Origin of the sequence: Streptomyces misionensis (assembly GCF_900104815.1) — a bacterium.
Lineage (GTDB): Bacteria > Actinomycetota > Actinomycetes > Streptomycetales > Streptomycetaceae > Streptomyces > Streptomyces misionensis.
In genome coordinates this window covers 5,995,687-6,111,029 of record NZ_FNTD01000004.1, presented here as the reverse complement: position 1 = coordinate 6,111,029, position 115,343 = coordinate 5,995,687, and the positions used below count along the sequence as shown (strand labels likewise).

Genomic DNA, 115,343 nt, shown 5'->3' with positions numbered 1-115,343 from the left:
CTTGACCAGCGGCCAGCCCAGCAGGACCAGTGTGGCCGCCAGCGCGGGCAGCAGGAGGAGATAGGGGGCGGCGGCGGCACGGCCGGCCGCGGACCGGGAGGCGCCGGCCTCACCGCGCGGGGGCGCCGGCACCCGGGCCTTGCGGACAGCGGGCTCCCCGGCCGTGTCCGTGCCTTCGGTCTGCACTGACATGAGTCGTCATCTCTTCCGTGGCCGTACGGCATTCGTGTGCCCTGCGGGCGCCAGGGGAACGCGCACGGCGCAGGTGAGCCGGGGGCGTCGCGGTGACGCCCCCGGCGTGGGACTAGTTCTGCTGGGCCAGACGCTCGTTGATCTGGCCCTCGACGTCCTTGGCGGCGGCGGCCGGGGACTTACCGTTCAGCACGGCGGTCATGTACGACTTGATGGGGTTCGGGGTGTTCTCCACCGCGGCCCACTCGGGGATCAGCGGGGTGGTGCCGCCGACCGCGGCGCCCGGGGCCGCGGCCTCGGCGGCGCCGTTGCCCTTGAGGTTGCTCTCCAGGGACTCCTTGTTCGGGATGACGCCGCTGAGCTTGGCCAGCTCGCCCTCGTACTGGTCGGACAGGGCGACCTTCAGGAACTCCTTGGCCAGGGACTGCTTCTTGCTGTTCTGGGCGACGGCCAGGTTGGAGCCGCCGAGGAAGACGCCCTCGGGCTTGTCCGCGGTGGCGCCCGGGATGGTGAAGTAGCCGAGGTCCTTCTCGATGGCCTTGTTGGCCTGGATGGCGGTGGCGGCCTCCCAGCCCATGCCGATGAAGGCACCGGTCTTGCCCTTGGCGAAGACCGTCGCCTGCTGCGGGGTGGCCTCGTCCTTGTCCTTGGGGGCCTTGGAGTAGGAGGCGTACTTCTTGTAGATCTCCATGGCCGCGCTCACCTTGGGGTCGGCGAGGTTGGAGACGTACTTGTCGCCCTGCCTCTTCACCAGGTCGCCGCCCTGGCCGACGATCAGGCCGTCCAGGAAGTACCAGTTCTGGCCAGGCAGGTAGATCGGCTCGGCGTCCGTCTTCTTGCCGATGGTGTCCAGGTCCTTGAAGAACTCGTCACGGGTCTTCGGCGTGGACGTGATGCCGGCCTGGGACCAGATCTTCTTGTTGTAGATGACGACGCGGTTGGCGAAGTACCAGGGGGCGGCGTACTGCTTGCCGTCGAAGACGGAGGACTGGGAGACGGAGGCGGTCCAGTCGGCGCCGACGGCCTTCTTGACGTCGCTGAGGTCGGCGAGGCCGCCGGTGGAGGCGTAGGCGGGGGTCTGGGTGTTGCCGACCTCCAGGACGTCCGGCGGGTTGTCCTCCGAGAGGGCGGTGGTGATCTTCTGCTGGATCCCGTCCCACTTCTGGATCTCGAACTTCACCCTGGCGCCGGTCTTCTTCTCGAAGGCGGCCTGGACGTCCTTGGTCCACTGCTCGGGCGCGGAGCCGTCCATCGTCCAGACGGTCAGCGTCTGGCCCTTCCAGCTGTCCGGACCCGCGTCCTTGCTGTCGTCGCTCTTGCTCCCGCCGCACGCCGCAACGGAGACCATCATGCCCGCGATCACTATCGCGGCTGCGAGCTTGCGCTTCACGCCACCCTCCTCAGGGATGCCACTAACCCCCCACGCCCTCGGCGGTGACCTGCGTACGACGCTGTTGCACGTAGGGCTCGGGACCTGGCCACTAATGGTGTAGACCAGTACGGTGGAGCTTGGCCTAGACCTTTCGGGGTGTCAAGGGTGGTCCCGGAGGCGGATGGAGGCCGTTACGAGAAAGTCACCGGAGTGCTTTCGTCCGCTTCGGTGCCCGGGCCCGCGTCCGCATCCGTCCCTTTCGCCCGGCCCGTTCTTTTGGACTAGACCATAGGGCACTTGGTCGCTATAACGGGAGCCCATCGACACAGCCGGGAAGGCAGGCATGACCACCGACGTCAGCAGCGGCCAGCCGCGCGGGGGGCCGGCCGGCCGCAGCGCGCGCGTGCCGAAGTACTACCGGATCAAGCAGCAGTTGCTCGCCATGACCGACGCGCTGCAGCCCGGTTGCGCGGTACCGGCGGAACGGCTGCTCGCCGTGCGGTTCGACACGTCCCGGACCACCGTGCGCCAGGCGCTCCAGGAACTGGTCGGCGAGGGTCGGCTGGACCGCATCCAGGGCAAGGGCACGTTCGTGGCGCAGCCGAAGCTGTACCGCACCCTCCAGCTGACCTCGCACACCGAGGACATGCGGGCACAGGGGCTGGCACCGGCCTCGCAGGTCCTCGACGTCGGGGAGGTGCCGGCGGACGCGCGACTGGCGGAACTGCTGGACATCGCGGTCGGGGAGCCCGTGCTGCGGATCGAGCGGCTGCGGCTGGCCAGCGGGGAGCCGATGGCGATCGAGACGACGCATCTGTCGGCCCGGCGCTTTCCCGGGCTGCGCGGCGTGCTGGACTCCTGCCCCTCCCTCTACACCGCGCTCGCGGAGGTCTACGGGGTGCGGCTGACGTCGGCCGACGAGACGATCGAGACGTCCCTGTCGACTCCCCGGGAGGCGGAGTTGCTGGCGACCGACGTGGGCCTGCCGATGCTGCTGCTGTCGCGGCACTCGCGGGACGCGGAGGGGTCTGCGGTGGAGTGGGTGCGGGCGGTCTACCGGGGGTCGCGGTACAAGTTCGTGGCCACGCTGCGCCGGCCTCCGCTGGCGACGCCCGCGCGCCGGGACTGAGCGTCCACCCTCCAGTCGCGAGGGCGCCGGGGCACTCAGGTCCCTTCGACATCGCCCTGTTGAGCCTGGTGGACAATCACCGCGCGTCGCCGCGACCGGCCCCCGCGCCGCCTTCTGCCCGTGGCGCGAGGTGACCGGTCGGGGTTCTTGGCCGTGCCGCCGGTCAGTCCAGGAACGCCGTCTCGATCCACCGGCGTACCGCCCGCGGGCGCATCCGGTGGAGGCGGTCCACCGTGTCGGCGACCTCCTGGGGGCCGCCCACCGCGAGGAACTTCTCGCGGACCAGGTCGGTGTGGTGGGCGCGGGTCTCCGGGCCCGCGGCGCCGACCGGGATCAGCCGGGTGCGGGAGACGACGCGGCCGTCGGTGAGGCGGACGGTGACCCGGGCGCCGGTGGCCTTGGTGGAGCGGGAGAAGTCGCGGTCGTCGGCCCGTGCCGCACCCACCAGGTCCACGAGTTCGTCGCCGCCGAAGCCGCGCAGCCACGGCACGGCCAGGTCGCCCGCCTCCCGCACCGCCTCGCCGAACGGGGCGTCGGACAGGAAGAGTTCGCGGGTCATCTCGGTGTCGTGCTCCAGCCGGATCCGCTTGGCCAGGGCCCAGCGGTCGAGGTCGTCCACGTGCGGGGAGGAGAAGTCGTCCACCGAGAACTCGCCGGTGAGCAGGGTGGTGGCCACGGGGTAGGGGACGTCGAGGACCAGTGCGCCGAGCGGGGAGCCGGGGCCGGTGACGTAGGCGGCGGCCCGCTCCCCCGCGAACAGGGTGTAGAGGGACGCCTCCACCACGACCTCGGCGACGTCCCGCGGTCGCAGCGGGCCCAGTTCGCGGTGGATCTCGGCGGCGCAGTCCACGGCCGCGTCGATGCCGGGTCCGCCGGGGTGCATCTTGAAGGAGAGGGTGTCGGTGTGCCAGCGGCGGCCGAGGCCCTTGGCGACCGCCTGCGGCAGCGGCACGGTGGCGAAGCGGGCGAGGAAGCCGTCGCTGTGCTCCATGATGTCGGGCGCCCCGCGCAGCCCCGCGTAGGCCGCGTCGCAGGCGTCCATCGCCGTGCGCACCGGGGTGAAGGTGTTGAACAGCCGGGCGTCGCTGGCCAGGAAGGCGCGCATCAGGGGCCAGTTGGGCATGGCGAAGGCCAGCCCGAAGGCGTTCTCGTACAGGCTCGCCGGGGCCCGGTCGCAGTGCAGCCGGCCGGCGACCGCGCCGGCCAGGTGGGTGTGCACGGCGCTCTGGCCGCGCAGCGGGCCGAGGGTCGCGGAGGCGGTGATGCGGGCCGCGCACTCGTTGGCCACGACCACCGAGGTCAGCAGGGACAGGCCGTCCAGGCGGCGGGCGTAGGCGAAGGCGAGCGGGACGGCGACGGTGGAGTTGGACAGGTGTCCGGCGTACGCGGTGTCGTCGAGGTTGAGCCAGGAGCCGAGCGCGGCGAAGACGCCGGCGGCCTGCCGGGGGTCGCGCTGCATGGGGTGCCCGAAGGCGGCCACCAGCTTGCGGCCGAGCGGGTGCTGGAGTCCGGCGCGGATGGAGGCGATCTGCGACAGCACCTGGCTCGCGGCGAGCTTGAGCACCCGGCACGGGATGGCCTGCGGCCGCAAGGTGGCGGCCCAGTGAGAGAGTTCGCGCAGCGGGGTGTCCGCGCCGGCGGAGCCGTGGGCGGTCCGGGACGAGACCTGGGCCTGTTCGGCCCAGTCGGCGCACAGCGCCCGGGCGACGCTCTCCGCGAGGACGGCGGTCATGGCGGGTACCTTCCGTGCGTGCGTCGAGGGGAACACGACGGCGGGAGCACCGGTGGGCCCGGTGCTCCCGCGGGGTGGTGCGGTGTTACGCGGCCGGGACCTTGTCCAGGAAGCCGTAGACGGCCTTGATCTTGCCGGCCTCGTCGGTGACGAGGACGTCGAAGCCGATGGCGACCGGCTCGGCGCCCGGCTCGGTCACCAGGCCCCACTGGAAGCGGGCCTGGTTGTGGTGGGCGTCGACGGTGCCGTGCAGCTCGAAGGAGAGGCCCTTGAACTGGTCACGGGCGCCGGCCACCACGGCCGCGAAACCCTCGTGACCCTCGACCGCGGCCAGCGGGTCGATGTACGGGGCGTCGGCGGTGAACAGCTCGGCGATGGCCGCGGCGCGCTTCTCGGCGTCCGCCTCGTTCCAGATGTCGAGGTAGCGGGTGACGGTGGTGGTCAGGTCGCTCATGCGGGCGATCTCCTTTTTGGTGGTGCTTCTTCGGTTCTTCGGACAGGTGGTTCAGGGGGCGGCAGGCGCCCACACGGGGAGGGCTCCGGGGAGCACCTCGAAGGTGGCCGCGGCGCCGATGCCGTGTTGGTACTCACCGTCGTGCTCCAGCGGGAGGCGGCGGCCGTCGGTGCGTTCCACGGTGATCCGGCGGCCCCGTGCGTACACGGTCGCCGGATGGGTCATGTGGGCGGCGTTCAGGGTCAGTTCGGGTACCTCGGCGGCCGGCACGTCGCCGCCGATGACACAGACGTCGAGCAGTCCGTCGTCGAGGAGCGAGTCGGGCAGCACCTGGAACCGGCCGCCGCGGTAGGGTCCGCCGCCGACGTTGGCGAGGACCGTGGGGCCCTCGTGCACCACCCGGCCGTCGACCGTGACCCGGCCGGGGTAGGGCGCGTAGCCGTCGGCGGTGTCGGCGAAGGCGCGGGCGTAGCGCTCGCGGCCGGTCAGCGGCAGCCCCTTCGCGGTGAGCAGTGCGTCCGCGATGACGCCCGAACAGGCGCCCAGGTACACGTAGTTGCGGGTCTCGGCGAGGCGGGCCAGGTCGAGCCGGCGCAGCCGGGCGCTGCCGCCGACGCCGGAGTCGGTCAGCACGGCCTTCAGCGACTCGCTCCAGGGCCGTTCGCCCCACAGCATCTTGTAGCCGGAGTTGCCGGTGCCGCCGGGCACCACCGCGAGGGTGGCGCCGCCGTCGGCGGGGACCAGTCCCTGCACGACCTCGCGGACCGTGCCGTCGCCGCCGATGGCCACGATCAGGTCGGGCGCGTCGTCGGTGCGTTCCAGGGCCCGGCGTACGGCGACCGTCGCGTCGCCCGGTCCCGTGGTCAGGTGGACCTCGGCCCGCTCCAGGCAGGAGGCGCACAACTGGCGTACTTCCTCGACCAGTTCGGGCGAGTGGCTGCCGGAAGCGGGGTTGCCCAGGACGAGTGCCCGGGTGGGGCCCGGGGCTGCGGTGTCTGCCATGAGGCGTACTCCTTCGTCGGTCGGCACCGGAGGACCGGGCTGGTGTGCCCCGGCGTCGCGGCGATGTCCACTGTGCCGGGGTGCCCTGTCACGGGGCTGACGTGCCGCTGACGCGGTGCCGGGGGCGAGCGGGGGCCGGGAAACACGCACGTCCGGCCCCCTTTTCGGGGGCCGGACGCGGGTGGTGCGGGACGGGCGGGATCTCACTCCTTGACGAAGGCCAGCAGATCGGCGTTCAGGCGGTCCGCGTGGGTGGCGAACAGGCCGTGCGCCGCGCCCTCGTAGGTGATGAGCCTGCTGTCCGGGATCAGTTCGACGGTGCGCGGGGCGCACAGCGGATAGGGGGCGCCCAGGTCGGCGGTCCCGTGGATCACCAGGGTGGGCACCCGCACCGCGGCCGTCTGCGCGCGCTGGTCGGTGGTCATCAGCGTGCGGTAGATCTCGATGCCGGCTCTCGGCGAGGTGTTCAGACACATGCCGACCAGCCAGCTCGCCAGCTGCGGGGAGATCGGCGGGTTCTCCGGGTCCGGTTCGGGGCCCGCGAAGAACGGCCATGTCAGCGCGGAGAGCCAGGCGGCCCGGTCGGTCTTGATGGCCTGTTCGACCTGCTCGAAGAGGGCGAGGTCGAGCCCGTCGGGGTTGTCCGGGGCGCGCAGCAGGTACGGCGTGGTCGAGGCGACCAGGGCGAGGCCCGAGACGCGTGCGTCGCCGTACCGGGAGAGGTACTGCACGCACTCCCCGCCGCCCACCGCGTAGCCGACCAGCACGGCGTCCCTCAGGTCGAGGTGGTCGAGCAGGTCGGCGAGGTCGCCGGCCAGGGTGTCGTAGTCGTATCCGGTCCACGGCATGTCCGAACGGCCGCTGCCGCGCCGGTCGTAGGTGACGCAGCGCAGTCCGTTCCCGGCGAGGAACGGGGCCTGGAACTCCCACATGCGCGCGTCCGCCATGGCGGCGCCGAGCAGGACGACGGGGCGTCCGTCACCCCAGTCGTTGTAGTGCAGCCGGGTCCCGTCCCGGGTGGTGAGGTACGGCATTCCTGTGTGCCTCCTTTCCAGTGGTGGGGCGTGCGGGGCGGTACGGGTGCTCGTGCCGGGGCGGCCCGGTCAGCGCCGGGCCGCGCGGCCGGGGGCCGCCAGCACCAGCAGGGAGGCGAGGACGCCCAGGCAGACGAGCGGGATCAGGGTGACGGTGAAGGCGTGCGGGTAGGCGTCCGCCTTGCCGCCGGCGTGGGCCAGGGCCGGGAAGAAGACCGTGCCGGCGATGGCCACGCCGACCGCGGCGCCGCCCTCCTGCGCGGTGTTCAGCAGACCGGAGGCCGCCGCGGCGTGCTCGGGGACCGCGCCGCCCAGCACCAGGTTGGTGAGCGGGCCGGTGGTCAGGCCCATGCCGAGCCCGGCGACCAGCAGCATCGGCAGCAGCCAGAGCACGGAGCCGTCCAGTCGCAGGTCCTTGGCGGTCAGCGCGATCGCGGTGTAGCCGATGGCGAGGACCAGCGGACCGGCGGCGACCCGGCGGGCGTTGACCGTGGCGGCGAACCGCGCCGAGACGATGGAGGCGCCGAAGTATCCGGCGCCCAGCGCCAGGAACATCAGACCGGACTCCAACGGGCTGAGGCCACGGCCGAGTTGCAGGTAGAGGGCGAGGGTGAAGAAGAAGGAGCCCATGGCGAGGAAGTAGACGACCGTGGCGACGAGGCCCACCGAGAACAGCCGGGAGCGGAACATGCCCGGCTCGATGAGCGGGCCGCGGCCGGCGGCGGAGCGGCGGCGCAGGTGCCAGACCGTCACGGCGAGCAGGACGGCCGCGGCGGCCAGCGACTCCCACACCCACACCGGCCAGTGCCGCTCCTGGCCCTCCAGCAGCGCGAACACCACGAGCCCGAGGGACACGGTGATCAGCAGGGCGCCGACCAGGTCGAGCCGGGTGCCGCCCTGGCCCTTGGACTCCGGGATCGTGCGGCGGGTCAGGGCGAGGGAGATCAGGCACAGCGGGACGTTGATCAGGAAGATCGTGCGCCAGCTGAGTCCGGCGATGTCGACGGAGATCAGCGCGCCGCCGATGAACTGTCCGAAGACCCCGGCGAGTCCGATGACCAGGCCGTAGACGTTGAAGGCGCGGTCGCGGGCCGTCCCGGTGTAGACGGTGCCGATGATGCCGAGGACCTGGGGCACCATCAGCGCGGCGGAGCCGCCCTGGAGGATCCGGGCGACGACGAGCACCGTCACGTTCGGCGCGAAGCTGCACGCGGCCGAGGCGACCATGAACAGCGTCATGCCGAGCGCGAACAGCCGCCGCCGGCCGTAGAGGTCGCCGAGCCGGCCGCCGGTGATCAGGCCCGAGGTGAAGGCGACGCCGTATCCGACGACGATCATCTGGGCCTGGGCGGCGGTGGCGTGCAGGTCGGCCTTGATGGCCGGGACGGCCACGTTGGCGATGAAGAAGTCGAGCACCGTGATGAACGTGCCGACGAGGACCACCACCAGGGCGCCCGACGAGGGGGCCGCGGCGCTGTCGGAGGCCGTCCGCTCGCGCCCCTCCGCCGCGATGTCCGGGGTTAACTCCTGAGTCATGACGACTCCGTTTCTCGATCTTTCGGTCGGTTGCTGCGGTGACCGTCAGGTCACCAGGTCACGGGGAGATGGGTCACCCCGTGGAAAACGGTGCCCCGGCGGAACAGCGTGCGCGGGTCGGCGGCGAGGCGCAGGTCCGGGAAGCGGCGCAGCAGCGAGCGCAGCGCCAGCTCCATTTCGAGGCGGGCCAGCGGGGCGCCCTGGCAGTAGTGGGGGCCGTAGCCCCACTGGAGGTGACCGCTGGTGTCGCGTTCGGGGTCGATGCGGTGCGGGCAGGCGAAGACGGTCTCGTCGTGGTTGCCGGCGGGCACCGAGATCACCACGGCGTCGCCCTTCTCGATGCGCACGCCGCCCAGGTCCATGTCCTCGACCGCGAGGCGGACCATGGCGTCCTGGGAGATGGACCAGTAGCGCATCGACTCCTCGATGAAGTTGGGGATCAGTGCCCCGTCGTCGGCGGCGACCTTCGCCCGCAGCTCGTCGTCGCGCAGCAGGGCCAGCACGTTCAGGGCGAGCTGGTTGGTGGTGGTCTCGTGGCCGGCGACCAGCACGAGCCGGGCGATGCCCACGAGTTCGTCCAGGGTGATGGCGCCGGTGTCGTAGTGGCGGACGGCGAGCCGGCTCATCAGGTCGTCACCGGGTTCGGTGAGCTTGCGCAGCGCCAGCTTGGCGAGGTACTCGGACATCTCGGCGAAGGCGGCCTGGGAGACGGCCGGGTCCTCCTGGGAGATGGTGACGCGGGTCTTCTCGATGAAGAACGGCGAGTCCTCCTCGGGCACGCCCAGCAGCCGGGCGATGACGAGGGTGGGCAGCGCCCGGGAGAAGACGGCGTGCAGGTCGGCGGGCTGGGGCCGGGCGGCAAGGTCGTCCAGCAGTTCGTCCACCAGGCGCTGGACGGGCTCGCGCAGCCGCTTGACCCGGCGCGCGGTGAACTCGGTCTGGATCATGCCGCGCAGCCGGGCGTGCTCGGGGTCGTCGAGCCGCAGGAACGAGCTGGGGTTGCCGCCGGGCGGCACCTGGATGCGCACGGGGGCGCCGGGCAGGGTCTCGTCGGCGCTGAGCCGGGGATCGGCGAGCGCCTGGCGGACGTCGGCGTACCGGGTCACGAGCCAGGCCAGCCGGGACTCCGCGGCGCCCGCCGGGATGCGGACGACGCAGGGCGGTGCCTTGCGCAGCTCGGCCAGGACGGGCGGCGGGTTGCCGTCCTCGGTACGGGCGAAGGGCCAGTCGAGGATGTCGGTGTGGTCGGCGAGCGACATGCTTGTCCTCCAGGTCCGGGGGGCAAAGGCGATCCTCGGCACCGACTCGCTTCCTGTGCTCGACACGATGGGGGGCCATCCGCGCGGGCGGCAAGGGGAATTCGTCCCTCCGAGCCGTGCGCGGACGTCGTGGCGCCACCATCGCGCACCGCCCTGACACCGCGCTGACGTAGCACTGACACGGGTCCCGGCGGGGCCCGTGCGCTGATCGGTGTGGGATCTTTCAGGAGCGAAGTGGTAATGACATTCCCAAGCGCAACTGACCCGGGGCTGATCCGGCCCTGACGACGGTGGCCGTTCTCGTCACCAAGTGCACTGTCCCAGAGGGGATTTCAGGCCACCAGGTGGCGGGACGGAGAGTTCCCGCGGACCGCGGACGAAGGGTTTGCCGCCCGGTTGCGAAACGGACCGGCCAGTCGTGGCCGCCGGCGGGGTTGGCGGGATCGGCACCGTCACCCTTGCGTGAGCGCGCGCCGCCGGATTCCATGGGGTACACGGCGTGCGTCCGACGCCCGCGCCTTCGCGGCCGGCGTGCGGGCGGGGCCGTGGTGGGGCACGGCCCTCCTGCGGACCCGGATGGGGCGGGCCGCTACCAGGTCACGTGCAGCGCGGTCAGGCCGTAGTTGATGGTGTTCTGGCGGAACACCACCGGCTCCGGCACGTCCGCGAGGCGCAGTCCGGGGAAGCGGTCGAACAGGGCGCGCAGGCAGACCTCCAGCTCCATCCGGCCGAGCGGGGCGCCCGGGCACAGGTGGCGGCCGTAGCCGAAGGCGATGTGCCGGGAGACGTCCGCGCGGTGGATGTCGAAGCGGGCGCCGTCCGCGAAGACGGTCTCGTCGTGGTTGGCGCTCGGGTAGGCGAGGATGACGCCGTCGCCGGGGGCGATGCGCGCGCCGCCCACCTCGGCCTCGGCGACCGCGACCCGGACCTGGTTGTCCTGGGTGATGGACCAGTAGCGCAGCAGTTCCTCGACGGCCTGGCCGTACAGCGACGGGTCGCGCCGTAGGTCGGCCAGTTGGCCGGGGTGGCGCAGCAGGCTCGCCACGCCGAGGCTGAGCTGGTGTGCGGTGGTCTCGTGGCCGGCGACCAGCAGCAGCCGGGCCATGGCCACGCAGTCCTCGCGGCTGAGCTCGCCGGTCGCCATGTACCGGGTGGCCAGCCTGCTCAGCAGGTCGTCGGCGGGCTCGGCCTGCTTGGCGGCGATGAGCCGGTCGAGGTACTCCGTCATCCGCACGAACGCGGCGTAGATCTCCTCCGGCGAGGCGTCCTGGGAGAGGACCTCCTGGCTCAGCTCGGCGAAGTCCAGCTCGTCGGCCTCGGGGACGCCGAGCATCCGGGCGATCACCAGGGAGGGCAGCCGCAGCGAGAGCCGGGTGACCAGGTCGGCGGGGCGGGGCCCGGCGGCCAGTTCGTCGAGCAGCCGGTCCACCAGCGACTCGACCTCGGGTCTGAGTCTTCGGGTGGCGCGGGCGGTGAACTCCGGCATGATCATGCGGCGCAGCCGGTTGTGCTCCGCGCCGTCCATGCGGGTGAAGGACATCACGCGCGGGGCGGGCGGGAGCTGGATACGGACGGGGAAGCCGGGCAGGGTGTCGTCCGAGCTGAAGCGCTCGTCCATCAGCACCTGGCGCAGGTCCTCGTAGCGGGTGACGAGCCATGCCTCGCCCGTGCGGATGCGCACCTTCACGGGCGGTCCCTGGCGCAGCTCGGCGTAGGCGTCGGGCGGCGAGTAGGGGCAGGAACGAGCCATGGGCCATTCCGCGAGCTGCTCCGTAGAGGAGGGCGATATTCCAGTCATTATTGCCTCCGGTTGGCTGAGTTCTTTCGGTTGCAGCCATCGTGGAGGTCGGCGTTGACGGGTTTCTGATACGACACTGACGGGCGCCCGCGTGGATCGCGGACGCCCGTCGGGGAGTCGGTGGCCGGATATGGCCGGTTCGGTCAGGCGGCGGTGCTCCTGGACCGGTTGGGCAGCAGTTGCAGCAGTGCCGCGGCGCCCACGCAGATGCCGGCCTGGACCAGCAGGCTGGTGCTGAACGCCTGCGCCATGCCGTGCGCGCCCGGCCGGTCTTCGGCCACGTCGAAGAAGACGACGCCGATGATGGCGACACCGAGGGCGTTGCCGACCTCCTGCGCGGTGGAGAACACCCCGGACGCGGCCGCCGCGTACTGCGGCGCCACCCGTTCCAGCACGAGCGAGGTCAGCGGCGCCACCACCAGGCCCATGCCGTATCCGCACACCACCATGGCGGGGATGCACCAGGCGACGGCGCCGGTGGTGTCCAGCCGGTCCGCGGTGAAGGCGAGCGCGACGTCGCCGACGGCCACGGTCAGCGCGCCCAGCGCGAGCACCTGCTTGCCCAGCCGGCCGGCGAACTTCGGCGCCTGCACGGAGGAGAGGAAGAAGCCGAGGCCGAGCGGGATGAACAGCAGCCCGGACTTCAGGGCGCTGGTGCCGCGCGCCTCCTGGAGGTAGAGCGCGAGGACCAGGAAGAAGGAGGCCATCACCGAGAAGTACACGAGGATGGAGACCACGCCGACGCTGAACGAGCGGTCGTGGAAGAGCGAGGGGCTCATCAGCGGGGAGCGGTCACGGGCCGCGAGCCGGCGCTGGGTGATCCAGAACAGGCCGAGCAGCGGCACGGAGGCCACGAGCAGCTCCCAGGTCCAGGCCGGCCAGCCCTGCTCCCGGCCCTCCACCAGCGGCAGCACGACCGCGACGAGCCCGGCCGTCACCAGCACCACACCCAGCAGGTCCAGCCCGGTCCGGCCGTCGCCGGCCTTCGACTCGGGCACCACCTTCGGGGTGACGAGCAGCACCAGCGCGCCGATGGGCACGTTGATCAGGAAGATGGTCCGCCAGTCCCAGCCGAACAGGTCCGCCTTGATCAGCAGGCCGCCGATGAGCTGGCCGAAGACCGCCGCCGCGCCCAGCGCCAGACCGTAGGCGTTGAACGCGGCGACCCGGGCCTTGCCGGTGTACGCGGTGTTGAGGATGCCGAGCACCTGCGGGATGACGAGGGCCGCGGCGGCGCCCTGGACGGCGCGGGCGACGATCAGTTCGGTCATGTTGGGCGCGATGCCGCAGGCCAGCGAGGCCAGCGTGAACAGCGCCACGCCCACGGAGTACACCCGTCTGCGACCGTACAGGTCGCCGAGTCTGCCGCCGGTGATCAGCAGCGCGGCCAGGCCGATGGTGAAGGTCACGGCGACGAGCTGGATCTGCGCCGGTGTGGCGTGCATGTCCCGCTGGAGCGAGGGGATCGCCACGTTGACGATGAAGAAGTCGAGGTTGGTGATGAACAGGCCGGCCAGCACGACCAGGAGGGCCCCCCAGGCGGGTGCCCCGGCGGCCTCCTCGATGTCCTGGGGCGGTGCGGCCGGGGCCGCGCTGCCGGTCAGTTCCGCTTCGGTGGTCATGACGACCCTCCTAGGTCGTGTCGTGCTGGTGGGATGCGGGCCGAACAGGGCCCGCTACGCGCAGCGGGGCACGGGACGGCAGCCGGGACGAAGGTCCCGGTGCACTGTCCCGCGCCCCGCTGACGTGGCGCTGACGGCCTTCCCGCTCGGCGCGCTCAGCGCGCCAGGGTGGCCACGGTGCGCTGGAGCCGGTGCGCGAAGTGCGCGGTGACGGCCTGGGCGTGCGTGTCGATGTAGAAGTGGCCTCCCTCGTACTCGTTGTGGCCCAGGTAGGCCGGGGTGCGTCCGGCCCAGTGGGTCATGGCGTCGGGGGCCTCCTGGAGCGGGTCGCTGCGGCCGCCGTAGGAGGCGAGCGGGCAGCTGACGCCGGCGCCGTCGTCGTCGTAGTCCCCGGCGACCCGCAGGTCGGCGCGGAGCGCGGGCACGACCAGGGCGAGCATCTCGGGGTTGTCGTAGACCTCGGCCGGGAAGGAACCCAACTTCTTGATCCACTCGACGAGTTCGTCCTCCGGCATCCGGCTCTGCTCCTCGGTCGGCTTGAAGAAGCCGATGGGCGACCAGCCGGACATGCCGACCATCACCGGGGCCGGGCCGCCCTCCTCCTCCATCCGGATGGCCAGGCGGAACGCCAGCTGCGCGCCGAGGCAGTGGCCGAAGAAGGCGAAGGGACGGTCGTCCAGGTCGTTGAGGACGGCCTCGTGCAGGGCGTCGAGGAGCGGCCAGAAGTTCTCGTAGGTCGGCTCCTCGCGGCGGTTGTGCCGGCCGGGCAGGGTGACGGCCTGCGGGGCGATGTCCGGCGGCAGCAGGCGCTCCCAGTCGCGGTAGATGATGGCGCCGCTGCCCGCGTGGGGCAGCAGGAACAGCCGGATCGAGGCGTCGGGCGAGGGCTCCACGGGGTGGAACCAGTTGCCCGCGCTGGACATCTGGCTGCCGATGGTGCCGATGGCGGTGGTCACGACTGCGTACTCCCAACGGTGGTGGCGGGGCCGAGGGCGCGTACCGCGGGCAGCAGCACCTCGGCGATCTCCTTCAACTGGGGCTCCGGGTCCAGCGATCCGATGCGGATCACCAGGTGCCGGGCGCCGGCGCGGACGTAGCCGGCGAGCCACTCGGCGCACTTCTCGGCGCTGCCCCAGGCGTAGGCCTGGATGGTGCGCATCTGCTCCAGAGAGCGGCCGTAGTAGTGGCTGATGTAGTGCTCCAGCTCGGCCTCGGCCGCGGCCTCGTCGCGGTTGACGGTGACCGTGGCGTACAGCGCGGGGGTCACCGTCCGGCCCGCCTCGGCGGCGAGTTCGCCGAGGCGGCGGCGGGCGCGGTCGTAGGCGTCGACATCGGGCAGGAAGGGCAGCCAGCCGTCGTAGCGGGTGGCCGCGCGGGCGAGCACCTTGGGGGTGTCGCTGCCGGCCAGCCACAGCGGCGGACCGCCGGGGACGGCCGGCGAGGGCAGCCGGTCCAGGTGCTCGGCCTGCCAGAACTTCCCGTCGAACTCGGTGGGTTCGCCGTCCTCGCCGGAGCGCCAGGCGGTGCGCCACAGCGCGGTGATCTCGTCCAGGCGGCCGACGCGGCCCTGGAAGGAGGCGCCGACGGAGTTGAACTCCTCCTCGGTCTCGGCCATCGGGAAGCCCGAACCGAGGCCCAGCACCAGCCGGCCGGCCGCGACGTGGCTGAGGCTCGCGATCATGTTGGCGCCGATGAGCGGGTGGCGCAGGGCGGGGGTGAGGGCCGCGGTGCCGACGGTGATCCGCCGGGTCGCCGCAGCGGCGGCCGACAGCACGACCAGGGGGTCCAGGCGGGGGCGGGCGGTGAGGGAGTCGCCGGCCCACAGGGAGTCGAAGCCGAGGGTCTCCGCCTGCCGGGCGAAGTCCAGCAGCGGGGCGGCGGCGTAGGTGCCGTTGATGGCTTGCTCACGGGTGGGCAGCAGGATGCCGATCCGCAGGGGCTCGGTGCTCATGGGCGGGTCACTCTCCACGGGGGCGTGAGGAACGTGGTCATACGGCACTCCCCAGCGGGTCCCTCGTCGGCGCCGCCAGCCCCTCGCGGACCGCGCGGCGCAGGATCTTGCCGGAGGGGTTGCGCGGCAGGGAGTCGGCGAAGTGGTAGGTGCCGGGGATCTTGTAGTCGGCGATGCGGCCGCGCAGCGACAGCAGGAGTTCGCGGGGGGTGGCCTTGGCGCCGGGCCGCAGCACCACCACGGCGTGCACGCTCTCGCCCCAGCGCTCGTCGGGCAGCCCGACCACGGCCGCGTCGGCGACCGCGGGGTGCGCGGCGAGGGCCTTCTCGACCTCGGCCGGGTAGATGTTCTGCCCGGCGACGATGATCGTGTCGTTGATGCGGTCGCACAGGTGCAGATAGCCGTCCTCGTCGAGGTAGCCGGCGTCGCCCATGTGCAGCCACTCCCCCACCAGGGTGCGGGCGGTGGCCTCGGGCAGGTTCCAGTAGCCGAGCATCCGGGACGGGGCGCGCACGCACACCTGGCCGATGGCGCCGGGCGGCAGGCTCTCGCCGTCGGGGCCGACCACCTTGATCTCGTTGCCGGGGCAGGGCAGCCCCACCGAGGTGAGCTTGGTGCTGCCGGGGTGGTGCGCCTCGGGCGGCAGGCACACCGCGACGCTGCCGGTCTCGGTGCTGGCGTAGATCTGCGCGAACTCGCAGCGGTAGGTCTCCAGGCACTGCTTGAGCAGTGTCTCGGACATGGGCGCCGCGCCGTAGGCGATCTTGCGCAGGGAGGTGAACGCCTCGGGTCCGGCCTCCCGTTCGGCCGCCATCGCCTGGAGCATCGCGGGTGCGGCGAAGGTGGTGGTGACGCCGTGCTCGCGGATGAGGCGGACGGCCTCCTGCGGGTCGAACTGCGGCATGATCACGCTGGTGCCGCCGGCGTTGAAGGTGTGCAGGAACCAGCCGATGCCGGCGACGCCGAAGCCCGGCAGGGAGATCAGGGCGACGTCCTCGGGCAGCCAGTCGATCCAGTCCACGCCCCGCTCGCGGCTGGCGTGCGGCAGGGTGAAGAAGCTGCGGTGGGCGAGGATCGCGCCCTTGGGCAGGCCCGTGGTGCCGCTGGTGTAGATCTGGATGACGGCGTCGTCGGGGCCGGTGCAGGGCGAGAGGTCGGTCTCGGGCTGGTCGGCGGCCCAGGCCAGCAGCCCGGCGCCGCGCGCGGGTTCGCCGTCGGCGTCGGTGCCGTCGACGCGGATCACCCGGCGCAGTCCGCGCAGCTGGTGGCGGACGGTGGCGACGGTGTCCCAGAACTCGTCGTCCACGAAGATCAGCGTCGCGCCGGAGTCGCGCAGGATGTGGTCGACCTCGCCCGGGGTGAGCCGCCAGTTGACCGGCACCAGTACGGCGCCCGCCTTGGCGCAGGCGATCATCACGAGGTAGTAGTTCGCCGACTCGCGGCCCAGGTAGGCGACCCGGTCACCGCGCCGGACCCCGCTGGTGTGCAGGGCGTGCGCGGCGCGGTTGCTGTCGCGGTGCAGCTTGTCGTAGGTGGTGATGCGGCCCTCGCAGACGATCGCCGGGTGCTCGGGGCGGGTGCCGGCGTGGGCGCGGGCGGAGTGGTGGAGCGTCCAGCGCTCCCTCGGTATGTCGGTCATGGTGTGCCGTCCCTGTCTGACTGTCATGCCGCCGGCGTGGGGGCGAGCTGCCCGTCGACGAAGTGCGCGAGCGCGCGCACCGTGGGGTGGTCGTGGGTGAGGGAGGCCGGCAGGGGCAGCCGGAACGCCTGCTCCAGCGCGGCCTTGACCTGCTGGGCCATCAGGGAGTCCAGGCCCAGCGAGACGAACTCGCTGTTCACGTCCAGTTCGTCGCCGTCCTCCAGGTGCAGGACGGCGCCGACCTTCTCGCTCACCACGGCCGTGACCTTGGCGAGCCGTTCGGCCTCGGGCAGCGCGGTGAGGGCGGCGAGGTCCAGTCCGGTGCCGTCGTCGCCCGCGCCGTGGCGGGCGAGCCGGTCGAAGAACAGGTCGCCGGTGACGCTGCCGGAGACGTAGCGGTCCCAGTCGAACTCGCCGACGATCCGCTGGGTGCGGGGCCGGTCCCAGAGCCGGGCGAGGGTGTCCAGGGCGCGGGTCGGGGAGAAGAAGCGGACGCCGCTGCGTTCGATCTCCTGGCTGAGGTGGTCCTCCAGCCGGGCGGACATGCCGACCCGGGCCCAGGCGCCCCAGTTGACCGAGAGGCCCGGCACCCCGCGCCGGCCCCGCCACTCGGCGAGCGCGTCGAGCCCGGCGCTGGCCGCGGCGTAGTGGCCCTGGGTGGCGCCGCCGAGGACGGAGGCGATGGAGGAGTAGGTGACGAAGAACTCCAGCTCCGGGAAGGAGGTCTCGGCGGCCTCGTGCAGCAGCCAGCCGCCGTACGCCTTCGCCGCGAGCTGGGCGTCGATCGACTCCCAGGTCAGCTCGGAGATCAGCTTCTTGTCGTAGGAACCGGCGGCGTGCACGATCCCGCCGAGCGGGTACGGCCCCGCCGCCAGGTGCCGGACGAGGCGCCGCACGTCCTCCGGCCGGGAGACGTCGGCGCGTACGACGTCGATCTCGGCGTCGGCCGCGAGGTCGCCGAGCAGCGAGGCGGCCTCCTCGGTGGCCTTGCCGCTGCGGCTGACCAGGGTGAGGTGGCGGGCGCCGAGCGCGGCCAGCTTGCGGGCGGTGACCAGACCGAGGCCGCCGAGACCGCCGGTGACCAGGTAGGTGCGGTCGGCGCGCAGTGCGCCGGGGCCCTCGTCGGCCGGTTCGGGCCGCTCCCGGAGGTCGTCGGGCAGGGTCACCCAGGCCGGTCCGGTCGGGTCGGACAGGGCGGTGCGCAGGGCCTCGCCGGTCTCGTCCAGCCGGAAGCGGACCGCGGTGTCGTCGTCACCGGGGGCGGGGACCACGGCGACCGCGGGCACGGTGAGCGTGGCGCGGAAGGTGCCGTCGTGCCGGACCAGGACCTCGTCGCCGGGCGCGAAGCCGGTGCCGTCGGCGGCGGCGAGCACGGTACCGCGGGCCAACTGGCCGAGCAGCGGCGGCGGTTCCTCCTCCCCGGTCTCCTCGGCGCGTTCGGCGCGCCCGGTGTCCAGGGCGGTGCGGGCGTCCTCGGCGGTCAGGCCGACGGCGCTCACCCGGACCTGGACCTCGTCGGCGCCCGGGGCCGTCTCGGCGACCGGGGCGAGCACCAGGTCGGACAGGTCACCGGAGTCGGGGGCGCGCAGTTCGAAGCCCCCGGTCCAGGTGAGGCTGGCGTCACCGGCGAGCAGCCGGCGCACGTAGCGGCGGCCGGGCCGGTGGGCGACCTGGTACTCGCCGGCCGGTTCGGCCCGCCATTCCTCGGCCAGCGGGGCGAGGCCGCTGCCCGGGGCGAGGTCCACCAGGGTGGCCCGGTACTGCGGGTACTCGGTGAGCAGCACCCGGCCGAAGCCCCACAGGGTGGCGGCGCCGAGGTGGCCGCCGTCGCCGGCCGGGTCGCCGGGCAGCCACTGGGCGCCCTCGGTGACCAGCCACAGCCGGGGCGGCCGGTTCGCGGACTCCAGCGCGCCGACCAGCGCGAGGAGTTCGCGGTAGTTGTCCTCGCACTCGGCGCGCAGCCGGTCCGCGGACATCGGCTCGGGGCGGCCGTGCCACACCCGGCAGACGTCGGTGACGGTGGGGTCCTCCAGGGCCGCCTTGAGGTCGGTGAGGTCGGGCAGCCAGGTGACCTTGAGCCCGGGTTCGGCGGCCAGTTCGGCGGCGCGCGCGGCCGAGGGGTCGAGGAGGACCACGTGCCGGGCGGCGGCGCCGCCGCGGGCGGGCAGGGCGCGGCGCACCCATTCGGGGCGGTGCAGGAACTGGCGGCGCCCCTCGCGGCCCTCGGGGCGGGCCATGCGCACCCCGAGGAGTTCGGCGACCGGGTCGCCGTTCTCCAGCAGCAGCACGTCGGCCAGCCGCCGGTCCTGGTCGCCGCGGACCCGGGCGAGCACCCGCAGCTGCTCGCCGCGCGGCTTGCGGAAGTGCCGTACGGAGGCGATCTCGCGGGGCACGAACACCGGGCCCTCGGGGTCGAGGACGACCAGCGCGTGGCCGGCGGCCTCCAGCAGTTCGGCCGGGACGTGCTCGACGGCGGTGGCGTCGCGGCCGGACAGCTCGCCGGTGACCAGTCCGTCGCCGTGCCGGGCGGCGCGCAGCAGCAGCCGCATGCGGGGGCCCTGGGGCCGGCCGACGGAGGCGAGGTCGGTGTAGATGTCCTCGTCGTCGATGTGCTGGGCGGTCGGGGCGAGGGTCGCGTCCAGCTCGGCCAGCTCGGAGACCGGCACGAGGGGTTCGGGATCGGCGGCGACCGTGGCGGTGGCGTGCAGGTTCTCCTCGCCGCCGACCACCGTGTAGACCTCCACCTCGGCGCCGCCGCCGGGGCGGGGCCGCCAGCGGGTGGTGAGGGCGGTGACCGTCTCGGCGGGCAGCTCCAGCGGGGCCAGCAGCCGCAGGTCGCGCACCGCGTTGCGGGCGTGGCCCTGCACCGCGTCCTGCACGGCGAGCAGCAGGTCGACGTAGGCGCCGGCGGGCAGCACGGTGCGGTCGTCGGCGGCGAGGTCGGCGAGCGCGCCCAGCTCCTCGGCGGTGAACTCGGCGGTGAACTCCCGCACCCCGCTGGCGAACCGCTCCTCGGTGCCGAGCAGCGGGTGGCGGGCGGTGCCGCCCGCGGCGGTGCGGCGCGGGGTGACGGAGGGCAGCCAGTAGCGCTTGCGCTGGAAGGCGTAGGTGGGCAGGTCCACGCGGGCGGGCGCCGGGTGCCCGGCGTGGTAGCCGTCCCAGGCGACGGTGAGCCCGGCCGCGTAGTACTCGGCGAGGGCGGTCAGGGTGGTGCCGGTGGTGGTGTCGCGGCGGCGCAGGCTGGCCAGCCACAGGTGGTCCTCGACGGTGACCGAGCGGCGGGCGAGCGCGGTGAGCCCGGCCTGCGGGCCGACCTCGATCAGGGCGTGCCGGCCGCGCTTGGCGACGGCCCGGATGCCGTCGAGGAAGCGCACGGGCTCGCCGATGTGCCGCACCCAGTAGTCGGCGTTGCCGATCTCGCGGAAGCGGGCCAGCCGCCCGGTGACGTTGGAGATCAGGCTGATCTTGGGTTCGTGGAAGGTGATGCCGTCGAGGGCGGCGCGGAAGTCGTCGTAGACCTCGGCCATCAGCGGGGAGTGGAAGGCGTGGGAGACCTTGAGGCGTTCGACGCGCACGCCCCGCTCGGCGAGGACGGCGGTGACCTCGTCCAGGGCCGCGCCGGCGCCGGAGACGACCGTCTGGTCGGGGGCGTTGACGCCGGCCACGGCCAGGTCGTCGTGGCCCTCCAGGAGCGGGGCGACGTCCTCCAGCGGCGCGCTGACGGCGGCCATGCCGCCCTCGGCGGTGACGGCCTGCATCAGCCGGGCGCGGGCGGCGACCAGCCGGACCGCGTCGGGGAGGCTGAACAGCCCGGCCACCGCGGCGGCGGCCACCTCGCCGATGCTGTGCCCGATGAGCACGTTGGGCCGGGCGCCCCACGCCATCCACTGCTGGGCGAGGGCGTACTCCAGGGTGAACAGGGCGGGCTGGGTGTACTCGGTGCGGTCGATGGCCTCGGGGTCGGCGGCGGTGCCGAGCAGCAGCTCGCGCACGGAGCGGCCGAGGTGCTCGGCGAACAGCTCGTCGCAGGCGTCGACCTGGGCGCGGAAGACGGGGAAGGCCGCGTAGAGGGCGGCGCCCATGCCGGCGTACTGGGAGCCCTGGCCGGTGAACATGAAGGCGGTCTTGCGGATGCCGGTCGGGCCCTCGTGCTCCTGCTCGGCGGCCTTGTCGAGCAGTTTGGCGAGCGCGGCGCGGTCGGCGACGGGGGCGGCGATCCGGTAGGGGTGGTGGGCGCGGGTGGTGTTGGCGCTGTGGCAGAGCGCGGCGACCGGCACCTCGGGCCGCTCGTCCAGCAACGCGCGGTACTGCGCCGCGAGTTCGCGCAGCGCGCCGGCGTTCTTCGCGGAGAGGGTGAACACCGGTGCGGCGCCCTCTTCGGGGGTGTCCCGCGGCGCGCGCTCGGGGGCCTGCTCCAGCACCACCGCGCCGATGGTCCCGGCGAACCCGAAGCTGTTGACGACGCCGCGCCGGACCTCGGCCTCCCAGGGCTCGCACTCGGTGGGCACCCGCAGCGGGTACAGGTCCCAGGGGATGCGCCCGGAGGGGGTGTTGAGGTTGATGTGCGGGTAGATGGTGCCCGAACGCAGCTGGAGCACCGTCTTGATGACGCCGACGATGCCGGAGGCGGGCTCCATGTGGCCGAGGTTGGTCTTCACCGAACCGACCACCACCGGGCGGTCCTTGGTGTGCGAGTCCACGAAGACGTCGCCGATGGCGCCGAACTCGATGGGGTCGCCGAGCGGGGTGCCGGTGCCGTGCGCCTCGACGTACTGGATGTCCTCGGGCGCGAGGTGGGCGGCGGCCAGCGCGCTGCGGATGACCTTCTCCTGGGCGGGCCCGTTGGGCACGGTGAGGCCGGCGCTGTCGCCGTCCTGGCCGACGGCGGTGCCGCGCACCAGGGCGAGGACGCGGTCGCCGTCGCGCTCGGCGTCGGAGAGCCGCTTGAGGACGACGATGCCGCAGCCCTCGGCGCGGGCGTACCCGTCGGCGGCCTCGTCGAAGGTCTTGCACTGGCCGTCCGGGGACAGCATCTGGGCGTTGGAGAACATCACCGGGATGCGCGGGTGGTGCAGCGCGTTGACGCCGCCGCACAGCGCGATGTCGGTCTCGCCGCCGCGCAGCGCCTGCACGGCCAGGTGCAGGGCGACCAGCGAGGAGGAGCAGGCGGTGTCGACGCTCATGCTCGGGCCGCGCCAGCCCAGGAAGTAGGAGAGCCGGCCGGACAGCGGGAACATGGTGATGCCGGAGGCCAGGTGGCCGTCCAGCTCCTCGTAGGGCAGCGAGTCCAGCTCCAGCGCGTAGTCGATGGAGCTGGCGCCGATGTACACCCCGCCGTTGCCGCGGCGCAGCGGCGCGGGGTCGATGCCCGCGTGCTCCAGGGCCTGCCAGGCGGTCTCCAGGAGGAGCCGCTGCTGCGGGTCCATGTAACGGGCTTCCTTGGGCGAGATGTTGAAGAAGCCCGCGTCGAACAGGTCGATGCGGTCGAGGAATCCGCCGGCCGAGGCGCGGATCTTGCCCTTGTCGTCGGGTCCCTCGGGGGTGAAGGCCTCGACGTCCCAGCGGTCGGTCGGGATCGGTCCGATCCCGCTGCGGCCCTCGCGCAAGAACGCGTCGAACTCGTCGGGCGAGCCGCTGCCGCCGGGGAACCGCAGACCGATTCCGACGATCGCGACCGGCTCGGGCGCCTGCTCTGATTCCGTACGCGGCATGGAGCGACTCCTCAAGCTTCCTGGATGGCCTGGGTCAGGTGGTCCACGAGATGGGCGATGGTCGGCTCGTTGAAGAGCACGCTGACGTTGATCGACAGATCCAGGAGCTGTTCCAGGCTCTGGCGGATCTCGGTCAGGCGCAGCGAGGTGAGCCCGAGATCGAAGTAGCTGACGTCGAGGGGGAGGTCCTCGGACTCGTCCATGAGGAGAACGACCCTGAATTTCTCCAGGACGATTGTCTCGATTTCCTCGCTCAGTTCACTGCGCGGCAGCTCGCGCAACCGCTGGTTGATGCTGTCGACGGGTGACATGCGCCTCATGCAATCAGCGCCAGCTGACGCCCCACTGACAGCGCCCGCGGGGCCGGTTGGCTGGATCAGTCGGGTGTCAGCGCCGGGTCAGATTCCGCTGTCACGCTCGCATTGCTTCAAGAAATCCACACGCCATATCCGAAAGGCTGAAGATGCTTCGCGAAGCCGCGCAGGAGGAGAGTGCTGAGGCACCTTCCGGATTGAAGAGTTACGACCTCTACATCGCGGGCAAGGACGTCGCCGGGGACGGCTGGGTGTACACCGTCAGCGGGCGTTCGCTGCTGGAAGACGTGTTCACCAGCGTGAGCCTGAAGCGCTCCCTCGAACAGGACCCGGAGTCCGAGGCGGCCCAGCACCCCTACGTCGTCGGACGTTGTGCGATCGCGGACGACGCCGCCATCGACCTGGCCACCCAGGCCGCCGCCGCGGCCGCCCCCGACTGGGCGGCGGTGCCGATGGAGCGGCGGATGCGGCTCGGCACCCGGTTCCGCGAGGAACTGATCAAGCACGAGGACGAGTTCCTGCGGATGCTCGTCGCCGAGTCCCACCCGGTCAAGCTCGCCCGCTGGGAGCTGAGCTGCCTGCTCCAGATCTACGCGCCGGGCTCCCTGCGCTGGTACGCCAAGCAGATGCGGGTGGAGAAGGAGTACAACGGCCGCCGGCTGATCCTGCACCGCCAGCCGGACGGTGTGGTCGCCTTCAACCCGCCGCAGAACGCCCCGCTGCCGAGCGCCGCGCTGTGCGTGCTGGCGCTGATGGCCGGCAACTCGGTGGTCGTGCGCGCCCCGCGCAGCATCGCGCTGTCCACCATGTGGCTGCTGCGGGACATCGTCGCCCCGCTGCTGGAGGAGATCGACGCCCCGGCGGGCGTCCTCAACGCGGTCTGCTCCAACCCGAAGCAGACCATGGACCGCTGGATCGCGGACCCGCTGATCAACGACATCTTCTACATCGGCGGCAGCCAGGAGGGCCTGCGCTTCGAGCAGAGCTGCGTGGCCCACGGCAAGAAGCCGATCCTCGAACTGGCCGGCAACGACGGCATCGTTGTCTGGAAGGACGCCGACGTGAAGTGGGCGGCCGAGGCCATCACGGAGGCGTTCTACGGCTCCGGGCAGATCTGCATGGTGCCCAACTACGTGCTGGTGCACCCCGATGTCGCCGAGCGGCTGATCGCCGAGGTGAAGGAGCAGGTCAAGGGCATCAAGCCGGGCCTGCCCGAGGAGGAGGACGTGCTGCTGTCGCCGGTGCGGCGCAGCGAGCGCTTCTTCCGGCTGCTGCGCCAGGCGCTGGACAACGGTGCCGAGCTGGTCACCGGCGGCAACCGCACGGAGGTGGACGGCACGGTCTCGGAGACCGGGGTGTTCCTCCAGCCGACGGTGGTGCGGGTGGACGGCCTGGACCGGGCGCGGACGTACGACGTGGTCCGCGAGGAGACCTTCTTCCCGCTGATCCCGATCGTGGTCGCCGAACGGGACAACGACGACGCCCTGCTCGAATCGTTCCTCCAGTTCGTCAACAGCAACGACTACGGGCTGCGCAACTCCCTGTGGTCGCGCTCCGACCACGTGGTCGAGACCTTCGTGCGCCGCACGGTCAACGGCGGTCTGCTGAAGGTCAACGACTCGCACATCGGTTTCCTGCCCTACCTGCCGAGCCACGGCGGCACCGGCCGCACCGGCGGCGCGTTCGGCGAGGCCAACTACCCGATGCTCAAGACCTCCCACGTCCAGGGCGTGAGCATCGCCCGCGACGTGAGCCCGTACGACGCGGTCTTCGGCGCCTGATCCCACCCAGCCTCGGAGGTTTCCCCGTGCGTTCCCTCGATGTCGCCCGGACCGTGTGCGAGCGGTTCCACCCCGGACTGCTCAAGGAACTGGAGCAAATCCCCTACGACGAGCGCGAGAAGGCCGGCAGTCCGGTGATCGACCTGTTCCGCATCCACGGCGGGGTGGGTCTGCTGATACCCGAGGCCTACGGCGGCCACGGCGCGGCCCCGCTGGAGGCGCTGCGCGTGCAGCTGGCCCTCGGCGCCCTGTCGCCCTCGCTGGTCGCGGCCGTCTCCATGCACCACTTCACCGCCGCCATGCTGTACTCGCTCGCGGTCAAGTCGGGCCGGCTCACGCCCGCGCAGACCAAGCTGCTGCACCAGATCGTGCCCGACCAGCAGGTGCTGGCCTCCGGCTGGTCCGAGGGCCGTACCGCGCAGAACATCCTCAAGCCGGCCGTCACCGCGCGCCCGGTCGAGGGCGGGTTCCTGCTGTCCGGTTCCAAGAAGCCGTGCAGCCTGTCCCGCTCGATGAGCCTGCTGACCGCGTCCACCGCGATCCACGGCGAGGACGGCGGCGAGCCCGAGCTGGCGCTGGCGCTGGTCCCGGCGAACGCGCCGGGCCTGAGCGTGCACGAGTTCTGGGGCAACGACCTGCTGGCCGGCGCCGAGAGCGAGGAGGTCCGCCTGGAGGACGTGTTCGTGCCCTCCGAGATGGTGGTGCGGGCCGGCGCGGACGACCCCACCCGCCTGGACGACCTCCAGTCCGCCGGGTTCGTCTGGTTCGAGATGCTGATCTCCGCCGGGTACGCGGGCGCCGCGGCCGCGCTGGTGGAGCAGGTGCTGGAGCGCAAGCGCGGCGGGGCGGCGGAGCGGGCCGCGCTCGCCGTGGACATGGAGGCGGCCCTCGCCCTCCTGGAGGGCGTGGCCCGCGGCACCGGTCCCGAGCCGGGCGACGAGGAGTCGGTGGCGCGGGTGCTGGTCGCCCGGTACGCCGTGCAGAACGCGCTGCCGGACATCGTGGGCCGGGCGCTGGAGCTGCTGGGCGGGCTGGAGTTCATCACGAACTCCGCACCCGCGCAGGCCGCCGCGGCGACGCGTGCGCTGGCCTTCCACCCGCCGTCCCGGATCGCCGCGTCCGAGCCGCTGCTGACGTACTTCGACGGGGGTCCGCTGGTCCTCGCCTGAGCAGCGTCCGGTCCCGGCCTTGAACACCGATCTTTGGAGAGACACGTGACCGTCATCCAGGACTCCCCGGCGGCGAACGCCGTCGACGACGAGGCGGAGATCCTCAACCTGTACCGGGCCCACCTCAGCAAGGGGCGGGCCACCCTCGCCGAGCTGTTCGGCAGTCACATGGAGGTGGCGTCCGAGGGCGCCTGGCTCACCACCAGTGACGGCGAGCGGTTCCTGAACGCGGGCGGCTACGGCGTGTTCATCATGGGCGCGCGCCACCCGATCGTCATGGAGGAGGTGGAGCGCCAGCTGCGCACCCACCCCACCGCGACCCGCATCCTGCTGGAGCCGACCGTGGCCCGCGCCGCCGAGGCGCTGGTCTCCGTGCTGCCGGCCGGTCTCGACCGGGTGCACTTCGCACTGTCCGGCGCCGAGGCGGTGGAGACCGGCCTGAAGCTGGCCCGCGCGGGCGGCTTCAAGCGCACCATCTCGATGCGCGGCGGCTACCACGGCAAGACGCTGGGCGCCCTGTCGGCCACCGCCAAGGACGTCTACCAGGCGCCGTTCCGCCCGCTCGTGCCCGACTTCCAGCACCTGCCGTTCGGCGACGCCGACGCGCTGGAGGCCGAGCTGAAGGCCCACCCCGGCGAGGTCTGCGTGATCCTGGAGCCGGTCCAGGGCGAGGGCGGGGTCATCATTCCGCCCAAGGGCTACCTCAAGCGGGTCGAGGAACTGGTCCGCGAGTACGAGGGCTTCCTCATCCTGGACGAGGTGCAGTCCGGGTTCGGGCGGCTCGGCGAGTGGTGGGGCGCCGACGTCGAGGGCGTCGTGCCGGACGTGCTGCTGGCCGGCAAGGCGCTCGGCGGCGGTGTGATGCCGGTGTCCGCGGCCGTCGCCACCCGCAAGGCGTTCCGCCCCTTCGACAAGGACCCCTACGTCCACACCGCCACCTTCTCCGGGCAGCCGGTGCTGATGGCCGCGGTGCAGGGCGCGGTGCGGGCCGTCAAGGAGGAGCGCCTGGTCACCCGGGCCATGGACCTCGGCGCCCGGCTGCTGCCGCGGATCGCCGAGGTGGCCCACCGCAACATCCCCGAGCTGGTGGTGGACGTCCGCGGGCAGGGGCTGCTCATCGGCGTGGAGCTGGTCGAGGCGGGCCTCGCCGGCGAGCTGCTGATCGAGCTGTTCAACCACGGCGTGGTCGCCAACCACTCCATGAACGGCAGCTCGGTGGTGCGGTTCACCCCGCCCGCCGTGCTGAGCGACACCGACGTCGACTTCCTCGTCAACTCCTTCGACCTGGCCACCCGTGACCTGATCAAGGGCGCGGCCACAATGCCGGAAGGCGGTAACTGATCGTGCGGCACGTCGAACTCGAAGCCCACATACCCGCGGAGCAGGCCGAGGAGGTCCTGCACGCCGTACGGCGCTGGGAGAAGTACCCGGACCTGGCGCCGCACGTGAACGCCACCACCGTGCACGCCTCCTACCCCGACCCCAAGGCCTCCTCCAGCTGGGAGCTGCACTTCCGCAGCGGACTGCTGCGCTGGACCGAGGACGACACCGTGCTGCCCGAGGCGGGCGAGATCCGCTTCGAGCAGTCCGACGGCGACTTCGACTCCTTCACCGGTGTCTGGTCGGTCCGGCAGGACGGCGCGGACGTCACCGTCCGCTTCGACGCCGACTTCGACTTCGGCATCCCGAGCCTGGAGGGCATCCTCGACCCGATCGCCGAGCGGGTCATCAAGGAGACGGTCGCCTGGGCGCTGACCGGCCTGTACCCGTCGGTGCGCGTCCAGGGCGGCATCGAACTGAACACGCCGGCCACGGTCGGCGCGTAACACCGGCCGAAGGAGCTGACCATGGACCAGGCGAACCCCTTCGAGACCCCACGCACCTACTCGCTGCACCGCGCCGAGTACCTGGTGGGCCTCGCCGTCACCACGGGCATGATCGTCTACCACTTCGGCGACATCCGCTGGCTGCCGGCGCTCGGACTGTTCCTCTACATCGACCTGATCGGCTACATTCCCGGCGCCATCGCCTTCCGCAAGAGCGGCGGACGGCCGATCCACAAGGCGTACTACGTCCTGTACAACGTCATGCACAGCCTCATCACGCAGGGCGTCGTCGCCGCGCTGTGGTGCTGGCTGGTCAAGCCGGAGTGGGCGCTGCTGGTGCTGCCGTTCCACCTCTTCGGCGACCGCGGCCTGTTCGGCAACTTCATGAAGTCCTTCGCGCTGCCCTTCGAGCCGGTGCGCCAGGTGGGTTACCTGAACCTCCTGGACGACCTGGGCCTGCCCCACCCCAAGCCGGTCGGGCACGAGATGGACCCGGCGCCGGTCGGCCACGTCCCCGCGCGTCCCGTCGTACGCGAGACGGAGGCCGTGCGATGACCACCGCCGCGACCCCGGTGCGCCGGGCGGTGCGTCAGGACCCGGCCGAACGCCGGCGGGCCCTGTACCACCTGGCCTCCCCGGTGTCCGTGCTGACCACGGGCCCCGAGGAACGGATGCACGGCACCACCGCGAGCACCGTCACCCTGGTGTCGCGCTCGCCCCTGCTGGTCGGGGTGGTGCTGCGGGCGGGCTCGTCCTTCGCCCGGCTCGCCGCCCGCGAGGGCCGGTTCGCGATCAATGTGCTCGGCGGTGAACAGGCCGACGTGGCACGGCGGTTCGCGGACAGCTCGCGGCCCGACGGCAGCGCGGCCTTCGCCGGCCTCGCCTGGACCACCGACCGGTACGCCCAGGCCCCGCTGATCGCGGGCGCGCTCGCCCACTACGTCTGCCGGTTCCACTCCGCGCACGCCGCGGGCGACAGCGAGCTGCTGCTCGGCCATGTCGTCCGGGCCACCGCGGACGAGGGCCTGCCGCTGTTCAGCTACACCGGCGGGCTGTACGCCGGTTCCCTGCGTCCGGCGAAGGAGACCGCCGCATCATGACCGCACCCGTTGCCCCCGAGGCGGACTGGGACAAGGCACCCGGTCTGCTGGACGGCGCGAAGGAACTCACCCTCGGTCCCGAGGAGTGCGACCTCGCGTACTGGTTCACCTCCGTCGCCCAGGGCACCCTGCGCGACCGGGGTGCCACCGGCCACCACGTGAACGCCGTCACCCCCGACTTCCTGAAGGCCCCCGGCCCGCTGCGCGACGCGCTGATCCTGGAGTTCGGCTTCCGGGCCCTCTCCGAGGAACTGGCCACCCGGCTGCTCGGCCACTACGTGACCATCGCACCCGGCATCCCCGAGATGGAGTTCTACGCCACCCAGCTGATCGACGAGGCGCGGCACGCCCGCGTCTTCCGCCAGCACCTGGTGGACCTGGGCATCCCGCAGACCACCCTGCTGAAGGACATCGAGGAGATGGCCCGGGACTACCGCAAGCGGGTCCTGGACCCGGTGGTGGACTTCACCCTGGACATCGTCCGCGACAAGGCCGACTTCCCCGGCGGCGTCGGCGTGTTCGCCATCATCATCGAGGGCGTCCTCGCCCCCGCCGCCGAACTCAGCGAGCGCAAGTGGACCCCGCTGTCCCCGGCGACCGGCGAGATCTCCCGGGGCACCGCCATCGACGAGATCCGCCACCTCACCGTCGCCAGCACCATCCTGCGCGACCACGTGATCCGGCACCCGGAGTACACCCCGCGGCTGCTGGAGATCCTGCGCTCGGGCGTGAAGCTGTGGGACGAGATCCCGGACCGGGAGTTCGTCATCCACCGCGAGGAGCTGTTCCAGGAAGGCATGTTCGCGCACGCCGACCTGATCGGCGACTACGAGGTGTGGCCCGGTGTCCGGCTCCTCGACACCACCGCCGAGCAGCGCTACGACATGGCCGAGCGGTGGACCGACGAGATGGCCGAGGTCCGCATGGAGTACATGGGCCTGCCCGTCGAGGTCCTCTCCTCGGAGGCCGGCGCATGAGCACCGGGCGGGCCGCCGTCGTCACCGGGATCGGATCGTACGTCCCGCCCAACCTCGTCACCAACGACGACCTGTCGCAGCGCCTGGACACCTCCGACGCCTGGATCCGCAGCCGTACCGGCATCGCCGGACGGTACGTGATCACCCCCGGCACCTCCACCGGCGACCTGGCGGTGGAGGCGGGCCTGAGGGCGCTGAAGTCGGCGGGCGACGAGCAGGTGGGCGCGGTGGTGCTGGCCACCACCACCCCGGACCAGCCGTGCCCGGCGACCGCTCCGCAGGTGGCCGCGCGGCTGGGGCTCGGACAGGTGCCCGCCTTCGACGTGGCGGCCGTCTGCTCCGGGTTCCTGTACGGCCTCGCGTCCGCCGCCGGGCTGATCGCGGCCCGGGTCGCCGACAGCGTGCTGCTGATCGCCGCCGACGCCTTCACCACGATCATCAACCCGGAGGACCGCACCACCGCGGTGATCTTCGCCGACGGTGCGGGCGCGGTGGTGCTGCGGGCCGGTTCGCCGGACGAGCCCGGCGCGATCGGACCGCTGGTGCTCGGCAGCGACGGCGAGCTGAGCCATCTGATCGAGGTACCGGCGGGCGGCTCTCGGCAGCGCTCGTCGGGCCGCCCGGCCGCCCCGGAGGACCACTACTTCCAGATGCTCGGCCGGGACACCTACCGGCACGCGGTGGAGCACATGACCAGCACGTCCACCGAGGCCGCCGAGCGGGCCGGCTGGCGTCTGGACGACGTCGACCGGTTCGTGGCCCACCAGGCCAACGCCCGGATCCTGGAGGCCGTCTCGGACCGGCTGGGCATTCCGGCGGAGCGGCGCCTCAGCAACATCGAGCGGGTCGGCAACACCGGGGCCGCGTCGATCCCGCTGCTGCTCGCCGAGGCCACCGCCGAGGGCCGGCTCGCCGCCGGACACCGGGTGCTGCTCACCGCCTTCGGCGGCGGGCTCTCCTGGGGCGCGGCCACCGTCGTCTGGCCCGAGCTGCAAACCATCTGACCGACCGTCAGTAAAGCCCTTCGAAAGGAACCGACATGCTGGAGCAGCTCAAGGAAATCCTGTCCAACAAGCTCAAGGTGTCGCCCGAGGCCATCACCCCCGACGCCACCCGGGAGGACATCGAGCTGGATTCGCTGGCCGTGGTGGAGCTGTCGCTGCTGCTGAAGTCCGAGCTGGACCTGGACGTCAGCGACGACGACCTCCTGGAGGCCGAGACCGTGGCCGACATGGTCCGGCTCATGGAGGAGCGGAGCGCGAAGGTCTGATGGCCGGGATGGACATCGCCGTCACCGGGCTCGGTCTGGTCACCCCCGGCGGGATCGGGGTCGGGCCGAGCTGGGCGGCGGTCTGCGACGGCAGGCCGGCCGCGGCCCTCGATCCGGTGCTGGCCGACAACCCCGTACAGATCTCCTGCCGGGTGCCCGGCTTCGACCCCGAGACCCTGCTCAGCGCGCGGCGGGCCCACCGCCTCGACAGGTTCGTGCAGTTCGCGCTGGTCGCCGCGCACGAGGCGGTGGCCGACGCGGGCCTGGACCCGCAGACCTGGGACGGCGCGCGGGTGGGCGTGGTCCTCGGTTGCGCCGACGGCGGTCCGGGCACGGTCGAGGAACAGCACCATGTGCTGCGCGAGCAGGGCGCCGACCGTGTGTCGCCGCTGCTGCTGCCGATGCAGCTGCCGAACATGCTGGCCGGTCAGACGGCCATCGAGTTCGGGGCGACCGGACCCAATCTGGTGGTGGCCACCGCGTGCGCGTCCGGCGCGACGGCCATCGGCACCGCCCGGGACCTGCTGGCCCTCGGCCGCTGCGACATCGTGCTCGCGGGTGGCAGCGAGGCCATGATCACCCCCCTGGTCATGGCCGGGTTCGCCCAGATGGGCGCGCTGTCGAAGCGGCACGACGAACCGGCCCGCGCGTCCCGCCCGTTCGATGTCGACCGGGACGGGTTCGTGGCCGGCGAGGGCGCCGGAATCCTGGTGATGGAGCGTGTCGCGGACGCGCGTGCCCGTGGTGCGCACGTCCACGGGCGGATCATCGGGTACGGCGCGACGGCCGACGCCCACCACATGACGTCGCCGCATCCCGACGGCGCCGGCATCGAGGCGGCGGTCCGCGCGGCGCTCGCCGACGCGGGGGCCGATCCGGACGACGTGCAGCACGTGAACGCGCACGGCACGTCGACCCCGCTCAACGATCTGTCCGAGGCCCGGATGATCCAGCGGACCCTGCGCGGGGATCCGGTGGTGACGTCCACGAAGGGGGTCACCGGGCACCTGCTCGGCGCGGCGGGAGCGGTGGAGGCCGCGTTCGCCGTGCTCAGCGTGGAGCACGAAGTCATCCCGCCCACGGCCAACCTGGTGATGCCGGACCCCCGGATGGAGATCAAGTTGGCCCAGTCCCTCATCGAGATGCCGGTCGACCTTGCGCTGAGCAATTCGCTGGGTTTCGGCGGCCAGAACACCGCGTTGGCCATCGCACCGGCGTAACGCGCCGCGCCCCCGCCAGGGGCGCACCAACAGCCGTCCGCTGAGCTGCTCCGCGGGCGGCTGTTGTCCGTACGTCCCCTTTTTCTCCCCATGTCCTGGAGTCCCCATGTCCACCAGTGGCTCGCCGCCCGTCCCGGGGCGGCTCGGTACCGCGCACATCCTCTTTCTGATCGTCGCCGCGGCGGCGCCGTTGTCCGCCATGGTCGGCACGGTCCCGCTCGCGTTCGCCTTCGGCGACGGGGCCGGGGTGCCGGCCGCGTTCCTGTTCGCCGGGGTGACGCTGCTGTGCTTCTCGGCCGGGTACGCGGTCAGCGCGCGCCGCACCGGAGGGTCCGGCGGTTTCTACGCGTCCGTGGCCGACGGGCTCGGGCGGCCGCCCGCGGTCGCGGCCGGGTATCTGGCCCTGCTGTCCTACAACTGCGCGACCATCGGACTGGCCGGCGCGCTCGGCTACTTCACCCGGCTGGTGCTGGCCGCCCACGGCCTGACCGTGCCGTGGGAGTGGTGCGCGGCGGTCGGGCTGCTGCTGACCGCGGTGCTCGGCTACCGCGAGATCGCGCTCAGCGCCCGGGTGCTGGCCCTGCTGATGCTGGGCGAGATCGGGGTGCTGGCGGCGCTGGACGTGGCGATCCTCGTCCGGCACGGGGTGCACGCGCTGCCCGCCGCCTCGTTCTCCCCGCACACGGCCATGGGCCCGGGCGTCGGCGTCTCGCTGATGTTCGCGTTCGTGTCCTTCATCGGGTTCGAGTCGGCGGCGCTGTACGGCAAGGAGGCCCGCGACCCGAAGCGCAGCGTGCCCCGGGCCACGTACGCGGCCGCCGCGCTGATCGCCGGTTTCTACGCGCTGACCAGCTGGCTGGCGGTGGGCGCGATCGGCCAGGACCGGGTGCGGGAGGTCGCGGGCAAGCAGATGGGCGACCTGTTCTTCGGGCTCGGCGACGACTTCCTGGGCACCGCGGGCAGCACCATGCTCCAGGTCCTGCTGTGCACCAGCCTGTTCGCGGCGACGCTGGCGCTGCACAGCGCCGCCAACCGCTACGCCCAGGTGCTCGCGGCGGACGGGCTGCTGCCGCACCCGCTGGCCGCCGAGCACACCCGGCACCGCTCCCCGCACCGGGCGAGCGTCGCGCAGAGCGTGGTGACCGCGCTGGTGCTGGCCGGGTTCGCGCTCGCGGGCCTGGACCCGTACGCCGACCTGACCACCAGCATGCTGGGTCTCGGCACCCTGGGCATCGTCTCGTTGCAGGCGCTGGCCGCGCTGTCGGTGCTCGGGCTGCGGCTGCGCGCCGGCCGGGGGCACTGGTGGCGGGAGACCCTCGCCCCGCTGCTGGGCTTCGCCGGGCTCGCCGCCTCCGTCTGGCTGGTGGTCGGCAACTTCGACATGCTCACCGGCTCCCCCTCCGAGGTGATCGCCGCACTGCCCTGGCTGCTGCCGCTGGTGGCGCTCGGCGGCCTGGTGTACGCGCTGCGGCTGCGCACCGCGCACCCGCTGCGCTACCGGCTGCTCGGCACCCGGCACACCGCCGCCGGACCGCTCACCGCCCCCTCCCCCGCCCCGTCAGGAGACCGCCATGCACGATCCCAATGAGCTGATCGACGCCGGCCAGGACGCCGTCCGGCGCCTGGCCCGCCGCCGTTACGACCTCGACCTGGCGGCCGTCTCCGGCGCGGTCGGTGCCCGTTCGGCCGCCAACGCGGAGGTGACCCGGCTGCGCACGGAGCTGAACCGGACGGCGAAGGCCCGCCGTTCGGGCCCGCCCAGCGAGGCCGAGAAGGAGGCGGCCCGGGCGCTGCGGGCCGAGGTGCAGCGGGCGGAGGCCGTCGCCCGGACGGCCGCGGGCGAGCTGACCGAGCTGCTGCTCGGGATACCCAACCTGCCGCTGGACGGCGTCCCGGACGGCGACTCGGAGAAGGAGGCCGTGGAGGTGCGGCGGGGCGGCCCCGCGCCGCGTCCGGCCGCCGGGGCCCGGCACCACGCGGAGATCGGCGAGGCCCTCGGCATCCTGGACGCGCCCGCCGCGGCGAAGCTGTCCGGTGCCCGGTTCAGCGTGGCGCACGGCGCCGGGGCCCGCCTGGAGCGCGCCCTCGCCGACTTCTTCCTCGATCTGCACACCCGGGAGCACGGCTACACCGAGCAGTCGGTGCCGTTCCTGGTCGGCCGGGACACCATGACCGGCACCGGCCAGCTGCCCAAGTTCGAGGAGGACCTGTTCCGCACCCAGGTGGGCGAGCGGGAGCTGTTCCTGATCCCGACCGCCGAGGTGCCCCTGACCAATCTGGTGGCCGGCGAGCTGCTGGACGCGCGGGCCCTGCCGTACGCGTTCACCGCCCGCACCCCCTGCTTCCGCGCGGAGGCGGGGGCGTACGGCCGCGACACCCGGGGCGTGCTGCGGCTGCACCAGTTCGAGAAGGTGGAGCTGGTGCGCGTCTGCGCCCCGGAACAGGCCCAGGAGCAACTGGAGTTGATGGTCGGGCATGCGGAGGAGTGCCTGCGCAGGCTCGAACTGTCCTTCCGTACGGTGCTGTTGCCCGCGGGCGACATGGGCTTCTCGGCGCGGATGACGTACGACATCGAGGTGTGGCTGCCGGGCGGCGACGCCTTCCGGGAGATCTCCTCGGTCTCCGACTGCGGCACCTTCCAGGCGCGCCGCGCGGACATCCGGGTCAAGCGGGCCGACGGCCGCAAGACGCCGGCCGCGACGCTCAACGGTTCGGCGCTGCCGATCGGGCGGACCGTGGCCGCGCTGCTGGAGCAGGGCGTGCAGGACGACGGTTCGGTGCTGCTGCCGCAGGCGCTGGTGCCGTACACCGGGTTCCGGCGGATCCTGCCGGGTGGCGCGACCGAGTGAGACATGCGGGAAGGGGGCGGAAGCCGGTCCGGCTTCCGCCCCCTTCCCGTGTGCGCGCTCAGGCGCCGGTCATGTGCACCCCGCCGTCCACGTGGACGATCTCGCCCGTGGTGCGCGGGAAGAAGTCCGACAGCAGGGCGACGACCCCGCGGGCGGCCGGGTCGGGGTCGGTGAGGTCCCAGCCGGCCGGGGCCCGGTCGGTGGTCCAGACGTCGGCCAGCTCGCCGAAGCCGGGGATGGACTTGGCGGCCATGGAGCGCAGCGGCCCGGCCGCGACCAGGTTGCAGCGGATGCCGAACCCGCCGAGGTCGCGGGCGAGATAGCGGCTGGTGGACTCCAGGGCGGCCTTGGCGACGCCCATCCAGTCGTAGTGCGGCCAGGCCACGGCCGCGTCGAAGGTGAGGCCGACGACCGAACCGCCGCGCTTCTTCAGCAGCGGCAGGCAGGCCGTGGTCAGGGACTTGAGGGAGTACGCCGAGACGTGCACGGCCGTCGACACGTCGTCCCAGGTGCCGTCGAGGAAGGAGAAGGCGCCCTGGGGGCCGTAGGCGATGGAGTGCACCACGCCGTCGAGGGCGTCGGCGTGGACGCCGACCCGCTCGGCGAGGGTGTCCAGGTGGTCCTGGTCGGTGACGTCCAGTTCGAGCACGGGGGCGGGCTTGGGCAGCTTCTGCGCGAACCGCTCGATCAGGGAGAGCCGCCCGAAGCCGGTGAGGATCACCTCGGCGCCCTCCTCCTGCGCGATCCGGGCCGCGTGGAAGGCGATGGAGGAGTCCGTGACGACGCCGGTGACCAGGATCCGCTTGCCGGCGAGGATGCCGCTCATGCCGACACTCCCTTCGGCAGGCCGCTGACCAGCGGGGAGTCGTGGTCCTGGGGACCGATGGCGCTGCCGCCGCCGGGCGAGCCGAGGGCGGCGAAGAAGTCGGCGTTGGAGGCGGCGTGGTCGTCGCCCCACTCCTCGGGCAGGTCGTCCTGGAAGTAGATGGCGTCGACCGGGCAGACCGGTTCGCAGGCGCCGCAGTCCACGCATTCCTCCGGGTGGATGTACAGGGCGCGGCGGCCCTCGTAGATGCAGTCCACGGGGCATTCGTCGACGCAGGAGCGGTCCTTGATGTCGACGCAGGGCAGTCCTATGACGTAGGCCATGCTCAACTCCTGTCTGCTTAAGGGTTGTTCACTTCAGGGACACACCGGTGGTGCGCTCGCCGAGGGCCAGCACGGTGACGGCGAGGACGGCCATGGCCGCGGCGATGACGGCGAACAGGGCACCCGGTCCGTGGGTGTCGAGGACCGGCAGCAGCACGAACGGCAGCGCTCCGGCGCTGAGTTTGGACAGCGAGTAGGCCGCGCCCGCGGCCGTGGCCCGGATCTCCGTCGGGTACTGCTCGGCGAGGTAGACATGGGAGACGCTGGAGAACACGTTGCTGAACAGCGTGTACGCGAACCCGCTGAGCACGATGAGTTCCGCGGAGCCCGCGTAGGCGAAGCCGAGGCCCGCGGCCACCATCGCGGCGGCGGACACGGCCACCAGGGTGCGGCGCTCCATGCGGTCCACGACCGGCAGGGCGAGGGCGGAGCCGACCGGGTAGCCGAGGAAGGACAGCGCGGTGAAGCCGAGGCCCGCGACGACGCCGTAGCCCTTGGCGGCGACGATCTGCGGGGCGAGGGTGCCGAAGCCGTAGTAGCCGACCACGGACAGGATGCAGAACACCCACAGCACGAGGGTGCGGCGCAGCAGCCCGGGTTTGAAGACGTCGCGCAGCCGGGTGTGCGCGACGGGGGTCTCGGCCTGCGGGGCGGGCGGCGCCAGGGGCAGCCCGCGCCCGGCCGCCTCGGCCTCCAGGCGGGCCACCAGGCGGTCGGCCTCCTCGGTGCGGCCGGCGGCGGCGAGCCAGCGCGGGGACTCGATCAGCTGGCGGCGCAGCACCCAGACGGCGGCCGAGCCGAGCGCGCCGAGCACGAACAGCCAGCGCCAGCCGGCCACCCCGAGCGGGGACAGCGGCACCAGCCACAGCGCGGCGAAGCCGACCGCGGGCACCCCGCAGAAGGCGAGGGTGTACGCCCAGGCGATGAACCGGCCGCGCTTGTTCGCGGGCAGCACGTCGGCCAGGTAGCAGTCGGACAGGGCCTGCTCGGCGCCGATGCCGAGACCGGCGAGGAACCGGGTGACGATCAGCCAGGCGGCGTTCGGGGAGAAGGCGCCGAGCAGCGAACAGGCCGAGTAGATGGCGAGGTTGACCAGGAAGGCCCGACGCCGGCCGAATCGGTCCGCGATCCGGCCGAGCGTCAGGGAACCGATGAACTGGCCCACGAACGCGGAGGCCAGGACGAGCTTGAGCGAGGTCGTGCCGAAGCCGAAGTCGGTCTGGAGCACCTTGCCGATGGTGCCGGACAGGTTGTTCTCGAAGGTGTCGAAGAACAGGCCGACGCCGATGACCGCGGTGAGTCTGCGGTGCAGGGGAGTGATCGGCATGCGGTCCAGGCGGGCGCCGATCGGGGCGGGAGCGGTGAGACCGCCGGCCGCGGCGGTGGTCTGGGACATGGGGCGGGCTCCTATGAAGCTGTTGTCGCAAGCTGTCGCTGTGCTTCTGGGGAGGGAACCGCCCGGGCCAACGGCGGGCCCGGGCGTGCGGCCCGGGGGCCGGGTGTGGGGGTGGGTGAGAGGCGGACAGCGGGGGAAGGACGGTCAGGCCGCTTCCATGGCCTGGCGCCGGATCTGCTCCTCGACGTCACCGCGCCGCACCGGGACGCTGACCTCGTGGAGGTAGGAGGCGACCTCGCGGTACGAGGCCCAGAACCCGACCTCGTGGTACGGCACTCCGCGTTCCGCGCAGTACTGCATGGTCAGTTCGCGGGCGCGGGGCAGGCTCTTCTGCGGCATGGCCGGGAACAGATGGTGCTCCACCTGGTAGTTGAGCCCGCCGTAGAGGAAGTCGATCAGCAGGCTGGGGCGGATGTTGCGGGAGGTGAGGACCTGGCGCTCCAGCCAGTCCAGGGTCTCCTCCTCGCCGTCGCGGATCTGCATGCCCTTGTGGTTCGGGGCGAAGATCATGCCGAAGTACACGCCGAGGGTGGCGTGCTGGACGATGATGAAGGCGACCGCGAGCGCCGGGGACAGGACGGTGAAGACGCAGGTGAGGTAGACGGCGGTGCGCAGCAGGATGAGGAAGGTCTCCAGCACGGGCCGCTTGGTCTTGCCGCCGGCGATGGACTTGACCGCGGTCTTCAGCATCTTGAAGCCCTCGAGCACCAGGAGCACGAAGAACAGCACGCTCTGGTAGCGCACGACGAGCTTCTGGGTGCCCTTGCGGGTCGGGTACTGCTTGATGTCGAAGATGACGGTGCGCCGGCCGATGTCCGGGTCCATGTCCAGGTGGTTGGGGTTGCTGTGGTGCCGGTTGTGGTGGTTGACCCACCAGCCGTAGCTGACCCCGTTGACCAGGTTGGCGTGGATGTAACCGACCGCGGAGGCAGCCTTCTTGCTGCGGAACATGGCCTTGTGGCCGGCGTCGTGCCACATGAACGCCGACTGGCCGCCGCACAGCCCCATCCACAGGGCGGTGAGCAGCTGCCACCAGGAGTTGCCCAGCTCGAAGAAGGCGACGAAGCCGACCAGCAGCAGGGCGGTGTTGAGGGCGAGCTTGCCCACGTAGTAGCGCGGATCGAGGTCGAGGAGGCCCTCGGCCTTGACCCGTTTCAGCAGTTCGGCGAACGTGGCCGAGGCGCCGGTGCGTTCGCCGCCCGGTGCGGCCGCGGCCACGGCTTCTTGTACGTGCGGACGCTGCATGCGTTGCTCTCCTTGGGAGAAAGTGCCCGATACGGGCGGCGGCGCCGCTGCCCCGCGGACCTGCGGACCTGCGGACCTGCGGGCGCCGCGAGTCGGACTTCAGCTCCCGCGTGGGGTCACCGCCGCGGGCTGTGGCCCGCCCGGCGGACCCGGGCGACGGGAGCACAGTGCGGTGCTCCCGGGCCCGGACCGCCGGGCGAACGTGCGTCCAGCGTTCCGTGCGGCACTGATGTGGCACTGATACCGGTCTGATCGGGCCACCTCGGCCCGGTCGCCGGCACCCCGGCGGCCACTCAGGCGGCCGCCTCGGCGCGCAGCCGCTCGTCGAGGGCGCGCACGGACGCGTCGGCGGCCTCGGCGACCTGCTCGTCGTCGGGCGCGCCGATGACGGCCATCAGCTGTCCGACCACGGCGTGCGAGAGTTCCTCGGTGGACTGGCTCATCGCTTCGTCTCCTGTCTGTGAGGGTGGGTTCAGAAGGCCTTGCAGGCGCGGAAGATGTGCGCGAAGCCGGGCAGCGAGGCCTGGGGGCCGTCGAAGGCGACGTACTCGGGGATGAGCAGGTCGGGGGCCCACTTCTGCTTGTACGACAGCTGGGTCTGCGCGGGGTACAGCGCGGCGCCCTCGGCCCACAGCGCGTGCATCAGCCACTGGAAGGCCGGGCTGTGGCCGTCGAGTTCGTGGGCGGCGTCGAGCCCGGTGAACGGGGTGAAGCCGAAGTGCAGCCACTCGACGCCCTCGGCCCGGAAGACCTCGATGGCGTGCGCGTTGATGGCCTCCATCAGGCCCGGGGAGCCCTCCGGGATGCGCCGGCTGAGGTCGTGCATCCAGCCGGCCCGGCTGCCGTAGACCGGCGAGTAGGAGATGTAGGCCACCGGCTCGCCGTCGATGGTGCCGGCGAACAGCCGGCGGTGCGCCTGGGCCGGCCCGCCGATCTGGCCGACCAGGAACTCCAGTTGCTGGGCGCCGCCCTTGGAGCCGAGCCACGCCTTGTCGATGACGGCGATGGCGTCGGCGACGTCGGCCGCGTCGACCTCCTGGATCTGCAGGCCGTTGCGCAGCGCGCGGGAGATCTTGTTGCGCAGCTGCATGAACTTGGTGCCGCGCAGGGTGAACTCCTCCAGGCTGACCGCCCAGGAGGCGCCGACCTGGTTGACCACGCAGCCGCGTTCGGCGTACCGCTCGGCGTCGGTGCGCTGGAGCTGCACGCCGACCAGGCTCAGGCCCTCGTCCCGGACGTAACTCCGGAAGGCGTCCAGCAGGGTGTCGTAGTCCCGCTCGGCGGCGAACGGACCGCCGAACTGGACCGCCCAGCGGCCGGTGCGGCGGTAGACGACGACACCGTCCGCGCCCGGCACGGTGAAGACGCTGTTTCCGCTGTTGAGCGCCAGGAAGGAACTCGGGTTCTCGCTCGTGGTGTGGGTTCGTATCGCGTCGAGAATCCGGCTGTCGGTGCCGGTCTCGGTGGTGGTCGCGGTCATTCCCGTACCCCTTTCGGGAGCGTTTTCCGTCGAAGGGAGTACAGCACCGTAACGTTGCCCTGGAAAAGAGCAGTTGGGCATTCATTTACCTGTGTCAGAAGCGTGTCAGCTTTAGGTCAGCCGTCACTGCCAATGTGGTTGACGTGAACGGCGCCGGAATCCGGGGCCGGACACGGGGAGAGGTGCCCGGAGTGGCTTATCGGGGACCGAGTGCACAGCTCTGGTCGGGCCTGACCGGCCCACGCAGGTTCAAATCCTGCCCTCTCCGCCACGGCCGGAACCTCGGCCGGACGCCATCCCGTGCCGACCGGACGGGATTTCGAGGCTCCGGCCCGTGAGTTCGGCAATTCCCGGCCGGTGCTTTTCCGAACGAGCACCGGCAGCACCCAGGAACCGCCGGCCGCCCCCCGTCCCGGCGGAGCAGATGCCCCGGCGGGCCGCACGAGGAGTCGAGGTCCGCCGGGGCACGGCACGTTCGGTCGCTCTTTCTTTCACGGCAGCACCAATCCGGAATCACCGTCGGCGAGGAATTGTCACCTAGGGGGAAAGAATGCTGAGGTTCTCCATACTCGGAGCACTGGAGATACGCACCGACGCCGGTGAGGCGGACGTCTGCGGTGATCTCCAGCGCACGCTGGTGCAGACCCTGCTGGTCAGCGAGGGCCGGCCGGTGTCCGGGGAGAGCCTGGCCGAGGAGATGTGGGGCGAGGCGTTGCCGGACCGCCAGGCCAACGCCCTCCAGGCGCACATCAGCCGGCTGCGGCGCAGGCTGCGGGCGCTGGAGCCGGACCGGCCGGCCTCCCGGGTGACCATCCATCCGGCGGGCTACCGGCTGAGCGTCGGAGAGGGCGAGCTGGACGCGGCCGAGTTCGTGCGCACCGTGCGGCAGGCGGAGTCGGCGGCGGCGCACGATCCCGGGCGCACCGCCCGGATGCTGGGCGAGGCCCTGGCGCTGTGGCGGGGGCCGGTCTTCGGCGGCTCCCCCGGCGGCACCCTGTGCCAGCTGGCCGGGGCCCGCTACGAGGAACACCGGATGCGGGCGATGGAGCTGCTCTTCGACGCCGAACTGCGGCTCGGGCGGCACGCCTCCGTGCTCGCGGAACTGGCCGAGGCCCACACCAACCACCCACTGCGGGAACGGTTCTGCGAGCAGCTGATGATCGCCCTGTACTGCTCGGGGCGGCAGGCCGACGCCTTGGACGTCTTCCGCCGGATGCGCGGCCGGCTGGACGAGGAGCTGGGCATCCAGCCCTCCCCCGCGCTGCGCAGGATCGAGATGGCCATCCTCTCCCACGACCCGGTCCTCACCGGCGACCCGCGCATCCCGGCGCTTCAGCCGGTGTGACCACGTGGGCCGGGGGACCGCAAGCGGTCCGTCAGCGTCCGGTCAGCCCGGGTTGTCACGCTCGGATCGACCGGCGGCCCGCGCGGGCAGCGTCCGAAGTCATGTCACCGCACGCAGAGGCAGGCAGAGATGAACTCCCATGTCGCGGAACTGGCCGACATACGCGCACGCGTGCTCGCCGGCCCCAGTGAGAAGGCGACCGCTGCCCAGCACGCCAAGGGCAAGCTGACGGCACGGGAGCGGATCGAGCTGCTCCTGGACCCGGGTTCCTTCCAGGAGGTCGAGCAGCTGCGCCGGCACCGGGCGACCGGTTTCGGCCTGGAGGCGAAGAAGCCGTACACCGATGGTGTCATCACCGGCTGGGGCACGGTCGAGGGCCGTACGGTCTTCGTCTACGCGCACGACTTCAGGATCTTCGGCGGCGCGCTGGGCGAGGCCCACGCCACCAAGATCCACAAGATCATGGACATGGCCATCGCGGCCGGCGCGCCGCTGGTCTCCCTCAACGACGGCGCCGGCGCCCGCATCCAGGAGGGCGTGACCGCGCTGGCGGGCTACGGCGGCATCTTCCGCCGCAACACGGCCGCCTCCGGGGTGATCCCGCAGATCAGCGTGATGCTCGGCCCGTGCGCGGGCGGCGCGGCGTACAGCCCCGCCCTGACGGACTTCGTCTTCATGGTCCGTGAGACGTCCCAGATGTTCATCACCGGTCCGGACGTGGTCAAGGCCGTGACGGGCGAGGAGATCACCCAGAACGGCCTGGGCGGCGCGGACGTCCACGCGGAGACCAGCGGCGTCTGCCACTTCGCGTACGACGACGAGGAGACCTGCCTGGAGGAGGTGCGCTACCTCCTCTCCCTCCTCCCGGGGAACAACCGCGAGACCCCGCCGCGGGTGGAGTGCACCGACCCGGCGGACCGGCGCTGCGCGTCGCTGGCCGACCTGGTGCCGGTGGACGGCAACCAGCCGTACGACATGGCCAAGGTGATCGAGGAGATCGTCGACGACGGCGAGTACCTGGAGGTGCACCAGCGCTGGGCCCGCAACATCATCTGCGCGCTGGCCCGCCTCGACGGCCAGGTGGTCGGCATCATCGCCAACCAGCCGCAGGCCCTGGCCGGGGTCCTGGACATCGAGGCGTCGGAGAAGGCCGCGCGGTTCGTGCAGATGTGCGACGCCTTCAGCATCCCACTGGTCACCCTGCTGGACGTGCCCGGGTTCCTGCCCGGCGTCGACCAGGAGCACGGCGGAATCATCCGGCACGGCGCGAAGCTGCTCTACGCCTACTGCAACGCCACCGTGCCGCGCATCTCCCTGATCCTGCGCAAGGCGTACGGCGGCGCGTACATCGTCATGGACTCCCAGTCGATCGGCGCCGACCTCACCTACGCCTGGCCCACGAACGAGATCGCGGTCATGGGCGCGGAGGGCGCGGCCAACGTCATCTTCCGCCGCCAGATCGCCGAGGCGGAGGACCCCGAGGCCATGCGCGCCCGCCTGGTCAAGGAGTACAAGTCCGAGCTGATGCACCCGTACTACGCCGCCGAGCGCGGCCTGGTCGACGACGTCATCGACCCCGCCGAGACCCGCGAGGTCCTGGTGCGGTCGCTGGCGATGCTCCGCACGAAACACGCGGAGCGCCCCGCCCGCAAACACGGCAACCCCCCTCAGTGACGGAGGTCCCGATGCCCGCATCCCCCACTCCCCCGATCCGCGTCGAACGGGGCCAGGCCACGGACGAGGAACTGGCCGCCCTCACCGTCCTCCTCCTCACCCGCGCCGCCCACCCGGCCCCGGGCACGGAATCGACCTCCCCCGGCACCACCTCCTGGCGCCCGCACCCCTTCCACGCACCGCACAGCTGGCAGCGCGCGTAGCCGCTCGACGGCAGCGGTACGCCGGGGCCGCCCGCCCCGGCCCGTGTCCGCGCCGGCCGCCACGCCCCGGGGCACGCACCCCGGCGGCGCCGGCCGTCGCGGACACCGCGCGCCCCGTGCGGCCGGCCCCGCCGCGCGCGTCCGGTCAGGGCGCCGTCACCCCTGGAGCAGGGTGACGTCCCGTTCGGCGGTCGCGTGGAAGACCGGCAGGGGGATCAGGCCGTGGGCGCGCAGTTCCATCAGCGTGGCCCTGACGTGGGCCCGGCCGGGCACGAGGTTCTCGCTCGTGACCCTGCCGGAGTTGGCCCAGGTGTGGGTGAGGCCGTCGCAGCGGGCGAGGCCGCCGCCGATGCCGTGGCTGACCCGGGGGTCGCGCTGGCTGACCGAGGACGTGGTGAAGACCGGGCCGGTGGCGCCGGTGCAGCGGTAGGTGCCGGTCAGCGTGAGGGTCCCGTCCGCGGCGAGCCGGCCCGTGGAGTCGACGGTGACGAACTCGCCGGGGGCGGCGCCGGCCGGGCCGACCGCGGTGACCAGCAGGGCGGCGGCGCCCAGAACCGCGGCGAGGGCGGAGCGTACACGCATGGATACCTCCAGGTTTGTACCGTTTTGGAGGACTCCACTGGTACCGGGCGCCCACGCCGCGGAGCGTGACCGTCACCCCAACGGTGGCGCGTCACGGCCCCGGCCACGGCCCCCGGCTACGGAAGGACCGCGAACCCGTCCAGCTCCACCAGCGCCTGCTCGTCCCACAGCCGTACGACCCCCACCACGGCCATCGCCGGATAGTCCCGGCCCGCCACCGCCCGCCAGACGCGCCCCAGTTCCCGCGCCTGTGCGCGGTACGCGGCGACGTCCGTGGTGTAGACGGTGACCCGCGCGAGGTCGGCGGGGGTGCCACCGGCCGCGCGCAAGGCAGTGAGCAGATTGCCGAGGGCCCGCTCGAACTGCTCGGCCGTCGTGCCACCGGTGATCTTCCCGTCGGCATCGAGCGCGGTCTGACCCGCGAGGAACACCACCCGGGCCCCGGTCGCGACGACGGCGTGCGAGAACCCCGTCGGCGGGGACAGCTCCGCCGGGTTGACGCGCTCCACCGAACCGGCCCGCTCGTCCGTCACCGTGCCTCCCGACCGCTCGCGGCGTACAACTCCTTGGCGATGATGCTCCGTTGCACCTCGCTCGCCCCCTCGTAGATGCGCGGCGCCCGCACCTCGCGGTAGAGGTGTTCGAGCAGATGGCCGCTGCGCAGCGCGCGGGCGCCGTGCAACTGGACCGCGGTGTCGACGACGTACTGCGCCGTCTCGGTGGCGAGCAGCTTGGCCATCGCGGACCGCCGGGGCACATCGGCGGCGCCCTCGTCGTAGGCGGTGGCCGCCGCGTACACCATCAGCCGGGCCGCCTCGGTGCGCAGCGCCATCTCCGCCACCTGGTGGGACACCGCCTGGAGGTCCATCAACCTGCCCTGGAAGGCCTCGCGTCGCCGCGTGTGCTCGACGGTCGCGTCCAGCGCCGCCTGCGCCATCCCGACCGCGAACGCCCCGACGCTGGGGCGGAAGAGGTTGAGGGTGCCCATGGCGACGGCGAACCCCCGGCCCACCTCGCCGAGCACATCGTCGGGGCCGACCGGCACGTCGTCGAAACGGAGCGCGCCGATGGGGTGCGGCGAGATCATCTCCAGCGCCTGGCCGGTGAGGCCGGGCCGGTCCGCCGGGACGAGGAACGCCGTCACCCCCCGGGCGCCGGCCTGGGGGCCGGTGCGGGCGAAGACGGTGTAGAAGTCGGCCTCGGGCGCGTTGGAGATCCAGCACTTCTCCCCCGTGAGCCGCCACTCGCCCGCGCCGCCCGGCTCGGCCGCGAGGGCGAGGGCGGCCGCGTCCGAACCGGCCCCCGGCTCGCTCAGCGCGAACGCCGCGACCGTACTGCCGTCGGCGACGCCCGGCAGCCACCGCTCGCGCTGGGCGGCACTGCCGTACGCGTGCACCGGATGGGCGCCGAGGCCCTGGAGGGCGAGCGCGGTCTCGGCCTCGGTGCAGCCCTGCGCCAGGGACTCCCGCATCAGGCACAGATCGAGCGCACCGGAGGTGAACAGCCGCCCCAGCAGTGCCAGTTCGCCCAGCTCGGCGAGGAGCGGCCGGTTGACGCTCCCCGGGGCCCCCTTGTCGGCGAGCGGGCGCAGCCGTTCGGCGGCCAGGGCGCGCAGTTCGGCGCACCAGGCGAGCTGCCGCGGATCGAGTGAGAATGCGGACACCGCCGGTCCTCCCTCCGGGACGGACCAGGCGACCGTCCCCACCCCACGACGTTATCGCGCACAGTTGACTGCCGTCACCAACACGATACGCTCAAACGGCGAGCCCGCCAGGAATGCCCGTCCGGACGTCCGTCACGGCAAGGGGGCGAACCGCCATGCATCTCTCGGCCCACGTGGACACCTTCGCGCGCGACCATCTGCCGCCCCCGCACGAGTGGCCCGAGCTGCGCTTCGACCTCCCGGAGCTGCGCTATCCCGCCCGGCTGAACTGCGCGGCCGAGCTGCTGGACGGCACGGACGGGTCCCGCCCGGCCTTCCGCACCCCGGACGGGCCGCCCTGGACGTACGACGAACTGCGCGCCCGCGTCGACCGGATCGCGCACGTCCTCACCGGCGAGCTGGGCGTGGTCCCGGGCAACCGGGTCCTGCTGCGCGGCCCCACCACGCCCTGGCTCGCGGCCTGCTGGCTGGCGGTGCTCAAGGCGGGCGCCGTCGCGGTCACCGTGCTGGCCCAGCAGCGCCCGCACGAACTGGCGACCATCTGCGAGATCGCCCGCGTGGGCCACGCCCTGTGCGACGCCCGCTCGGTGGCCGACCTGACGAAGGCGGGCATCCCCGGGCTGCGCGTCACCACGTACGGCGCCGGCACCCCCGACGACCTCCTGCGCCGCCCCGCGCCCGGCACGCCCTACCCGGCCGTCGACACCGCCTCCGACGACGTCGCCCTGATCGCCTTCACCTCGGGCACCACCGGCCGCCCGAAGGGGTGCATGCACTTCCACCGGGACGTGCTCGCCATCGCCGACACCTTCTCCCGGCACGTCCTGCGCCCCCATGCGGGCGACGTGTTCGCCGGCAGCCCCCCGCTCGGCTTCACCTTCGGCCTCGGCGGTCTGGTCGTCTTCCCGCTGCGGGCCGGCGCGAGCGCGCTCCTGATGGAACAGTCCGGGCCCCGCCGCCTCCTCCCGGCGATAGCCGAGCACCGCGTCTCGGTCCTGTTCACCGCCCCGACCGCCTACCGCGCCATGCTGGACGAGCTGGACGGGCACGACGTCTCGTCGCTGCGGCGCTGTGTGTCGGCCGGCGAGAACCTGCCCGCGGCCACCTGGCGGGCCTGGCACGCGCGCACGGGGGTGCGCGTCATCAACGGGATCGGCGCGACCGAGCTGCTGCACATCTTCCTCTCCGCCGCGGACGAGGCGATCAGACCGGGCACCACGGGGGTTCCGGTGCCGGGCTGGCAGGCCCGGGTGCAGGGCCCGGACGGCACCCCGCTGCCCGACGGCGAACCCGGGCTGCTGGCGGTGCGCGGCCCGGTCGGCTGCCGCTACCTCGCCGACCCGCGCCAGCGCGACTACGTACGCGACGGCTGGAACATCACCGGCGACACGTACGTCCGGGAGCCCGACGGCTATTTCCGCTACGTGGCACGCGCCGACGACATGATCATCTCGGCCGGGTACAACATCGCGGGCCCGGAGGTGGAGGACGCCCTGCTGCGCCACCCGGACGTGCTGGAGACCGCGGTGGTCGGCCGTCCCGACGAGGCCCGCGGCCAGGTGGTGGTCGCCTACACGGTGCTGCGCGACGGCGCCCGCCGCGACCCGGAGCCGCTGCGGGCGTTCCTCACCGCCGAGCTGGCGCCGTACAAATGCCCCCGCGAGTTCGTCTTCCTGGACGCCCTGCCGCGCACGGCCACCGGCAAGTTGCAGCGGTTCCGCCTGCGCAACCCCGGTGACCAGCAGTGATACCGACGACCTAAAATGATCAACGTGTCCGACCAGCGCGCTCCCAGGTCCCTCATCGTCACGCTCTACGGCGCGTACGGCCGGTTCATGCCCGGCCCGGTACCCGTCGCCGAGCTGATCCGGCTGCTGGCCGCGGTCGGCGTGGACGCGCCCTCGGTCCGCTCCTCGGTGTCCCGGCTCAAGCGGCGCGGCCTGCTGCTGCCCGCCCGCACCGCCTCCGGTGCGGCTGGTTACGAACTCTCAGCCGAGGCACGGCAGTTGCTGGAAGACGGCGACCGCCGCATCTACGCCGCCGCACCACCCGAGGACGCGGGCTGGGTGCTCGCGGTGTTCTCGGTGCCCGAGACGGAACGGCAGAAGCGGCACGTCCTGCGCTCCCGCCTGTCCGCGCTCGGCTTCGGCACGGCGGCGCCGGGCGTGTGGATCGCCCCCGCGCGCCTGCACGAGGAGACCGAACACACCCTGCGCCGCCTCCACTTGGACCCCTACGTCGACTTCTTCCGCGGTGAGCACCTGGGGTTCGCGCCCACGGCCGAGGCGGTGGCGCGCTGGTGGGACCTGCCCGCCATCGCCCGGGAGCACGAGCGCTTCCTGGACGCCCACGCGCCGGTGCTGCGCGCCTGGCAGGACCGCCCGGACACCCCGCCCGAGGACGCCTACCGCGACTACCTGCTCGCCCTCGACTCCTGGCGCCACCTCCCCTACACCGACCCCGGCCTGCCCGCCCACCTCCTGCCCCCGGCCTGGCCGGGTCTGCGTTCGGCCGAGGTCTTCCAGGCCCTGCACGACCGCCTCCGGGACCCGGGCGCGCGGTTCGCCCTGCCCGCCCCGTGAGGAAGTCCGCTCACCCCGGCGCACGTTACCCGGCCCCTCGGCCGGTCGGCGGCGTCCCCGGCGCGGGGAACGGTTCGCCGTCGAACCGCGTCGTTCCGGTCCGGGGCACGGCGGCCGTGGCCCGGGGAGGGGAGAGCGCGTGCGGACGGGCGACTTCGCCGAGTGGACGAGACGGTTCGAGGACGAGCGCGAGCGCAGGCGGGCCGAGGGGGACCCGGACTGGGCGCGGGGCGCGAGGCTCGATCCGGCGGTGTGGGCCGGCATCCAGCGCTTCCAGGTCGGCGAGGACGGTGACGGCGCCAATCTGGTCGGCAAGGCGGACCAGGCCGGTGACGGCGACTACGCGCGGGCGGTCCGGCTGTTCGTCGCCGAGGAGCGCAACCACGCCCGGCTGCTCGCCCGGCTGCTGGCGGCGGGTGGCGTGCCGACGCTGGCGGGCCACTGGAGCGACGCGGTCTTCGTGCGGCTGCGGCGCCTCATGGGCCTGCGCCTGGAACTGCTGGTGCTGATGATCGCGGAGGTGGTGGCGCTCCGCTACTACCGGGCCCTGCGTGACGGCACCGACGACGCGCTCACCTCGGACGTGGCGGGGCGGATCCTCTGCGACGAGCAGCGCCACGTCCCCTTCCACTGCGAGCGGCTGCACTCCCTTCTCGCGGAGCTGCCCCGCCCGGCGCGCCGCCCGGTGATGGCCGCGTGGCAGCTCCTCCTCCTCGCCGCGTCCCTGGTCGTCGCCACCGACCACGGCCCGGCGCTGCGCCGGCTCGGCGTCGGCCGGCGGCGCTTCGTGGCCGACGTCGTGTCCTCGTCCGGCCCGGTCGTCCGCGCGGTGCTGTCGCCCCGTCCGGACGCCTGGACGAACACGATCTGACGGCGCCCGCGCGGCGGCCTCGGGGGTCAACCGCCCAGCGACAGCCGGGGTTTCGGGGTGTCGGTGCGGCCCGTCCGGGGGCGGCGGCTGCCGGCCCGGTAGGGGGGCGGCCAGGGGGCGGCGGGGCCGGTGTAGGACTGTTCGGCGGCCGCGTGGAGGGTCCAGTGGGGGTCGTAGAGGTGGGGGCGGGCCAGGGCGCACAGGTCGGCGCGACCCGCCAGGATCAGGGAGTTGACGTCGTCCCAGGAGGAGATGGCGCCGACGGCGATCACCGGGACGCCCACCTCGTGGCGGATCCGGTCGGCGAACGGGGTCTGGTAGGAGCGGCCGAAGTCGGGCCGTTCGTCGGAGACGACCTGGCCCGTGGAGACGTCGATCGCGTCCGCGCCGTGGCCGGCGAAGGCGCGGGCGATCTCGACCGCGTCCTCGGCCGTCGTGCCCCCTTCCGCCCAGTCGGTGGCGGAGATACGGACCGTCATCGGGCGATCGGCCGGCCACACCGCGCGGACGGCGTCGAAGACCTCCAGCGGGAAGCGCAGCCGTTTCTGCAGCGAGCCGCCGTAGGCGTCCGTGCGGTGGTTGGTGAGCGGGGACAGGAAACCGGAGAGCAGATAGCCGTGGGCGCAGTGCAGTTCGAGGAGGTCGAAGCCGGCCCGTGCGGCACGCCACGCCGACGCCGCGAACTGCTCGCGGATGTCCGTGAGTTGAGCACGGGTGACTTCGCGCGGGACCTGGCTGACCGGTTTGTACGGCAGCGGGGAGGGCGCGACCAGCGGCCAGTTGCCCGTGGGCAGCGGGTCGTCCATGCCCTCCCACATCACTCTGGTGGAGCCCTTGCGGCCCGAGTGACCGAGCTGGACGCCGATCGCGGTGCCCGGCGCCTGCCGGTGCACGAAGTCGGTGATCCGGCGCCACGCCTCCGTCTGCCGGCCGGTGTAGAGGCCGGCGCAGCCGGGGGTGATGCGGCCCCGCTCGCTCACGCACACCATCTCGGTCATGACCAGCGCCGCCCCACCGAGCGCGCGGGCGCCCAGGTGGACGAGGTGGAAGTCGCCGGGCACGCCGTCGGTGGCGGAGTACATGTCCATCGCGGACACCACCACCCGGTTGCGCAGGGTCAGCCCGCGCAGCCGGAACGGCGTGAACATCGGGGGTGTACCGGGCGGGCAGCCGAACTCGCGCTCCACGGACTCGGTGAAGTGGGCGTCGCGCAGCCGGAGGTTGTCATGGGTGACCCGGCGGCTGCGGGTGAGCAGGTTGAACGCGAACTGGCGGGGCGGCTGGTCCCGGTAGAGGCGCAGGTTCTCGAACCACTCCAGGCTCGCCTTCGCGGCCCGCTGGGTGGAGGCGACGACCGGTTTGCGCTCGGCCTCGTACGCCGTCAACGCGGCGGGCACGTCGGGCTGTTCGGACAGGCACGCCGCCAGCGCCAGCGCGTCCTCCACGGCCAGCTTGGTGCCCGAGCCGATGGAGAAGTGGGCGGTGTGGGCCGCGTCGCCGAGCAGCACGACGTTGCCGTGCGACCAGCGGTCGTTGACCACCGTGCGGAAGGTCGTCCACGCCGAGTTGTTGGAGCGCAGCGGCCGGCCGCGCAGCGCCTCGGCGAAGACCTTGGCGCAGCGGTCGGTCGATTCGCGCGGGTCCGTCTCGTCGAATCCCGCCGCCCGCCAGACCTCCTCGCGCATCTCGACGATGACCGTCGAGGCGTCGGGTGCGAACGGGTAGCCGTGCAGTTGCATCACGCCGTGCTCGGTCTCGGCGATCTCGAAGCGGAAGGCGTCGAAGGCGAAGTCGGCGGCGAGCCAGATGTAGCGGCAGCGGTGGCCGGTGATCGTGGGGCGGAAGACGTCGGCGTAGGTCTCGCGGGTGGCGCTGTGCACCCCGTCGGCGGCGACGACCAGGTCGTGGTCGGCGGCGAGCCGGCCGGGGGGCGGGGCCGGGGTGCGGAACTCGATGTGTACGCCGAGCTCCCGGCAGCGGTCGTGCAGGATCTTCAGGAGGCGGTGTCTGCCGAGGGCCGCGAAGCCGTGTCCCCCGGAGGTGTGGCGCACGCCCCGGTGGACGATGTCGATGTCGTCCCAGCGGACGAAGTGCCGTTGCAGGGCCTCGTAGACCACCGGGTCGGCGTGTTCGATGCCGCCCAGGGTCTCGTCGGACAGCACGACCCCGAAGCCGAAGGTCTCGTCGGGGGCGTTGCGCTCCCAGACGGTCACCTCACGGGTGGGGTCCAGGCGCTTGAGCAGGGCGGCGGCGTAGAGGCCGCCGGGTCCCCCGCCGACGACGGCGACGCGGGAGGCGGCGGACGCGGCTGACGTCGGCACGGCCGGTCACCGCCCCTGCCACTTCGGCGGGCGCTTCTGGGTGAACGACGCGTGGAACTCTCGGTAGTCCTCGCCGTTCATCAGCAGCGCCTGGGTCGCCGCGTCCAGCTCCACGGCGGCCGCCAGCGGCATGTCCAGCTCCGCCGTCAGCAGGGCCTTCGTCTGGGCGTGGGCCAGTGCGGGGCCGGTGGCCAGCCGGCGGGCCAGGGCCTGGGCGGCCTCGTCGGCGTGGCCCTCCTCGGTGAGTTCGCTGATCAGGCCGATGCGCTCGGCCTCGGGGGCGCGCACCGGCTCGCCCAGCATCAGCAGCCGGGTGGCGTGGCCGAGGCCGACGACCCGGGGCAGCAGATAGGCCGCGCCCATGTCGCCGCCGGACAGGCCGACCCGGGTGAAGAGGAAGGCGAAGCGGGCGCTCGGGTCCGCGACCCGGAAGTCGGCCGCGAGGGCGAGCACGGCCCCGGCGCCCGCCGCGACCCCGTGCACGGCGGCGATCACCGGGAACGGGCATTCGCGCAGGGCGCGCACCACCTGGCCGGTCATCCGGTTGAAGTCGAGCAGCTGGGCGGTGTCCAGGGCGAGGGTGGCGCCGATGATCTCGTCCACGTCGCCGCCGGAGCAGAAGCCGCGCCCCTCCCCGGCCAGCACCAGGGCGCGCACCGAGCGCTCCCGGGACAGCTCGGCCAGCAGATCGCGCAGGTCGGCGTAGGCGCCGAAGGTGAGGGCGTTGAGCTTGTCGGGGCGGGCGAGGGTGACCGTGGCGACCCCGTCGGCGAGCCGGAGGCGCAGGTGCTCCCAGTCGGCTGTGCGGGCGGCGGAGCCGGTGAAGGGACTCATGACGTGCGGCCTCCTTGGGTGGCGGTGCCGTACGTTGCGCTGTGCCTCGAAGTTATCACTTGTTTGTGACCGTCGTCACGGGCGCGCGACAGACCGGTGCGCGGGAGGTGCCTCGCGCCGAGTGTCACCGCTTCGCTGCGGGCCCGTAACAGTGCGCCCGGGCGGGCGAGGCGGGGGGCCGGGCCGGGTAGGGCGTCCGGTACCGGGGCGAGGGTCCCGGGCGAAGCCCGCCGACCGTCTCGGGTGGCCGGGCCCGTACCATTCCTACAGTCGAAAGCAGGACAGCCTGCTCCATGAACGGACTCGCCTTGCACGAACGCCCCACCGAATCGGCCTCCTGGCGCCTGGCGCTGCCGCACACCGCCGCGGCGGTGCCGGTGGCCCGCGCGCTGGTGCGCACGGCCCTTTCCGAGGTGGAGCAGGCGCCCGACTGCGACACGGCGGAGCTGCTCACGGCCGAGCTGGTGGCCAACGCGGTGGAGCACACCGCGGGCCGCGGGCCGATCGAACTGGTGGTGGAGGTGGCGCCGACCGGCTGCCAGGTCGAGGTGCACGACCCGGACCCCGCGCCGCCCGGTCAGCTGACCCGGCCGGTGCTGGAGGAGCCCGACGTGTGGCAGGAGGGCGGGCGCGGGCTGCTGCTGATCCGCGCGCTGAGCGCCGCGTGCGGACACCGCCCCACCCCGAAGGGCAAGGCGGTGTGGTTCACACTGCCTGTGGTTCCCGCTCAGCGGCGTCCGCGGTGACGCCCGCGGCGTCGCCGGCCAGCGTGGAGTGCCGGCGCCCGTAGGCGGCGTAGACGGCGAGGCCCACGGCGAGGAAGACCGCGAACTGCACCCAGGTGTGCCAGCCGGTCTCGTACATCAGGTAGAGGCAGAAGGCGATGCCGAGCAGCGGGCCCACCGGGTAGAGCGGCACCCGGAAGCTGCGGCTCAGGCCCGGCTCCCGGCGGCGCAGGGCCATCACCGCGATGTTCACGACGGCCATGATCGCCAGCGTGCCGATGGTGCACAGGTTCATCACGGAGTCCAGGGAGGCGAAGGCCGCCGGGAGCGCGAAGACGACCGCGACGATCAGGGTGCCCGCGACCGGCGTGGAGGTCTTCGGGGAGACCTTCTCGAAGACCCGCGGGATCAGGCCGTCCCGGGACATCGACATCAGGATGCGGGTCTGGCCGTACATCACGGCGAGCACCACGGAGGCGATGGCGACGACCGCCCCGAAGGCGATCACACCGCCGCCGATGGTCGAGCCGGTGACCTCGTTGACGACGTAGGACAGGGCGGCGGGGCGGCCGGCGACCTGCTTGCCGCCGATGGCGCCGATCGCGGCGACCGCGACCGCGCAGTACAGCAGCGTCACGATGCCCATGCAGACCATGATCGCCACGGGGATGTCACGGCGGGGGTTCTTGGCCTCCTCGCCGGCGGTGGTGATCGCGTCGAAGCCGATGTACGAGAAGAACGCGGCGGTGGTGCCCGCGCCGATGCCGCCGAGGCCGGCCGGGGAGAACGGGGTGAGGTTGCCGTGCTTGAAGGCGCTGTAGCCGATGGCGCAGAAGGCGAGCAGGATCGCCAGCTTGACGGCGGCCATGGCGGCGGTCGCCCGGGCGCTCTCGCGCACCCCGCGCACCAGCAGCACCGAGGCCATGGCGATCACCAGCACCGCGGGCAGGTTGACGATCCCGCCGTCGCCGGGGCCGGCGGACAGCAGGGCGGGCAGCTGCCAGCCGGTGAGGCTGTGCAGCAGCTCGTTGACGTACTGGCTCCAGCCGACGGCGACGGCCGAGATGGAGATGCCGTACTCCAGCAGCAGGCACCAGCCGACGAGGAACGCGGTGGACTCGCCGAGGCCGGCGTAGGCGAAGGAGTACGAGGAGCCGGAGACCGGGATCGCGCCGCCCAGCTCCGCGAAGGAGAAGGCGGTGAAGACGCAGGTGACGGCGGCGAGGACGAAGGAGACGACGACGGCGGGGCCGGCCTGGGCCACGGAGTCGGAGAGCCCGACGAAGATGCCGGTGCCGACGATGGCGCCGACGCCGAAGCAGATGAGCTGGAAGAGCCCCATCGTGCGCTTCAGGCCGTGCCCCTCGCGGTCCGCGCCGGATTCGGCGACGAGCAGGTGGGGGGACTTGATGCGGGGAGCGGGCATTGCGGGTGGTGCTCGTTTCTGGTGGTGCGGGCGACGGGATGACGGTCGCGGCGGCGGGACCGGAATGGGTGGCTCCGGCCCCGCCGATCAGGATAAGCGCTGGTCGCGGACGCGGACCAGGACTACCGGCCGAGTGTGGCGACCAGCACGGCCTTGATGGTGTGCAGCCGGTTCTCGGCCTCGTCGAAGACGATGGAGTGCGCCGACTCGAAGACCTCGTCGGTGACCTCCAGGGAGGTCAGGCCGTAGGTCTCGTGGATCTCCCGGCCGACCTTGGTGCCGAGGTCGTGGAAGGCGGGCAGGCAGTGCAGGAACTTGACGTCCGGGTTGCCGGTGGCGCGCAGCACGTCCATGGTCACCGCGTACGGCGCGAGGGCCTTGATCCGCTCGGCCCAGACCTCCTTGGGCTCGCCCATGGAGACCCACACGTCGGTGGCGACGAAGTCGGTCCCGCGCACCCCCTCGGCCACGTCCTCGGTCAGGGTGATCACGGCGCCGCTGCGCTCGGCCAGTTCGCGGGCGCGGGCCACGATCGCGGCGTCCGGCCAGTACTGCTCGGGGGCGACGATCCGGACGTCCATGCCGAGCAGGGCGCCGGTGACCAGGTAGGAGTTGCCCATGTTGAAGCGGGCGTCGCCGAGGTAGGCGAAGGCGGTCTCCGTGAGCGGCTTGGCGCTGTGCTCGGTCATGGTGAGCACGTCGGCGAGCATCTGGGTGGGGTGCCAGTCGTCGGTGAGGCCGTTGTAGACGGGCACGCCCGCCTCGGCGGCCAGCTCCTCGACCTTGGCCTGGCTGTCGCCCCGGTACTCGATGCCGTCGTACATCCGGCCGAGGACGCGGGCGGTGTCCTTGACGGACTCCTTGTGCCCGATCTGCGAGCCGATCGGGTCGAGGTACGTGGTGTGGGCGCCCTGGTCGGCGGCGGCGACCTCGAACGCGCAGCGGGTGCGCGTCGAGGTCTTCTCGAAGATCAGCGCGATGTTGCGGCCCCGCAGGTACGGGGTCTCGGTCCCGGCCCGCTTGGCGGCCTTCAGCTCCGCGGCCAGCTCGACCAGACCGCGGAACTCCGCCTCGGTGAAGTCCAGCTCCTTGAGGAAGTGGCGGCCGGCGAGGGCGGTCGGGACTGTCGCCATGGGGGCGCTCCAGGGGTACGACGATAAGGACGATGGAATTCTATACGACCTTCGGCAAATTTATGCAGCTCCGGGACGTGAGGTGGACATCCTCACACCGGCACCCGGCCGGCCGGGCACCGCCCCCGCGCTCACACCGCGTCCCGCTCCACCGGGCAGCTCATGCACCGGGGGCCGCCCCGGCCCCGCCCCAGCTCGCTGCCGGGGATCTCGATGACCTCGATGCCCTGCTTGCGCAGATGGGTGTTGGTGGTGGAGTTCCGCTCGTAGGCGACGACGACCCCGGGCTCGACGGCGAGCACGTTGCAGCCGTCGTCCCACTGCTCGCGCTCGGCCGCGTGCACGTCCTGGGTGGCGGTGAGCACCCGGATCTCGCCGAGTCCGAGAGCGGCGGCGATGGCCCGGTGCATGTGCTCCGGCGGGTGGTCGGTGACCTTCAGCTCCTTCTCGCCCACGCCCGGTTCGATGGTGTACGAGCGCAGCATGCCGAGCCCCGCGTACTGGGTGAAGGTGTCGCCGTCGACCATCGTCATCACCGTGTCCAGGTGCATGAAGGCGCGCCGCTTGGGCATGTCGAGCGCCACGATGGTGCGCGCGGAGCCGGCCGCGAACAGCTTGTGCGCGAGCATCTCCACGGCCTGCGGGGTGGTGCGCTCGCTCATTCCGACGAGGACCGCGCCGTTGCCGATCACCAGCACGTCGCCGCCCTCGATGGTGGAGGGGTGGTCGGCCTGCCCCTGGGACCAGACGTGGAACCGCTCGCCGTCGAAGAGCGGGTGGTGCCGGTAGATCGCCTCGAAGTGCACGGTCTCGCGCTGCCTGGCGGGCAGGCGCATGGCGTTGATGGCGACCCCGTCGTAGATCCAGGCGGAGGTGTCGCGGGTGAAGAGGTGGTTGGGGAGCGGGCCGAGCAGGAAGTCGTCCAGTTCCATCACATGGAAGCGCACGGAGGTCGGCTCCGCGTGCGCCTCGAGGAACTCCCGCTTGGTCATGCCGCCGACCAGCGCCTCGGCCAGTTCCCGCGCGGGCAGGTTCTCGAAGGCGGCGCGCAGATGGGCGGTGGCGAGGGGGCCGTACTCGCGCTCGTCGAAGACGCGGTCCAGGACCAGGGCGCGGGCCTCGGGGACCTCCATGGTCTCGACCAGCAGGTCACCGAAGAGGTGGACGGCGACGCCGCGGTCGCGCAGCACATCGGCGAACCCGTCGTGCTCGGCGCGCGCCCGGCGCACCCAGAGCACGTCGTCGAAGAGGAGGGCGTCCTTGTTGCTGGGGGTGAGCCTTTTGAGCTCAAGATCCGGCCGGTGCAGGATGACGCGGCGCAGCCGCCCGGCCTCGGAGTCGACATGGAATCCCATGCCCCCATCCTGACCACCGGGGACCGGATTCACCCGCCCCTCGACCATTTTGCGGCGCTCTCGTTGCGACTTCCACCCCCACCGGTTCTCGTCACACTGACGGCAACCGGTGCGGTGACACGGTTCGGCGGGCACCGAAGCGTCCGCTGGATAGCGTCCGCACTCCGGGGCGGGCCGCCCGTCCCGCCGACGTTCCCGAAGGACCGCCCATGCCGCAGACCTCCCTGAGCCGACGACTCGCCGAGCGCTTCCGCGAGATCAACGGCGACCACCCGATGACCGAGGCCGACGACGCCTACGTCAGCGAGCAGTTCGTCACCCTGGAGCGGCTGTGCGCGGACCACGGCCGCGACGGCGACGAGGTCCGCCGCCTGATGCTGGACGGCCGGCTGCCCCTGCCGGGCTATCTGCGCTCCGACGGCGCCGAGATGGTCCCGGCCGACCTGTTCGCCCTCGCGGAGCGGGCGGGCGGCGTGGACGCGCTCGCGTCCTGGTTCACGTCCCACTGGTCGGACCCGGTCACCGCCCGCGCCGAGTGGCGGGCCTACCTCGACGGCCAGTACGTCTGCCTGCGTTCGGTCACCCCGCAGACCATTCTGCGCAAGGAGCAGCTGACGACGGCGATCGGCTCGGCACCGGACGCGCCCGACGCCGGCACCCCGGACTGGACGCGCCGTCTGCACCGGATGATCGACGAACTGGACGCGCTGGAGCCGCAGTTCACCGGCTACGACCGCCTGCGCTTCGGCGGGCCCACGTCCCGGGACGTCTGCATCACCGGGATGAGGGCCCGCTTCCCGCGGCCCTGAGGCACCGCGGCGGCAAAGACGGGTGCCGCCCGCCGCAGGCGGCCTACAGCCGGGGGTCCACCGGCTCCGACTCCAGCGCCAGCACCGCGAACACCGCTTCGTGCACCCGCCACAGCGGCTCGCCCGCGGACAGGCGGTCGAGGGCCTCCAGGCCGAGGGCGTACTCGCGCAGGGCGAGGGAGCGCTTGTGGTTGAGGAACCGGCGGCGCAGCAGGGCGAGGTTGTCGGGGCGGGTGTACTCGGGGCCGTAGATGATGCGCAGGTACTCGCGGCCCCGGCACTTGACGCCGGGCTGGACCAGACGGCCGTCCGGGCGGCGGACCAGGGCGCCGAGCGGCTTGACGACCATGCCCTCACCGCCCCGGCCGGTCATCTCCAGCCACCAGTCGACACCGGCCCGCACCGACTCGGGGTCGCCCGTGTCCACGTACAGCCGGCGGGTGGTCCCCAGCAGGCCGGCGGCGTCGTGTTCCACCAGGCGGTCCAGCAGCGCCAGTTGCTCGTCGTGCGGGAGCGCGGCGAGGCTGCGGCCCTCGGCGGCGAGGATCTGGAAGGGCGCCAGGCGGACGCCGTCCAGGCCCTCGGTGGTCCAGCAGTAGCGCCGGTACGCGGCCGTGAACGCGGCCGCGTCCGCGGCGCGCCCACGCTGCCGGTCGAGCAGGGCGCCCACGTCGGTGCCCCGTGCCGCGGCCGCCTCCAGCGCGGCCAGCGCGCCCGGGAACACCGCGCCGGACGCGGCGCCGACCGCCGCGTACTGGCTGCGCAGCAGGCCCTGGGCCTTCAGCGACCAGGGCATCAGCTCGGCGTCCAGCAGCAGCCAGTCCGTGTCCAGTTCGGACCACAGACCGGCCTCGGTGACCGCCGCGCGCAGCCGGTCCAGGACCGACTCGGTCATCTCCTCGTCGTCGAAGAAGGGCCGCCCGGTACGGGTGTACAGCGCGCCCGTGGGGCCCTCCACGCCGAACCGCCGCGTGGCCGCCGCCGCGTCCCGGCACACCAGGACCACGGCCCGCGAGCCCATGTGCTTCTCCTCGCACACCACGCGCGCCACCCCGTCGGCCGCGTAACTCGCGAACGCCTCTCGCGGATGCTCCAGATAGCCGTCCACCTCGGAGGTGGCCGTCGGCGCCATGGTCGGCGGCAGATACGGCACCAGGCGCGGGTCGAGCGCGAAGCGGCTCATGACCTCCAGGGCCGCCGCCGCGTTCTCCTCGCGCACCGCCACCCGTCCGGCGTGCCGGGTCTCCACCGCCCGGCGCCCGTAGACGTCGGCCAGGTCCAGCGGCCGGCCGTCGCGCCCGCCGGGCGCCTCGGTGCGCAGCGGGCGGGCCGGCTCGTACCAGACGCGCTCGGCCGGCACGTCGACCAGCTCGCGCTCCGGCCAGCGCAGCGCGGTCAGCCGGCCGCCGAAGACGGCGCCGGTGTCCAGGCAGATGGTGTTGTTGAGCCAGGTGGCCTCCGGCACCGGCGTGTGGCCGTAGACGACCGCCGCCCGGCCCCGGTAGTCCTCGGCCCACGGGTAGCGCACGGGCAGGCCGAACTCGTCGGTCTCCCCGGTGGTGTCGCCGTACAGGGCGTGCGAGCGGACGCGTCCGGAGGTGCGGCCGTGGTACTTCTCGGGCAGGCCGGCGTGGCAGACGACCAGCTTGCCGCCGTCGAGGACGTAGTGGCTGACGAGACCGTCGATGAACGTGCGCACCCGCGCCCGGAACTCCTCGCTCTCGCCGTCCATCTGGGCGATGGTCTCGGCGAGGCCGTGGGTGTGCTGGACGCTGCCGCCCTTGAGGTGACGGCCGTACTTGTTCTCGTGGTTGCCCGGCACGCACAGCGCGTGGCCCGCCTCCACCATGTCCATCACCCGGCGCAGCACACCGGGGCTGTCCGGGCCGCGGTCGACCAGGTCGCCGACGAACACGGCGGTGCGGCCCTCGGGGTGCACGCCGTCGTCGTACCCCAGCTTGGACAGCAGCGACTCCAGTTCGGCCGAGCAGCCGTGCACGTCGCCGATGATGTCGAAGGGGCCGGTGAGGTGGGTCAGGTCGTTGAAACGCCGCTCGGTGACGACGGTGGCGGTCTCGGCCTCCTCGACGCCGCGCAGGACGTGCACCTTGCGGAAGCCCTCGCGTTCCAAGTGCCGTAGTGAGCGCCGCAGTTCGCGGATGTGCCGCTGGATGACCCGGCGCGGCATGTCGGCGCGGTCGGTGCGGGCCGCGTTGCGCTCGGCACACACCTCCTCGGGCAGGTCGAGCACGATGGCGATGGGCAGCACGTCGTGCTTGCGCGCCAGTTCGATCAGCTGGCGCCTGCTGTCCTGCTGCACGCTGGTGGCGTCCACGACGGTGCGGCGGCCCGCGGCCAGCCGCTTGCCGGCTATGTAGTGCAGGACGTCGAAGGCGTCGCGGCTGGCGCTCTGGTCGTTCTCGTCGTCGGCGACCAGGCCGCGGCAGAAGTCGGAGGAGATCACCTCTGTGGGCTTGAAGTGCCTGCGGGCGAAGGTGGACTTGCCGGAGCCGGAGGCGCCGACGAGGACCACGAGGGAGAGGTCGGTGACGGGGAGGACCCGTCCGGTCCGTGTCTCGGTCATGCCGCCTTCGCCTCCTTCTCGGTCGTGAGGGTGAACAGGGCCAGCTGGGTGGGCGGTCCCACCTCGGGGTCGTCGGGGCCGACGGGCCGGAACTCGACCTCGTACCCGTGCCGTTCGGCGACTTCGGCGGCCCAGGAGCGGAACTCGGCACGGGTCCACTCGAAGCGGTGGTCGCCGTGCCGGACGTGTCCGGCGGGCAGGGTCTCCCAGCGGACGTTGTACTCGACGTTCGGGGTGGTGACGACGACGGTGCGCGGGCGGGCGTGCCCGAACACGGCGTACTCCAGGGCGGGCAGCCGGGGCAGGTCGAGGTGTTCGATCACCTCGCTGAGCACGGCCGCGTCATAGCCTTTGAGCCGCTTGTCGGTGTAGGCGAGCGAGCCCTGCACCAGCCGGACGCGGGACGCCTGCCGCTCGCCCATGCGGTCGAGCTTCAGCCGCCGGGAGGCGATGGCGAGCGCCCGTACGGACACGTCGACGCCGACGATCTCGGTGAACCGGACGTCCTTCAGCAGCTCCTGCACCAACTGGCCCTGCCCGCAGCCGAGGTCGAGCACCCGGGCGGCGCCGCGGGCGCGCAGCGCGGTGACGATCGCCTCGCGGCGCTGGACCGCGAGCGGGGTCGGCTTCTCCTCCGCCTCGGTCTCCTGGCCGACCGCGTTGTCGATCTCCTCGACCTCGCTGTCGTCGGCCTCGGCGAGCCGCACCAGCTCCAGCGCCTCGCGCGCCTGCCGGGTCAGCGACCAGCGGCGGGAGAGATAGCGGCTGGTGATCAGCTGCTGCTCCGGGTGGCCGGGCAGCCAGCCCTCGCCGGCCCGCAGCAGCTTGTCCACCTCGTCGGCGGAGACCCAGTAGTGCTTGGCGTCGTCGAGGACCGGCAGCAGCACGTACAGATGGCGCAGCGCCTCGGCGAGGGTCAGCGCGTCCGACTCCAGGACCAGGCGGACGTAGCGCGAGTCGCCCCACTGCGGGAACTCCGTGTCCAGCGGGACCGGTTCGGCGCCCACCGTCCAGCCGAGCGGCTCGAAGAGCCTTCGCACGAGAGGGGCGCCGCCGCGGGCGGGCACGGCCGGGACCTCGATGCGCAGCGGCAGCGGGGCGGCGGCCCGCTCGGGGCGAGCGGCGCACACCCCCCGCATGGCGCTGGAGAAGACACCGCTCAGGGCGACGGCGAGGAGGGAGGAGGCGGCGTAGGGGCGGTCGTTCACGTACTGCGCGAGCGCAGCGTCGGGTGCGCCGCCGCGGCCCTTGCCCTTGCCGCGCCGCACCAGCGCCACCGGATCGGTCTCCAGCAACAGGGCGGCCGTGCAGCGCGCGTCGTCCGCCTCGGGGTAGAAGACGTGCGCGGTGCCGTAGGACGTGGAGAACCTCTGCGCCTTGCCGGGGTGCTTGTGCAGCAGGTACCCGAGGTCGGTGGCCGGGTGGGCGGCGTCGCCGCTGGTGGAGATCGTCAGGAACACGCGTCCGAGTCTCCCCGTCCGGGCACCCCTGTGACCACCGGTTTTCCGTCCCGCTGCCCACTGCCCCGCGCGGGCGCCCGCACGGCGGCATGCATGATGGATACATGGATCTTCGAGTCTTCACAGAACCCCAGCAGGGCGCGACCTACGACACGCTGCTGCGCGTCGCCAAGACCGCGGAGGAGCTGGGCTACGACGCTTTCTTCCGCTCGGACCACTACCTCCACATGGGCGACGTGGACGGTCTGCCCGGTCCCACCGACGCCTGGATCACCCTGGCCGGCATCGCCCGGGAGACCAGCCGCATCCGGCTCGGCACGCTGATGACGGCGGGCACCTTCCGGCTGCCCGGCGTCCTGGCCATCCAGGTGGCGCAGGTCGACCAGATGTCCGGCGGGCGGGTGGAGCTGGGTCTCGGCTCGGGCTGGTACGAGGAGGAGCACAAGGCGTACGGCATCCCCTTCCCGAAGGAGAAGTTCGGGCGCCTGGAGGAGCAACTGGCCATCGTCACGGGGCTGTGGCGGACGCCGGTCGGCGAGCGGTTCGACTACGACGGCACGTTCTACCGCTTGCAGGACTCCCCGGCGCTGCCGAAGCCCGCGCAGGCCAAGGTGCCGGTCCTCATCGGCGGGCACGGCGCCAAGCGGACGCCGACGCTGGCGGCGCGGTACGCCGACGAGTTCAACATCCCGTTCGCCTCCGTCGAGGACAGTGAGCGCCAGTTCGGCCGGGTCCGGGCCGCGGCCGAGGAGCACGGGCGGAAGGGCGACGACCTCGTCTACTCCAACGCGCTGGTCGCCTGCGTCGGCAGGAACGACGCCGAGGTCAAGCGGCGCGCGGACGCCATCGGCCGCGAGGTGGACGAGCTGAAGGCCAACGGTCTCGCGGGCTCCCCCGCCGAGGTCGTGGAGAAGCTGGGCCGCTACGCCGCGGTCGGCTCGACCCGCGTCTACTTCCAGATGCTGGACCTGGACGACCTGGACCACCTGGAGCTGATCGCCGCCGAGGTCATGCCGCAGGTCGCCTGACGACCGTGCCCCCACCGGGCCGGCAAGACCACCGGCCCGGTGGGGCGCCTTCGCGGGGAGAGCCGCCCTGCCGCCCGCCCGCTCAGCCGTGCCGGTGATAGGCCTTGTTGGCGATACGCCAGCCGCCGTCGGCGCGCAAGAGCAGGAAGACGTCGGTGAACGTGTCCGCGCCGTGCGCGAGCGTCATGGTCGCGGTCGCCACGGTGCCGTGGACGTCGAGGGTGTCGACGCGGCGGGAGCGGGCGGGTTCGTCGGGGGCCGGCTCGCCCAGGAAGAGCGCGCAGTACTCGTCCAGGCGCCACGAGACGAAGGCGCCGTCCCGGATGCCTTCGATGTGGGCGGTGGGCAGGAACGCGTCGCGGAAGTGGGTGGGGTCGCCGGTGGCGTGTCCGCGGACGTAGGCGCGGAGCGGTTCGAGCACCGCCTCCTCCGCCGCGGGGGCGGTGGCGGCGACGGCGATGTCGGCCTCGGGGCCGGCGAGGGCGTCGTCCGGTCCGGCCGCGCTGCGCACGGGGGTGTCCGAGGCGGCGGCCAGCAGGGCCATGTCCTTGGCCAGTGCGCCGATGGTGAACTCGGCGGTGGGCGCGGCCGGCTCGCCGAGGAGGAAGGGCCGTTTGCGGGCCACGAGCCCGCCGAGCTGTCCGAGTTCCAGGACGTCCAGTACCTGGGCGCGGGGCAGCCCGAGGGCGTCGGCCTGCCGCAGCGAGTCGCGCAGTGCGAGAACCGCCCCCGCGAGGCTGTGGTTGGCGATCAGCTTGAGCGCGGCGGCGGTGGCGGCGTCCGCCACCTGCCGGACGGTGCCCAGTGTGTCGAGGACCGGCCGGGCCCTGTTGAGCGCGTCCTGGTCGGCGGCGGCGAGAATCCGCAGGTCACCGGCGGCGGCAGCCGGTACGGAGCCGATCAACGGCGCGTGGACGTAGGACGGGCCGAACCGGCGGGCCAGCTCCGCCGCCTCCGCGGGGGCGACGGTGGCGGTGTTGATGATCACCGTGTCGTCGCGCAGCGAACCGCGGACGCCGTCCAGGACCTGTCGGCAGGCCTGGGCGTCGAACAGTGACAGGAGTACGAGGCCGGCCGCCGCCACGGCCTCGTTCGGGTCGCCGGTCGAGGAGACGGCCGCCGAGGTGCGCCCCGAGCGGGTCCAGCCGACGATGTCCCGGCCCTGGGCGGCCAGTCGGGACGCCATCGCGCCGCCCATGCGCCCGAGGCCGAGGACGGCGATCGTGTGCGATGTGGTCATGCGTGCCACGGTGGTACACGGCGAGGGATGCGACAAGCGCAGATTCGGCATGCCAGCTCTGCGGGATGCGCATGGCTGCCGGGCATACTGCGGACATGGATCTGACAGTGTGGCGGGCCTTCGTGACCGTGTGCCGGCTCGGGTCGCTGTCGGCGGCGGCCGCCGAGCTGAATCACACCCAGTCGGCCGTTTCTCGGCAAGTGACCAATCTGGAGCGGCAGTTGGGCGTTCCTCTACTGGAGCGGCACGCGCGCGGCGTGCGTCCCACGCCGGCCGGTGAGGTGTTCCGGCGCCATGCGCTGGCCACGCTCGACGAGGCCGACCGCGCGGTGCGCGCCGTGCGGGACGTCCGTGACGGGGTGTGCGAGCGACCCCTGGCCGTCGGCGCGACGCCTTCTCTCGCCGCGGGGATCGTCCCCGAGGCCCTCCAGGGCCTGTTGCGGCAGGCCGGTTCCCTCCGGTGGAGCCTGCTCCCCGGTCTGAGCGCACAGCTGCACGACCGCGTGCCGGCCGGCGATCTCGATGTCGCCGTCGTCACCGACGCCCCGCCCGGGCTGCCCCACGACCCGCGGGTCGAGCGCCGGTTCCTCGGACTGGACGAGATGGTCGTCGCACTGCCGGCCGGCCATCCGCAGGCCGGTCAACGGGCTGTGCACATCGAGGCGTTGGCCGATCAGACCTGGGTCGAGGACAACGACGGCTCCGCGGCGCTCCTGCGCCAGCACGCCGCCCGCGCCGCCGTCGGCGCCCGCATCGACCTCACCGCGGCGGATCTGCCCGGCAAGCTGGCGCTGGTCGCGACCGGACACGCCATCGCGCTGATCCCCGGGGTGCTGGCGCGCGCCCTGCGAGCCGATGTCACCACGGTCGGCCTCGTTGATCCCCCGACCCGGGGCATCTACGCGGTCACGGCGCGCCGTGACCCGCACCCCTGGGCGGCGGCCCTGCTCGACCAGCTGGCAACGGCCTTCGCCGCGGCACGCCCGGCCCACGCCACTCGTCCGCGCCAGGAACACCCGGCTCCGGCATGACCCGGACTCCCCGCGGCCACCGCGGGAACCGGCGCGGGCTACGCGCACGGTGCGCCGCCGAAGGGGCTGCCCTGGTTGTCGTTCCCCGATAACACCTCCTCGCGCGCCGCCAGCTTGCGCAGCATCTCGCGGACGCGGTCGCGGGACTCGTCGGCCGCGTCGATCGCCTCCATGCACTGCCAGTACGTCGTCTCGTCCGCCGCGGTGCTGGCCACGCCGACCAGCGCCATGCCGACCTCGCCGAGCAGGCCGCCGAGGCAGAGCAGGGTCTCGCGGGCGTCGTCCAGCCGGGTGAGCTGGGCCGCGCGCAGATCGCCGGGGTCCAGTTCGGGCGGATCGAGGACGCCGCAGCCCCGGCCCGCCAGCTCGGTCAGACCGAGCGCTTCGCCGCGCAGTTCCGGTGGTCCGGAGACCGCGAGCCTGCTGCCGATCGCCTGCGCGAGTGCCTGCGCCTGCCACACCTCCGCCAGCAGTCCGGGCGTGTCCGTCCCGCCGGCCAGGGCCCGCCTGCCGGTGAGGATGAGCCGTACCGCGTCCATCCGCCGCCCCCGTCCCTTCACTCGCTCGCTTGTTCACTGACTCTCTTGTCCACTACCCAGAGTGAAGGTCGTTGGGACGAAAAGCTAGAGGAAGCCCGAAATCTGGGGACAACAATTCGGATTCGATCGGCAATTCGACTGCGGAGAGTGATAACGGAAGCGGGGTGTCCGGCTGTTGACGGGTGCGTGACGTCCGGTCGTACGGCGGTCAGCCGGGTTCGTCCCCCGCCCCCGTCCCCGGCAGCGGGAAGCGCCGTTCGTTGCGGTCGATCTTCTCCGCCAGGGCGGTCAGCGGGTCGATGTCCAGGACCTCGCAGAACTGGAGGAGGTAGGCGAGCACGTCGGCTACCTCGTCGCGGACGCGGTGCGCGGTGCCGGGGTCGGCCATCACCCGGGCGGACTCCTCCGGGGTCAACCACTGGAAGATCTCGACCAGTTCGGAGGCCTCCACGCTGAGCGCGGCGACGAGGTTCTTGGGCGTGTGGTACGGCCCCCAGTCGCGGGCGGCGGCGAACTCGGCCAGCCGGCGTTGGAGTCGGGGCAGGTCGGGGTGTTCCGTCACGGGTTCAGGTGTACCACCGTGACGCCCTCCGTCCCGGCGGCCCAGGACGCGTCGTTGACCGCCGCCACACAGCGGATGTGCCCGCGTTCGCCCATCCGCACCGCCAGCCGCAGCAGGGCGCGGCGCTGGGCCGGGTCGAGGCAGCGGTCGAAGCCGTCGGCGAGGACGGTGAGGGAGCGCAGCGCGTCGGGCACCTCGCCCGGCGGGTCGACGTCCAGCACCCCGGGGCCGGTCAGCAGCACCAACGCCAGTGCCAGATACCGCAGTTCGCCCTCGCCGAGCCGGGCCAGGTCGGTGCGGTGCCCGTCGCCGCGGTCGAGCAGGGCCCGTACCGTGCCGTCGAAGAGCGGTTCGGCGATCAGGTCGGCCACCGGTCCGGCACAGCCCGCCTCCAGCGCCTCGACCAGCCGGGCGTGCCGGCGGGCGCACTCGGCGCGGGTGCGCCACAGCACCTCGGCGAGGTTGTCGCAGCCGCGCATCAGCCGGCCGTGCCCGATGGGCACGGGGGTGCGCATGCAGTCGGGGCGGGGGTCGCAGGCGAAGACCGAGCGCAGGGCGACGACCATCTGCTCGGCCGCGGCCAGCACCCGGCGCTGCCCGTCCGTCTTGCCGGCCACCCGCAGCGGCAGCAGGGCGGTGCCCAGGCGGTCGTCGGGGAGCGGCGCGCGGGTCACCGGCGCGGCGCCCGCGGTGTGCCAGGCGGCCTGCACGGTGCGCCGCCCGGGATCGCGCAGGGCGGTCTCCAGGAGCACGACGCCGGCCGCGGTGAGCCGTTCGCCCACGATCCGCGGGTGCGGCTCGGCCTGGACGGCGATGTCGAGCCGGACCGGGCCCTCGGCGCCGTCGGCCGTACAGCCGATCCTGAAGCCCCTGCGGCCCTCGGCGTCGGGCCGGGCCCGGTCGGGCACACAGGCGGCCGGGTCCGGGAACGCCTCCACGAGCGAGGCGCCCCCGCCGAGCCGGGCCAGCCCCTCGTACGCCGCGAGCGCGGTCGTCTTGCCCGCGCCGCTGGGCCCCGCGAACACGGTGACCGGCCCCAGCGGGTACCCGGCCCGCCGGTGTCCCGCGAAGGCCGACAGCCGCAACTCGGCGATCCGCGGCCGCGCGTCGGGCGGACCGACGGCCCCGGCGAACGCGTCGCCCACCGCCGCCTCGACGACGGGCACGGAGGAGACGGGGGACACGGAGGGCACGGACATGCCCGAACGGTAGGGCCCCGTCCGGGGCACCGAACCGTTTCCCCGGGCGGCGTTCCCACGATCGGGGGGCGCACGGTCGCGGCGATGACCCGCGCGTCACCGGACCGGGTGACGGAAACCGGCATGGCGCGTCCGGCCCCGGGCGCCGCGCCTCACTCGTCGCGGGCCCCGGCGCCCCTCGTCAGCCCGCGCCCTCCATCAGCCCGCTGACCTCCGTGCCGGGCGGAGTGAGGAGGAACACGTTGCGGTCGACCCGGTGCATTCCGCTGCCCAGACCGAAGACGACACCCGTGCTGAAGTCGAGGACGCGTTTGGCGACGTCGCCCTCCGCGCCGGAGAGGTCCAGGAGGACCGGCGCGCCGGCCATCACGGTCTCGGCCACCTCGCGGGCGTCCGCGAAGACATTCACCCGCAGGACGACGAAGCGGCGCCGGGTCTCGGTCTCGTCGTCGGGCAGCGAGCGGTGGTTCACCGCGGACGGCCACGCGTCCCGGCCCCGCAACGGCACGACCTGGGCGAGCCCTTCCCACTGTTCATCGGTGACGTCGTAACGGCTCACCGGCTCCCCCCGACCTGACTCGCACTCCATGCCTGCACCAGCCAATTCTTACGCCAAGTCACCCGTTCGGCCCAACAACGACACGGGTGGCATCGCCCCGATGACGCCGAACCCGCCCCAGGCTGGGGCACATGTACGAATACGCCCGCTTCTTACCGCCCTCATACCAGACTCTTCACCTGCCGCCGCGAGCCGCTCACACGTCGCCGATAGCGTCCGATCCCGTGCACTTGGCAGAAACACAGCAGGTGACGCCCGGCCGGCGGACGCAGTCGGCGGTGTCCGCCGTACCGGGACCGCGCGCGGAGGTCCCCGGGGCCCCCGCGCAGTGGCACCGCGTGCTCACCCTCCTCGCCGACGTGAGCCTCTTCATCGGCACCCGCTCGGTCTGGACCCAGGCGGCCACGCACCGTCTCGTCCTCGCCGGGGTCATCTCCGTCTGCTACGCCGCGATCCTGGTGACCGGCGTGCTGACGCTGACGGTCCGCCGGGCGCGCTCGCTGGCCCGCCTGGACCTCGTGGTGCTGGTGACGGCGATCGTCCTCACGCTGTGCGCGTGGGCGCTGAACCACGCGGGCGGCGACGAGGCGGTCCTCACCACGCAGGCCGCCAAGGAACTGGCCGGCGGGCACACGCTGTACGACCACCCCTGGCCGTGGCTGTTCCACCTCAAGGGCGTGGCGCTGACGGCGACGACGAGCGGCGGGTACGACTACACGTACGGCTATCCCCCGCTGGCGCCGCTGCTCACCCTGCCGTTCCTGTGGCTGGGGCACAACGGCGCCCCGGCGACCGCGGCGGCCACGGCGGCGCTGGTCGTGGGCGCGGTGCTGCTGTGGCGGATGCTGCCGGCGCCGTGGCGCCCGGCGGCCACCATGGTGTGCCTGGGCTTCGGGTTCCTGCCGATGTACGCCCGTCAGGGCTACCCCGCGATCGTCGCGCTCGCCCTGCTGGTGCCGGTGGTGGTCCGCTGGCCCCGGCTGGGCGCGGGCGGCCGGCTCGGCGCGGCCGGCATCGCGCGGGCCGCCTGCCTCGGCGCGGCGTGCGCGGCCCAGCAACTGCCCTGGTTCGTGACACCGTTCCTGCTCGCCGGGGTCTACGCGGTGCGCCGCGGCGAGCTGGGCGGGCGGGCGGCCGCGCGGGTGGTGCTGCGGATCGCCGGGGTCGCGGTGTCGGCCTTCCTGCTGATCAACGCGTATCTGATCGTGACCGAGCCCGGCCCGTGGCTGCGGGGCATCGCGCTGCCGCTGACCCAGGGCGCGGTGCTGCACGGCCAGGGCCTGGTGGACGTCTCGCTGTACTTCACCCACGGCAGCGACCGGCTCGACTGGTACAGCCACGCCAGCATGCTGCTCGCCGCCGCCCTGCTGGCCCTGTTCGTGCTGTTCGTACGGCGGCTCGGCCCCGCCGCGACCGTGCTGCCGTGGTGCGCGTTCTATCTGGCGACGCGCTCGCAGGACGGCTACTACCTGATGATGACCCCGCTGTGGCTGGCGGCGGCGATCACGGTGCCGCTGTCCGAGTTCGGCAACGCCTGGCAGCCGCGGCCGGGTCCGCTGACCGGCCCGCGCCGCAGGCCCGCGCTGGCCGCGGCCGTCGTGGTGCTGCTGGCGCCCGCGCTGGTGAGCGCGGTCCTCGCGGCCACGGGGCGCGCGCCGCTGCGGATGGACATCGCCTCGGTGAGGCACCGCCCGGGGCGCACGGTGACCGGGCTGACCCTGAAGGTCGCCAACACCGGCGACACCCCGCTCACCCCGTACTACATGCTCACCACGGGCCAGGGCATGAACCGCTACTGGTCGCGCACGCACGGCCCGGCCACGATCCCCGCGCACACCACGACGACCGTCGAACTGCGCGCTCCGTCCGGCCACTTCACCGTCCCGGCGAAGACGAGCACCCATCTGCGCCTGCGCGCCTTCACGGGCACCCCGCAGACACTGTCCACCCGCGACGTGCGCCGCTCCGACCTCGGCATCGGGGACTGACCCGGCCAGGGCCCGGCCGCGCGGCCGCCCCGCCACAGCTGCGCCGCCGGGGTGGTTCCACGCGGGCGTCGTCACCGCGGCCGGCCCGCACCGCCGTCTCCGCCGTCTCCGCCGTCTCCGCCGAGGGTGATGCCCCGCATCACAGTCCGCCCTCACGGCGCGCCGCGGCGCGCTGTCACAGCAGCCGGATCGCCGTCGGGAGCGGTGCAGGTCACAGCCGCAAGGGGAGAAAACTCACAAGCGTTTGCTCTGCACTCTTCTGAGCGCACTGGCCTAGCATCCGAGCCATGACGGTCCTGCCTGACGACGGGCTCTCACTGGCCGCCGAGTTCCCTGACGCGACACACGAGCAGTGGCAACGCCTGGTGGAGGGTGTGCTGCGCAAGTCGGGCAAGGAAGTCTCGGGCGCGGCAGCTGAGGACGCTCTGTCCACGACGCTGGAGGACGGGCTGCGCACCCGTCCCCTGTACACCGCGCGCGACGCCGCGCCCGACCCCGGACTGCCGGGCTTCGCCCCGTATCTGCGCGGCTCGCGCCCCGAGGGCGGGGTCGTCGGCGGCTGGGACGTACGGCAGCGGCACACCGCGCTCGCCGACGGCGCGGTCCTCGCCGACCTGGAGAACGGCGGCACCTCGCTGTGGCTGGTGCTCGGCGAGGGCGGCATTCCCGTCGCCGAGCTGGGCCGGGCCCTGGAGGGCGTCTACCTCGACCTCGCGCCGGTCGTCCTGGACGCCGGGCGGGACACCGAGGAGGCCGCCGAGGCGCTGCTGCGGCTGTACGCGGACCGCGGCGTCGACCCGAAGGCCGCCCGCGGCAACCTGGGCGGCGACCCGCTCGGGTACGAGGCCCGCACCGGCACCGCGCTGGACTTCGCGCCGTACGCCGCCCTGGCCGCGCGCTGCGCCGAAACCCGCCCCGGCCTGCGCGCGCTGACGGTGGACGCGCTGCCGTACCACGAGGCGGGCGGCTCGGCCGCGCAGGAGCTGGGCGCCTCGCTCGCCACCGGCGTGGCCTATCTGCGCGCGCTGACCGAGGCCGGGCTGACCCTCGAACAGGCCGCCGGACAGCTGGAGTTCCGCTACGCGGCCACCGCCGACCAGTTCCTGACCGTCGCCAAGCTGCGCGCGGCGCGCCGGCTGTGGTCCCGGGTCGCCGAGGTCTGCGGGGCGCCCGGGGCGCAGACGCAGCACGTGGTGACCTCGCCGGTGATGATGTCCCGCCGCGACCCGTGGGTGAACATGCTGCGCACCACGGTCGCGACGCTCGCCGCCGGGGTGGGCGGCGCCGATTCCGTGACGGTGCTGCCGTTCGACCACGCGCTCGGCCTGCCGGACGCGTTCGCCCGCCGGATCGCCCGCAACACCTCCACCATCCTGATCGAGGAGTCGCACCTGTCCCGGGTCATCGACCCGGCGGGCGGTTCCTGGTACGTGGAGCGGCTGACCGACGAACTCGCCCAGGCCGCCTGGGAGTTCTTCCGCACCATCGAGCGCGACGGCGGCCAGGCGGCCGTGCTGCGCTCCGGCCGGCTGCGCACCGACCTCGCGACGACCTGGGCGGAGCGCTCCAAGCGGCTCGCCAAGCGCCGCGAACCCATCACGGGTGTCAGCGAGTTCCCGCTGCTCGCCGAGAAGCCGGTGGTGCGCGAGCCCGCGCCCGAGCCGCCGTCCGGCGGGTTGCCGCGGGTACGCCGCGACGAGGCGTTCGAGGAGCTGCGCGCCCGCTCCGACGCGCACCTTGCCGCCACCGGCGCCCGCCCGCGGATCTTCCTGGCCACGCTCGGCCCGGCCGCCGCCCACACGGCCCGCGCGACCTTCGCGGCCAACCTGTTCCAGGCGGGCGGCATCGAGCCGGTCACCGAGGGCGGCTTCGCGGACAGCGGTGCCACCGAGGCCGTACTGTGCTCCAGCGACGCGCTCTACGCCGAACAGGCCGAACAGGCCGCCGAGTCGCTGCGCGCGGCCGGCGCCCGGCATGTGTTCCTGGCGGGCCGGGGCGAGTACGCCGGCGTCGACTCGTACGTCTTCGCGGGCTGCGACGCCGTCGATGTGCTGTCCGCGACCCTCGACCGCATGGGAGTGTCCTGATGGGAATCCCCGACTTCTCCGGCATCGAGCTGGGGACCCCGGTGGCCGGCGGCAGCGCCGAGGAGTGGCAGTCGGCCGTCAAGCGGGCCACCGGCGGCGCCGACCCGCTGTGGGAGACCCCGGAGGGCATCGGGGTCAAGCCGCTGTACACCGGGCGTGACCTGGAGGGCCTGGACTTCCTGGGCACCTACCCGGGCATCGCGCCGTATCTGCGCGGCCCGTACCCGACGATGTACGTCAACCAGCCCTGGACCATCCGCCAGTACGCGGGCTTCTCCACCGCCGAGGAGTCCAACGCCTTCTACCGGCGCAACCTTGCGGCGGGCCAGAAGGGCCTGTCGGTCGCCTTCGACCTGCCCACCCACCGCGGCTACGACAGCGACCACCCCCGGGTGACCGGCGACGTCGGCATGGCGGGCGTGGCCATCGACTCGATCTACGACATGCGGCAGCTGTTCGACGGCATCCCGCTGGACCGGATGTCGGTGTCGATGACGATGAACGGCGCCGTGCTGCCGGTGCTGGCGCTGTACATCGTGGCCGCCGAGGAGCAGGGCGTACCGCCCGAGAAGCTGGCCGGGACCATCCAGAACGACATCCTCAAGGAGTTCATGGTCCGCAACACCTACATCTATCCGCCGAAGCCGTCGATGCGGATCATCTCCGACATCTTCGCGTACACCTCGCAGCGGATGCCGCGCTACAACTCCATCTCCATCTCCGGATACCACATCCAGGAGGCGGGTGCGACGGCCGACCTGGAGCTGGCGTACACCCTCGCGGACGGTGTGGAGTACATCCGCGCGGGTCGCGCGGCCGGCCTGGACGTGGACGCGTTCGCGCCCCGGCTGTCGTTCTTCTGGGCGATCGGCATGAACTTCTTCATGGAGATCGCCAAGTTGCGCGCGGCCCGGCTGCTGTGGGCCAAGCTGGTCTCGCAGTTCGAGCCGGAGAACGCCAAGTCCCTCTCGCTGCGCACGCATTCGCAGACCTCGGGCTGGTCGCTGACCGCGCAGGACGTGTTCAACAACGTCACCCGCACCTGTGTGGAGGCGATGGCGGCGGCCCAGGGCCACACCCAGTCGCTGCACACCAACGCCCTGGACGAGGCGCTCGCCCTGCCCACCGACTTCTCGGCGCGCATCGCCCGCAACACCCAGCTGCTCATCCAGCAGGAGTCGGGCACCACCCGGGTCATCGACCCGTGGGGCGGCAGCGCCTATGTGGAGCGTCTGACGTACGACCTCGCGCGCAAGGCCTGGGCGCACATCCAGGAGGTGGAGCGGGCGGGCGGCATGGCGCAGGCCATCGACGCCGGCATCCCCAAGCTGCGCGTGGAGGAGGCGGCGGCCCGCACCCAGGCCCGCATCGACTCCGGGCGCCAGCCGGTGATCGGCGTCAACAAGTACCGGGTCGACAGCGACGAGCAGATCGAGGTGCTCAAGGTCGACAACTCCTCGGTGCGCGCCCAGCAGATCGAGAAGCTGCGCAGGCTGCGGGCGGAGCGCGACGAGCAGTCCTGCCGGGACGCGCTGGACGCGCTGACCCGGGGCGCCGAGGGCGGCGAGAACCTGCTGGAGCTGGCGGTGCGGGCGGCCCGCGCCAAGGCGACGGTCGGGGAGATCTCCGACGCCCTGGAGAAGGTGTACGGCCGGCACGCGAGCCAGATCCGTACGATCTCCGGTGTGTACCGCAACGAAGCAGGCGAGTCCCCGTCGGTGGACCGCACCCGGGCCCTGGTGGACGCCTTCGAGGAGGCCGAGGGGCGCCGGCCGCGCATCCTGGTCGCCAAGATGGGCCAGGACGGCCACGACCGCGGCCAGAAGGTGATCGCCACCGCCTTCGCCGACCTGGGCTTCGACGTCGACGTCGGCCCGCTGTTCCAGACCCCGGACGAGGTCGCCCGGCAGGCGGTCGAGGCGGATGTGCACGTGGTCGGCGTGTCCTCGCTGGCCGCCGGTCACCTCACCCTCGTACCGGCGCTGCGCGAGAAACTGGCGGAGGAGGGCCGCGAGGACATCATGATCGTGGTGGGCGGGGTGATCCCGCCGCAGGACGTGCCGACGCTGCTGGAGATGGGCGCCACGGCCGTGTTCCCGCCCGGGACGGTGATCCCGGACGCGGCCCACGACCTGGTGCGGCGCCTCGCGGCCGACCTCGGCCACGAGCTGTAGGGCCGCGATGGCCGCGATCGACCTCGACACGTATGTGAAGGGTGTGCTCGACGGGAGGCGGGCCCTGGTGGCCCGCGCCATCACGCTCGTCGAGTCCACCCGGCCCCAGCACCGCGCGCTGGCGCAGGAGTTGCTGACCCGGCTGCTGCCGCACAGTGGCCGGGCGCGGCGGATCGGCGTCAGCGGGGTGCCGGGGGTCGGCAAGTCCACCTTCATCGACGCGTTCGGCACCATGCTGACCTCGATCGGCCACCGGGTCGCGGTGCTCGCCGTGGACCCGTCCTCGACCCGCACCGGCGGCTCCATCCTGGGCGACAAGACCCGGATGGAACGGCTGTCGGTCGACCCGGCGGCCTTCGTGCGGCCCTCCCCCAGCGCGGGCACGCTGGGCGGGGTCGCGAAGGCCACCCGGGAGTCGATGGTGGTGATGGAGGCGGCCGGTTACGACGTGCTCCTGGTGGAGACCGTCGGCGTCGGGCAGTCGGAGACGGCGGTCGCCGACATGGTCGACTCCTTCCTGCTGCTCACCCTGGCCCGCACCGGCGACCAGTTGCAGGGCATCAAGAAGGGCGTCCTGGAACTCGCCGACGTGATCGCCGTCAACAAGGCGGACGGCCCGCACGAGCGCGACGCGCGGGCCGCGGCCCGGGAACTGGCGGGCGCGCTGCGGCTGATGCACGGCAAGGACGCCTTCTGGACGCCGCCGGTGCTGCACTGCAGCGCCCGCGAGTCGACCGGCCTGGACACGGTGTGGGAGCGGCTGGAGCAGCACCGGCGGCTGCTGGACTCCACCGGCCGTCTCACCGCCAAGCGGCGCGACCAGCAGGTCGACTGGACCTGGGCGATGGTCCGTGACGAACTCCTCGGCCGGCTGCACGCCAGCCCGGCGGTGCGGGAGGCGGCGCCGGATCTCGAACGGCGGGTCAGGGAGGGCACGTTGACGGCGACGCTGGCGGCGGAGCGGATCCTGGCGGCCTTCGAGGGGCGGACCCCGCCGGTCAGTTGAGCCCGCCGTGCTCGCAGATGCGCCGCGCCACCTCCCGGAGTTTGACGTTGTGGTCCTGGGAGTAGCGGCGCAGCACGTCGAAGGCCTGGTCCTCGGTGAGGACGTGGCGGCCCATGAGGATGCCCATGGCCTCGCCGATGACGTGCCGGGTGGAGACGGCCTGCTCCAGCTGGGCGTGGGTGCGGGCGCTGGAGAAGGCGACGGCGGCGTGCGAGGCGAGCAGCCAGCCGGCCGTCTCCCCGGCCTCGGTGAACGCGCCGGGGTGGCGGGAGTACAGATTGAGCGCGCCGAGGTCCTCGTCCTCCGTGTAGAGCAGGAAGCCCATCATGCTGCCGAGGCCCAGCTCGCGGCCGGCGGCCACATAGGCGGGCCAGCCGGGATGGTCCGCGCGGAAGTCGGCGATCCGGAACACCCGCTCCTCGCTTTCGCGCCGGGCGATGTCGTAGCAGGGGCCCTCCTGGAGGCGTTCCTGGAGCCGGTCGCTGTCGATCACCACCTGGTCGGTCGGGGCGAGGGTGCGTACGCCCTTGGACTGCAGGATGAGGATGCCGGCCGCGTCACAGCCGGGGACGAGCTCGGTGGCGGAGCGGGTGATCCGTTCCAGGGTGTCGGTCACCGTCTCCTGCGCCAGCAGATCCCGCGCCATGCTCGCGAGCCGCTCGGCGAACATACGCCAGTCCATCGCTCTCCTCCCTGCCGAACCCTCCCGACCACCTGCCCTGTTTCCACCATCGCACCCCTGCCCCCGCGCGGCGCACGGGACGCGGCGGCCCGCCCGGCGGGCCACTCCCGACGGCCGCCGCCAACTGCGCTGGGGGCCTCGGGGGTTGCCGTTGCCGGGCCGTCCCGTGGCGACGGGCGGGGCCGACCGCCGGGGTGGGGGCCCGGGCCGGCCCGCGTGTCGCGGCCCGGGGCGAGCGGCGGCATGGCGCGGACTGCCCTATTTTTTGATTGATGACCGAAAAATCCGTGTCGCCGTGCCACACCGTGGCCCCAGCCGCTCCGGGGGCACGCGAGGAGGGCGTGATGTACCGCTCCGAGATCGGCCGGCCGGCCGCCGGGTGCCCGTGATGGCCGGGCCCGGGGACGCGGCGTCGCCGAGGCCCCCGAACGACTCCGACCTCCATGTGCGGCTGCGGGCCGAGCTGGGCCGGATGGACGAGCAGATGCGCAGCCTGCTGGATGCCATGGACCGGCTCCAGGGCCTGCTGGACGCCGTGGTCGCCATCACCCGGGAGAACGAGCTGCCCTCGGTGCTGTACCGCATCGTGACCACCGCCATGGACCTGGTCGGCGCCCGCTACGGGGCGCTCGGCGTGCTCGCTCCGTCCGGGGACGAGCTGGAGCAGTTCATCACCGCCGGCCTCACCGAGCAGGAACGCGCCGCCCTGGCCGGCATCGGTTTCCCCCGGGGCCGGGGAGTCCTCGGGCATCTGATCCACCACCCCGAGCCGCTGCGGGTGGAGAGCATCGCGGGGCATCCGTCGTCCGTGGGCTTCCCGCCCGGCCATCCGCACATGGCCACCCTGCTGGGGGTCGCCGTCAGCGTCCGCGGCGAGATCTACGGCGATCTCTACCTCTCCGAGCGGCGGGACGGGCAGCCCTTCGACGCGGACGACGAGAGCGTGGTCATCGCCCTCGCGGGCGCCGCGGGCATCGCCATCGAGAACGTCCGCCTGTTCGAACGGGTCCGCGAAGGCGCCGAGCAGTTCCAGCGTCTGCTGCTGCCCACCCTGCCCGACCTGCGTCCGTTCACCGCGGCCGCGGTCTACCGGCCCGCCGCCGAGCCCAGCAAGCTCGGCGGCGACTGGTACGACGCCATTCCGCTGCCCGGCGACGTCGTGGCGATCGTCATCGGGGACGTGGTCGGCCACGACCTGCGGGCCGCGGCCGCGATGGCGTCCACCCGCAACATGCTGCGCGCCCTGCTGTTCGACCGGGGCAACGCGCCCGGCGCCATCCTCACCCGGCTCGACCGCACCTTGCAGGCCATCACCGACAACCCGATCACCACCACGACGCTCGCGCGCATCGAGCCGGACGGGCCGGGCTGGCGGCTTTCCTGGAGCACCGCGGGCCATGTCCCCCACCTCCTGATCGCCCCGGGCCGACGGGCGGAGTACCTGTTCGCCGAGCCCGGCCTGCCGCTCGGCGTCGACCCCGCGGAGCCGCGCCCCGACCACTCCTGCCCGGTCCCGCCGGGCGCCACCGTGGTCTTCTTCACCGACGGCCTGGTCGAGCACCCGGGCCTCCCGATCGACCGGAGCCTGGCCGAACTGACCGACCTCGCCACCGAGTACGCCGCCCTGCCCCTGGAGGACTTCGTCCAGGCCCTCGCCGAGCACCACCCCAGCGACGGCCACGACGACATGGCGGTCCTCGCCCTGCGCACCCCGCCCGCCTGACCGGCGCGCCCGCCCCGCCCGCGGCCCGCCCGTGCCGTGGAGGATCCGCGGGAACCGGCGGATGATGGAGGCCGGGGCGATGGTGATGCGGAGGTCGCCCGATGGCTGTCGCGCGGCAGGGAGCACTCCGGCGCGGTTGTACGACCGCTCTGGAGATCCTCGTCGTCGCGGGCCTGTACTACGGCTCCGCCAGGCTGGGACTGCTCCAGGAGCTGGTGCGCAGCCAGGTCACGCCCCTGTGGCCGCCGACCGGGATCGCCGTGGCGAGCCTGCTGCTGCGCGGGCCCCGGCTGTGGCCCGGTATCGCCCTCGGCGCGCTGCTGGCCAATCTCGACCTCGGGCCGTCGTTCGCCGCACTGTTCCTGATCGTCGTGGGCAACACGCTCGCTCCGCTCTGCTCCTATGCGCTCCTCCAGCTCGCCGGCTTCCGCCACGGCGTGGACCGGCTGTACGACGCGCTCGCCCTGATCTTCCTCGGCGCGTTCCCCGGGATGCTGATCAGCGCGACGGCGGGCAGCGGCACGCTGGTCCTCTCCGGCGCCCTGACCACCGACCGGTTCTGGCCGACGTGGTGGGTCTGGTGGACCGGCGACGCCATGGGCGTCCTGGTGGTGACGCCGGTGCTGCTGGTGCTCGCTTCGGCACGCCTGCCGCGGAACGTCCCGGCTTCCCGCTGCCTGGAGGCGCTCCTGCTGGCCGTGGCCATCGCCTGCGTCGGGTTCGTCGAGACCGGCACCACTCCCCTGCTCTTCCTCGGCTTCCCGCTGCTGATCTGGGCCGCCTTCCGCTTCCGGCTGGCCGGGGCCGCGCCCTGCGCCCTGGCCGTGTCGACCTTCGCGATCTACGACGCCACCCGGGGGGCGGAGCCCTTCGGCACCCACGGTCTGCTCACGGACATGATCACTTTGCAGGCCTTCAACGCCTCCTCCGCGCTGACCGCCCTCCTCGTCGCGGCGGCCGTCAGCGAGCGTGAGCGGTCCCAGCGGGAGATCGCCCGGGCCTGCGGCCACCTCGCGGAACTGGTGTCGAGGCTCTCCGACACCGGGACCCAGCCGGCGCTGCCCGCCGTCGACGCGTACGGGGCGCGGCCGCGTCCGCCCGGCGCGTCCAGGTCCGCTCCGGCGCCACGCGGCCCGAGCGAGCTGGAGTGACCCGGCCGAGGCGGCACGAGACCGAACGGCGGTGACCGGACCGGGCCGGACCGATCGCACCGGGCCAGGCCGACCGAGCCGGGGGTGAGCCGCCGGACCGGACCGGCGGTCAGGCCTGGCCGAGTCTCGGGAAGAGGGCCTCCCCGTTGCCGCGGTTGATCGCGTCGAGTTGGCCCGGTTCGTAGCCGTCGTAGTCGTCGAGCATCGAGTCGAAGAGTCTGCCCTGCTCCTCGGCGGCGAAGGGGGAGTCGCTGCCGTAGAGGACGTGTCCCGGGGCCGCGAAGGCCAGCAGGGAGGGCAGGGCGAAGGGGCCGGCGGACAGCGCGGTGTCGAAGTGGAAGCGCCGCAGGTCGGCCAGGACGCCCTCGGGGGTGGTGCCCGGGTTGAACTGGGAGCCGAGGGTGAACCGCCAGGCGGCGTAGGGCAGGAAACCGCCCGCGTGGGAGAGGATCACCTTCATCCGGGTGTGCCGGCTCAGCACGCCGTTGAGCGTCATGTGCAGGGCGGTGCGGGTGGTGTCGTGGGGGAAGTCCACCACGGGTCCGGGCATGCCGTCGAGCATGGGCAGCGCCGAGCCGGTGGGGTGGATGAAGACCACGGCGCCGCGGGCGTCCAGCTCGGCCCACAGGGGCGCGAACACCTTGTCGCCGAGGTAGCGGCCCTGGACGTTGGACATCAGCACCACGCCGTCGGCACGCAGTTCGTCCAGTGCGTAGGCGGCCTCGGCGAGGGCGCCGTCGAGGTCCGGCAGCGGAAGGCTCGCGAAGAGGCCGAAGCGGTCGGGGCGGTCCTTGACCAGCTCGGCGCCGTACTCGTTGACCTCGCGGGCCACCGCGCGGGCCTCCGCGTCGTCCCCGAAGTGGGTGCCGGGCGAGCTGACGGACAGAACGCCGGTGGCGATGGAGCGGCGGTCCATCATCGCGATCGCGCTCCGGGCGTCCCAGCCGGGCATGGGCCAGCCGCCCGCCGTCGCCCCGTGCCGCTCCATGACCTCCCGGTAGGCCGGCGGGACGAGATGTTGATGCACGTCGATGCGTCCGGAATCGGACATCTCCTCTTACCCTCCTAACATTTAGCCTGCTAACGATTGCTTTGCTAAGCTACCACCCATGACCGACAGACGCAACGGCCCCGGCGACATCGACCGGTTGACGGCTGACGGCGACGTCGACGCGGAGCAGATCTCCCAGGCGGCGGACGCCCTCTTCGTCGCCATGCGCCGGGCCCGTACCGCGAGCGCGGAGCACCACGGCGGCCTCTCCCTGGCCCAGGTCGCCCTGCTGGAACCGCTGGCCACGGAGCGGGACATGCCGGTGGGCCGGCTGGCCGGCAGCGCGGACGTCAGCGTCCCCACCGCGACCCGGATGCTGCAGCAGCTGGAGGCGAAGGGGATAGTGGTGCGCCGCCGCTCCCCCGAGGACGAACGGCGCGTCCTGGTCAGCCTCACCGACGACGGCGCGGCACGGCTGGCCGCGCTCCGGGACCGGCTGCGCGACCGCCAGGCCCGCGCCTACGAGGCATTCACCCCGGCCGAGCGCGCCCTGCTGGTCACCCTGCTGCACCGCCTCACCGACCTGGTCGCCGACCCGGACTCCCCCTGACCCCGGTTTACCGAGGGCCCCGCCCCGGTTACCCATGCCGCATGATCCCCACTCGGGTCGAGGAGACCCTGCCGGAACTGGTCCCCTTCCTCCACGCGGTGCAGGCACGACGCCCGGACGACGGCACGTGGTGCGAGGCCTGGACGGTACGGGACGTCCTGATCCACCAGGCGGCCAACGCCGAGGAACTGGGCCGGGTCCTCAAGGCGTTCCTCGCGGGCACTCCGGTGGAGACCCGGGGCTTCGACCGCGAGGCCCCCTACCACCGGCTGTCCGCCACCGACCTGTGGTCGGCGTTCCTGCGCAACTGCGCGGAGCTGACGGACATCGCCGCGGCCGCCGCGCGGGACCTCCCGCCGGACACGGAGGTGCGGTGGACCGGCCGTACCGTGACGGTCCCCTTCTTCGCGGAGCACATGCGCGAGGAGCTGATCCTGCACCGCTGGGACCTGACCGGCGACGACGGCACGGCCGTGCGCGCCCTGACCGAACCCTGGATGACCGAGCACAGTGTGGTCTCCGTGGGCCGCCCTCTGCTGGCCCGCGGCCGGGCCGCCCTCTCCCTCGCCCCGGCCGACCGCATCGAGGCCCGCCTGCGCACCCCGGGCACGGCCGACGTCGTCCTGACCGCCGACGCCGACACCGCCGACATCCGGCTGGCCGCCCCGGAGGGCCCCGCCACCATCGAAAGCGACGCCGCCACCCGCCTGCTCCTCCTCTGGGGCCGCCGCCCGTCCGACCCGTCCCGCTGGCACAGCTCGGCGGGGGCGGAGGAACTGCGCAGGGTGCGGGGGCTTCTGGGGGGCTACTGAGCCCCGACTCGCGGAACTCCGTCGTCACAGGCGTGCGCTTGAATGCACCCGTGACCGTTCATGACATCGCCCGGCGGCTGCCCGAGCCGGCCGCCCTCCATGACCACTGCCGCGCCCTGGCCATGCTGGAGGCGGTCCTGGAGAGCGAGCGGACGTACCGCCACCACCTCTTCGACGCACGGTGGTCGCAGGCGCAGGCCATGGCCTCGATGTCCAATGGATCGGGCGACGAGTACGCGATCGTGTTCTCGTCCGCCGGCGTCTACGTGCGCGGGTTCGCGCACGAATCACCCATGAGCCCCTACGCCGTGGACGGGCCGTGGCCCGGCGTGCTCGACGACGTGCCCGCCGTCTTCCGGGCCCACGTCGAGGAGCCGGCCTTCTCGGACGAGGACGGAATGCCCGTCGTCACGGCCTGCATATGGCGGGAGACGGGAGACGACCGCTGGCAGGCCGGCACGATCGACTTTCCGGAGGAGACCACGGGAGACCCGGACGGCGCCGCCTTCCTGTTCGGTCTGCTGGCGGACCGGTCCCCGGAGGCGTTCCAGCGGTGGGCCGAGGACTACCACGAGGTCCCGGTCGACCTGGAGGCGGTCCGGCACGTCCTTTCCTCTCGGCCGCTGACCGAAGCAGTGGTCCGCGCGCTGAACCCGGAGGCCTCCCTGGCCGCCCTGGCGCAGGACATCGCGGAGATCGGCTATCCGGTGGCGTGAGACGGCCGCGGGCCCGCTGCCCGCTCCCGGGCATGTCACCGCCGCGGTGGGGCCGTCGGGGCGGGACTTCCTCGGGCAGGATGACTCCCATGACGGGTGGGGTGGACAAGCTCATGGATCTGCTGCGGCGCGCGGGGCTGGCCGTGGTGGGGGACCGGCGGATCGAGGAGGTGCCGCCGCCCCGGGCCGCCTGGCGACCGGTTGTCCCGGGCGGCGCCGAGCCGACCGAGACCGTGCGGGAGGGGACGTCCCTCCCGGAGTTGCCCACCGCCGTCATGGAACGGATGCTCCAGCCGGTCCAGCCCCCGACCGGCGCGGCACAGGCGCCGTGAACCGGCGGGGTGACGGCCCTGGTGCGGGGCTGGTGGGGACGACGACACGGCAACGCTGTGCCCGCACCCGTGACGGGCGTGACGGGCCGGGTCGTCCCCACGCCCCCCAGGGGACACCCAACCCCTCTCACGTCAAAGCGCTGTCCCTGGGTTCCGATGGTTCCGGCCGGGTGGGGGCCGGGGTGGTGGTGGGGTGGAGGCGGGTCAGGACCGGGCCGGTCAGGGCGGTGGTGAGCAGGGCCATGAGGACGAGCATCGTGAAGACCTCGGCGCTGATGACGTGCATGTCGTAGCCGATGTTCAGGACGATCAGCTCGGTGAGCCCGCGGCAGTTCATCAGGGCGCCGATGGCGGCGGCCGAGCGCGTGTCCTGGCCGACCGCGCGGGCGGCCAGCGTGGCGCCGCCCCATTTGCCCGCGATCGCCAGCAGCAGGATGGCGGCGGCCCACAGCCACTCGGTCGCGTCGTGCAGCCCGCCCAGGTCCGTGCGCAGGCCGGTCTGCACGAAGAACAGCGGGAGCAGCAGCGGCACGGCCACCGAGCGCAGCTGGCCGGCCGCCCGCTCCACGGCGGGGGTGCCGCGCGGCATCACGGTGCCCAGCAGGAACGCCCCGAAGATGGTGTGCACGCCGATCCGGTCGGTGGCCAGGCCGGCCAGGCACACCGCGCTGAACAGCACGGCGATCACGACGGCCTCGTGTCGCAGACCGGTGCTCCGTCGCTCGTCGCGGACCCAGCGGGCGAGCAGCGGCCGTAGTCCGAACACCAGCACGGCGGCGAACCCGGCGGTGAGCGCGACGGTGTTGACGGCGTCCATCGTGGAGGTGCCGGCGGCGAGCGAGACCACCAGGGCAAGCAGGCACCAGGCGGTCACGTCGCCGATGGCGGCGCAGGCCATGGCCAGGGTGCCCACCCGGGTGCCGTACAGTCCCCGCTCGGCGAGGATCCGGGCCAGCACGGGGAAGGCCGTGATGCTCATCGACACGGCGATGAACAGGACGAACGGCAGCCGGGCGACGTGTTCGGGGGCCTGAGTGCCGTACATGGCGAGGCCCAGCCCCGCGCCGAGGAGCAGCGGCAGGGCGATGGACGCCTGGCCGATGGCCATGGCGGTGCCGCGGTGGCCGCGCAGCACACCGAGGTCCAGCTCCAGTCCGATCAGGAACATGAAGACCAGCAGGCCGAGTTGGCCGAGCACATCGGTGAACGGCAGCACGGACGGCGGCAGCAGCCAGTGCTCCGCGGCCGGCCAGAGCCTGCCGAGGAGGGTGGGACCGAGCATGATGCCGACGCACATCTCGCCCACCACGGCCGGCTGGCCGAGCCGTTGGAGCAGCGCGCCGCCCGCCCGGCAGGCCAGGATCACAGCCGGTACGGCGACCAGCACCGCCGACAGCGGTTCAGCGGCCGACACGGCCGGCTCCTTCCTCCCGGTCCGTGGGCGCGTCCCCGGGTGCCCCGGCCGTGACCGTGGACCAGGCCGCGTACCGGCGCAGCCCGTACAGCAGCGGCTCGGGCGCCTCGTCGACGACGGTGATGCCGACGACCTCGGCGAGGACCGCGGTGTGGTCGCCGACCTCGATGGTGCGGCTGACCCGGCAGTCGGCGATGGTGTGGGCGGCGTCCGTCAGATGCGGCCCGCACGCGTCCAGCGGCAGCCGCCACTCGGCGCGGCCGAACCGGTCGGGGGCGCCGGAGGCGAACAGTTCGGACGTGGCACGGCCGCGTTCGTGCAAGAGGTTCAGGGCGAACCGGCCGGATTCCCGGACGGCCCGGGTGGTGTGGCTGGCGGTGCGCAGGCAGGCGACGATCGTGGGCGGCGACAGGGCGACGCTCGCGATCGAGGAGCAGGTCATGCCGTGCGGGTTGCCCTCCGCGTCGAGGGCCGCGACGATGCTGACCCCGCTCGGGAAGGACGACATCAGCGGACGTATGTCGGGTTCGTCGGCGGTGTCGGCGCTCGTTCGCGCCGGGGCGGACAGCGGATTCTGCATGGGTCACTCCGTTGGGATGACGCCGGAAGGGGACGCGGCCCGTCGCCGGCGAGGCGAACGGGCCGCGGGTGGGGTGCGGGGCTCAGGAGGTGCCGTGGAGCTGGCGCAGGTAGTCGTAGGTGGTGGGCAGCGTGTCCAGCAGGTCCTGCTGCTGGCGCTTGACCCGCTCGAACAGCGGCTGCGCGCCGATGACGGACTCCGGCTTGTACGACAGCGCGGGCAGCGGCGCGTCGGGGACCAGGCCGAGGCCGGCGAAGATGCAGTAGTAGCTGCCGTTGGTCCAGAAGTTGCGGAACTCGGCCTCGAAGTTGCCGTAGTAGGTGGACTCGTCGGTGACCGGCGAGTTGATGGGCAGACCGGCGCGGTAGGCGTCGATCTTCTCCCGGATGTTCTCGGGCAGCGTCAGTTCCTTGTTGGCGCGCCAGAACGGGCTGTCGTTGCGCGGCGCGAAGTAGAAGTGCGCCTGGATGAAGTCGCGGGTGTCGTCGAACATCGACTCGACCTCGCGGTTGAAGCGGTTGATGAGCGTCTCGTTGAAGCTGCGGTCGGGGAAGTGCTTGGCGAGCTGGTAGATCGCCGCGGTGATGAAGTAGATGCCGGTCGACTCCAGCGGCTCCACGAAGCAGGAGGACAGGCCGATGCCGACCACGTTCTTCACCCAGGCGCGGCGGTTGCGGCCGACGCGGAAGCGGACGTGGTTGAACTCGTGGTTCTCCGGGTCCAGGCCCCACATCTCGCTGAACTCGCGGGTGGCCTCGTCCTGGCCGGTGAACTTGCTGGAGTAGACGTAGCCGGTGCCGAAGCGGCCCAGCATCGGGATCTTCCAGGACCAGCCGGAGGACATGGCGATCGCCGAGGTGTACGGCTCGACGCCGTTGGCCTCGTCGTCGTGCGGGATGGCGGTGGCGACCGCGGAGTCGCACAGCAGGTGGTCGCTCATGTCGATGAACGGCTCGGCCATGGCTTTGTTGATCAGCAGGCCGCGGAAGCCGGAGCAGTCGACGAACAGGTCGGCGTCCAGGACCTTGCCGGACGCGGTGTGCAGGGCGGTGACGAAGCCCCGCTCGTCCTGCTCCACCCGGGTCATCTCGTCCTGGACGTGCCGCACGCCCTGCTTCTCGGTGGCGAACCGGCACAGGAACTTGGCGACCAGGGCGGCGTCGAAGTGCCAGGCGTACCGGGTGGCGTGCCGGCCGTCGAGCCAGCGCGGGGACAGCTTGGCGTCCATCACCGGGGGCTCGCGGAAGCAGGCGTAGTCGAACGGCTCGTCCGTCAGGCCCTCGTACTTGTTCTTGTACCAGTAGTGCGAAAGCGGCGTCTGGTCGTAGTCGGGGAGCAGACCGAACGGGTGGTAGAAGTGGTCCGGGCCGCCCTGGGGCAGTTCCCGGGCGGTGGCCTGGCCCGCGCCCTCGGTGCGCCAGTTCACGAAGCGCACGGCTGTCTTGAAGCTGGCGTTGCACTCGCGCATCCACTCGTCCTCGTTGATGCCGAGGAAGTCGAAGAGGACGCGCTGGAGGTTGGGTACGGTGGCCTCGCCGACGCCGATGCGTGGGATGGTGGGGGCCTCGAGCACCGTGATCTCGACGGTGTTCTGCAGGGCCTTGCCGAGGTAGGCGGCGGTCATCCAACCGGCCGTACCTCCACCGAGGATGACGACCTTCTTGATACGCCTGTCTTCGCCGGTCATGAGCGGCTCTCTCCTCCGGAGGTAAGCGATGGCGGACGGATCGGCCGCGACGTCCGGTGGCCGGTTTCAGGCCAGCGGGGCAACCGATGCCAGACAGAGTCGCCAGCGCTGCTATGCCGCTTCTATGTGCCGTCCAACGCGGGACGTATGGAGCGGATATAGCGTCCCCGGTCAGCCTGTGGGTGCCGAAGGCCGGCTCGACGGGGATCGGGCCGGCGCCGCCGTCGCGCGTCCTTGCGGTGACCAGCCGACGGACCGCCCACACCCGCAACCGAGGATGGCTTGCACACGATGCCGTACGACGAAGGGAAAGCGGCCGTAGGGCGCCCGTCCCCCACACCGGGGCTGAAGGGCATCCTCTCGACGGTGGGCGGTACTCCGCTCATCGAACTGGAGCGTCTGGTACCCGGCTTCACCTCCCGGGTCTACGCGAAGGCCGAACGGTTCAATCCCGGCGGCAGCGTCAAGGACCGGTCGGCGCTCAGCATGGTCCTCGGCCGGATCAGGTCGGGTGAGCTGGTGCCGGGCAGGTCGACCGTGGTGGAGTCGAGTTCGGGCAACCTGGCGATCGGACTCGCCCAGATCTGCGGGTACTTCGGGCTGCGCCTCATCTGTGTCGTGGACGCCCGGACGACCGAGCAGAACATCCGCATCCTGCGCGCGTACGGCGCCGAGGTGGAGGTCGTCACCCAGCCGGACCCCGAGACCGGGGAGCTGCTGCCGCAGCGGTTGCGCCGGGTCGCCGAGCTGCTCGCGCGCATCCCGCACGCCTACTGCCCCGACCAGTACGCCAATCCGCTCAACTCCCTCGCCCACCAGTCGACGATGCGGGAGATCGCCGAGGAGCTGGGGGGTGAGATCGACCATCTGGTGCTCGCGGTCGGCACCACCGGCACGCTGAGCGGCTGCGCCGAGTACATCCGCACCGCCGGGCTGCGCACCACCGTGCACGCGGTGGACGCGGTGGGCAGCCGGCTGTTCGACTCGCCGGTGTCCTGCGCCCGGCTGGTCCCGGGGCACGGCGCCTCGGTGGTGCCGCCGCTGCTCGATCCGTCGGACGCCGACGACGTCGTGCACGTCACGGACCTGGAGTGCGTGGTGGGCTGCCGGCGGCTGGTGCGGCGCGAGGCCATCCTCGCCGGCGGCTCCTCGGGCGCCGTGGTCTCCGCGCTGGAACGGCTGGCCCCCACCGTGCGGCCCGGCTCGAACGTCGTCCTCATCCTGCCGGACGGCGGCGACCGCTATCTCGACACCATCTACGACGACGCCTGGGTGCGCGAGCGGTTCGGCGAGGTCTTCCACCTCTGGAAGGAGCCGGATCGCGGCCCGGGCGGTGGTGCCCTCACGGGCCCGCGCGGCGCCTCGCGCACCACCGGCCCCGTGACACGGAAGGAGACCGTGCTGTGCTGATCATCGGCCACCGCGAGGTGCGCGACATTCTCAAGGGGAAGGAGCCGGAGGTCCTCTCGCTGGTCGCGGACGCCTACCGGCTGCACGACGAGGGCCGCTCCGCGCTGCCGCACTCGGTCTTCCTCCGCTTCCCCGGCGACGACCGCAACCGCATCATCGGGCTGCCCGCCCACCTCGGCGGCGAGCGGTCGGTGGCCGGCATGAAGTGGATCGCCAGCTTCCCGGGCAACGTGGCGCGGGGGCGGGAGCGGGCCAGTGCCAGCATCGTGCTGAACTCCATGCACGACGGTACGCCGCAGGCGTTCCTGGAGGCGTCGCTGATCTCCGCCAAGCGCACCGCGGCGTCCGCGGCCCTGGCGGCCGGGCTGCTCGGCACCGAGGCGGAGCCGGGCGGCATGTCGCTGATCGGCGCCGGGCCGATCAACCTGGAGGTGCTGCGGTTCACCAAGGCGCGGCTGCCCTCGCTGATCGAGGTGACGCTGTTCGACCTGGACGCGGAGCGGGCCCGGGCGTTCACCGCGAAGGCCCGCCGGGTCGTGCCGGGTCTCGGGGTCAGGTTCGCGGCCACCTGCGAGGAGGCCGTCGCGGCCCATCGCCTGGTCTCCTTCGCGACCACCGCGGGCACCCCCCACGCGGACCTCTCGGCCGCGGCCCCCGGTACGACGGTGCTGCACGTGTCGCTGCGCGACCTGACCGCGGCGGCGGTGCTCGGCGCGCAGAACGTCGTCGACGACACGGACCACGTGTGCCGTGAGCGGACCTCGCTGCACCTGGCCGAACAGGAGTCCGGTGGACGGGAGTTCGTCGACGCGGAGATCGGCGCGCTGCTGCGGGACCCGGCCACCTTCCGGCGTGATCCGCGGCGGGTCACGGTGTTCTCGCCGTTCGGTCTCGGCATCCTGGACATGGCGCTCGCCCAGTGGGTGACGCGGCAGGCCGAGGAGTTCGGAATCGGGACACGCGTGGACGGCTTTCTGCCAATGAGCGCGGCCCAAGCACCCGCCTGAACCGGTGCGGCGTTCTTATCTGTTGGGCGCCGCCGACCTGCCGGCGGGCGCTGTGACCACCCCTCCCCCCACTGGAGAGCCTCCTCGATGAAGATCCGTTTCCGTGCGTTCCTGGTGTCGGGCGCCCTGCTGCTGGCCGTGGCCCCCGTGCTGAGCGCGTGCGACCAGTACGACGACTCCGACTCCCGCTCCTTCGACGTCAAGGACAAGGTGACGGGTGTGACCGTCGACTCGGCGGGCGGTGACATCGACGTGGTCGCCGGCGACGGTGACGGCGTCCACGTGACCGAGAACCTCAAGTACAAGAGCGGCAAGCGGCCCAGCACCGAGCACTTCGTGCGCGACGGCGACCTGCACCTCAAGGTCGCCACCAGCTGCGGCAGCAGCCTGGGCTCGGCCAACTGCACCGTGAACTACCGGGTGGAGGTCCCCCGCGGGGTTGCCGTCTCGCTGCACAGCGGCGGCGGCACGGTGAACCTCGACGGCGTCTCCGGGGGCGTCGACGCCTCCAGCGGGGGCGGGGAGGTCAAGGCGGAGAACCTGGCGGCCGGGCACCTGACGGCGAGTTCGGGCGGCGGGGCCATCAACGCGTCCTGGTCGAAGGCGCCCGACGACATCGACGTCAACGCCAAGGGCGGCAACGTCACCCTCCATGTGCCGGACAGCGGTTACCAGGTGTCCGCCTCGACCACGCTGGGGTCGAAAAAGGTGGAGGTGAAAACGGATTCGAGCAGCGAGCGGCACATCAAGGCGCGTACGTTCGCCGGAGACGTGAAGGTACTCGTCGCCGGCTGACCGCCGCCGCGCGCTCGCACCAACTGGAGAGCCCCCTTTCATGCTGAACATTGCCTGGTACACGCTGCGGAGCCGGCTGTCCGCCTTCACCGGGACCTTCATCGCGCTGATGCTCGGCGCCGCCCTGCTGTCCACGATGGGGCTCGTCCTCGCGGCGAGCGTCACCTCGCACGAGCACGGCCCGGGCCGGTTCGCGAACGCCCCGGTGATCGTCCGCGGTGAACCGGACCTGAGCATGTCCGATCCGTGGGGCGGCATCGAGAGCGAGCCTCTGAAGGAACCGAAGGGCCTCGCGCCGGCGCTGGTCCGCGATGTCACCGCGGTCGGCAAGGCCGTCGCCGACCGCACCTTCTACGCCCAGCTCGGCGGCTCGGGCACGGCCCGCTCCGGGCCGTCCGACCAGGTCGGGCACCCCTGGTCGTCCGCCGCGTTCGGCGGGTACCGGCTGGTGCGGGGCCAGGCGCCGGCGGGGGCCGGCGAGGTGGCCGTGCCCGCGAAGTCGGGGGCCGCGCCCGGCGAGCGGGTGACCGTGCTGACGGCGTCCGGGCCGCGTCCCTTCACCGTCTCCGGCGTCACGGACGACGTCTCCTTCGAGTCGGCCCTGTTCTTCTCCGACGCCGAGGCCGCCGCCCTGTCCCCGCGCGTGGACGCGCTGGTCTCCTACGGGAACGTGGACAAGGTGCGCACCGCGGTGGAGGACCGGGCCCAGGTGCTGGCCGGCGCGGACCGCGTCCAGGCCGACCCGCGGGCCCACGCCGACGAGGTGGCCCTCGTCGGCGTCTCCACCATGCTCGGTATGGCGACCGGGGTGGCCGCGTTCGTCGCCGCGTTCGTCGTCGGCACCACCTTCGCCTTCTCGGTGGCCCAGCGCCGCCGGGAGCTGGCGGTGCTGCGGGCCACCGGGGCGACCCCCGTGCAGGTCGGCCGGCTGGTGCTGGCCGAGGCCGCGCTGGTGGGCGCGGTGGCCTCGGCCGCGGGCTGTCTGCTGGGGCTGGCCGGCGGGCCGGTGCTGGCGGGCCGGATGAGCGCGTGGGGGCTGGCGCCGGAGTGGTTCCGGGTGCGGCTGGGCTGGAGCACGCTGCTGGTGCTGGTCCTGGCCTTCCTGATCGGCGTGCTGCTCGCGGTGCTGGGCTCCGGGGTCGCGGTGGTGCGGGCGGGCCGCATCCGCCCGCTGGAGGCGCTGCGGGAGTCCGCGGTCGAACGGCGTGCGATGAACGCCCTGCGCTGGCTGGCGGGGATCGCCGCGCTGGCGGTCGGCGGGGTGCTGCTGCTGGCCACGCCGCTGCTGCCGCCCGCCTACTGGGGCGACATCACCCCGATGGCGGCCCCGGCCCTGATCGTGGCGGGCGCGCTGCTGTGCCCGGTGGTCATCCCGTTCGTGGTGCGGGTGGTGACGGCGCCGTTCACGGCGCTGCGGGGCGCGGGCCCGATGCTGGTGCAGGCCAACACGGTGACGGCGCTGCGCCGCACCGCGGCCACGGTGGCGCCGGTGCTGATCACGGTGGGGCTGTTCTCGGCGCTGTGGAGCACCTCGGGCACGCTGTCCGGGGTGGCCCGCAGCGAGGCGTTCGAGCGGGTGCGCGGCAACGACTTCGTGGTGGCGCCGGACCACACGCCGGGCCTGAGCCGGGCCGTGGTGGACAAGGTGCGCGCGGTGCCGGGCATCGAGTCGGCGACCACCGTGCCGACCGGGGTGTACACGATCCCCGGCCCGAATCTGCTGGTGTTCCCGGCCGGTGCTCCGCTGCTGCCGTACGACGCGCTCACCGTCGATCCGAAGGCGCTCGGCGGTCTGCTGACGCTGCCGGTGGTGCACGGTGACGCGCGCGGGCTGGACGACCGGTCGATCATCGTGGACGAGACCTGGAACCGGCACGTCGGCGACACGGTGACGGTGTGGCTCGCGGACGGCACCAAGAAGCACCTGAAGGTGGTCGCCGTCACCAAGGCGAGCGCCGGCGGCAGCGCCGCGGTGCTGACCCCGAGGTACGCGGGCCGGGCACTGCCGGACGCGATGTACGTCAAGCTGGCGAAGGGCGCCGACCGGGCCGCCGTGCAGCGGGAGTTGGGCGCGGCCGTGCGGGGCATGTCGGCGCGGGCGGTGCCGATCGCCGGGTACCGGGCCGCGGTGGACGACACCGTCAACCAGCAGACGCGGATGGCCCTGTTGATCGTCGGTGGCATCGCCATGCTGTACACCGGGGTGGCCGTGGCCAACACCCTGACGATGTCGACCGGGCAGCGGGCCCGTGAGCTGGCGGTGCTGCGCCTGGGCGGTGCGACGCCCGGGCAGTTGCTGCGCATGGTCGCGGGCGAGAGCGTGCTGGTGGCCGGCACCGGTGTGGTGATGGCCGCCGTGGTGGTCGCGCTCAACGCGGCGGGACTGTGGGCGGGGCTCCAGCAGCTCGTGGTGAGCACGCGGGTGACGCTGCCGGGGCTGCCGTTCGCGGTGACCGCGGGTGCCTGCGTGGTGGTGGCGCTGCTGGCGACGGTGCTGCCCGCCTGGGTGGCGCTGCGCACCCCCGCGGTCCGGCTGACCACGACGGAGTGAGCGGGCCGCCCGGCGGCCCCGGGCGCCCGTCACGCCGACGGCGGTTCCGCGACCGGGCCGGGACCGCCGTCGTGCCATGAGTGGGTGCGTGTAGCAGGCATCTGACGTGCCGGACAGTCACTTGTCGGCCAACCCGCCGTAGCCAAAGGGTGATTGAGGGCCATTTATAGGACGCGAATAGCTCGTCGTCGCAGGATCTCCATGAGCTCGCCGAGAGCTCTCCACCGAGAAGACCGGGAGATCGACATGAGCGCTACCAGAGCGGGCAAGGAACTCAGCGCGGAGACCAGAGCGGCGATCAAGAAGATCGTCTGCGACGTCCTCGAAGTGGACCCCGCCGACGTCACCGACACCACCCTCTTCGTCGAGGACCTCGACGCGGACTCGCTCCGCACGATCGAGATCCTGGCCGAGATGGAGCGGACCCTCGGCTTCGACCTGTCGGCAGCACCCATCGAAGGCATGACCAACCTGGACGGCGTGTACGCCGTCGTCGCGGAGTCCGAAGCGAAGTGACCGCCGGCCGTAGGGCGGGTGACCGGCGGGTCGTGGTCACCGGAATGGGCGTCGTCTCCGGTCTTGGCACCGGGACCGCCGAATTCGCCCGGTCGCTGCGCGCGGGGCGCAGCGGGATCGGCCCTCTCGAGGAGTTCGGACGCGCCGGCTTCGCGCACTGGAACGTGGGCGAGGTCGGCCGCTTCGAGGCCGCGGACTGGTTCCGCGCCGAAGACCCCCGGGAGTACGGACGGGCCGCCCAGTTCGCGGTGGCGGCCACCAGGCTGGCTGTTCAGGAAGCCGGCCTCGATGAGGAGGAACTGCGGCACCGGCGGGTGCTCGTCTCGGTCGGTACGACCGACGGCGGCACCAAGGAGGTGGACCAGCTCGCCGAGCGGCGGCACCGTGGGGGCGAGGTGCGCCCGGACCCGGACATCGCGCGGCGCACGCCGGCCGAGCGGCTCTCCGACGCCGTCGTCAACGAACTGCGGCTGGAGGACGTGGAGTCGGTCACCGTGCCCACCGCCTGCGCGGCGGGCAACTACGCGGTGGGCCAGGGGCTGGACGCGCTGCGCGACGGCGAGGCGGACGTGGCGCTGTGCGGGGGCACGGACGCGCTGTCCCGCAAGACGTTCGCGGGCTTCTACCGGCTCGGCGCGATGTCCCCGGACGTGTGCCGGCCCTTCGACGCCGACCGCAAGGGGATGATCGTCGCGGAGGGCGCCGGGATGCTCGTGCTGGAGCCGCTGGGGGCGGCGCTGGCGCGCGGCGCCCGGATCCTGGCCGAGGTGCTGGGTTACGGGCTGAGCTGCGACGCCCACCACCCGACCGCACCGGACCGCGACGGGGTGGTCCGCGCGGTCCGTGCCGCGCACCGGGACGCGGGGGTGAGCGGCGCCGACGTCGACTACGTCTCCGCGCACGGCACCGGGACCAAGGCCAACGACATCGTCGAGACGGCCGCCCTGCGTGAGGTGTTCGGCGCGGACCTGCCTCCGGTGAGCGCCCTGAAGTCGATGCTCGGGCACACCCTGGGCGCGGCCAGCGCCCTCGGCACCATCGCCTGCGTGCTGGCGATGACGGAGGGCTTCCTGCCGCCGACGATCAACCACCGGACCCTGGACCCGGAGTGCGACGTGGACTGCGTGCCCAACGTGGCCGTGGCCGCGCGGCCGCGCGTCACCCAGAACAACGGGATGGCCTTCGGCGGCAACAACGCCGTCCTGGTCCTCGGGCGTTACGACGGCCCCGGGGCGGCCGGAGCGGGGGAAGGCTCATGACGACCACCACGGCCGGACGGCCGGTGATCACCGCCTGGTCGGCGCTGTCCCCCTGGGGGGAGGGCGCCGACGCCTTCCGGGCCGGGCTGGCCGCCGGGACGGAGGCCATCGCCACGGTGGACAGCGAGTTCGTGCCCGGCACGCCCGTGCGGGCGGGCATCGTGCCCGGGTTCTCGATGGAGTACCCGGGCACCCGGGGCCTGCGTTCGCTGGACCGGCTCACCCGGCTCACCCTGCGGCTGAGCGAACTGCTGCTCACCGAGCAGGAGGGCGGTCTCGGCAGCGCCCCGGAGGACACCGGCATGGTGTTCGCCACCTCCGGCAGCTACCGGACCGGCCTGGAGTTCACCGGCCGGTCCTACCGGGAGCGGCTGCCCTTCCACGTGGACGTGGCCCGCTTCCCCTCGACCGCCGTCAACTGCGCGGCCAGCCGCAGCGCCATCGTGCACGGTCTCAAGGGGCCCAACACCACGCTGACCGCGGGTCCCGCCGGGGGGCTGCTCGTCCTCGGGCAGGCGGCCAGGCTGCTGCGCCAGGGCCGCGCGGAGGTGCTGCTGGCCGGGGCGGCCGAGGAGTACACCGAGGACCGGGTGCTGCTGGGGGACGCCCTGCACCGGGGCGAGGGCGCGGCGCCGCCGGTCGCCGAGGGCGGCGCGCTGTTCGTCGTCGAGACGGCCGACGGCGCCGCGGCGCGGGGCCGCACCCCGCTCGCCACGCTGCTCGGCACCCGGTTCCGGGCGTACCACCCCCGCTCGGGCGGGGAGGCCGGCAAGGCGCTCCACCGCTGTGTGACCGATCTGCTGGACGACGCCCGCACCGGCGCCGACGAGATCACCCTCGTCGTCCGCTCGGACCCGGACGGGCCGCTCGGCGAACAGGAGGACAGCGCGCTCGACGGGCTGTTCGGCGGGCCGGACGCCGTGCGGCAGCTGGCCCCCGGGCACCGGCTGGGCCACGCGGGCTCCGCCGCGCCCGCGTTCCAGGTCGCGGCGGCGCTCGCCGCGAACGGCCCGCATCCCCTGCGGGCACCGGCACTGATCACCTTCGTGGCCGACGGCAGGGTCGGCGCCGCGCTGCTGGGCGCGCCGCCCGGCTGAGCCCCACGACACACGGGAACGAGGAAGAGACGACATGAGCGAGACCGGTAACCGGCCGGTGGCGCTGATCAGCGGCGGTTCGCGCGGCATCGGCCGCGCGGTGGTCGCGCGGCTCGCCCGCGACGGCCACGACATCGCCTTCTGCTACGCGTCCGACCACGAGGCCGCCGAGGCCACGGCCAAGGAGGCCCGGCAGCACGGGGCGCGGGTGCTGTCCCGCCGCGTCGACGTCACCGACCGGGCGGGGGTCGCCGGGTTCGTCCAGGACGTCGAGGGGACCCTCGGTCCCGTCGACGTCCTGGTGACGGCCGCCGGCATCATCCGCGACGCGCCGCTGGCGCGGATGCCCGACGCGTCCTGGGACGAGGTGCTGCGCACCAACCTGGACGGCACCTTCAATCTGTGCCGGGCCGTCACCTACTCCATGATGCGCCGCCGCACCGGCGCCGTGGTCACGCTGTCCTCGGTGGCCGGCGTCCACGGCAACGCCTCCCAGACGAACTACTCGGCCTCCAAGGCGGGCATCATCGGCTTCACCAAGGCGCTCGCCAAGGAGACGGGACGCAGCGGGCTGCGCGCCAACGTGGTGGCCCCGGGACTGATCGAGACGGACATGACCGCCGGGCTGTCGGAGAAGGTCACCAAGGACCTGCTCGGCTCGATCCCGATGCGCCGGTTCGGACGGCCCGAGGAGGTGGCCGAACTGGTGGCGTTCCTGGTCTCGGAGCGGGCCGGCTACATCACCGGCCAGGTCTTCCAGGTGGACGGGGGCCTGTCGTGGTGAGCGAGCCCAGGCCGCTCAGCGCGGCCCAGCAGTCGCTGTGGACGGCGTACCGCATGGCCCCGGCCGGGCACGCCTACACCATGCTGCTGTCCCTGCGGATCCGCGGCCCCCTGGACACCGCCGCCCTGGCGGACGCCCTCGACCTGGTCTGCCGCCGGCACGAGATGCTGCGCTCCTGCTTCGCCGAGGTGGCCGGAGAACCCGTACGGCTGCCCCGCGCGGAGCCGCCCGCCGGGCTGGAGATCATCGACGTGCCGGGCACGAGCGACGAGGCGCTCCTCGGTCTGCTGCGCGAGGCGGCCCGGCTGCCGTTCGCCCTGGAGCGCACCGGGCCGCTGCGGGCGCTGCTGTACCGGCGCGCGGCGGACGACTTCGCGCTGTCGCTGGCCGTGCACCACATCGCCGGGGACTTCTCCTCGTACTCGCTGCTGCTGGACGAGGTCTTCACCGTCTACCGCTGCCTGGTGGCCGGCGAGGAACCGGAGCTGGCGGACATCGCCCGCGGCTACGACGAGTACGTGGCCGAGGAGGCCGCCCACCCCGGCACCCCGGCCGGGCGGCGCGACCACGCCTACTGGTCGCAGCTGCTGGCCGGGGCCGTCACCACGGAGCTGCCCACCGACCGGCCCCGGCCGCCGGTGCCCAGCCACACGGGCGGCACCGTACGGCTGGACCTCGCGGTGCTGTCGGACGATCTCCAGCAGGCCGCCAAGTCGGTGGGCGCCCGGCCCTATCCGCTGCTGCTGGCCGCCTACCTGGCGCTGCTCGCCCGCTGGACGGGTGAGCAGGACATCATGGTGGGGACCCCGGCGAGCACCCGCGCCCGCCCCGACCGCGCGGTCTTCGGCTGCTATCTGAACAGCATCCCGGTCCGGGTCCGGGTCGGCGCGGACACCACCTTCGCGGTGCTGGCCAAGGAGAGCGGCAGGCAGCTGCTGGAGGGCATGCGGCACGTCCGGCTGCCGGCCGGCGCGGTGCTGCCGGGCCGGCGCGGGCCGCTCGTGCGGCTGGGCGCGCTGCTGTTGCAGATGAGCAGCCTCGACGCGCGGTTCCCGCCCCCGGCGCCGGGCGAACCGGAGGGCGCGCCGGCCGAGTTCGCGGGCCTGCGGGTCAGCCGTATCGACGAGCCCAGCCAGGAGGGGCAGCTGGACCTGATGCTCACCCTGCACCAGGGCGTGCACGGTCTGGTCGGGGTGCTCACCTACGACTCCGACCTGTTCGACCACGAGAGCGTCGAGCGCTTCGCCCGGTGCTACGAGCGTTTCCTGCGGGCGGCGGCGGACGACCCCGAACGGCGGGTCGCCGACGTTCCGCTGACCGACGAGGACGACCTGGCGGCGCTGCTCGCACTCGGCGGCGCCTGACCGGACACACGGCCCCCGGGCCGTCGAAAGAAGGGTGAAACCGCACCGATATCCCCGGCTTCTACGGTCTTCGTCGGGTGCGGAGAACGCCCTGCGCACCCGATTCGGACCGAGGAGCCGAGGTGGATTTCAGCCTTTTCTATTTCGCCAACGACAGTGACGACACGAGCGGCGCGGATCGCTACGAACTTTTCCTGGAAGGCGCCCGGTTCGCGGACCGCAATGGTTTCACCGCCGTCTGGACTCCCGAGCGGCACTTCCACCGTTTCGGCGGCCTCTACCCCAACCCGGCGGTCACCGGCGCGGCGCTCGCCGTGGCCACGGAGCGGGTCCAGATCCGGGCCGGCAGCGTGGTGGCGCCCCTGCACCACCCGCTGCGGATCGCCGAGGACTGGTCGGTCGTCGACAACCTCTCCGGCGGCCGGGTCGGCATCTCCTTCGCCTCCGGCTGGCACCCGGCCGACTTCGTGATGCGGCCCGACGCGCACAGCACGCGCCGCGAGGTGATGGACGAGACGATCGACATGGTGCGCCGGCTGTGGCGCGGGGAGTCGGTGACGCTGCCCGACGGCAAGAACGAACCCGCCGAGGTGCGCGTCTTCCCGCCGGCGGTCCAGCCCGAGCTGCCCTTCTGGATCACCAGCGCCGGCAGCGCCGACACCTTCCGCAAGGCCGGCGCGCAGGGCGGCGGCGTCCTCACGCACCTGCTCAGCCAGGACATCGACGAGCTGCGCACGAAGATCGCCGCCTACCGGGAGTCGTACCGCGCGCACCACGCGGAGGGCTCGGGGCACGTGGTGCTGATGCTGCACACGTTCCTCGGTTCCTCCACCGAGGAGGTCCGCGAGCTGGTCCGGGGCCCGCTGTCGGGCTATCTCAAGACCTCGTTCGGGCTGATCTCCGGCTCCATCGGCAACCGCCCGGGCACCTTCGACTCCGCCGACATCAAGGAGTCCGACGTCGCCTATCTCGTGGAGCGCGGGTTCACCCGGTTCTTCGAGCGGCAGGGCATGTTCGGCACCGTCGAACAGGGCGAGCGGGTGGTGGATCTCCTCCAGGAGGTCGGCGTCGACGAGATCGGCTGCCTGGTCGACTTCGGTGTCGGCACCGAGCAGACCCTGAAAAGCCTGGAATTCCTCGCCGAGTTGAAAAACCGCCGCGGCTGAGGCGCATCGATCCGGCGTATGGGCCGTATGGGCGCGATATAGCCGCCACCCGAACAGTTGTACCGGGCGTGGGCCGCGCGGCGGCCGGCGCATCATCATCCGACAGGGAGTCAGCCACCATGAGTGAGAGCCACAACGACGAGCGCGCCTACCGCGTGGTCCGCAACGACGAGGAGCAGTACTCGATCTGGTGGGCCGACCGTGACCTTCCCGCCGGCTGGCACGCGGAGGGCACCGAGGGCCCCAAGGAGGCGTGCCTCCAGCGGATCGAGGAGGTCTGGACCGACATGCGTCCGCTCAGCCTCCGCCTGCGCATGGAGCAGAGCCAGGACGAGGGCGCCCCGCTCGCGTCCTGACCCCGAGCGCGCCGGCCCGGTTCCCCCGACGGGCCGGCGCTCCCTTTTGTCCTCCGGGCCCCCTCGTTTTGGCCCCGCCGTCCGCTTCCGCGTCTTCGCCGCATGTCAGACGTACGCCGCTCGGGGACGCACGCCCGCCTCCGTGCTCCCGAACCCGCCGTGCCCCACCGTCCGGCCGCAGCTGTCCAGCAGAGGAATCCCAAGATGACCACGCAGATCCGTCAGGACGACGCAACCGACACCGCCCATCTCGCCACGCTCGCCGAAGTCGTCGCACGGCAGACTGCCTGGACTCCGGACGCCGTCGCGGTCGTCACCGCGCAGGGGGACTCCCACAGCTACGCCGAGCTGGACGCCCGCGCGCGCCGGCTCGCGGTGCTGCTGCGCCGCTCGGGTGTCACGCGTGAGTCCCTGGTCGGTGTGCATCTGCACCGCGGTCTCGACCTCGTCGTCAGCCTCCTGGCGGTGTGGAAGGCCGGCGCCGCCTACGTACCGCTCGACCCGGCGCACCCGGCCGAACGGCTGGAGTGGATGGCCGCGGACGCCGGGCTCGCCCTGGTGATCACCGAGTCCGCGCCCACCGGGACGCTGTTCGGCACTGCGGCGCTCGGGCTGGCGGAGCGGCGCGACACCCTCGCCGCCCTGCCCGCCGACGCGCCGGACACCCCGGCCGACCCCGACGGCGCCGCCTACGCGGTGTACACCTCCGGCTCCACCGGCCGGCCCAAGGGCGTGGTGGTCACCCACGAGGGCATCGCCAACCGGGTGCGCTGGAGCGTGCGCGAGCACGGCATCGGCCCCGGCGACCGGGTGCTCCAGAAGACGACGATGGGCTTCGACGCCGCCACCTGGGAGGTGTTCGCGCCGCTGGTCGGCGGGGCGACCCTGGTCCTCGCGCCGGTGGGGGCCGAGCGGGACCCGGCGGCCCTGGTGCGCTGCGCCGCGGACCGGGGGATCACCGTGCTCCAGGTGGTGCCGTCGGTGCTGCGGCTGCTGGTCGACGAGCCCGCCTGGGCCGAACTGTCCGCGCTGCGGCTGCTGTTCTCGGCCGGGGAACCGCTGCACGCGGAGCTGTGCCGGCGCGCGCTGGACCGCGTCGGCAGCGCGGACCTGCGGATCTGGAACACGTACGGCCCGACCGAGTGCTCCATCGACATCACGGCCCAGGCGTACGACGCCGGGCAGGACGGCGGTCCCGTCCCGATCGGCCGTCCGCTCGACGGCATGCGGGTGCTGGTCCTCGATCCGGGCGGCCGGCCGGTGCCGGTCGGTGTCATCGGCGAGCTGTACGCGGCCGGTGCCGGGGTCGCCCGCGGCTACCTGGGCCGCCCGGGGCTGACCGCCGAGCGGTTCGTGCCGGACCCCTACGGGCCGCCCGGCTCCCGGCTGTACCGCACCGGCGACCTGGTGCGCTGGCGTTCGGACCGGACCCTGGAGTACCGGGGCCGCGCCGACGAGCAGGTCAAGGTCAACGGGGTGCGGGTGGAACCGGGCGAGGTCTCCGCGGCCCTGCTGGCGCACCCGGACGTCGAGGCGGCCGTGGTCGTCGCCGCGCCCGCACACGACGGCGGCATGCGCCTGGTCGCCTACGGCGTCACCGGTGACGGGCGCCCGCCGCGCGACTGGCGGCCGTTCCTGGCGGGCCGGCTGCCCGCGGCGCTGGTCCCCACCCAGCTGGTCCCGCTCACCGAACTGCCGCTGACCGCGAACGGCAAGGTCGACCGCGCCGCGCTGCCCGCCCCGGCGCCCGAGCTGTCGGCCGCCCAGGAGCACATCGCGCCCCGTACCGACGAGGAGCGCACCGTCGCCGAGGTGTGGACCGAGGTGCTGGGCGTGGCCGACCCCGGCGCGGGCGACGACTTCTTCCAGCTCGGCGGCACCTCGCTGAGCCTGACCCGGCTCGCCGCGCGGCTGCGCGACCGGTCCGGCGCGGCGATCGAACTCGCCGCCCTGTTCACCTCCTCCACGCTGGAGGCGCAGGCGCGGCTGATCGAGGAGGCGTCGGCCGACGAGCCGTTCGTCGCCGTACCCCGCGAGGGCCGCCTGCCGTTCTCCTTCGGCCAGCAGCGGCTCGCCTTCCTCGACCGGCTGGAGCCGGGCGGCGCCGAGTGGGTCTCCCCGCTGCTGATCGACCTGCCCGAGGGGGCCCGCACCGACGACGTGCAGCGGGCCCTGGATCTGCTGGAGCGGCGGCACGAGGCGCTGCGCACCCGCTTCCCGGCCGATCTCGTGGAGCAGGGGCCGCGCCTCGCGGCGCCCGGCCGGGTCGAGCTGACCGAGACCACCGCCGAACGGGCCGCGCTCGGCGGGCTGCTGGCCGAGCGGTTCGCGCGCGGCTTCGACCTGGAGCGGGGCCCGCTGTGGCGGGCGGTGCTGGTCCGCTTCCCGCAGGGCGCCCCGCTGCTGGTGATCACCGTCCACCACATCGCCTGCGACGGCTGGTCGTCGGTGATCCTGGAGCGCGAGTTCACCGAGGCGCACGCGGCGTTCGCCGCCGGCCGCTCCCCCGGCCTGCCCGAACTCCCCTTCGGATACGTGGACTACGCGGCCTGGCAGCGCTCCCGGCTCACCGAGGACCGGCTGGCGGCGGACGCGGCGCACTGGCGCGAGACGCTCGCCGGGCACACCCCGCTGCCGCTGCCCACCGACCACCGGCGCCCCGCGCGCCGCGACCACCGCGGCGCCGTCGTCCCGCTGACCATCCCCGCGGACGTGGTCCGCCCGCTGACCGAGCTGGGCCGCGAGCACGGCGCCACCCTGTTCATGACGCTGCTCACCGCGTTCGCCACGCTGCTCGCCCGGCACAGCGGGGAGAACGACATCGTCGTGGGCACCCCGGTCGTCGGCCGTACCCGGCCGGAGACGGAGCACCTCGTCGGGTTCTTCCTCAACTCCCTGCCGCTGCGCGTCGACATGGACGGCGGGCTCGGCTTCGACGAGGCGCTGCGCCGGGTGCGCGCGGTCACCCTGGACGCGTTCGCCCACCAGGAACTGCCCTTCGACCGGCTCGTCGAGGAGGTGCAGGACGGCCGCGATCCGTCCCGTACCCCCGTCTACCAGGCCGCCTTCGACCTGCTCGACGCCGAACTGACCACCGCGGGCGTCGACTTCGGCGAGCTGGCCGAACTGGGCGACTCCTGGCGGATCGCCAAGACCGACCTCAGCCTGTTTCTGCGGCCGCGGGCGGACGGCACGATCGTCGGCGTCCTGGAGTACGCCACGGCGCTGTTCGAGCACGCCACCGTGGAGCGGTTCGGCGCCCAGCTGGTGCGGCTCCTCACGCACGCGGCCGCCGCGCCGGGCACCAGGCTCGCCGAGCTGGAGATGCTCGACGACGCCGAACGCCACCGGCAGCTGGTGGAGTTCAACGCGGGCGCCGGCGAGACGCTCGCCGACCCCGAGGACCGCACCGTACTGGAGATGATCGAGGCCCGGGCGGCCGAGCGGCCGAACGCCCCGGCGCTGCGCGGCGAACGGACCGTCACCTTCGGCGAGCTGGACACCGCCGCCAACCGGATCGCGCACCGGCTGCGCGATTCCGGGGTCGGCGGCGAGTCGGTGGTCGGCGTCCTGCTCGACCGCGGCCCCGACCTGATCGGCGCGTTCCTCGGCAGCTGGAAGGCCGGCGCCGGGTACCTGCCGCTCGACCCGGAGCACCCCGCCGAGCGCGTCGCCGCCATGCTCGCCGACGCGGGCGCCGGCGTGCTGATCACCTCGGCGGCGCACGGCGCCCGGGTGGCACACCTGTTCCCCGGCGAACTCGTGGTCCTGGACCGCGACCGGGAGCTGCTGGGGCGGCTGCCGGCCGCGCCGCCCGCGCGCCGGAGCGATCCGCGGGCCACCGCCTACGTGATCTTCACCTCGGGCTCCACCGGCCGGCCCAAGGGGGTCCGGGTCGAGCACCGCGGCCTGGCCAACCACGTGGCCTGGGCGGTCCGCGACCTGGCCGGCCGCGGCGGCACCGGCGCGGCCCTGTTCTCCTCCACCGCCTACGACCTGGTCGTACCCAACCTGTACGCGGCGCTGGCCGCCGGGCAGCCGCTGCACCTGCTGCCCGCCGGACTCGACCTCGCCGACCTCGGGGCCACGCTCGCCGCCCACGCCCCCTACAGCTTCCTGAAGCTGACCCCCGGCCACCTGGAGATCCTCTCCCACCAGCTCACCGACGAGCAGGCGGCCGGCCTCGCCGAAGTGGTCGTGGTGGCGGGCGAGGCCTTCCCCGGCGAGGCCGCCTCCCGCTGGCTGGGGCTGCTCGGGCCGGGCCGGCTCGTCAACGAGTACGGGCCCACCGAGTGCTCCGTCGGCACCTGTGTGCACCCGGTGGACGAGCCGGTCGAGGGCACCGTGCCCATCGGCCGTCCGCTGCCCGGCATGTCGATGTACGTCCTCGACGACGGGCTGCGTCCGGTGCCGACCGGCGGTGTCGGCGAGCTGTACGTGGGCGGCACCGGAGTCGCCCGCGGCTACACCGGCCGGCCCGGCCAGACCGCCGAGCGCTTCCTGCCCGACCCCTACGGACGGCCCGGCGACCGCCTCTACCGCACCGGCGACCTGGCCCGCCGGCTCCCGGACGGCACGGTGGAGTTCCTCGGCCGCGTCGACCACCAGATCAAGGTGCGCGGCCACCGCGTCGAACCCGGCGAGATCGAGTCGGTCCTGGTCGCCCACCCCGGCGTCCGCGAGGCCGTCGTCCTCGCCGGGCAGGGCCTGACGGCGTACACCGTGCCCGCCGGACCCCAGCCGCCGTCGGCCGGTGAACTGACCGAGCACTGCGCCCGGTCACTGCCCGCCTACATGGTCCCCACCGACTTCGTCGCGATCGACGCCGTACCGCTGACGCCCAACGGCAAGCTCGACCGGGCCGCGCTGCCCGACCCCGCCGCCGCGGACGCCGCGGCCGGGCACACCGGTCCGCGCGACATCGTCGAGGAGCGGATCGCCGCCGTCTGGGCCGGCCTGCTCGGCCAGGAGCCCGGCATGGACGACGACTTCTTCCACAGCGGCGGCAACTCCATCCTCGGCATCCGGCTGATCTCCGCGATCCAGAACGAGTTCCAGGTCGCCCTGCCGCTGCGCGCCCTCTTCGAAGATCCCACGCCGGCCCGGCTCGCCCGCGCCGTCGAGGCACTCGTCCAGGCCGAACTCGACGGCACCGACACCGACGGGTCCTCCCCGAACCTTCCGCACTCCTCGCAGACCAAGGAGCACTCCGCATGACCACCGGCGCAGAGCACTCTTCCACCGGCGACCGCCTGCGCGCTGAACTGCTGCGCCGGCTGGCGGGCCGCACCACCGAGCAGCGCCGGCCCGAGATCCCGCGCGCCGACCGGGAGCGGCCGCTGCGGCTGTCCCCGGGCCAGCAGCAGATGTGGTTCCTGCAGCGGCTCGAGCCGGACAGCCACGAGTACATCGTCCCGCTGACGCTGCGGCTGACCGGCCCGCTGGACGAGGCCGCGCTGCGCCGGGCCGTGGACGCGGTCGCCGCCCGGCACGAGATCCTGCGCACCCGCTACGACTTCGTGGCCGGCCGGCCCGTGCAGCTGGTCGATCCCGCGGGGCCCGTGCCGTTCACCACCACCGACCTCGGTGCCCTGCCCGCCGCCGAGCGGGAGGCCGAGGCCCGTGCCCGGGCCGCCGCCCGCGCCCGTGAGCCCTTCGACCTGGGCGCCGAATGGCCGCTGCGGGTGAGCCTGTTCCGGCTGGACGACGAGGACTGGGTGCTCGCCCTGCTCTTCCACCACATCGCCTGCGACGCCTGGTCCACCCAGATCTTCGCCCGCGACCTCAGCGCCTGCTACCGGGGCGAGCAGCCCGGTCCCGCGCTGGAGGTGCAGTACGCCGACTACGCCGAGTGGCAGGCGGGGCGCACGGAGGGCGCCGCGCTCGCCCCGCACCTCGACTACTGGCGGCGGCAGCTCGCCGGGGTGGCCCCGCTCGAACTGCCCACCGACCGGCCGCGTCCCCCGGTGCGGGACACGGCGGGCGCCACCGAGACGTTCGCCCTGCCGGACGCGTTGTCCGGCAGGCTGCGGGAGCTGGCCGCCACCCACCGCACCACGCTGTTCACGGTGCTGCTGACCGCCTACCAGACCCTGCTGTCCAAGTACACGTCGAGCACCGACATCGCGGTCGGCACCGTCGTCTCCGGGCGGGCGCGCCCCGAGTTGCAGCAGCTCATCGGCTACGGCATCAACAGCCTGGTGATGCGGGCCGAGTGGGACGGCGATCCCCGGTTCAGCGCTCTGCTGGAGCGGGGCCGCTCCGTCGTCCTGGACGCCTTCGACCACCAGGAGACGCCGTTCGCCCGGCTGGTGGACGAGCTCCAGCCCGAGCGGGACCTGTCGCGCACCCCGCTGTTCCAGGCCGCTTTCACCCTGCACGAGTCCCGCACCGCCGCCTACGACCTGCCGGGCGTGCGGGTGGAGCCCTTCGCCGTGCCCGCCTCGGTGGCCCGGTTCGACCTCCAGTTGCAGATCGAGGAGTCCCCCGACGGCTCCCTCCAGGGCCAGTTCGAGTACGCCACCGCGCTGTTCGACCGGTCGACCGCCGCCCGGTTCGCCCGCCACCTGGTGCGCCTGCTGCACGCCGTGGCGGACACCCCGGACGCCCGGCTGTCCGAGCTGACGGTCGTGGACGAGGCCGAACTGGCCGTCCTCATCGACCCGCTCACCGAAGAGGCGGCCGACCCCCGGCTCGTCCACGAGGTCTTCGAGGCGCGGGCCGCGGCCACCCCGGACGCGATCGCGGTCGTCGCCGACGGCCAGGCCCTCACCTATGCCGAGCTGAACGCCCGCGCCAACCGCGTCGCCCACCGGCTGATCGCCCTCGGCGCGGGCCCCGACCTGGTCGTGGGCATCTGCGTGGAGCGCGGCCCCGAGCTGATCCCCGCGATCCTCGGCGTGCTGAAGTCCGGCGCCGGGTACCTGCCGCTGGACCCGGCCAACCCGGCCGAGCGCCTCGGCTACGTCGTCGGCGACGCGGGGCCGCTCGCCGTCCTGACCGAGTCCGCGCACGTGGCCCTGGTGGAGGGCATCAACGACGGCCCGCTGGTCGTACTCGACCAGGAGCGCGGCAGCGCGGCGTGGGCGGCGCTGCCGGAGTCGAATCCGGCCGCGGCCGGCCACCCCGACCAGCTGATCTACGTCATCTACACCTCCGGCTCCACGGGCCGCCCCAAGGGCGTCTGCCTCACCCACCGCAATGTGCTGCGGCTGCTGACCACCGCCGACCGCCACTACGGCTTCTCCCCCGAGGACGTCTGGCCGCTCTTCCACAGCTACGCCTTCGACGTCTCGGTCTGGGAGATGTGGGGCGCGCTGCTGCACGGCGGGCGGCTCGTGGTCGTGCCCGCCGCGGTGACCCGCTCCCCGGACGAATTCCTCGACCTGCTGGTCGAACAGCGGGTCACCGTCCTCAACCAGACGCCGTCCGCGTTCCGCGCGCTGGTGTCCGCGGCCGCCGAGGGCGACGAGCGCGTCGGCCGGCTGCGGCTGCGCGCCGTCGTCTTCGCCGGCGAGAAGCTCCAGGTCCCGGACCTCCAGCCGTGGGTGGACCGGCTCGGCCTGGACCGACCGGCGCTCCTCAACATGTACGGGATCACCGAGACCACGGTGCACACCACCTTCTACCAGGTGGGCCCCGCCGACCTGCGCCCCGACGCGGGCAACCCCATCGGGGTCCCCCTCGGCGACCTCAGGGTGCACCTCCTGGACGCCTGGGGCGAGCCCGTCCCCGTCGGCGTCTTCGGCGAGATCCACGTCGCGGGCCCCGGCGTGGCCCGCGGCTACCTGGGCCGCCCGGCGCTGACGGCGGAGCGCTTCGTGCCCGACCCGTTCGGCCCGCCCGGCTCCCGTCTCTACCGCAGCGGCGACATCGCCCGCCGGCTGCCCGACGGCTCCCTGGAGTTCCTCGGCCGCGCCGACGGACAGATCAAGATCCGCGGCTACCGGGTGGAACTCGGCGAGATCCAGGCCGCGTTGACGGAGCTGGACGGCATCCGTGACGCCGTGGTCGTGCTCCGCGAGGACGTCCCGGGCCAGAAGGAGCTGGTCGCGTACACGGTGCTCGTCCCGGAGACCTCCTACGAGCCGGCCGAGCTGCGCGAACTGCTCGGCGCCCGGCTGCCGTCGTACATGGTCCCGGCCGCCTTCGTCACCCTGGACCGGCTGCCGCTGACCACCAACGGCAAGCTGGACCGCCGCGCGCTGCCCGCCCCGAGCGGCGACGCCCGCCGGGCCGGCGGCGCCTACACCGCCCCGCGCACCCCCACCGAGGAGCGGCTGGCCGAGGTGTGGGCCCAAGTGCTCGGCCTGGACAGGGTGGGCGTCGACGACGGCTTCTTCGACCTCGGCGGCGACTCCATCCGGGCCGTCGCCCTGGTCGGTGCGATCCGCTCGGCCGGCCACGACATCACCGTCCGCGACGTCTTCGAGTACCGCACGGTCGCCCGCCTCGCCGAACTGCTCACCGGCCGTCCCGCCCCCGCCGTGGTGCCCGACCCGGTGCGGCCCTTCGCGCTCATCGACGCGGCGGACCGGGCCCGGCTGCCGGAGGGGGTGGCCGACGCCTACCCGCTGTCGCAGGTGCAGGCGGGCATGGTGCTGGAGATGTCCGTCGACAACGGGCAGAACAACTACCACAACGTCACGAGCTTCCGGATCCGCGACGAGCGTCCCTACGACCACCCGTCGCTGGTCGAGGCCGCGCGGATCGTCGTGGCACGCCACGAGGCGCTGCGCACGTCACTGGATCTGACCGGCTACTCCGTCCCGATGCAGCTGGTCCACGAGATCGCGGACATGCCCGTGGGCACCCAGTCGCTGCACGGCCTGACCGAGGACGAGATCCGGGACGCCGTTCGCGTGTACACGGCCCGCGAACGCGCCCGCGTCTTCGACCTGTCCGTGCCCACCCTCATGCGGCTGTTCGCCCATGACACCGGCAACGGCAGCTGGTGGCTGTCGATCACCGAGTGCCACCCCGTCCTGGAGGGGTGGAGCCACCACTCCATGTTGATGGAGATCCTCGACGTGTACGGCGCCCTCCGCGACGGCCGCCCCGTCGAGGAGCCGGAGCGGCCCGGCACCCGGTTCGCCGACTTCATCGCCGCGGAGCTCCAGGCCCTGGAGGACGACGGCGACCGGGAGTACTGGAGCCGGGTCGTCACCGACCACGCGCCGCTGGAGGTCCCGGCCGGCTGGGGCGACGGCGCCGACGCGCCCCGCGCCACCTACCAGGCCTCCGTCCCGGTCACCGACCTGGAGGACCGGCTGCGGGCGTTCGCCGGTCGGGCCCATGTGTCGATGAAGAGCGTGCTGCTGGCGGCGCACCTGAAGGTGATGAGCCAGCTGACGAGCGAGACCGCGTTCCACACCGGCCTGGTCTGCGACGCCCGTCCCGAACTGCCCGGCGCCGACCGCGTCTACGGCATGTACCTCAACACGCTGCCGTTCGCGTTCGAGGCGGGCCGTGCCGCGACCTGGCGGGAGCTGGTCACCCAGGTCTTCGCCGCCGAGATCGAGCTGTGGCCGCACCGCCGCTACCCCATGCCGGCCGTGCAGCGGCTGGCCGGCAGCGGTCAGCTGCTGCACGTCTACTTCAACTACCAGGACTTCCACCAGGTCGACACCGAGCGGGTCGACCACGAGGCCGCGATCGACGACAGCCCCACCGAGTTCCCGCTGACCGTCTCCAGCCGGGGCGGCCATGTCATCGTCACGGCGAACGGCCGGGTGGTGTCGCAGGTGAACGCGGAGCGGATCGCCGCGATGTACCGGCTGGTACTGGAGGCGATGGCCGCCGACTTCGACGGCGACGCGCAGGCGGTCTACCTGCCGCTCGGTGAGCGGGAGGTGGTGCTGCGGCGGTGGAACACCGCGGACACCGACGAACCGGCCCGACTCGTACCGGAGTTGTTCGCCGGGCAGGCCGCTCGGGTGCCGGACGCGGTGGCGGTCACCTCGGGTGGCGTGTCGCTGACGTACGCCGAACTCGACGAAAGATCCGCCCGGTTGGCAGGGGCTTTGGCCTCCGCTGGTGTGGGTGCGGGTGACGTCGTCGCCGTCCTGCTGGAGCGAGGCGTCGATCTCCTCGTCGCCCTGCTCGCCGTGCAGCGCACCGGCGCCGCGTACCTCCCCCTGGACGCCACACATCCCGCCGGACGTCTGACCGGGATCATCGAGGATGCCGCACCCGCCGTGCTGCTCACGCAGGAGGCACTGCGCGAGACGGCGAACGGGATTCACCAGGGCACGCGTGTGCTGGTGGAGGAGGGGGCTTCGGCCGAGGCGCTGGCGCCCCGGCCCGTCGACCCGGCGGCGGTGGCGTACGTGCTCTACACCTCCGGCTCCACCGGCCGACCCAAGGGCGTCCAGATCAGCCACGGGGCGCTGGGCAATCTCCTGACCGGCATCCGACGCGTACTCGGACGGTCGGAGACGGCGGAGTCGTGGCTGGCGTCCACCTCCGTGTCGTTCGACATCTCCGGTCTTGAGCTGTACCTGCCGCTGATCGGAGGCCACCGCGTCGTCATCGCCGGGTCGGGGCAGGACCTGACCGACCTCATCGAGACCGAGCACGTCACCCACGTCCAGGCCACCCCCTCCGGATGGAAGCTCCTGCTGGAATCCGGGTTCCGCACCGCCTCCGTCACGGCACTCGTGGGTGGCGAGGCGCTTCCCCTGGAACTCGCCCGTGAGTTGCGGTCCCGTGTGGCGCGGCTCGTCAACGTGTACGGCCCCACCGAGACGACGATCTGGTCCACCACCTGGGAAGTCCCCGCCGATCCGACACACGTGTCCATCGGTGCGCCCATCGACAACACCCAGCTGTACATCGTCGACACCCACATGGAGCCGGTACCGGTCGGTGTGGTCGGCGAACTGTGCATCGCCGGAGACGGCGTCGCCCAGGGCTACCTCGGCCGCCCCGGGTTGACCGCGGAACGCTTCGTCCCCGACCCCTTCGGCCCCGCCGGCACCCGCCTCTACAAGACCGGCGACCTCGCCCGCCGCATGCCCGACGGAACCCTCGAATTCCTCGGCCGCACCGACCACCAGGTCAAGATCCGCGGCTACCGCATCGAACTCGGCGAAATCGAATCCCGGCTCCTCACCCACCCCGCCGTCAAGGACGCCGCCGTCACCGCCCGCACCGAAGAAACAGGCGACACCTGGCTCGTCGGCTACCTCATCCCCAACAACGCCGTGGGCCAAGGCGAATTGCGGGCGTACCTGCGTGAGGAACTGCCCGACTACATGGTCCCCGGCGCCTTCGTCGAACTCGACACCTGGCCCCTGAACACCGCCGGCAAACTCGACCGCAAGGCCCTGCCCGCGCCCGACGTCGTGCCCCAGGCCGAGTACGTCGCACCCCGCACCGAAGCAGAGAAGAAGATCGCCGACGCCTGGGAGACGGCTCTCGGGTTGGAGCGGGTCAGTGTCGAGGACAGCTTCTTCGATCTCGGCGGCGACTCGATCCGGGCCATCGTCCTCGTCGGCGCGATCCGCTCCGCCGGCTTCCAGGTCGCCGTCCAGGACATCTTCGAACACCGCACCATCGCCGAACTCGCCCACCACCTCGACGCACACGACAACCCCGCCGAAACCGACCACTACGTCCAGCCCTTCGAACTGATCGACGACCAGGACCGGAACCTGCTCCCCGCAGACGTCACCGACGCCTACCCCGTCTCCCAGGTCCAGCTCGGCATGCTCGTCGAAATGTCCCTCGGCACCGAACGCGCCGCCTACCACAACGTCGACGCCTTCCGCATCCGCGACAACCAACCCCTCGACCCCACCGCACTCCAACACGCCACCGACGAACTCCTCACCCGCCACGAAATCCTCCGCACCGGCTTCGACCTGACCGGCTACTCGGTACCGCTGCAACTCGTCCACGCGACGGCGGACTTGCGGGTCGTCGTCGGCGCTCCGGACAACGGTGAGTGCGAGAACGAGCAGCGCGCCACGCCGTTCGACCCCGCGGTCCCGCCGCTGATCCGGGTCAACGCCCTGGCGAGTGCCGACGAGAACGAGTGGCAGCTCGTCTTCACCCACGCGCATCCGATCCTGGAGGGCTGGAGCTACCACGCCCTGCTCACCGAGCTGCTGGACCTGTACCGCGCCTTCCGGGACGGCCGGGGCCTCGCGCCGGCGGCGAGCGGTGGCAGCCGCTTCGCCGACTTCATCGCGGCCGAACAGGCATCCGTCGCCGGGGAGTCGGACAAGTCCTACTGGCAGCGCGTCGTCGGTGATCACACCACGCTGACCGTGCCGGCCGGCTGGGGTGACGACTCGGTCGCCACCGGCACCGCCCACCGCTTCCCGATCGAGCTGCGGGACCTGGACGAGCGGCTGCGGGCGCTCGCCGGTCGGGCCCGGGTGTCGATGAAGAGCGTCCTGCTGGCGGCGCACCTGAAGGTGCTGAGCCAGCTGACGAGCGAGACCGCGTTCCACACCGGTCTGGTCTGCGACACACGTCCGGAGCTGCGGGGCGCCGACCGCGTCTACGGTCTGCACCTCAACACGATCCCGTTCCCCTTCGAGTCGGGGCGGGCCGCCACCTGGCGGGAGCTGGTGAGCCAGGTCTTCGAGCAGGAGACCGAGCTGTGGCCGCACCGCCGCTACCCGCTGCCCGCCATCCAGCGCGACTCGGGTGGCAGCCGGTTGCTGGACGTCTACTTCAACTACCAGGACTTCAGCAAGGTCGACGGCGAAGAGGTCGACGAACTCGGCGACATCGACGAGGTGCCGACCGAGTTCCCGCTGATGGTCGCCACCCGTGGCAGCTACATCGTCCTGACCGCCGACGGCCGTCTGGTGTCGCGGGCGAACGCGGAGCGGATCGCCGCGATGTACCGGCTGGTGCTGGAGGCGATGGCCGCCGACTTCGACGGCGACGCGCAGGCGGTCTACCTGCCGCTCGGTGAGCGGGAGGTGGTCCTGCGGCGGTGGAACACCGCCGACACCGACGAACAGGCTCGTGCTGTACCGGAGTTGTTCGCCGGACAGGCCGCTCGGGTGCCGGACGCGGTGGCGGTCACCTCGGGTGGCGTGTCCCTTACGTACGCCGAACTGGACGACCGCTCCGCGCGGTTGGCAGGGGCTTTGGCCTCCGCTGGCGTGGGTGCGGGTGATGTCGTCGCCGTTCTGCTGGAGCGCAGTGTCGATCTCCTCGTCGCCCTGCTCGCCGTGCAGCGCACCGGCGCCGCGTACCTCCCCCTGGACGCCACACATCCCGCCGGTCGCCTGACCGGGATCATCGAGGACGCCGCACCCGCCGTCCTGCTCACCCAGAAGTCCCTGCACGAGACGGCTGCACAGATCCACCACGGAACCCGCGTCCTGGTGGACGAGGGCGCGGCGGCCGAACCGCTGACCCCCCGTTCCGTCGACCCGGCGGCCGTGGCGTACGTCCTCTACACCTCCGGCTCCACCGGCCGACCCAAGGGCGTCCAGATCAGCCACGGGGCCCTCGGCAACCTCCTCACCGGCATCCGACGCGTACTCGGACGGTCGGAGACGGCGGAGTCGTGGCTGGCGTCCACCTCCGTGTCCTTCGACATCTCCGGTCTTGAGCTGTACCTGCCGCTGATCGGAGGCCACCGCGTGGTCATCGCCGGGTCGGGGCAGGACCTGGTCGATCTCATCGAGACCGAGCGGGTCACCCATGTCCAGGCCACCCCCTCCGGATGGAAGCTCCTGCTGGAATCCGGGTTCCGCACCACCTCCGTCACGGCACTCGTGGGTGGCGAAGCGCTTCCCCTGGAACTCGCCCGTGAGTTGCGGTCCCGTGTGGCGCGGCTCGTCAACGTCTACGGCCCGACCGAGACGACCATCTGGTCCACCACCTGGGAGGTTCCCGCCGATCCGACGCACGTGTCCATCGGTGCGCCCATCGACAACACCCAGCTGTACATCGTCGACACCCACATGGAACCCGTCCCCGTCGGTGTGGCCGGCGAACTGTGCATCGCCGGAGACGGTGTCGCCCAGGGCTACCTCGGCCGCCCCGGGTTGACCGCGGAACGCTTCGTCCCCGACCCCTTCGGCCCCGCCGGCACCCGCCTCTACAAAACCGGCGACCTCGCCCGCCGCATGCCCGACGGAACCCTCGAATTCCTCGGCCGCACCGACCACCAGGTCAAGATCCGCGGCTACCGCATCGAACTCGGCGAAATCGAATCCCGGCTCCTCACCCACCCCGCCGTCAAGGACGCCGCCGTCACCGCACGCACCGAAGAAACAGGCGACACCTGGCTCGTCGGCTACCTCATCCCCAACAACGCCGTGGACCAAGGCGAATTGCGGGCGTACCTGCGTGAGGAACTGCCCGACTACATGGTCCCCGGCGCCTTCGTCGAACTCGACACCTGGCCCCTGAACACCGCCGGCAAACTCGACCGCAAGGCCCTCCCCACTCCCGAGCGGGGCGAGGAGAGGCCATATATAGCCCCGCGCACAAATGACGAGGCGAGGATCGCTGGTGCCTGGGAGACGGCTCTCGGGCTGGAGCGAGTCGGTGTCGAGGACAGCTTCTTCGACCTCGGTGGCGACTCGATCCGCGCGGTGTCGCTCGTCGGTGCGCTCAAGGCGATCGGCTACAGCCTGACCGTTCGGACGATCTTCACGTACCAGACCGTCGCGGAGTTGGCCCGCCATCTCGCGGCTCAAGCACCTCAGGAGGAGAGCGTGTCACCGTCGGAGAAGGACTCCCGTACGGCAACCGCCGACGCGGCGGAGGCGCTCACCGGGGCGCTCCGTGCGGCTGGTATCGACCTCGCGTCGGGTGGCCTTTCCGAGAACACGTCGGTGGCCGACCTGCTCGCGCTGCTCCAGCAGAAGCAGGCCGAGCCCGAAGCCGCCCCCGAGGCCGCCGGCCCGAAGGAGGCGGGGACCGCCCCTTTCGCCCTGGTCCCCGCTGAGGACCGCGATCGAATACCCGAGGGACTGGCGGACGCCTATCCGCTCTCGCAGGTCCAGACGGGCATGGCCGTCGAGGTGCTCCTCGAGAACGCGGGTGACGACTACCACCGCGTCACGTCGTTCCGCGTCCGGGACGGGCACGCGTTCTCCCGCGAGGCGCTGGAGGCGGCGGCCCGCACGGTCGTCGCCCGGCACGAGATCCTGCGGACGTCCCTCGCCCTGACCGGTTTCTCCGTGCCCATGCAGCTGGTGCACGGGGACGCCGAAGTGCCTGTCGCCGTCGAGGACTTCACCGCTCTGGACGAGACGGCCACGCGGGACGCCGTGCGCGCGTTCGTCAAGCGTGAGGAGGACACCGCGTTCGACCTGGGCGCGGCACCGCTGCTGCGGGTTGCGGGCCTGGTCGAGAGTGCCGACTGCTGGTCGCTCGCGCTGACCCACAGCCACATCATCCTGGAGGGGTGGAGCCACCACTCGCTGCTGATGGAGCTCCTGGACGTCTACCGCGCGGTGCGCGACGGCCGGGACCCGGACGCGGGCCGGGAGGCCACCGGGGTCCGGTTCGCCGACTTCATCGCGGGCGAGCTGGAGTCCCTGGAGGACGACGGCGACCGTGCGTACTGGCAGCGGATCGTCGCCGAGCACCCCGCCGTCGCCCTTCCGGCGGGCTGGGGCGAGGAGTCCGCGGCGGACTCCTTCCGGCTGCCGGTCGCGTACGGCGACCTGGACGACGGTCTGCGGGCGCTCGCCGAGCGGGCCCGCGTGTCCATGAAGAGCGTGCTCCTGGCCGCCCACCTGAAGGTGATGAGCCAGCTCACCGAGGAGGAGTCCTTCTCGGCCGGCCTGGTCTTCGACGCCCGTCCCGAACTCCTGGGCGCGGAGAAGGTGCTGGGCATGCACCTCAACACGGTGCCGTTCGCGCACCGGCGCGGCGCGCCCACCTGGACGCGGCTGGTGCGCCAGGTCTTCGAGCAGGAGATGGACCTGTGGGAGCACCGCCGCTACCCGCTGCCGTCCATCCAGCGGCTGACCGAGGCCGGTCGGCCCGCCGTCGAGATGTTGTTCACCTACCAGAACTACCACCAGGTCGACACCGGCCTGATCGAGGTCGGCGCGGAACAGGGCGACACCACGTCCCAGTTCCCGCTCGCCGTCACCACGCTGGCCGGTCACCTGATGCTGACTGCCGACGGCACCGCCCTCTCGCGGGTGAACGCGGAGCGGATGGCCGCGATGTACCGGCTGGTGCTGGAGGCGATGGCCGCCGACCCGGACGGCGACGCGCTGGCGACCCGTCTCCCCGACGAGGAGCAGGTGCACGTCGTCACCCGCTGGAACGACACCGCGACGGACGAACCGGCCCGGCCCGTACCGGAGTTGTTCGCCGGGCAGGCCGCTCGGGTGCCGGACGCGGTGGCGGTCACGTCGGGTGGCGTGTCGCTGACGTACGCCGAACTCGACGACCGCTCCGCGCGGTTGGCCGGGACCCTGGCCGCAGCGGGTGTGGGTGCGGGTGACGTCGTCGCCGTGCTGCTGGAGCGCAGTGTCGATCTCCTCGTCGCCCTGCTCGCCGTGCAGCGCACCGGCGCCGCCTACCTCCCCCTGGACGCCGCGCACCCCGCCGGACGTCTGACCGGGATCATCGAGGACGCCGCACCCGCCGTCCTGCTCACCCAGAAGTCCCTGCACGAGACGGCTGCACAGATCCACCACGGCACGCATGTCCTGGTGGAGGAGGGGGCTTCGGCCGAGGCGCTGGCGCCCCGGCCCGTCGACCCGGCGGCGGTGGCGTACGTGCTCTACACCTCCGGCTCCACCGGCCGACCCAAGGGCGTCCAGATCAGCCACGCGGCCCTCGGCAACCTTCTGACCGGCATCCGACGCGTGCTCGGCGCACCCACCGGTTCCGAAACCTGGCTCGCCTCGACCTCCGTGTCCTTCGACATCTCCGGTCTTGAGCTGTACCTGCCGCTGGTCGGAGGCCACCGGGTCGTCATCGCCGAGTCCGGCCAGGACCTGACCGACCTCATCGAGACCGAGCGCGTCACCCACGTCCAGGCCACCCCCTCCGGATGGAAGCTCCTGCTGGAATCCGGGTTCCGCACCACCTCCGTCACAGCCCTCATCGGCGGCGAGGCCCTTCCGGTCGAGCTGGCCCAGACGCTGCGCTCACGCGTGACGCGCCTGGTGAACGTCTACGGCCCCACCGAGACGACGATCTGGTCC

Annotated in this window: 87 protein-coding genes and 1 tRNA gene (2 of these 88 only partly in view); 47 read left to right on the top strand and 41 right to left on the bottom strand. The window is 72.8% G+C overall.

Going from position 1 to position 115,343, the window contains the following annotated elements:
- Both BLW85_RS29340 and BLW85_RS29335 read right to left on the bottom strand, forming a co-directional pair.
- Positions 1-192 carry the 5' end (the start) of a carbohydrate ABC transporter permease gene (locus BLW85_RS29340; protein ID WP_070025451.1) on the bottom strand. The gene continues 807 nt to the left of window position 1, outside the view, so 192 of the gene's 999 nt are visible here — the first part of the coding sequence; the start codon lies at positions 190-192; its stop codon lies off the left edge, out of view.
- A 112-nt stretch (positions 193-304) separates the two neighbouring features.
- Positions 305-1,582 (bottom strand): extracellular solute-binding protein, encoded by a 1,278-nt coding sequence (locus BLW85_RS29335; RefSeq protein ID WP_074993837.1) that lies wholly within the window; start codon positions 1,580-1,582, stop codon positions 305-307.
- A gap of 325 nt (positions 1,583-1,907) precedes the next feature.
- Here BLW85_RS29335 and BLW85_RS29330 point away from each other — a divergent pair, with 325 nt between their 5' ends.
- Positions 1,908-2,693: a GntR family transcriptional regulator gene (locus BLW85_RS29330; protein WP_070025449.1), complete on the top strand. Its 786-nt coding sequence runs from the start codon at positions 1,908-1,910 to the stop codon at positions 2,691-2,693.
- 163 nt (positions 2,694-2,856) lie between these two features.
- On the opposite strand, the gene BLW85_RS29325 is transcribed toward BLW85_RS29330, so the two are convergent.
- The 13 genes from BLW85_RS29325 to BLW85_RS29265 all read right to left on the bottom strand — a co-directional run bounded on the left by BLW85_RS29325 (position 2,857) and on the right by BLW85_RS29265 (position 22,751).
- Positions 2,857-4,425, bottom strand: coding sequence for an MmgE/PrpD family protein (locus BLW85_RS29325; protein WP_079172449.1), 1,569 nt, complete (start codon positions 4,423-4,425; stop codon positions 2,857-2,859).
- Between the two features lie 85 nt (positions 4,426-4,510).
- Positions 4,511-4,879 carry a nuclear transport factor 2 family protein gene (locus BLW85_RS29320; protein ID WP_070025448.1) on the bottom strand — a complete coding sequence of 123 codons (369 nt, stop codon included), beginning with the start codon at positions 4,877-4,879 and terminating at the stop codon, positions 4,511-4,513.
- A gap of 51 nt (positions 4,880-4,930) precedes the next feature.
- A complete protein-coding gene (locus BLW85_RS29315; protein WP_074993835.1) occupies positions 4,931-5,881 on the bottom strand; it encodes a diacylglycerol/lipid kinase family protein in 951 nt (316 codons plus the stop codon).
- Between the two features lie 203 nt (positions 5,882-6,084).
- A complete protein-coding gene (locus BLW85_RS29310) occupies positions 6,085-6,915 on the bottom strand; it encodes an alpha/beta fold hydrolase (RefSeq protein ID WP_070025446.1) in 831 nt (276 codons plus the stop codon).
- A 69-nt stretch (positions 6,916-6,984) separates the two neighbouring features.
- Positions 6,985-8,451 (bottom strand): MFS transporter, encoded by a 1,467-nt coding sequence (locus BLW85_RS29305; RefSeq protein ID WP_074993833.1) that lies wholly within the window; start codon positions 8,449-8,451, stop codon positions 6,985-6,987.
- Between the two features lie 50 nt (positions 8,452-8,501).
- Positions 8,502-9,710, bottom strand: coding sequence for a cytochrome P450 (locus BLW85_RS29300; RefSeq protein ID WP_070025444.1), 1,209 nt, complete (start codon positions 9,708-9,710; stop codon positions 8,502-8,504).
- Between the two features lie 589 nt (positions 9,711-10,299).
- Positions 10,300-11,460 carry a cytochrome P450 gene (locus tag BLW85_RS29295; protein WP_239697683.1) on the bottom strand — a complete coding sequence of 387 codons (1,161 nt, stop codon included), beginning with the start codon at positions 11,458-11,460 and terminating at the stop codon, positions 10,300-10,302.
- Positions 11,461-11,651: 191 nt separating this feature from the next.
- Entirely contained in the window at positions 11,652-13,130 is a 1,479-nt protein-coding gene (locus BLW85_RS29290; RefSeq protein WP_070025442.1) for an MFS transporter, read from the bottom strand.
- A 155-nt stretch (positions 13,131-13,285) separates the two neighbouring features.
- Entirely contained in the window at positions 13,286-14,053 is a 768-nt protein-coding gene (locus BLW85_RS29285) for a thioesterase II family protein (RefSeq protein WP_074996246.1), read from the bottom strand.
- 29 nt (positions 14,054-14,082) lie between these two features.
- Complete coding sequence (locus BLW85_RS29280; protein ID WP_070025441.1) at positions 14,083-15,081, bottom strand: LLM class flavin-dependent oxidoreductase; 999 nt, start codon at positions 15,079-15,081, stop codon at positions 14,083-14,085.
- A 37-nt stretch (positions 15,082-15,118) separates the two neighbouring features.
- Complete coding sequence (locus tag BLW85_RS29275) at positions 15,119-16,720, bottom strand: fatty acid--CoA ligase (protein WP_070025440.1); 1,602 nt, start codon at positions 16,718-16,720, stop codon at positions 15,119-15,121.
- Positions 16,721-16,743: 23 nt separating this feature from the next.
- Positions 16,744-22,431 carry a type I polyketide synthase gene (locus BLW85_RS29270; protein ID WP_074993829.1) on the bottom strand — a complete coding sequence of 1,896 codons (5,688 nt, stop codon included), beginning with the start codon at positions 22,429-22,431 and terminating at the stop codon, positions 16,744-16,746.
- 11 nt (positions 22,432-22,442) lie between these two features.
- Positions 22,443-22,751: an acyl carrier protein gene (locus tag BLW85_RS29265; protein WP_244174924.1), complete on the bottom strand. Its 309-nt coding sequence runs from the start codon at positions 22,749-22,751 to the stop codon at positions 22,443-22,445.
- A 143-nt stretch (positions 22,752-22,894) separates the two neighbouring features.
- Between BLW85_RS29265 and BLW85_RS29260 the strand changes: the two genes are divergently transcribed.
- The 12 genes from BLW85_RS29260 to serS all read left to right on the top strand — a co-directional run bounded on the left by BLW85_RS29260 (position 22,895) and on the right by serS (position 34,937).
- Positions 22,895-24,526 (top strand): aldehyde dehydrogenase family protein, encoded by a 1,632-nt coding sequence (locus tag BLW85_RS29260; protein WP_070025437.1) that lies wholly within the window; start codon positions 22,895-22,897, stop codon positions 24,524-24,526.
- 26 nt (positions 24,527-24,552) lie between these two features.
- On the top strand, positions 24,553-25,695 hold the full coding sequence (locus BLW85_RS29255; protein WP_070025436.1) for an acyl-CoA dehydrogenase family protein: 1,143 nt from the start codon (positions 24,553-24,555) through the stop codon (positions 25,693-25,695).
- A gap of 45 nt (positions 25,696-25,740) precedes the next feature.
- Positions 25,741-27,036 (top strand): aspartate aminotransferase family protein, encoded by a 1,296-nt coding sequence (locus BLW85_RS29250; protein WP_070025435.1) that lies wholly within the window; start codon positions 25,741-25,743, stop codon positions 27,034-27,036.
- A 2-nt stretch (positions 27,037-27,038) separates the two neighbouring features.
- Positions 27,039-27,521 carry a type II toxin-antitoxin system RatA family toxin gene (locus BLW85_RS29245; protein ID WP_070025434.1) on the top strand — a complete coding sequence of 161 codons (483 nt, stop codon included), beginning with the start codon at positions 27,039-27,041 and terminating at the stop codon, positions 27,519-27,521.
- A 21-nt stretch (positions 27,522-27,542) separates the two neighbouring features.
- The gene (locus tag BLW85_RS29240) at positions 27,543-28,076 is read left to right on the top strand and encodes a hypothetical protein (protein WP_074993827.1); all 534 of its coding nucleotides are present in this window, start codon (positions 27,543-27,545) and stop codon (positions 28,074-28,076) included.
- Entirely contained in the window at positions 28,073-28,621 is a 549-nt protein-coding gene (locus tag BLW85_RS29235) for a flavin reductase family protein (RefSeq protein ID WP_070025432.1), read from the top strand. Before BLW85_RS29240 ends, BLW85_RS29235 begins: the two co-directional genes overlap by 4 nt.
- Entirely contained in the window at positions 28,618-29,598 is a 981-nt protein-coding gene (locus tag BLW85_RS29230; protein WP_074993825.1) for a ferritin family protein, read from the top strand. The genes BLW85_RS29235 and BLW85_RS29230 overlap by 4 nt, the downstream gene beginning before the upstream one ends.
- Entirely contained in the window at positions 29,595-30,602 is a 1,008-nt protein-coding gene (locus BLW85_RS29225; protein ID WP_070025430.1) for a beta-ketoacyl-ACP synthase III, read from the top strand. The genes BLW85_RS29230 and BLW85_RS29225 overlap by 4 nt, the downstream gene beginning before the upstream one ends.
- Positions 30,603-30,637: 35 nt before the next feature.
- On the top strand, positions 30,638-30,868 hold the full coding sequence (locus BLW85_RS29220) for a phosphopantetheine-binding protein (protein WP_031089523.1): 231 nt from the start codon (positions 30,638-30,640) through the stop codon (positions 30,866-30,868).
- Positions 30,868-32,088 carry a beta-ketoacyl-[acyl-carrier-protein] synthase family protein gene (locus BLW85_RS29215; protein ID WP_074993824.1) on the top strand — a complete coding sequence of 407 codons (1,221 nt, stop codon included), beginning with the start codon at positions 30,868-30,870 and terminating at the stop codon, positions 32,086-32,088. The genes BLW85_RS29220 and BLW85_RS29215 overlap by 1 nt, the downstream gene beginning before the upstream one ends.
- A 106-nt stretch (positions 32,089-32,194) precedes the next feature.
- Entirely contained in the window at positions 32,195-33,676 is a 1,482-nt protein-coding gene (locus tag BLW85_RS29210) for an APC family permease (protein ID WP_074993822.1), read from the top strand.
- Positions 33,660-34,937 carry a serine--tRNA ligase gene (gene serS / locus BLW85_RS29205; protein ID WP_070025427.1) on the top strand — a complete coding sequence of 426 codons (1,278 nt, stop codon included), beginning with the start codon at positions 33,660-33,662 and terminating at the stop codon, positions 34,935-34,937. Before BLW85_RS29210 ends, serS begins: the two co-directional genes overlap by 17 nt.
- A 58-nt stretch (positions 34,938-34,995) precedes the next feature.
- On the opposite strand, the gene fabI is transcribed toward serS, so the two are convergent.
- The 6 genes from fabI to BLW85_RS29180 all read right to left on the bottom strand — a co-directional run bounded on the left by fabI (position 34,996) and on the right by BLW85_RS29180 (position 40,207).
- Complete coding sequence (gene fabI, locus BLW85_RS29200) at positions 34,996-35,763, bottom strand: enoyl-ACP reductase FabI (RefSeq protein WP_070025426.1); 768 nt, start codon at positions 35,761-35,763, stop codon at positions 34,996-34,998.
- On the bottom strand, positions 35,760-36,086 hold the full coding sequence (fdxA, locus tag BLW85_RS29195; RefSeq protein WP_070025425.1) for a ferredoxin: 327 nt from the start codon (positions 36,084-36,086) through the stop codon (positions 35,760-35,762). The genes fabI and fdxA overlap by 4 nt, the downstream gene beginning before the upstream one ends.
- Before the next feature lie 28 nt (positions 36,087-36,114).
- Positions 36,115-37,482: an MFS transporter gene (locus tag BLW85_RS29190; protein WP_070025424.1), complete on the bottom strand. Its 1,368-nt coding sequence runs from the start codon at positions 37,480-37,482 to the stop codon at positions 36,115-36,117.
- A 144-nt stretch (positions 37,483-37,626) separates the two neighbouring features.
- Positions 37,627-38,727 carry a fatty acid desaturase family protein gene (locus BLW85_RS29185; protein WP_070025423.1) on the bottom strand — a complete coding sequence of 367 codons (1,101 nt, stop codon included), beginning with the start codon at positions 38,725-38,727 and terminating at the stop codon, positions 37,627-37,629.
- Between the two features lie 293 nt (positions 38,728-39,020).
- The gene (locus tag BLW85_RS39550; protein WP_167381442.1) at positions 39,021-39,170 is read right to left on the bottom strand and encodes a hypothetical protein; all 150 of its coding nucleotides are present in this window, start codon (positions 39,168-39,170) and stop codon (positions 39,021-39,023) included.
- Between the two features lie 29 nt (positions 39,171-39,199).
- Positions 39,200-40,207, bottom strand: a complete 1,008-nt coding sequence (locus BLW85_RS29180; RefSeq protein ID WP_070025422.1) for a DUF2156 domain-containing protein — start codon at positions 40,205-40,207, stop codon at positions 39,200-39,202.
- Between the two features lie 176 nt (positions 40,208-40,383).
- On the opposite strand from BLW85_RS29180, the gene BLW85_RS39545 reads away from it, so the two are divergent.
- The 4 genes from BLW85_RS39545 to BLW85_RS29165 all read left to right on the top strand — a co-directional run bounded on the left by BLW85_RS39545 (position 40,384) and on the right by BLW85_RS29165 (position 43,429).
- Positions 40,384-40,478 (top strand) — tRNA-OTHER (locus BLW85_RS39545).
- Between the two features lie 279 nt (positions 40,479-40,757).
- Positions 40,758-41,552, top strand: a complete 795-nt coding sequence (locus BLW85_RS29175) for an AfsR/SARP family transcriptional regulator (protein ID WP_070025421.1) — start codon at positions 40,758-40,760, stop codon at positions 41,550-41,552.
- A 129-nt stretch (positions 41,553-41,681) separates the two neighbouring features.
- Positions 41,682-43,226 (top strand): acyl-CoA carboxylase subunit beta, encoded by a 1,545-nt coding sequence (locus BLW85_RS29170; protein WP_074993820.1) that lies wholly within the window; start codon positions 41,682-41,684, stop codon positions 43,224-43,226.
- A gap of 11 nt (positions 43,227-43,237) precedes the next feature.
- Positions 43,238-43,429 carry an acyl-CoA carboxylase epsilon subunit gene (locus BLW85_RS29165; RefSeq protein ID WP_070021964.1) on the top strand — a complete coding sequence of 64 codons (192 nt, stop codon included), beginning with the start codon at positions 43,238-43,240 and terminating at the stop codon, positions 43,427-43,429.
- Positions 43,430-43,585: 156 nt separating this feature from the next.
- Here BLW85_RS29165 and BLW85_RS29160 read toward each other — a convergent pair whose 3' ends face one another.
- The 3 genes from BLW85_RS29160 to BLW85_RS29150 all read right to left on the bottom strand — a co-directional run bounded on the left by BLW85_RS29160 (position 43,586) and on the right by BLW85_RS29150 (position 45,674).
- Complete coding sequence (locus BLW85_RS29160; RefSeq protein ID WP_070021955.1) at positions 43,586-44,011, bottom strand: DUF6299 family protein; 426 nt, start codon at positions 44,009-44,011, stop codon at positions 43,586-43,588.
- Positions 44,012-44,127: 116 nt separating this feature from the next.
- Positions 44,128-44,544, bottom strand: a complete 417-nt coding sequence (locus tag BLW85_RS29155) for a RidA family protein (protein WP_074993818.1) — start codon at positions 44,542-44,544, stop codon at positions 44,128-44,130.
- On the bottom strand, positions 44,541-45,674 hold the full coding sequence (locus BLW85_RS29150) for an acyl-CoA dehydrogenase family protein (protein WP_074993816.1): 1,134 nt from the start codon (positions 45,672-45,674) through the stop codon (positions 44,541-44,543). Before BLW85_RS29150 ends, BLW85_RS29155 begins: the two co-directional genes overlap by 4 nt.
- Before the next feature lie 155 nt (positions 45,675-45,829).
- On the opposite strand from BLW85_RS29150, the gene BLW85_RS29145 reads away from it, so the two are divergent.
- The 3 genes from BLW85_RS29145 (at position 45,830) to BLW85_RS29135 (ending at position 49,127) form a co-directional block, all read left to right on the top strand.
- Complete coding sequence (locus BLW85_RS29145; protein WP_074993814.1) at positions 45,830-47,422, top strand: AMP-binding protein; 1,593 nt, start codon at positions 45,830-45,832, stop codon at positions 47,420-47,422.
- A 15-nt stretch (positions 47,423-47,437) separates the two neighbouring features.
- Positions 47,438-48,256 carry a PaaX family transcriptional regulator gene (locus BLW85_RS29140; RefSeq protein WP_070021951.1) on the top strand — a complete coding sequence of 273 codons (819 nt, stop codon included), beginning with the start codon at positions 47,438-47,440 and terminating at the stop codon, positions 48,254-48,256.
- Positions 48,257-48,395: 139 nt separating this feature from the next.
- On the top strand, positions 48,396-49,127 hold the full coding sequence (locus tag BLW85_RS29135; RefSeq protein WP_074993812.1) for a ferritin-like domain-containing protein: 732 nt from the start codon (positions 48,396-48,398) through the stop codon (positions 49,125-49,127).
- A gap of 26 nt (positions 49,128-49,153) precedes the next feature.
- Here BLW85_RS29135 and BLW85_RS29130 read toward each other — a convergent pair whose 3' ends face one another.
- Together BLW85_RS29130 and BLW85_RS29125 are read right to left on the bottom strand one after the other, a co-directional pair.
- On the bottom strand, positions 49,154-51,448 hold the full coding sequence (locus BLW85_RS29130) for a bifunctional salicylyl-CoA 5-hydroxylase/oxidoreductase (RefSeq protein ID WP_074993810.1): 2,295 nt from the start codon (positions 51,446-51,448) through the stop codon (positions 49,154-49,156).
- 6 nt (positions 51,449-51,454) lie between these two features.
- Positions 51,455-52,282, bottom strand: coding sequence for an enoyl-CoA hydratase family protein (locus BLW85_RS29125; RefSeq protein WP_070021948.1), 828 nt, complete (start codon positions 52,280-52,282; stop codon positions 51,455-51,457).
- A gap of 293 nt (positions 52,283-52,575) precedes the next feature.
- Between BLW85_RS29125 and BLW85_RS29120 the strand changes: the two genes are divergently transcribed.
- Positions 52,576-53,028: an ATP-binding protein gene (locus BLW85_RS29120; RefSeq protein ID WP_074993808.1), complete on the top strand. Its 453-nt coding sequence runs from the start codon at positions 52,576-52,578 to the stop codon at positions 53,026-53,028.
- Here the strand turns inward: BLW85_RS29120 and BLW85_RS29115 are convergent.
- The 3 genes from BLW85_RS29115 to BLW85_RS29105 form a co-directional block, all read right to left on the bottom strand.
- Positions 52,988-54,433 carry an amino acid permease gene (locus BLW85_RS29115; protein WP_070021946.1) on the bottom strand — a complete coding sequence of 482 codons (1,446 nt, stop codon included), beginning with the start codon at positions 54,431-54,433 and terminating at the stop codon, positions 52,988-52,990. The two genes, BLW85_RS29120 and BLW85_RS29115, sit on opposite strands and share 41 nt — an antisense overlap.
- Positions 54,434-54,555: 122 nt before the next feature.
- A complete protein-coding gene (gene argF, locus BLW85_RS29110) occupies positions 54,556-55,566 on the bottom strand; it encodes an ornithine carbamoyltransferase (protein WP_070021945.1) in 1,011 nt (336 codons plus the stop codon).
- Between the two features lie 131 nt (positions 55,567-55,697).
- Entirely contained in the window at positions 55,698-56,921 is a 1,224-nt protein-coding gene (locus BLW85_RS29105) for an arginine deiminase (protein ID WP_070021944.1), read from the bottom strand.
- Positions 56,922-57,130: 209 nt separating this feature from the next.
- Between BLW85_RS29105 and BLW85_RS29100 the strand changes: the two genes are divergently transcribed.
- Entirely contained in the window at positions 57,131-57,730 is a 600-nt protein-coding gene (locus BLW85_RS29100; protein ID WP_074993807.1) for a DUF6058 family natural product biosynthesis protein, read from the top strand.
- A gap of 43 nt (positions 57,731-57,773) precedes the next feature.
- On the opposite strand, the gene BLW85_RS29095 is transcribed toward BLW85_RS29100, so the two are convergent.
- Together BLW85_RS29095 and BLW85_RS29090 are read right to left on the bottom strand one after the other, a co-directional pair.
- Entirely contained in the window at positions 57,774-60,314 is a 2,541-nt protein-coding gene (locus BLW85_RS29095; protein ID WP_074993806.1) for a polynucleotide kinase-phosphatase, read from the bottom strand.
- Positions 60,311-61,774 carry a 3' terminal RNA ribose 2'-O-methyltransferase Hen1 gene (locus BLW85_RS29090; protein WP_070021941.1) on the bottom strand — a complete coding sequence of 488 codons (1,464 nt, stop codon included), beginning with the start codon at positions 61,772-61,774 and terminating at the stop codon, positions 60,311-60,313. The genes BLW85_RS29095 and BLW85_RS29090 overlap by 4 nt, the downstream gene beginning before the upstream one ends.
- Positions 61,775-61,878: 104 nt before the next feature.
- On the opposite strand from BLW85_RS29090, the gene BLW85_RS29085 reads away from it, so the two are divergent.
- Positions 61,879-62,802, top strand: a complete 924-nt coding sequence (locus BLW85_RS29085; RefSeq protein WP_074993805.1) for an LLM class F420-dependent oxidoreductase — start codon at positions 61,879-61,881, stop codon at positions 62,800-62,802.
- An 82-nt stretch (positions 62,803-62,884) separates the two neighbouring features.
- On the opposite strand, the gene BLW85_RS29080 is transcribed toward BLW85_RS29085, so the two are convergent.
- A complete protein-coding gene (locus BLW85_RS29080) occupies positions 62,885-64,042 on the bottom strand; it encodes a nuclear transport factor 2 family protein (protein WP_074993804.1) in 1,158 nt (385 codons plus the stop codon).
- A 95-nt stretch (positions 64,043-64,137) separates the two neighbouring features.
- Between BLW85_RS29080 and BLW85_RS29075 the strand changes: the two genes are divergently transcribed.
- A complete protein-coding gene (locus BLW85_RS29075; RefSeq protein ID WP_074993803.1) occupies positions 64,138-65,073 on the top strand; it encodes a LysR family transcriptional regulator in 936 nt (311 codons plus the stop codon).
- A gap of 38 nt (positions 65,074-65,111) precedes the next feature.
- Here BLW85_RS29075 and BLW85_RS29070 read toward each other — a convergent pair whose 3' ends face one another.
- From BLW85_RS29070 to BLW85_RS29055, 4 genes are all read right to left on the bottom strand, one after another.
- Positions 65,112-65,612, bottom strand: coding sequence for a DUF6099 family protein (locus tag BLW85_RS29070; protein ID WP_208624913.1), 501 nt, complete (start codon positions 65,610-65,612; stop codon positions 65,112-65,114).
- A gap of 208 nt (positions 65,613-65,820) precedes the next feature.
- The gene (locus tag BLW85_RS29065; RefSeq protein WP_074993802.1) at positions 65,821-66,174 is read right to left on the bottom strand and encodes a nucleotide pyrophosphohydrolase; all 354 of its coding nucleotides are present in this window, start codon (positions 66,172-66,174) and stop codon (positions 65,821-65,823) included.
- Complete coding sequence (locus tag BLW85_RS29060) at positions 66,171-67,373, bottom strand: AAA family ATPase (protein WP_070021936.1); 1,203 nt, start codon at positions 67,371-67,373, stop codon at positions 66,171-66,173. The genes BLW85_RS29065 and BLW85_RS29060 overlap by 4 nt, the downstream gene beginning before the upstream one ends.
- 181 nt (positions 67,374-67,554) lie before the next feature.
- Positions 67,555-67,962 carry a cell division protein SepF gene (locus BLW85_RS29055; RefSeq protein ID WP_070021935.1) on the bottom strand — a complete coding sequence of 136 codons (408 nt, stop codon included), beginning with the start codon at positions 67,960-67,962 and terminating at the stop codon, positions 67,555-67,557.
- A 194-nt stretch (positions 67,963-68,156) separates the two neighbouring features.
- Here BLW85_RS29055 and BLW85_RS29050 point away from each other — a divergent pair, with 194 nt between their 5' ends.
- The 4 genes from BLW85_RS29050 to meaB all read left to right on the top strand — a co-directional run bounded on the left by BLW85_RS29050 (position 68,157) and on the right by meaB (position 75,187).
- Complete coding sequence (locus BLW85_RS29050) at positions 68,157-69,920, top strand: hypothetical protein (protein ID WP_425275349.1); 1,764 nt, start codon at positions 68,157-68,159, stop codon at positions 69,918-69,920.
- 287 nt (positions 69,921-70,207) lie between these two features.
- The gene (locus tag BLW85_RS29045) at positions 70,208-72,007 is read left to right on the top strand and encodes a methylmalonyl-CoA mutase family protein (RefSeq protein ID WP_074993800.1); all 1,800 of its coding nucleotides are present in this window, start codon (positions 70,208-70,210) and stop codon (positions 72,005-72,007) included.
- The gene (scpA, locus tag BLW85_RS29040; protein WP_074993798.1) at positions 72,007-74,181 is read left to right on the top strand and encodes a methylmalonyl-CoA mutase; all 2,175 of its coding nucleotides are present in this window, start codon (positions 72,007-72,009) and stop codon (positions 74,179-74,181) included. Before BLW85_RS29045 ends, scpA begins: the two co-directional genes overlap by 1 nt.
- A 7-nt stretch (positions 74,182-74,188) precedes the next feature.
- The gene (gene meaB / locus BLW85_RS29035; protein WP_070021932.1) at positions 74,189-75,187 is read left to right on the top strand and encodes a methylmalonyl Co-A mutase-associated GTPase MeaB; all 999 of its coding nucleotides are present in this window, start codon (positions 74,189-74,191) and stop codon (positions 75,185-75,187) included.
- Here the strand turns inward: meaB and BLW85_RS29030 are convergent.
- Positions 75,180-75,869 carry a GAF and ANTAR domain-containing protein gene (locus tag BLW85_RS29030; RefSeq protein ID WP_070021931.1) on the bottom strand — a complete coding sequence of 230 codons (690 nt, stop codon included), beginning with the start codon at positions 75,867-75,869 and terminating at the stop codon, positions 75,180-75,182. The two genes, meaB and BLW85_RS29030, sit on opposite strands and share 8 nt — an antisense overlap.
- A gap of 388 nt (positions 75,870-76,257) precedes the next feature.
- Between BLW85_RS29030 and BLW85_RS29025 the strand changes: the two genes are divergently transcribed.
- Positions 76,258-77,592 carry a PP2C family protein-serine/threonine phosphatase gene (locus BLW85_RS29025; protein WP_079172448.1) on the top strand — a complete coding sequence of 445 codons (1,335 nt, stop codon included), beginning with the start codon at positions 76,258-76,260 and terminating at the stop codon, positions 77,590-77,592.
- A 101-nt stretch (positions 77,593-77,693) separates the two neighbouring features.
- A complete protein-coding gene (locus BLW85_RS29020; RefSeq protein WP_074993797.1) occupies positions 77,694-78,743 on the top strand; it encodes an MASE1 domain-containing protein in 1,050 nt (349 codons plus the stop codon).
- Between the two features lie 109 nt (positions 78,744-78,852).
- Here the strand turns inward: BLW85_RS29020 and BLW85_RS29015 are convergent, their stop codons facing one another.
- A complete protein-coding gene (locus BLW85_RS29015; RefSeq protein WP_074993794.1) occupies positions 78,853-79,794 on the bottom strand; it encodes an amidohydrolase family protein in 942 nt (313 codons plus the stop codon).
- Between the two features lie 58 nt (positions 79,795-79,852).
- Here BLW85_RS29015 and BLW85_RS29010 point away from each other — a divergent pair, with 58 nt between their 5' ends.
- The 4 genes from BLW85_RS29010 to BLW85_RS28995 all read left to right on the top strand — a co-directional run bounded on the left by BLW85_RS29010 (position 79,853) and on the right by BLW85_RS28995 (position 82,204).
- Complete coding sequence (locus tag BLW85_RS29010) at positions 79,853-80,344, top strand: MarR family winged helix-turn-helix transcriptional regulator (protein ID WP_070021928.1); 492 nt, start codon at positions 79,853-79,855, stop codon at positions 80,342-80,344.
- Positions 80,345-80,385: 41 nt separating this feature from the next.
- On the top strand, positions 80,386-81,156 hold the full coding sequence (locus BLW85_RS29005; protein ID WP_070021927.1) for a maleylpyruvate isomerase N-terminal domain-containing protein: 771 nt from the start codon (positions 80,386-80,388) through the stop codon (positions 81,154-81,156).
- 50 nt (positions 81,157-81,206) lie between these two features.
- Positions 81,207-81,872, top strand: coding sequence for a hypothetical protein (locus tag BLW85_RS29000; protein WP_074993792.1), 666 nt, complete (start codon positions 81,207-81,209; stop codon positions 81,870-81,872).
- 89 nt (positions 81,873-81,961) lie between these two features.
- Positions 81,962-82,204: a hypothetical protein gene (locus tag BLW85_RS28995; protein WP_074993790.1), complete on the top strand. Its 243-nt coding sequence runs from the start codon at positions 81,962-81,964 to the stop codon at positions 82,202-82,204.
- Between the two features lie 127 nt (positions 82,205-82,331).
- Here the strand turns inward: BLW85_RS28995 and BLW85_RS28990 are convergent, their stop codons facing one another.
- The 3 genes from BLW85_RS28990 to BLW85_RS28980 all read right to left on the bottom strand — a co-directional run bounded on the left by BLW85_RS28990 (position 82,332) and on the right by BLW85_RS28980 (position 85,885).
- Entirely contained in the window at positions 82,332-83,618 is a 1,287-nt protein-coding gene (locus tag BLW85_RS28990; protein ID WP_070021925.1) for a cation:proton antiporter domain-containing protein, read from the bottom strand.
- The gene (locus BLW85_RS28985) at positions 83,605-84,198 is read right to left on the bottom strand and encodes a flavin reductase family protein (RefSeq protein WP_074993788.1); all 594 of its coding nucleotides are present in this window, start codon (positions 84,196-84,198) and stop codon (positions 83,605-83,607) included. The genes BLW85_RS28990 and BLW85_RS28985 overlap by 14 nt, the downstream gene beginning before the upstream one ends.
- An 82-nt stretch (positions 84,199-84,280) precedes the next feature.
- Entirely contained in the window at positions 84,281-85,885 is a 1,605-nt protein-coding gene (locus BLW85_RS28980) for a tryptophan halogenase family protein (RefSeq protein ID WP_074993786.1), read from the bottom strand.
- 291 nt (positions 85,886-86,176) lie between these two features.
- Here BLW85_RS28980 and sbnA point away from each other — a divergent pair, with 291 nt between their 5' ends.
- The 13 genes from sbnA to BLW85_RS28915 all read left to right on the top strand — a co-directional run.
- A complete protein-coding gene (sbnA, locus tag BLW85_RS28975; protein ID WP_079172447.1) occupies positions 86,177-87,295 on the top strand; it encodes a 2,3-diaminopropionate biosynthesis protein SbnA in 1,119 nt (372 codons plus the stop codon).
- On the top strand, positions 87,289-88,302 hold the full coding sequence (gene sbnB / locus BLW85_RS28970; protein WP_074993784.1) for a 2,3-diaminopropionate biosynthesis protein SbnB: 1,014 nt from the start codon (positions 87,289-87,291) through the stop codon (positions 88,300-88,302). Before sbnA ends, sbnB begins: the two co-directional genes overlap by 7 nt.
- A gap of 87 nt (positions 88,303-88,389) precedes the next feature.
- Positions 88,390-89,097, top strand: coding sequence for a DUF4097 family beta strand repeat-containing protein (locus BLW85_RS28965; RefSeq protein WP_074993782.1), 708 nt, complete (start codon positions 88,390-88,392; stop codon positions 89,095-89,097).
- Between the two features lie 40 nt (positions 89,098-89,137).
- Positions 89,138-91,648 (top strand): FtsX-like permease family protein, encoded by a 2,511-nt coding sequence (locus BLW85_RS28960; RefSeq protein WP_070021920.1) that lies wholly within the window; start codon positions 89,138-89,140, stop codon positions 91,646-91,648.
- Positions 91,649-91,894: 246 nt separating this feature from the next.
- Positions 91,895-92,164, top strand: coding sequence for an acyl carrier protein (locus tag BLW85_RS28955; RefSeq protein WP_070021919.1), 270 nt, complete (start codon positions 91,895-91,897; stop codon positions 92,162-92,164).
- On the top strand, positions 92,161-93,423 hold the full coding sequence (locus tag BLW85_RS28950) for a beta-ketoacyl-[acyl-carrier-protein] synthase family protein (RefSeq protein ID WP_071828563.1): 1,263 nt from the start codon (positions 92,161-92,163) through the stop codon (positions 93,421-93,423). The genes BLW85_RS28955 and BLW85_RS28950 overlap by 4 nt, the downstream gene beginning before the upstream one ends.
- Complete coding sequence (locus tag BLW85_RS28945; protein ID WP_079172446.1) at positions 93,420-94,520, top strand: beta-ketoacyl synthase N-terminal-like domain-containing protein; 1,101 nt, start codon at positions 93,420-93,422, stop codon at positions 94,518-94,520. The genes BLW85_RS28950 and BLW85_RS28945 overlap by 4 nt, the downstream gene beginning before the upstream one ends.
- A gap of 34 nt (positions 94,521-94,554) precedes the next feature.
- A complete protein-coding gene (gene fabG / locus BLW85_RS28940; protein ID WP_074993779.1) occupies positions 94,555-95,304 on the top strand; it encodes a 3-oxoacyl-[acyl-carrier-protein] reductase in 750 nt (249 codons plus the stop codon).
- Complete coding sequence (locus BLW85_RS28935) at positions 95,301-96,668, top strand: condensation domain-containing protein (RefSeq protein ID WP_143060472.1); 1,368 nt, start codon at positions 95,301-95,303, stop codon at positions 96,666-96,668. The genes fabG and BLW85_RS28935 overlap by 4 nt, the downstream gene beginning before the upstream one ends.
- 122 nt (positions 96,669-96,790) lie before the next feature.
- Positions 96,791-97,834, top strand: coding sequence for a MupA/Atu3671 family FMN-dependent luciferase-like monooxygenase (locus BLW85_RS28930; RefSeq protein ID WP_070021916.1), 1,044 nt, complete (start codon positions 96,791-96,793; stop codon positions 97,832-97,834).
- A gap of 119 nt (positions 97,835-97,953) precedes the next feature.
- Positions 97,954-98,190 (top strand): MbtH family protein, encoded by a 237-nt coding sequence (locus BLW85_RS28925; protein WP_070021915.1) that lies wholly within the window; start codon positions 97,954-97,956, stop codon positions 98,188-98,190.
- A 204-nt stretch (positions 98,191-98,394) separates the two neighbouring features.
- On the top strand, positions 98,395-103,407 hold the full coding sequence (locus tag BLW85_RS28920) for a non-ribosomal peptide synthetase (protein ID WP_074993776.1): 5,013 nt from the start codon (positions 98,395-98,397) through the stop codon (positions 103,405-103,407).
- Positions 103,404-115,343 carry the 5' portion of a non-ribosomal peptide synthetase gene (locus BLW85_RS28915; RefSeq protein ID WP_074993773.1) on the top strand. 11,553 nt of this gene lie beyond the right edge of the window, so the window shows 11,940 of its 23,493 coding nt (coding positions 1-11,940); the start codon lies at positions 103,404-103,406; its stop codon lies beyond the right edge, outside the window. Before BLW85_RS28920 ends, BLW85_RS28915 begins: the two co-directional genes overlap by 4 nt.

Excerpts from the sequence above, each read along its gene's own strand:
- BLW85_RS29005 (WP_070021927.1), top strand. The coding sequence starts at position 80,386 with ATGATCCCCACTCGGGTCGAGGAGACCCTGCCGGAACTGGTCCCCTTC.
- BLW85_RS29185 (WP_070025423.1), bottom strand. The coding sequence starts at position 38,727 with ATGCAGCGTCCGCACGTACAAGAAGCCGTGGCCGCGGCCGCACCGGGC.
- BLW85_RS29045 (WP_074993800.1), top strand. The coding sequence starts at position 70,208 with ATGACGGTCCTGCCTGACGACGGGCTCTCACTGGCCGCCGAGTTCCCT.
- BLW85_RS29120 (WP_074993808.1), top strand. The coding sequence starts at position 52,576 with ATGAACGGACTCGCCTTGCACGAACGCCCCACCGAATCGGCCTCCTGG.
- BLW85_RS29075 (WP_074993803.1), top strand. The coding sequence starts at position 64,138 with ATGGATCTGACAGTGTGGCGGGCCTTCGTGACCGTGTGCCGGCTCGGG.
- BLW85_RS28985 (WP_074993788.1), bottom strand. The coding sequence starts at position 84,198 with ATGCAGAATCCGCTGTCCGCCCCGGCGCGAACGAGCGCCGACACCGCC.
- BLW85_RS28945 (WP_079172446.1), top strand. The coding sequence starts at position 93,420 with ATGACGACCACCACGGCCGGACGGCCGGTGATCACCGCCTGGTCGGCG.
- fdxA (WP_070025425.1), bottom strand. The coding sequence starts at position 36,086 with ATGGCCTACGTCATAGGACTGCCCTGCGTCGACATCAAGGACCGCTCC.
- BLW85_RS29115 (WP_070021946.1), bottom strand. The coding sequence starts at position 54,433 with ATGCCCGCTCCCCGCATCAAGTCCCCCCACCTGCTCGTCGCCGAATCC.
- BLW85_RS29235 (WP_070025432.1), top strand. The coding sequence starts at position 28,073 with ATGACCACCGCCGCGACCCCGGTGCGCCGGGCGGTGCGTCAGGACCCG.
- meaB (WP_070021932.1), top strand. The coding sequence starts at position 74,189 with ATGGCCGCGATCGACCTCGACACGTATGTGAAGGGTGTGCTCGACGGG.
- BLW85_RS29285 (WP_074996246.1), bottom strand. The coding sequence starts at position 14,053 with ATGTCCAGCGCGGGCAACTGGTTCCACCCCGTGGAGCCCTCGCCCGAC.
- BLW85_RS29240 (WP_074993827.1), top strand. The coding sequence starts at position 27,543 with ATGGACCAGGCGAACCCCTTCGAGACCCCACGCACCTACTCGCTGCAC.
- BLW85_RS29010 (WP_070021928.1), top strand. The coding sequence starts at position 79,853 with ATGACCGACAGACGCAACGGCCCCGGCGACATCGACCGGTTGACGGCT.
- BLW85_RS29270 (WP_074993829.1), bottom strand. The coding sequence starts at position 22,431 with ATGCCGCGTACGGAATCAGAGCAGGCGCCCGAGCCGGTCGCGATCGTC.
- BLW85_RS29215 (WP_074993824.1), top strand. The coding sequence starts at position 30,868 with ATGGCCGGGATGGACATCGCCGTCACCGGGCTCGGTCTGGTCACCCCC.
- BLW85_RS28925 (WP_070021915.1), top strand. The coding sequence starts at position 97,954 with ATGAGTGAGAGCCACAACGACGAGCGCGCCTACCGCGTGGTCCGCAAC.
- scpA (WP_074993798.1), top strand. The coding sequence starts at position 72,007 with ATGGGAATCCCCGACTTCTCCGGCATCGAGCTGGGGACCCCGGTGGCC.
- BLW85_RS28920 (WP_074993776.1), top strand. The coding sequence starts at position 98,395 with ATGACCACGCAGATCCGTCAGGACGACGCAACCGACACCGCCCATCTC.
- BLW85_RS29080 (WP_074993804.1), bottom strand. The coding sequence starts at position 64,042 with ATGACCACATCGCACACGATCGCCGTCCTCGGCCTCGGGCGCATGGGC.
- BLW85_RS29330 (WP_070025449.1), top strand. The coding sequence starts at position 1,908 with ATGACCACCGACGTCAGCAGCGGCCAGCCGCGCGGGGGGCCGGCCGGC.
- BLW85_RS29325 (WP_079172449.1), bottom strand. The coding sequence starts at position 4,425 with ATGACCGCCGTCCTCGCGGAGAGCGTCGCCCGGGCGCTGTGCGCCGAC.
- BLW85_RS28960 (WP_070021920.1), top strand. The coding sequence starts at position 89,138 with ATGCTGAACATTGCCTGGTACACGCTGCGGAGCCGGCTGTCCGCCTTC.
- BLW85_RS28965 (WP_074993782.1), top strand. The coding sequence starts at position 88,390 with ATGAAGATCCGTTTCCGTGCGTTCCTGGTGTCGGGCGCCCTGCTGCTG.
- BLW85_RS28995 (WP_074993790.1), top strand. The coding sequence starts at position 81,962 with ATGACGGGTGGGGTGGACAAGCTCATGGATCTGCTGCGGCGCGCGGGG.
- BLW85_RS29160 (WP_070021955.1), bottom strand. The coding sequence starts at position 44,011 with ATGCGTGTACGCTCCGCCCTCGCCGCGGTTCTGGGCGCCGCCGCCCTG.
- BLW85_RS29055 (WP_070021935.1), bottom strand. The coding sequence starts at position 67,962 with ATGGAGTGCGAGTCAGGTCGGGGGGAGCCGGTGAGCCGTTACGACGTC.
- BLW85_RS29100 (WP_074993807.1), top strand. The coding sequence starts at position 57,131 with ATGCCGCAGACCTCCCTGAGCCGACGACTCGCCGAGCGCTTCCGCGAG.
- BLW85_RS29210 (WP_074993822.1), top strand. The coding sequence starts at position 32,195 with ATGTCCACCAGTGGCTCGCCGCCCGTCCCGGGGCGGCTCGGTACCGCG.
- BLW85_RS29140 (WP_070021951.1), top strand. The coding sequence starts at position 47,438 with ATGATCAACGTGTCCGACCAGCGCGCTCCCAGGTCCCTCATCGTCACG.
- BLW85_RS29060 (WP_070021936.1), bottom strand. The coding sequence starts at position 67,373 with ATGTCCGTGCCCTCCGTGTCCCCCGTCTCCTCCGTGCCCGTCGTCGAG.
- sbnA (WP_079172447.1), top strand. The coding sequence starts at position 86,177 with ATGCCGTACGACGAAGGGAAAGCGGCCGTAGGGCGCCCGTCCCCCACA.
- BLW85_RS29165 (WP_070021964.1), top strand. The coding sequence starts at position 43,238 with ATGCCCGCATCCCCCACTCCCCCGATCCGCGTCGAACGGGGCCAGGCC.
- BLW85_RS29015 (WP_074993794.1), bottom strand. The coding sequence starts at position 79,794 with ATGTCCGATTCCGGACGCATCGACGTGCATCAACATCTCGTCCCGCCG.
- BLW85_RS29085 (WP_074993805.1), top strand. The coding sequence starts at position 61,879 with ATGGATCTTCGAGTCTTCACAGAACCCCAGCAGGGCGCGACCTACGAC.
- BLW85_RS29095 (WP_074993806.1), bottom strand. The coding sequence starts at position 60,314 with ATGACCGAGACACGGACCGGACGGGTCCTCCCCGTCACCGACCTCTCC.
- BLW85_RS29180 (WP_070025422.1), bottom strand. The coding sequence starts at position 40,207 with ATGACCGCGACCACCACCGAGACCGGCACCGACAGCCGGATTCTCGAC.
- BLW85_RS29020 (WP_074993797.1), top strand. The coding sequence starts at position 77,694 with ATGGCTGTCGCGCGGCAGGGAGCACTCCGGCGCGGTTGTACGACCGCT.
- BLW85_RS29145 (WP_074993814.1), top strand. The coding sequence starts at position 45,830 with ATGCATCTCTCGGCCCACGTGGACACCTTCGCGCGCGACCATCTGCCG.
- argF (WP_070021945.1), bottom strand. The coding sequence starts at position 55,566 with ATGGCGACAGTCCCGACCGCCCTCGCCGGCCGCCACTTCCTCAAGGAG.
- fabG (WP_074993779.1), top strand. The coding sequence starts at position 94,555 with ATGAGCGAGACCGGTAACCGGCCGGTGGCGCTGATCAGCGGCGGTTCG.
- BLW85_RS39550 (WP_167381442.1), bottom strand. The coding sequence starts at position 39,170 with ATGAGCCAGTCCACCGAGGAACTCTCGCACGCCGTGGTCGGACAGCTG.
- BLW85_RS29305 (WP_074993833.1), bottom strand. The coding sequence starts at position 8,451 with ATGACTCAGGAGTTAACCCCGGACATCGCGGCGGAGGGGCGCGAGCGG.
- BLW85_RS29290 (WP_070025442.1), bottom strand. The coding sequence starts at position 13,130 with ATGACCACCGAAGCGGAACTGACCGGCAGCGCGGCCCCGGCCGCACCG.
- BLW85_RS29125 (WP_070021948.1), bottom strand. The coding sequence starts at position 52,282 with ATGAGTCCCTTCACCGGCTCCGCCGCCCGCACAGCCGACTGGGAGCAC.
- BLW85_RS29190 (WP_070025424.1), bottom strand. The coding sequence starts at position 37,482 with ATGTCCCAGACCACCGCCGCGGCCGGCGGTCTCACCGCTCCCGCCCCG.
- BLW85_RS29310 (WP_070025446.1), bottom strand. The coding sequence starts at position 6,915 with ATGCCGTACCTCACCACCCGGGACGGGACCCGGCTGCACTACAACGAC.
- BLW85_RS29225 (WP_070025430.1), top strand. The coding sequence starts at position 29,595 with ATGAGCACCGGGCGGGCCGCCGTCGTCACCGGGATCGGATCGTACGTC.
- BLW85_RS29265 (WP_244174924.1), bottom strand. The coding sequence starts at position 22,751 with ATGAGGCGCATGTCACCCGTCGACAGCATCAACCAGCGGTTGCGCGAG.
- BLW85_RS29105 (WP_070021944.1), bottom strand. The coding sequence starts at position 56,921 with ATGGGATTCCATGTCGACTCCGAGGCCGGGCGGCTGCGCCGCGTCATC.
- BLW85_RS29315 (WP_074993835.1), bottom strand. The coding sequence starts at position 5,881 with ATGGCAGACACCGCAGCCCCGGGCCCCACCCGGGCACTCGTCCTGGGC.
- BLW85_RS29260 (WP_070025437.1), top strand. The coding sequence starts at position 22,895 with ATGCTTCGCGAAGCCGCGCAGGAGGAGAGTGCTGAGGCACCTTCCGGA.
- BLW85_RS29230 (WP_074993825.1), top strand. The coding sequence starts at position 28,618 with ATGACCGCACCCGTTGCCCCCGAGGCGGACTGGGACAAGGCACCCGGT.
- BLW85_RS29025 (WP_079172448.1), top strand. The coding sequence starts at position 76,258 with ATGGCCGGGCCCGGGGACGCGGCGTCGCCGAGGCCCCCGAACGACTCC.
- BLW85_RS29275 (WP_070025440.1), bottom strand. The coding sequence starts at position 16,720 with ATGACCGACATACCGAGGGAGCGCTGGACGCTCCACCACTCCGCCCGC.
- BLW85_RS29175 (WP_070025421.1), top strand. The coding sequence starts at position 40,758 with ATGCTGAGGTTCTCCATACTCGGAGCACTGGAGATACGCACCGACGCC.
- BLW85_RS29220 (WP_031089523.1), top strand. The coding sequence starts at position 30,638 with ATGCTGGAGCAGCTCAAGGAAATCCTGTCCAACAAGCTCAAGGTGTCG.
- BLW85_RS29280 (WP_070025441.1), bottom strand. The coding sequence starts at position 15,081 with ATGAGCACCGAGCCCCTGCGGATCGGCATCCTGCTGCCCACCCGTGAG.
- BLW85_RS29070 (WP_208624913.1), bottom strand. The coding sequence starts at position 65,612 with ATGGACGCGGTACGGCTCATCCTCACCGGCAGGCGGGCCCTGGCCGGC.
- BLW85_RS29300 (WP_070025444.1), bottom strand. The coding sequence starts at position 9,710 with ATGTCGCTCGCCGACCACACCGACATCCTCGACTGGCCCTTCGCCCGT.
- BLW85_RS29030 (WP_070021931.1), bottom strand. The coding sequence starts at position 75,869 with ATGGACTGGCGTATGTTCGCCGAGCGGCTCGCGAGCATGGCGCGGGAT.
- fabI (WP_070025426.1), bottom strand. The coding sequence starts at position 35,763 with ATGAGCGGCATCCTCGCCGGCAAGCGGATCCTGGTCACCGGCGTCGTC.
- BLW85_RS28955 (WP_070021919.1), top strand. The coding sequence starts at position 91,895 with ATGAGCGCTACCAGAGCGGGCAAGGAACTCAGCGCGGAGACCAGAGCG.
- BLW85_RS29295 (WP_239697683.1), bottom strand. The coding sequence starts at position 11,460 with ATGGCTCGTTCCTGCCCCTACTCGCCGCCCGACGCCTACGCCGAGCTG.
- BLW85_RS29320 (WP_070025448.1), bottom strand. The coding sequence starts at position 4,879 with ATGAGCGACCTGACCACCACCGTCACCCGCTACCTCGACATCTGGAAC.
- BLW85_RS28980 (WP_074993786.1), bottom strand. The coding sequence starts at position 85,885 with ATGACCGGCGAAGACAGGCGTATCAAGAAGGTCGTCATCCTCGGTGGA.
- serS (WP_070025427.1), top strand. The coding sequence starts at position 33,660 with ATGCACGATCCCAATGAGCTGATCGACGCCGGCCAGGACGCCGTCCGG.
- BLW85_RS29170 (WP_074993820.1), top strand. The coding sequence starts at position 41,682 with ATGAACTCCCATGTCGCGGAACTGGCCGACATACGCGCACGCGTGCTC.